Genomic DNA, 115,343 nt, shown 5'->3' with positions numbered 1-115,343 from the left:
GCCATCGTATCCGTATTTGATGCTGTAGACATCCAGATCATGATAAATTCCTGTCCTTACTACTGCCCTGACACAAGCGTTCATTCCGGGCGAATCCCCACCTGAGGTATAAACTGCAATTTTTTTCATAAGTTTATTTCATTTTAAGACCAAACCCGGAGAATGGGTATAAATAGCTACATGGTTCTTTGGGTTGATTGAAACATAAAACTAATCAAATTCAAAGTATCTGCTGAACATTTAAGAAAAAAAAAGGGTAGATTTTAAATCTACCCTTTATAATTAATTAAGCATTTTGTGCTTTTGCTGCTCTATTTCTTTCATTTTCTTCCAAATGAATTTTTCTCATCCGTATGCTTTTCGGAGTAATTTCTAGGTATTCATCTTTTTGGATGTATTCCATAGATTCTTCTAAAGAGAATTTTTTTGCGGGTGCAATCTTTGCATTGTTATCCGATCCGGAAGCACGCATATTAGTGAGTTGCTTGCCTTTCTTGACGTTTACCACAATGTCATTGTCTCTAGAGTGCTCCCCAATTACCATACCGGTATAAAGTTCATCTCCTGGATCTACAAAAAAGATTCCTCTATCTTGTAATTTATCGATGGCATAAGCAGTACATTGCCCGGATTCCATTGATATCAATGAACCGTTAATTCTACCTGGAATTGTACCTTTAAATGGTTCGTAGGAAGCAAAACGGTGGTTCATGATTGCTTCGCCTTGTGTGGCAGTCAATACATTATTCCTCAACCCAATCAATCCTCTGGATGGAATGCTAAACTCAAGATGTTGTAAATCACCTTTTGGCTCCATTACCAAAAGCTCTCCTTTTCTTTGTGTAGCTAGTTCAATGACTTTTCCTGCAGACGATTCAGGAACGTCTACCACCAAGGTTTCGATAGGCTCATGCTTCACTCCATCTATCGTTCTATAAATTACCTGTGGCTGGCCTACTTGTAATTCATATCCTTCTCTTCGCATGGTTTCAATCAGTACTGACAAATGCAGAATGCCTCTACCATATACCAAGAATTTATCTTCACTATCAGTTGGTTCAACCCTCAAAGCAAGGTTTTTCTCCGTTTCCTTCATAAGCCTTTCTCTCAAATGGCGAGAAGTAACAAACTTACCTTCTTTTCCAAAGAAAGGAGAGTTGTTAATGGTGAAAAGCATGTTCATGGTAGGCTCGTCAATCGAAATCCTTTCTAAAGGTTCCGGGTTTTCAAGATCCGCAATGGTGTCTCCAATGTCAAAACCTTCTACACCTGTGATGGCGCAAATGTCACCTGCCTGGACTTCTGTTACTTTATTTTTACCTAGACCTTCGAAAACATGAAGTTCTTTAACTTTAACTCGCTTAACAACACCATCTTCTTTGCAAAGGCCGTATTGCTGACCTTCTTTAATGCTTCCTCTCTTCACCCTACCAATGGCTATACGACCAACGAAATTTGAAAAGTCTAAAGAAGTGATTTGCATTTGAGTGGTTCCTTCGTCGATTTTCGGTTCAGGAATATATTTAACTACTGCATCTAAAAGAGGTAGAATGCTGTCATTTGGATTCTTCCAATCTTCACCCATCCAGTTGTTCTTGGCAGAGCCATACAGTGTGTGAAATTCAAGTTGCTCTTCAGTAGCGTCCAAGTTGAACATCAATTCAAAAACGGCTTCATGAACTTCATCAGGACGACAGTTTTCTTTGTCCACCTTGTTGATTACTACGATAGGGGTAAGACCTAGCTCTAATGCTTTGCCTAACACAAAACGGGTTTGTGGCATGGGTCCTTCAAAAGCGTCGACCAAAAGAATTACACCGTCAGCCATTTTTAAAACCCGCTCTACTTCACCACCAAAATCGGCGTGACCGGGAGTATCAATAATGTTTATCTTGGTATCCTTGTACCTTACAGAAACATTTTTTGATAAAATGGTAATCCCCCTCTCTCTTTCCAGGTCATTGTTATCCAATATTAGGTCTTCAAACTGCTGATTTTCCCTGAAAATTTTAGAGGCGTGTATAATTTTGTCTACCAAGGTTGTCTTTCCGTGGTCAACGTGTGCAATAATTGCAATATTTCGAATACTCTGCATGTGAAATTAAATTAAGATGCAAAAGTAAGAATTAAATTTTGAAAAAGTATTTAAATCTGTAATTGATAATTATTAAATAATATTATTCTTTTAAAAACGTCCTCTTTATTTTTATAATTATTTTAATTCAAATGGCTTACTTTTCAGTATTACATTGGAACCAGGATAGCTGATGTCTAAGCTATTTTCGGCTGTTACAAGTAGCATTGCGGGTTTGTGCCTCGTTTCCTTTTCAAAAGATGCTTTTCCCCGGTTCTTAAACATACCACTATTGTTGGAGATTTCTCCCAGCCTAATAAGCCCTTGTCCCGGCGCCTCTATCCATACTATATAATGTTTTTTTGGTGGAGAAAGACGTTCCGGAAGGGCTAAATTGTTGATGTCAAGTTTCACTAGGTAAGCCCCTTCCTTGGTTTTATTAATCGAGGCGACAGGTTCTGCAGCAGGGACTACACTTGAAACAGGGAAGGTGACCTTGGTGGAGCATGCAAAAGCTCCCGAAAGGATAACTAAGGCTGTTATATAAGTGAAAATGTTCCTTTTAAATTGTAGTTTTTTTTTCATCGTCTTGTTTTTTGTCGTAATTAAAATGCAAATGTACGCTCTGCTAAAAGCTAATAAATGAGCGTTGCGAACGCTCCATTATTTAAAAGTATGGCATTGGAAATAATAGGCTTGAATTGAAGACCTACTTTAAATTAACCAATGTGAGGAGATAATTGTTTCACTAGTTTGGGTCCTATTTCCGGCACTAACTCTTTTAATTAAATTGTGTTTTTTTTACATGATAAGTATGCAATTCTATGATAAATTTCCGGACTCATTTTACCTGCTTAAAATTAAAGTGATTCATATAATTCCAGTATTGAAATTATTATCCTTCCCATAGAATTTTTCATTTACCTCCTATCTGTGAAGATAGGTGAAAGGTCTATTTTACTGGATTGTGTCCATTGCTTTCAGTCATAAATATCCAGCGAATCTTGCCAATATTGTCAGGTTTTTGAGCTTTGGCAGGAGATACGGATCCTTTCCACTGTCCATCACTCCCTATTCTTACATTAATTTCTCTCCAAGAATAATGCCCTTTTTCGTAATCATAGGAAATTCCATCGTCATCATACAAAGTAAAGTGGCCTGGAGAGGTCCCATAATGGTAAATTTCCAGATCATACCGCTCTCCCTTTTCCGGAGCATGTAATCGGGATTTCATCATGGGAATAATTCCACCATCCTTTACAAATACAGGGATTTGGTCCATACGGGCATTGACAGTGATTATTTCTCCGTTTCCGACGAATTTTCCGGTATAAAAGTCGTACCAATTGCCTTTAGGTAAGACTACACTGCGGCTTTCCTCACCGGCAAATAGCGGTGCCACCAATAAGAAAGGTCCGGCCATATACTGGTCAGTAAGCTCCTTTTTAACTGCTTCTTTATAGGGATTGTCTTCAAGGTCTTTAAGGCTATCTGTTGGGCCCTGGGCTTGAATGGTAAAACCTGATTCCAGCTGCATGGCGCGAAATGGAGGGATTCCTTCAAAATGGTATTTAGCAAAACTACTGTACCAATAAGGCATCATCTTCATTCTCAACAGTGCCATTTCCTTTACCTCATCAGCCACCTCAGGATAAGACCAGGGTTTGGTGTTGCTGGCCCAGGCATTGATCATGGCCATGGGTGAAAACACTACAGTTTGAAACCTTCTCAACCACTCTTCTGCGCTTTTGGATGCCCTTGCTTCTGGAGTCCATAATAATCCCGAAAATCCACTGTTTATAAGGGCAGTGATAAAATCTTTGTGGTCATAATAATCATTGTAGATGACATAGGGAAAAGCAACGCCACCTCCATTGGAAGCCCTTACCAAACCGTAGGTGCGCCGGTTTTGATCACGAAAAAGCTGACTTGATTGCTTTTGTACCAGCAGACCATACGTCTGACGGACTTGTTCGGCAGCCAGTCCTGAAGGGAATTGAGCCACATCCGGCCAGAGCCAACGATCATAGCCATCCACTTCATCAATCTTATATCCTCCTACTCCGGGAAGAATATGGTTTTTTTTAAAGGTTTCCCAATACAAAGCCTGAGCTTCGGGTATGCTAAGGTCAGGAACTGCGCCGGCCCAAACCGAATGGCTGCCATAATAGGGTTTAAGGGTGTCGTAAAAGTCAGCCTCCGGAGAGACATAAGGGTTGATCCAAAGATTTAAACTGATATTTTTGTCCTTTAGCTGCTGTATGAGCTTTTCAGGATGAGGGAATCTTGTGGGATCCCAAGCGAAAGTATTTGGATAGGATTTGCTTTGCCAGCCCGGTTCAAGGCCAATGAAATCCAAAGGAAATCCCTTGGTTTCAAATTCCTCAGCTTCCGCCAATACCTGTTTTTGGTCATAAAGTCGGTGAACCCTTTGTGTAAAGCCTAGTCCCCATCGAGGAGGAATTGGGCCTCCTCCATTGAATAAATTGAAGCGCTGAACGGCCTCTAACATAGTGGGGCCAGCAAAAATATAAAATTCCACACCGCCTGCAGGTACCAAAACTTCCACTGCATCAGAATATGGCGAGGCGGTCCAGGCAGGGTCTGTGTTTCTGTCCAATGCCTCTGCAGGATTGTCACTGTCAAGTCTTGAAGCACTACCTGCATAGATGTCCAGATATCTTGCAGAATTGATAAAAACCCCATAGCCTTCACTTGTGACATAAAATGGAACAGGGGCATGGGTTCTTCCATTGTCTTGGCCTCCATAATGGTCCACATGCAGGCGCATTATCCTTCCTCTTTGATGAATGGTTTTAAAATTTAATCCGAAACCATAAATCTCTTCTCCTTTTTCAAGTGGCAATTGAAGATAGGTTTTGCCATCTTGTAATTTACCGGAAATTTTATCTTTATTTAGGGGGAAAAGGGGCTTGCCCAATTTGGCCAAAGCAGTTGAATTGGGGACGGCACCTGAGGCAGTCAATAGATCGTATTTTTCAGCTTCTCCCAAAGTGCCTTTCCATACTCCGGGAGCAGTGTTTTCCCAGTGGATTTCCTGAGCACTGCCTGCAAATGCGATGATTAAAAATAGAAACAACAAATAAAAATATTTCATAAGGTCAGGGATTTTGTCTTTCAAGCGGAAATATTATTAAAATAGGTGAGATAAAAAAGCAGCAAATGCCGGAACCTGTATAAAAACATTGGTACTATTTTATCAATCTGCCGTATATTGGAAAGTTAAATTTTAAGAAACTTTACAAATGACCTTAAATAAACCAAAAAATTATCTTTTTACTGCATTGTTCATTATGGTTACCTCAACGCTTTTTTCTCAAGAACTTTGGCAAGTCAAGCAATTGACCCATCAAAAAAAGAATCATGCCATGGACAATAATCAGAATTTTTCACCTGATGATGTCTGGATTGTTTATGACACTAGACCAAATGAAGGTGGAATAGGAGAAAATGCCATCATAGAAAAAGTAAATGTGGAAAGTGGTAAGACCAAAGTTGTTTATCAAACCACACATGCCAATGAATATGGTCCCGGAGTGGGGGCAGTTAGTTATCATCCAAGTAAAAATGAACTTGTATTTATTCATGGATTGCCTCCATCCAGCAAAGAAAAGCCATATGCCATGCATCGAAGGCTGGGGAGGATTGTGGATGAAACCACCAATTCGTCCTATTGGATGGATAGCAGAGATGTTGAAGCGCCATTTACTGCAGGGGCTTTAAGAGGGGGCACGCATCGGCATCAGTGGAGTGGCGATGGGAATTGGTTAGGTTATACCTATAATGATGCCTTAATGTATGATTTGGAGGAAAAAACGGGTGAGACGTACAATTTAAGGACGGTAGGCGTGTCCAAAAGAAACCTGAAAAGTCCAAGCGTCTCAACTAAAAAAGCTGAAAATTTTCAAGGAGAATGGTTTTCAGTTTTAGTTGTAAAAGTAGTGCCAAATCCTCGCCCGGGTAAAGAGGAAATCAGTAAGGCTTATAGTGATTGGTGGGTTGGGCAAAAAGGTTATCAAAAAGCAGATGGCAGCCGACAAATGGCCAGAGCTTTCCTAGGTGATCTAAAGACGGAAAAAGGAAAGAAATTAACCGAAGTTTTTATAGTGGATATTCCTGAGGAAATTGATATTGAAGGCCCGGAAGGTCCACTGGCAGGAACTTCTACTACCATGCCTATGCCACCGGCAGGAGCAGAAGTTAGGAGGCTTACTTATACTGAGAACGCGAAATATCCGGGTGTTACCACGGATTTCAGGCATTGGGTGACTTCGTCAATGGATGGGGTATTCTTATCTTATTTGGCCAAGGATGAAAACGGGATTGACCAGGTCTTTTTAATTCCTGCCATTGGAGGGGAACCCAAGCAAGTGTCTTTTCATGATACCTCAGTGCAGAGTACAGTACGGTGGCATCCTAAGGCTAAGGAGTTTGCTTATGTCTGCAACAATCAAGTTTATGTCAATACCGTAGATGAAGGGATGAATCCCAGCAAAGCTTCTGCAATAACAGAAACATTTGACACAGCACCTTATGCTATCAATTATTCCAATGACGGTAAAAAAATAGCCTTCAACAAGGATGTTGAAGGCCATGTGCAAATTTTTGTTGCAGAAAGACCTTGAACTCGAAATATTGCAATAGGCTAAAACTAGGTGCTGAAATCACTCTAAAATCAGCCATTTTGATGCTGTTTGGAATTTTATTTTAGCGATGCTAGGCTAAAATAAAATTCCAAACAGTCTGATTTACTTGTGATTGTAATATTCCTTGAGAAAGCTCAGGACGGGTATTATGAATCCTATTATAAAATCTAGGTTGAATTAATTTTTCAATTCATACCATTCGATGTCTCCTAAAGGTGCCCTTCGGCCTCCTTTGCTTTGTGAAGCACTTCCAGGGGCGTAATTCTTGGACAAATAATCAAGAATTACCTCTTCTTGGGTGCCCAGGTCCCAAAGGTTTTGGGAGCTTTGCATCCACCTGATCATTTTTTCCCAACCTTCACGGTCAGCATAGTTTTGGGTGACTAACTTAGCAGAATGACAGGCTGTGCAATTGGCGATAACCAAATTAAGGCCTTCATCAGCGATTAGTCCTGTTGGTACATGAATTCCATCCACTATTTCTGATGCCATGGGGTTGGCATCCACCGGTGCGTCAGCAGCAACAAATTCACCATCGGAGGGGACTTTGTCTTTGGTAGACCAAAAATAAGCTCCAACGGCTAATAATGTGATTAATATTGTGGCAATGATTGCTCTCGATTTTCCCATTAGGCAACTTTTATGGCGATTCTATGACATGCATTGTTCAGGTATCCTTTAGGATTCCAGCCCGGCGTAACCATTGGTTGGCTGATGCCTTCGTTGTCTGTGGCTTTGGCCCAAACTTCATAATATCCTTTTTCAGGAAAATTAATTTTAGCAGAAAAGTGCTGCCAAGAATATTGGTTGGGCGCTTGCTTAAGGTTACAACTGTGCCAGGTGGCTCCAAAATCAATAGAATACGCTACCTCGGTAATATGCTTTGCACCTGTCCATGCGTGTCCCCTTATTTCCAAAGTTTGTTCAGGAGCTATAATTGCGCCTGATTTCGGATAGGAAATCAGGGATTTAACAGGCATGCTTTCTATGATTTTCATGTCCTCATTTTTCACCTTAGCACCGGGTTCTACGGGTGTTTTGGGAATTGAATAGGAGGGGGCTGCCATTTTTTCCCCATCATGAACTTTGTCACGAATAGACAAGGCTTCCAGCCACTTCCCTGAGACAGATGCCGGAAATCCTGAAGCTATCAATCGTAATGGGTGTCCATGAGCGATGGGTATGTCCTCTCCATTCATGGCAAAAGCCAAAATAGTATGTTCGTCCATTGCTTTGTCTATGGGGATACCTCTGGAAATAGGGTTTTTGTTTGGATCTCTGCTGATGTGTTTGTCGGCACCATGGTAACCAATATACACTGCATTGTCTTTTATTCCGGCATCTTCAAGCAAATCCCTAAGTCGAATACCGGTCCATTTGGCACAAGATACGGCACCCAAAGACCACTGATTTCCTTTTGCGGGTGGGAAGTATTCTTTTCTCCCATTTCCCCCGCATTCCAAAACCAATTGGTAGGTGTGATTAGTGAATTTTGTTTTAAGTTCTTGTAAGGTGTAGGTTTTTTCTTCCCCCATGGCCTCACCTTTTACGGTAAGGGTCCAGTTGTCTACATCGATTTTATCAGGAATCAGCCCGTTATTTCTGATAAACATTTTATCTGCAGGGGTGACATCATCGTCCAACAAATGGGCTCTTGATTCCACGTTCCAAGGTTTGTCATTCAAGACAATCATGTCTTTATGCTTTCCAAAAAGTTTACCCGGATCGTTGTCTTGTTCCAAAGCAACAGGTGTATAATTTTCAGGAAGGGCAAAGACTATATTACTACCCAAAAGTGCAGCCATCGAACTCAATGCTGATTTTTTAATAAATTTTCTCCTATTTGGATTTTCTGTTTTTGCCATAGGTATTCTGGTTTCAATTGAAATCGTAATTTAAACGATTTTAACGGAAAAAAATATATGGGAAACTCAATATAGTTTAAATGGGACTAATACTATATTTTGACCAATGCAGGCATGTTTCTTTTTGACAAAACCTTGGGTGGATTAAATGGTGTTTGCTAGCATAATCTTTGTCTTGATAAATTAGCTAACATTGAAGTAATTGTTTAACGCTTCTGTCATTGAACTTTTGTCTTCTAAGTCTCTCACAATGATACCTTTTTCCAGAAGCACAATTCTCTCGCAGATTTCGGTAACATGGTTTAAATCATGGCTTGATATTAAAAAGGTAACCAAATTTTCTTCTTTTTCTTTCAAAATTAATTTTTTCAGCCTGATTTGAGAGCTTGGGTCAAGGTTTTCAAATGGCTCATCAAGCAAAACAGCTTCCGGTTTTCCTAAAAGAGCCGCCGCTATCCCTACCTTTTTAATGTTTCCTTTGGAAAGATCGCGTATGTATTTTTTTGAGCCTAGGATCTCTCCGTTAAAAAAATCAGCAAACTTGTCAAGATGCAGTTGAAGGTCTTCTTCAGAAAGCCTATATATTTTTATCAGTGCTTTGAAATATTCTTCAGGACTAAGGTAGGAAAGGAGCATGTTTTCGTCCAGGTATGCCCCCACTTTGGTTTTCCATTGCTCACCTTTGTTTACCTCTTCCTCATCTACACTTACAAAACCCTCTGTGGCCCTGACAAGGTCCAGCATAATGCGAAACAAGGTAGTTTTTCCTGCTCCATTATTCCCTACAAGACCAATACATTGGCTTTTGGGAATGGTAAGATCCGGAATGTTAAGGACAGTCGTGCTGCCGTATATCTTTTTTAAGTCCTTTATCTTTATCATAATTCTTGACGAAATGCTGCGGAAATTTCATACTTTTTATCTACAACCACATCAGCCATCTTTGTAGATATCATTGGGAATACCAGTAGACCGAAAGCACCAATTATACCAAGGGCCAGCAAGCCAATATAGTCTCCAAACCAATAGGCCATCGGTAAGAATACCACATAAGGGACGGCTACCAAAGGAATGATCATTAGGAATTGAGAAAGTCCCATACCTTCATAGTTGAATATAGAGCCTTTGTTGAGGTTCATTGGCTTAGGTTTCCAAAGTGCAAGGTAAATTACCAGATGAATGGTAACCCCCATATTGAATAAAAACGTAGCCAAATGTATGAAAAGTACATTCCAACCAAAGTAAACATAAGGTACAGAAAGGATGAAACAGGCAAAAGAGATGCCGCTAAATAGCAAGTATTTTCCTCTAACTAATGCGCGCAATCCATTTTTTTGGTGTGTATAGAAATCAAAAGTTGGTGAATTCCAGCTTAGGAATAATTGTCCGTATTGCAGCATGAAAATTCCCGTAATGAATGTGCCTACAAAAATAAATAAATAACTAAACCCTGTTTCTACCCGATAAGCTGGATTGGTGTAAAAAATCAATCCATATAGTAAGAAAAACAGGCAAAGCATTAGATAAGTCCTGCTTTTCTTATGCCTGATGATGAGTTTCCATTCCAGATTTGCCATTTCTCCGGCAAGTCCGAATTTTGATAAAAAGCCTAAATCCTGATTGGCAAATTGTAAATGTTCTCCTTCTGCCAGCTCTTCCAAATAAGCATTTTGCCTGTAAAATGCAAAGCACAGAAAATAGCTTAAAATAAATACAATAGCTAATAAAACGATGGGGGCAGGGTTTTCAAGAGCAAAGGTAAAGACCGGCTCAAAGAAGCCACCCAAATCATATAAACCAAAATAATTTGAACCTATGCTTACCAAAAGAGCACTGAATACTACAAGGGTTCCTGTAAGGCTGTCCTCAAACCTTTGTTTAAACCAAAGGACAAACCAGTGCATGGACCAGCTGGTCAATAAAATTGCTCCTAGCCAGACCATTGCAGGCGCAAAACCATAAACTTCCATGACCTCAACATATGCAAAAGGTCCAAAGATTAGCAAAGCCACTATATTAAGTGGAGACAAGAAGCTGCAAGCCAGTAAAGAATGTATGATCCCGGATTTGGGAATTGGTAAATGCAAATAGTTTTCCAGATTGATTACGGGCAATTGTTGGATGAAATACCTGTAAATTAGCTCTAATAAAAAGAAATAAAGCAGGTTGCTATTGATGAAAATTATCGCGTCAGGCTTTTCTAAAACATCTGTAACGAGCCTATTTAGGAATAGCCCAAATAATAATAAATAGCCCAATAATAAAATACCTATGAATAGCATCAATATACCTATGGCCAAACTTCGTGCAAAAGAAGTCCCTCGTATTCTTTTAAGTACTTCAAGTTTTATCAGGGTTTTCACCATATTCGCTGTTGGGTTATTTGGGTTTCTGTAGGTTAGAATTTCTAAAATATGAAAAAAATCCCAATTGCAGTTAATTATTCCAGTTTACCGGTTTATATTTCAATTTAAGTTGTTAAGTTAAAATGGACTCAGAATTATTTATAAGGGAAATGCAGCTGAAAGACCTTGAAGCTGCTATGCGATTAAAGACTGTAGAGGGATGGAACCAAACAGAAGCAGATTGGCAATTGATTTTAGCGGATAACCCTCATTTATGTCTCGTAGTTTTGGCAGCAGATGAGGTGGTGGGTACTGTTTGTGCTTATAGTTACCAAGACAAACTGGCCTGGATAGGCATGATGCTGGTAGATAGAAATTACAGAAGGAGAGGCATCAGTAAAAGATTGATGCGAGAGGTGATACAGCGAATTGGGCACAAGCAAACCATTAAACTGGATGCAACCCCGGCCGGCCAAAAAGTTTATGAACACTTGGGGTTTTTGAAGGAGTACTCCCTTTTTAGATGGGTTCGCTCCAAAGAAGCTGTATCGGCAAATGAAATGGAGACGGAGAAAGTTCAAGAAGTTTCCCCGGCAGATTTTCCTGAGATTATCTCCTATGATCACAAAGTTTTTGGCGCTGACAGAACCCAGCTCCTACGTCATTTGTTTGAGAGGCTGCCCAATGGAGCCTTTCTGATAAAAGAAGGGGGTAAAATTGTAGGATATATCTTTTGTAGGTTGGGTAGTAAGTTTTTACAGCTAGGCCCCATGATATCCTCAACTGATATTGCGGCAAAAGCGCTTATTGCACGGGTATTGGAAGCTTTTGAAGGCCATAACTTGGTTTTGGATTTGGGAGTGCATCATGCTAATTTATATCCTTGGCTGGAAAGCTGCGGTTTTGCCAAGCAAAGAGAGTTGATCAGGATGTACATCCCACCCAATAAGGTAAAGGAAGAATTAGCTAATTATTATTTGATAACTGGACCTGAACTTGGCTAATTATGGGTGTAGGGAGAAAGGATTTAAATAAATTCATGGATAGCTTGGGCAGGGAAACTGAATTGGTATTAGAAAATGAAAATATTTAAATGCTCAAGTTTCCAGCAGGTTAGGGAAATTGAAGTGGTAAAAAGGACGAACTGTGAGTTTTAAGTTCGATTAATTTTATAAATTGCGGTGATGGAAAATTTTGTTGTTTCTGCCAGAAAATACAGACCCTCGGACTTTAAAAGTGTGGTGGGGCAAAGCCATATTACCACTACGCTTAAAAATGCCATAAAAAATGAGCATTTGGCGCAAGCTTTTTTGTTTTGTGGGCCTAGAGGGGTGGGTAAGACTACTTGTGCCAGAATTTTGGCCAAGACCATAAATTGTGAAAATAGAAAAGACAATGGGGAAGCTTGCAATGAATGCAGTTCTTGTGAAGCTTTCAACTCCAATAGCTCTTTTAATGTTCATGAATTGGATGCAGCATCGAATAATTCCGTCGATGATATGCGAAATTTGGTGGACCAAGTAAGGTATGTTCCTCAAAAAGGAAAATACAAGGTATATATTATTGATGAGGTTCACATGCTTACCACCCAAGCTTTCAATGCTTTTTTGAAGACTTTGGAAGAACCCCCCAAACACGCAATTTTTATTCTTGCGACCACTGAGAAGCATAAAATTATTCCTACCATTCTTTCTCGTTGTCAGATATTTGACTTCAATAGGATTCAGATTCAGGACATTAGCCAGCATTTAGAATACATTTCAAAAGAAGAAGGGGTAGATTATGAAACCGAAGCACTAAGGTTGATCGCCACCAAGGCAGATGGGGCCCTTAGAGATGCCCTTTCTATCTATGATTTGATTGTTACTTTTTCCGCAGGGAAAAAAGTCACCTATCAGGAGACAATTGACAATCTACATGTGCTGGATTATGATTATTATTTTAAAGTTACTGATGCGCTCTTGGAAGAAAGCATCTCCAAAGCCCTGCTGATATTTGATGAAATTCTTAAAAAGGGTTTTGATGGACATAATTTCCTTGTAGGCTTAAGTGAGCATTTAAGGGAATTGATGGTCTGCAAAGATCCTGATACCGCTGTTTTGCTTCAGGTTTCTGAAACTGCCAAAGCACGGTATGTGGAACAATCAGCTAATAGTCCTTTGTCCTTTTTATTGTCCGGATTAAGCATTTGCAATCAAGCCGACTTGTCTTACAAAGCCAGTAAAAACCAGAGATTACATGTGGAATTGGTTTTGATGAAGTTGGCCAAGTTGCCCCATGCCATCTCTTTGGCAGCAGTCTCTGACCAAGAGGCAAAAAAAAAAGCCTAGCAAATGAGTCTGAAGTAAAAGCGGAAGCTGCAGGAAATGCTAAAACCTCAACCCAGCCTGCCCCAGCTCAAGTCATCAAAAAGACAATCGCCATTCCTTCAAACCTGAAAGCCGTTAAAAATCAGGTTAAAGCGAAGCCTGCAGAGAAGTTGGCCGAAAAGGAAACCACCAAAGTGGCTGCTCCTGTGCTGGACGATAGCCTACCCCGACAGCCAATCAATCAGGATACAGTTAAAAATGTTTTTGCCGAAGTGCTGGATGAGTTTAGAGAAGACCATAAAAATATGGAAATGGCTTTGCTCAATCAACCCTTTGAGGTCAGAGGTCAGGAGGTTGTCTTTATGTTAAGCAGTGGTTTGCACGAAGATTTATTCCCTAAACTGAAACCTGAACTTACCGGGATTCTAAGAAGAAAATTGAGGCATCCGGATGTGGAGGTGACATTTGAGATCACCGAACATGAAAAAGATCCAATAAAAAACCTTTATACTGCAGGAGAGAAGTTTACTTATCTGATGGAAAAATCCCCAGCCCTTAAGGAGTTGAAAAAACGTTTTGGTTTACAAGCGGATTTTTAAAACCTAATCATGGCTTTTCCCATCCCCATGTCAAAAGTTCTTATCTCTTCTCACAGAAGTGTGAATCAAGATATAAGCACGAGCTCGATTTAAATGGGCGTTATAAAAACGGCTACCTCTCATCCGAACCTTTTATAACCTGCAGAGGTAGGAAAGGGTGAAGAATTCTCGTATAGTTTGGGGATTTCCACATCTTCCCCTATTCAAATGCCTCCCTAAGCCTTGGAATGAGAGCTTTTTAATAATTTTAAGTCGAACTCAGGTTAGAAGTAGAATGATTGGTAATATCTTAAATCAGGCTTGCTCCATTTGAAAATAAAAGAGGAGAAGAAAGCATCTCAAGGGCATGAAATCTTCAATTGAAACCTTTGAGATGAGTTTTTGGGTTTAAAAATCTAAACCAATGCCAAAGTTGATGAGGTTTTGAAGCTGTATGGCCCGGGTGGCTGGGCCCTCATCTTGTGGTACATAGACACTCTCATCGTAGATCATGATTGTAGCAATTCTGGTGGTGATGTACTTATTCACCTTTAAGCTAATGACAGAGTTAAAATTGACTACGGTATTTCCCAGTTTCTCATAGTTGGTAAAGAGGTTTAGATCCATTTTCCAATTGATATTTTCCATGACTTTAAAATCGGCCGTGGTATTCAAAGATATACCTGCCTCAGGTTTTACTTTCTCACCGGGTACAACTCCAAATGCTCCTGCCCTACTGAGAGAGTCATCCAATACCACGGTAAACCTCCCTGTAAAAGGAGATAAAATGGATGAGAATTTGGCTCCGTTTTTTGAAGTAGTTTGATAGTTCAGACCGGTTGAAGATTGAACATAACCCGGACTCAGGAAATCTGAAAGGCGGCTTCTACTGTCTCGATCAGCTCCCGATTCACGATAATAACGATACCCTTCAATCAATTGGGTTCGGGCATCAATCTGTGTGGAAAGGTAAATTGTTTTACTAAGTTGCCTACCGTATTTACTGATAAAAATAAAGTTGTCGTTCGATTTTCTTGTGGGATAAGCCCTACCTGTTTGCCGGTTGATTCCATAATTCAAAGTAAGGTTGGTTTCCCAGATAATGTTTTCCTTTTTGTAATTGGCGAAAATTTGGAGTCCGGTATTCAAGGCAAAAGAGCTGGCTCCACCGGCAGCCCAATTGCTTAGACTTACCTGCTGCAAGCTTAAATTAAAATTACCTCCTCTTTTCCAATATATGGGCTCTTCTTCTGTAGTGAAAATCAGAGAGTCTCCTAACATGATCAATGTATCACCACCTATGATTACCGTGTCCGCCTTAGAGAGGGCGTCCTGCGCCGAAACAGTGTTGATTTTGGCTGCAAATAGTAAGAATAGAACGAATACAAATTTGATGTTCATGATTAATAGACAGTGAAATGCAAATATACAGTCAAAAATTTTATTTATTTTCTGATTTCCAGTTTTTGTCCCACTGAAAGGAGATTATCTTCACCAATATTATTCCAACGCCTTAATTCTTCTACTGTAACAGCAAAAGCCCTGGAAATAGAGTAAAGGGTATCTCCCGGTTTTACCTGATATTCCTCATAAATCTCTTTTGTTACTTCGGGGGCTTGCGGGGCCGTAGGCACAGGATCTTTTGTTGAAGGGCTTACCTCTACTCTTGGTTGGGCTTGTTGAGGACCTGGCTGCCTTCCCTGTTCCATCCTAGGCTCAGCAGCTTGGATAGGTGCAGGACTCAGTTTCACGCGCTTTATACTTTCGTCTTTTTTATAGTATTTTCTTAAGCGCAATACCATTCCCGGCAAAAGCTGCTCATCTTTATAAATCCTATTTTTGGCCATTAATGAATGCATTCTGATTCCATACCGTTGAGAGATTTCCCAAAGGGTTTCTCCCGGCTGAACCACATGTTCCGCTGTCTTGGCTTTACTTTTTTTGTTTTTAGTATAATAATAGGCTCCCGGTTGAATGGGATCTGACGCTTTTAAATCATTGACCCTCCTTAACTTCCCTTCACTTATGCCGGCCTGAATCGCCAGTTGACTTTGGCTATTGGCAATGGCAATAATACCTTTAATTCCATTGATTTTTATTTGATTGGCCTGATTGGCATTGCCTAGGTTTCCGGTGATTTTTGGGAAACCGGAAGCATTGGCACTGTTTGCAAGCAATCCTGCATTATTTGTAGAAGGCGGATTATTGGTGAGCAATGGCCTTTCGGGAACAATACCGTTTAATATATAAGTGATGGTATAGGTTTTGTCACCGGGTATTTTCCCTCTCAAGCACCATTTGTTATATTCCTTTAAATGACTTTCACTTACCCCCAAGGTTTTTGCTACAGATTTAAGGTTGGTAGGCCCTTTGACAGGATATTCATGTAAATAATTTCCATTGCTGACCATTTTCCCAAGCTGGCCTTGGTAAGCGATTTTATGCGCCAAAAACTTTTTTAGGTACCAATAGGTGCCGCGGCTTATGTCCATTTTTCGGTGACCTTTATACTTGTCTTTATAGTAGCGCCTAGCCCCTCCTAAACCCATTTGGTAAGACACCAAGGTGGTGGCCCAGTTGTCCAGGTACTTCTGGTGCTTTTTTAAATACCTGGCGGCTCCCCTCGTTGAAGAAACGATACTTTTTCTTTCGTCCACCTCATTGTCCACTCTTAAAAAAACTTCTTCAGCGGTGCCTTTTTTAAATTGCCAGAAACCAACTGCATTGGAAGTAGAGACGGCATCTGAAATCAGACTGCTTTCCTGTATGACCAAGAATTTAAAATCTTCAGGAACACCTTCTTCCCTAAGGACCCTTTCGACGATGGGTAGATAAAGGTTTACCCGATCCAGCTTTACTTGAAAATGAGAGGCGCTTCTATATTGTGCATCTACATCTGCTTGGATATCCTTTCTGGCAGCATCATTTAGCTTTAAGGTTAAGCCTGCAAACTCAATGATTCGGGGGACCTGTGGTGTCTGCCCAAGTACCGGTGCATTTTGATAGATAAAAAATATTAAAAAGGCAATTACTGTTTTTTTCATTCTTTGATTCCGGTTAAAGCTTCCGGGCAAGCATGATGCCATCCCTTATCGGTAAAATTACATTTTCAACTCTTGGGTCATTGTTTACTTTCTCGTTGTACGCCAAAATCGCGGCTGTGTTTTTATCCAATTTTTTGCGGTTCTTCTCTAAGACCTTTCCGGACCATAAAATATTGTCTGCCAATATCAATCCCCCGGGCCTCATTTTGTCGACCACCAAATCGAAGTAATTGACATAGTTGCGCTTGTCAGCATCAATAAACACAAAGTCCAAAGGCTCCGTTAAGGTTGGGATCACTTCAAGGGCATTGCCTATTCTATAATCAATTTTTTTATCAAGGCCTGATTGCTTGAAAAAACCACGGACCATTTCTTCCAATTCTTCGTTGACATCAATTGTTGTCAGTTTACCTTCGGGAGCTAGCCCTCTGGCGAGAAAAATGGATGCATAACCTGTAAACGTACCAATTTCCAAAACATTTATACCGCTTGTCATTTTTACAAACATTTCCAGCATTTTTCCCTGCAGGTGGCCGGACAGCATCCGAGGTTTCAAAACCTTTAAATGCGTTTGTCTTTTGATCAACTGAAGTAGTTTGTCTTCACTTCCACTGTGGTCTTCACAATATTTTAATAGTTCTTCGTCCATCGTGACTATTTGGGTAGATAGGTTAGAAAACTAAATTTATCTATATCATATATTTCATTGGCAAGTTCCAATAGTTCTTCAGCTGTGCAAGACCGTATGCTTGAAAAAATGGCTTCTAAAGGTTCAATTTTACCTTTGTCTAAAAGATTTTTGCCATATACCAGCATTAGTCCGGCATGGTTTTCTTCAGCCATGGCCATCTGCCCAATGGCTTGTTCCTTGCCCATGTGCAACTGCATACTCCCGAGTTTTCGGGTGCAAATACGTTGAATTTCCTTTAAAACAATTTTCCGTGCTTTGGCTGCTGCTTTTTCTTCAGTGCCATAATAGATGCCAATAAAGCCTGTGTCTGTAAAAGCCTGATAAACGGATTCTATGCTGTATACCAAGCCGTGTTTTTCCCGCAAAGCCATATTGAGCCTTGAATTCATACTTGGGCCTCCCAATATATTGTTGAGCAGGTGAAGCTTATACCTCCTGGGATCATGGATGGAGAGCGCCGGTTTGCCTAAGGCGCAATTGGCCTGGCTGATGTCTTTATGAAAAGCATTGGATTTTGGTTCATAGGTCAAGGAAGGAACCCTTTTTTTAGCGCTTCGGCTGGCGGGAATATTGCTTAATAAAGGAGCCAACCGGTTGACAGCCTTCTTAAAACTGATATTGCCTACTACCGAAAATACCATCTTGGAGGTATCCAAATGCTCCGCAATAAAATTGATAAAGTCCTTTTGAGTAAAACTTTTTACAGAATCCTCGGTACCTAAAATATTATAGCCTAGAGAATGGTTGGGAAAGAGTAAGCTGTCAAATTCATCTTGGAGAGCATCATCCGGTGAATCTCTGTACATGGCCATTTCTTCCAATATCACCTGCCTTTCCTTTTCTATTTGCTTGGGAGGGAAGGTGCTGTTAAAAGTGATGTCACAAAGTAAATCAGCTGCTTTGTTCCAATGTTGCTGTAACACTGTTGCATAGAAGCATATTTTTTCTTTGGTAGTATAAGCATTGAGCTCTCCACCTACAGAGTCAAGTCTATTGAGGATGTGAAAAGCCTTTCTTTTTTGAGTGCCTTTAAAAGCCATGTGTTCCCAAAAATGTGCCAAGCCAACCTGTTCCTCCGTTTCATCCCTGCTTCCGATGTCAAGAATAAATCCACAATGAACCAGACGGGTACTGCTTACTTCCTGATGAACAATTCTAATACCGTTTTCAAAGGCCTTGATTTGATATGTCATACTTCTCTTTCCAAAATACAAAAATAGCATCAATTATTGGGAAAGAAACCTGGTAGTTGAAAAATTGGAGTCTATGATGGTATTTATCTGGGGAATGGGAGATTTACTTGCTTATAAAAAGGGGAATGCCAATAAGGAGGACCCTTGTAATCCGGAATTGGTACCCCTTAAATTTACTCATTAGCATGGATGCAGGAATTTCGCGAAGCTAATATTATTAGAGCCTATTTAGCTATGATAATAGGTATTGGTTCCAATACCAATATGAAACGGCCAAATAGACTTCGGGTTTCTGCATGCTAAAAAGTGAGTCGGTTTTGGGCTTTAATTGACCTTACTGAAAGAGGTTTGGTTCAAGTAACTCACATGATTATCGGATTTTCAACCTACCCCTTTAACCTTAAAAAAAATAAATGAATTTTTTTTCAAAAAGTTTTTTTGAGGTGAAATGCAAATTAAGTAAAACGATTTGCAATTATGGTTTTTTGTAATGGGTAATCTCATAAAACATTGAAATACAAAGGGATTAGGTGTGGTTAGGTGATTTGTTTTTACGGAATTTATGTCCCAATTTTGTCATGTCATCAAGTGTAAATAACTGCACTGATTATTTTTAATAGCTCTAATAAAGTAAATTTTAAGATTATGAAAAGTCAAAAAAAATTAATGTTGGCCCATCTTTTTGCTCTGGTATCTTTGGTTTTGATACTGGCTGTTGCCAATCTGTTGAATTTAAATATTTCCATTAGTGGTGGGGTGAATTTTCTTCATGTAGTGTTGATTGTAGTGCCTCAGTTAGGATTTGGTTATTTGTTTTGGAACAATGTTAAAACCGAAAAGAAAGTGTTGAGTTGATTTTTTGAAAAGATTCTAAGCGTTTGGTTTATGCGCTGGAAACTATTGAATTTTTTGGGATTTTTTGAAGCTTACCAATACCTACTTTTTTTTATATTTTTTAATTTTTTCCCCACCTTTCTCTTACAATTTGAAAGATTTAATTACCCCAATGCTTAGGCGATTTTTGTGAAGGATTTGATTTCCATTTAAACTTTGTGACAAAGGGGTCTGCCAAACAAAGCTTAAAGTCCAATCTTTAATGTTGAGGTCTGTTCCTGCCTGTGCAAATACCACATCACCGCCTGTTAGGGCTTGTTTTTCACCCTCCCAAGTATCATTCGCTGCATGTTCAAAATATCCACCAAGATTGGGGACCAAAATCCAATTGTTTTGAAAGGTAAATTGATGAAAGCCTACAGCAGATCCATTAAAACTGTTTCCGAATTGGTATTCTTGGCTCCCTTCAGTGGCTGTTTTATAGCTGAATGAAAGATTCGCGCCTGTTTTGGTGTAAAACAACTGGTAATTCAATCTTCCAATCAAACTCCAGGATCCTGTGCCGGGCTGGATAATCGGATCATAAAGTTGCTCACCATTGGCTATTTGTCTTGATTGTCCGGTGGGAGCAGTGACGGCTATTCCTGGCCGGAAGGTGTGTCTTGCCTTGGAGTTGTAGATGTAATGAATATAATCAGCAACTAAAGTCAAATCCCCCCAACCTTTTACACTTATGGTAGTATCCTGAACGGGATTGGGTAGATCTAACAATTTTTCATAATAGACAATATTGGATTCGTAGGGTAGAAGAAAGGCGAAGTTCCAGTTGTTTTTTAGCATAAAATTCCCTCTTAATTCCACCGTTTCATAGGTTTCCCAATCCATTTTTGTTTTGTTGACATAGAGCGCGTTGCCTTCCGGTTCATGCATAACTACCTGATCGGGTTTAGTAGCAGAGAAGGTTCTGGCATTGGGAGTATAGCTGTTTTCAGGGTTGTTTTCAAAGATAGAATTTGACAAACCGGCAGTGGTGACTTGGTTGGTGGTATTCCCATACTGTGTGTAATCCCCAAAACTGCGGTGCCTGTAAAACAGACCGAAATAGCTTCTGTTTTGCAAGAGGCTGTATTCAAAAAAGTTGCAGCTATCGCATGCTTTGGCCTCTTTTGGTAAAAAGGAAAATGTCAACAGGGTGATGGCTAAAATAGTGAGTTTTTTCATGGTTGTAAACCTATTTTTGGTAGGCTGGATTTGTAATAAAATTATAATCGTTAAGGCTGTTAAGGAAAGCCAATAGTTGTGTTCTTTCGGTGGCACTTAATACAATGCCATTCTCAAGTTGTGGGGCCAAGGTTTCATTGGTCTTTATGCCGGTTTCATAGTGATCCAATACCTGCTCAAGGTTAGCAAACCTGCCATCATGCATGTAGGGAGCCGTAAAAGAAAGGTTTCTCAGGGAAGCAGTTTTATAAGCACCCTTGTCCTCGTCTTTGTAGGTGATTCTGTACCTGCCTTGGTACAATCCTTCCAATTCAGGTGGATCGGGATAGCTGCTGTCCAGACCATTGTTATGATAACTTAAATCAGTAAACAAACCTTCCTTATGGCAGCTACTGCAGTGTTCCTTGTATACTTCGTAACCTTTCAATTCTTCTGATGATAGTCCTGCTTCCCCTCTTTTCCATTGGTCATATTTGCTATCATCAGATATAAGGGTCCGCATAAACTGGGCGAGGGATCTTGCAATGGTTGAACTTGTAATGCTGTCTGAAGAAAAGGCCTCCTGAAATAACAGAGGGTAAGCTTCATGGGTGTTGATGTATTCAAGTACTTCATTTAGATCTGCTGCCATTTCATCGGGATGGGTAAGTGGGCCGAAAACCATGGATTCCAAGTCATTGGCTCCACCTTCCCAAAAGAGCCCGTCATGCCAGGCCAGATTAAATAAGGCAGGTGAATTCCTATGCAAGGACGATCCGGATACCCCAATATTGGTCAATGCCAGTCCATCACTGAAAGCTTTTTCCGGTAGGTGACAACCTGCACATGAAACTTTTCCATTGGCAGACAATTCCGGGTCAAAAAACAATGTTTTGCCCAATTCCATTCCTTCTTTGCTGAGGTAATTCCGTTCCGGTTGGGGAAAGTCATCCTGTTGAAGCGAAGAAGAATACACCGGAACATAATATTCCGGTGCACTTTTTTCCACCTCTTCAAATGCAGGCATGCAAGCATTCAAAAAGCCTGTTGCAAGCATTATCAATGACAAACTGGATTTTCGGAAGTCCATTTAATTAGGAGTGTAACTATGATTTATTTGATAGAGAAAAGGCTTTGCTGGTAATTGTTCGCCACAGAAATGGCCAATGGTCCTCCCATGATACTTGTGCTTTCTAGCTCGTGTACCACTAATTCAGTGTCGCCGGTGAATAAGCTGCTTATTTCTGCTTCAATGCCAAGGTCTACCATGGCTTCACTGCCTAAGGTTAAGCCCTCTGAAGATAAGTCAAAGGAGAATTCTTTGAAATTAACTTCGGTCTCAGGATCGTTATTGCCAATATGAATGACAAGTCCTCTTCTGTCAGAATTTTCATATTCCCATTCACCTTCCAATACCAAGAATTTGTATCCTGTTTTCCAGCTCCAGACCATGTCGTTGTTGGGGTCAAGATCTCCAACCTGGTCTGTAGATAGGTTTCTTTCTTTGTCTATGCCTACGAAATAAGACAGTTTGTCGTAACTCCCAGCCGGTACTTCAAAAGTGACTTCTTTTTTACCGGCTTCATCAATAAGGTAATAACCATCTGCTACGGAATAGGTGTTGCCGGTTTCACTGTTTTCAAAGGTGATATTAGAAATGTAATATTTAAATTTACTTGGGGTGAAGCTTTCACCTGAGGGTAGGGTATAAGCTTTTCCATCCAGTTCTAATGCTTCTCCATTGAGAACATGAGCGAATTCAAGGTTCACTTGAATTGAAGTAAACATTTCCTCTTCATTCTCTTTACAAGAAGTAAAGCCTAAAACGACCAATAGTATAATAGCTAAATTTTTCATCATATTTTAATTAAAAGGATCCGAAAATGCCGGATCAGTTATAAATGTCTCGTCTGTTAATGTGTGTAAAAAGGCGATAATGGCCTCTTTTTCTTGAGTAGTAAGGTGGAGCTTTACGGGCTCTCCCGGTGTAATGATTTCATTGCTGGCTTCCAGGATAAGGATGTCCAAAGTCGCATTGCTTTCTACATGCTCATTGTAATGGTCCAGCACCTCTTCCAAAGTGTTAAATCTACCATCATGCATATAGGGTGCGGTAAGGGCGATATTTCGTAGCGTTGGCGCTTTGAATTTTCCCTTGTCTTCCGATTTTCCCGTTACCGCTTCTAAGCCCGAATCTAAATTTTCATCCGAATCCAACCCGTTGTTATGAAAACCCAATAAATCGTTTCTGTCCCCTGAAGTCAAAAACCCTAGGTGACAGTCACCGCAGTTGCCACCTCGCAAGGCTATAGATGCTTCCGGGTGAGTGAAGAAAAGCTCCATTCCCAATTGTTCGATATCGGTAAGGACAATCTCTTCTTTGATCCATTGGTCAAACCTTGAATTGCCGGAGACCAATGTTCGCATAAATTGAGCAAGAGCCTTGCTGACCAGATCAGCACTTATTATGCTTGTCCCAAAGGCTGCTTCAAAACGTGCTGGGTAATCCGGATCATTTTGCAATCTCACGACTGCTTCCTCTATGGGTAAGTTCATTTCTGTAGGATCCGAAATTGGCTGAAGGGCCTGATCTTCCAGACTTTCTGCACGGCCGTCCCAAAAAAATCTGGAAGTCCAATGTAAATTGGCCAATGACATGGCGTTCTTTACACCAATGGTGCCATTTACACCGGTGCTGAACTGTTCCCCATCCGTGAAAGCCTTGGACTGCTGATGGCAGGAAGCACATGAAATGGACCCGTCAAGAGACAGTTGTTTTTCATAGAAAAGCATGCGGCCTAGCGCTACACCTTTGTCTGTGAGGGGATTGTCGCTAGGTGAAGCAATATTGTTAGGGAAATAATCAGGATGTTGTAATTCAATTTCGGTGTTATCGGGAAGGGGCTCTTCAACCAATTCTTCCTTGCAAGCCCAAATTGACGTACAAATCATGATTATCCCAATAGAATAAGTAATTGGGTATCGTGACATAACCTTTACCAGCCAATGTTAGAATAATAGAAAATATGACAGGTTGCCCTAAAGAAACGTCAAAAAAGCGAGTTTGATTATAATTTAGGTGTTAAAGCGGCTAAGCTGGAAGCCTTATCTGCTTTTCAAGGCTTTAAACCAAAATGTACAATAGCTATTTTGCCTCGTTTTTCAGATTTAGCGGCCCTCTGTCAAAGAAATTTAGGCAATTGCTTTGGGCGGATGAAAAATATCTACGAGTTGGGAAACCCTGTAGGCTTCCTGATAGGAAGCTCCATGATTTAGGGTGGTGGATGTAAGGGTAGATAATGATATAGCGGCTTCTTGCAAAATGAAAATGCCAAAGTCTCTATTAAATTCTATGCCTCCTGCTTGGCTTTCTTTTTGGTCCTGGGCCTTTTTTAATTTCTCTGCCAAGAAACATTGCCCATCGCAATGCAGCATGGGTTTATCTTTATTCACACAAAAATTCTCAATGATATAAGCGCGGTTAATGGTGAAGTCCATCTGTATGACAGAAAAAACCAAGCCGTTGAGCAAGATCATCAAGGAGAGCGATATGTGAATAAATGCTTTCGCCATTTGAATGCAAAAGTAAGGATTTATTTGTTTAAATGCACTTTGTTTGCAAAACTAAAATTGCTGCATGATCTTATGATTTTGATCATAATCTCTGCCCTTAAATTTGCCTAAGTGTATTAAAAGTAACAGTAATCCATGTGAGAGGGTTCAATCATGTGAAGCGGATAAGTTGATTTATAAGGTCATTCTAAGCGTTTAGGGTAAAATTTGGTACCTGTTCAACCCCGTCCGGGGTTGTAGTATTTCAGGTAGGTTTCCAACCCGTGGGTTGCCACCCACGGCACACTTATTGTTCAGGCCCTCTAGGCCTGTGGGGACGAAGATCATATGTTTAGAATGTACTAATTAAAGTAATATTCGGTGAAGGGAATGGTAATACTGGCTGAAATATACCCCATGGTTGCGGTTGCTGTGTTGTCTCCGGTGCCATAGGTAATTGCGATATCTAAGTTGACTACGGTGGCTGAGGTGGCTGAGCTTGTCGAAGTCATCGAAGCCAACTAGTAAAAGTCTTTGGAACCCGCGATGTTAAAATTGCCGATCACTTTTAGAATCGCCCACGTTGATGAAGTGATTTTGACTGATGAATAAGCCTTCAGGGTGTGATGTTATCGTGATGGTATGTGAGCAGCTTAGGGTAAAGCGAGCCTTCCAAGTGATATTTTTAAGCCAGGTAATAACCTGTTCGAAACCTAAAACCCCGGCAGGGGTGATATTTTTGTAGCCAGTGGTGTCAGCCACTGGTTTAGTAAATTATCAGTTGATATGATTTTGGCGGTATTGTTGCTCTTTTCTGCAACAATGCTGACAAAATCACAACGTCTATTTCTTATCGAAAACGCGCATTAGGTCATTGTGTTAAAATGTGAAACCAAATCCTAGCCATAGAAAGAATATTATATTATTTTCTTCCCTTAACCGGTATTAAACAAGTCGGGTTTGACCCGCCCATTGCATTAATAATAATGAATCGAAGCTTAGAAATAAATTTTAAACTTTGATGTTAGTTGTAAAAAAATTAGATTTAGTTCTCTTGAGACTAAACGTTACGGGGCTTTGTATGTGGCCCTTAAAAGGCGAAAGCTTCATTTTAACTAACTTTAAATGCTAATTTCTACAAAAAATATATTGAGACATTGCAGTGTTTTTACCATAGGCCTATTGTTATTCTTCTCTTGTAAGGGAGAAGCAGAGAATAAATTGCTGGAAATAATAAAAGTTAAAGAGATAAAAATTAAACCTGAAGTTCTGACCATACCAAATCCACCCTATGCTCACTTGATAGAATCAGACTCAGGTCAATACCTTTTTTACCTGAATCCTACTTCGATGAGTTTACAATTTATGAATATGGAAGATGGAAAAGTGGCCAATGAGATCGTTTTGGAATACGATGGTCCGAATAGTATGAGCAGACGTTCCGGAATTGCAGGTCTGGAAGACGATAAAGTTTGGACAACTTTTAGGCCGCATGCCATTGCTTATTTCAATTATAAGGCAGAAATACAGTTTAAAAAGGACATTCCATCTGGTGAGGTTGATATTACTTATGTAGGATCGAGTTTTCAAAAGGGACTTCACCAATATGGAGATAAGGTTTTTGGCATGCAACCGCTTTTCATGAATCACCATGGGATGGGAAAAGAAGACATCCAAAAACATTCTCTGGTCTATAGTTATGATATGGTTTCAGATCAGACCATCTGGTATGAGGTGTATTATGCTAAGGATTATTGGGATAATGGAAAAAAACTATCTGAGTTTTCATGGGCAAGAAGAGGGGACAAGCTTTATATATCACCATGGTATGACCATGAAATTCAGGTATTTGATATGCAGCAAGAAAAGGTAACTGAAAAGGTGGAAGCTAATTCAGACCATATCAATAGCTTTTATTATGTAAATGAGATTCCAGGCACACACGAAGAGGGATTATTAAACATTTTAAATAATGATCTATATGGAATAATTCTTTATGACAAGTACCGAGATTGTTTTTATCGTTTTTTTTATCCGGGATATACTGACGATGAAGAATATGCTATAGATAAACTGTGGATGCTAAGAAATTCAAGGCCTTTTACAGGTGTGATGGTCTTGGACAAGGATTTGAATATACTAGGTGAGCATATCTTTGATAAATTTCAAATACACGCTAATTCTAATGTATTTGTAGGAGAAGAAGGCTTATACCTCTCGCTTAACAATAAAAACAGTCCCGATTATGATGAGGACCATTTAAGATATATGGTGGTGCAATTTGAGGCGGGGGAATGAGCAGGAGTAGCCTTTATTATAGTAATGCCTTTGGATTTTTGCATCCTATCTAGTGGAGCCGGCATTGCAAATGCCTCGTAATCTTTTCAAATGGATGGTAGGGAGTAGTTTTAAACTACTCCCAGAGGAGGCCTTCAGGGTTTGAAGTTTTGTAATGAGAGCAGGTTAGGGTAAAGCGACCCTGTCTATTGATTTTTTTAAACCAGGTAATAACCTGTTCGAAATCTAAACCCCGGCAGGGGTGATATTATTGTAGCCAGTGGCGTCAGCCACTGGTTTAGTAAAAATATCCGTCGATATGATTTTGGCGGTATTGTTGCTCTTTTCTGCAACAATGCTGACAAAATCACATCTATTTACTGGTTTTTTCCAGTTTCTTGACCATTACTGCGAAATCCTTGGGGTAAGGTGCTTCTGCACTTATTTTTTCTCCGGAAAGATCTGTAAAGGAAATGGCAAAAGCATGGAGCGCCACCCGCTGCATGATGGGACGCTCTTCGGTACCTTTTTTTAGATTAAATTTCCTTTTGATACTTGATAAATAGAGCGGTTGGCCACCGTAAAGCTCGTCCCCACAAATGGGCGCACCCAGGTAAGCCAGGTGAATTCGAATTTGATGCAGACGGCCAGTTATTGGTTTACAGGCAATAAGAGTATGGGCAAAGTAACTTTTAATAGTTTTAAAAATGGTTTGTGCCGGCTTGCCACTAGGTACGATTCTGGCAATGCCGTTTTTGCTGGCCGAAAGATTCCTGTCTACCATTATGCCATCAAAATCATGAATGCCTTCAGCCACAGCATGGTAGACCTTTTCTACTTTTCTGTCCTCAAACTGCATGGCAATATTTCGGTAAGCATCAGGGTTTTTGGCAAATACCAAACAACCTGATGTTTCCTTGTCCAATCGGTGACAAACCTGAATGTCCGGAAATTCTAGTCTTGCCAATGCCAGCATATTTTGCGCCTCATGCCTATCATCCAGTGTGGGGAAATATGGCGGTTTATTGACTATTAGGTAATCATTGGTTTCTTTAACTATCAATGATTTAAAATCGATCTTTTTCATACCCTTGTGTTTCGATACAAAGTTCTGAAATTAGCCAATAAAAAAAAGCCTATTTAAAAACACTTGGTTTTATTTTTTCGAATGGCCTTCCTCAACGGCCATTGTTTTAGCCGCATGCGGCAGCTCAAAACTAAAGACCGAACCCTTGCCGGGAGTAGAACTGACGCCAATTTTGGATTGATGTCCTTCCAGAATATGTTTGACGATGGCTAAACCCAGTCCGGTGCCTCCCTTTTCTCTGGAACGACTCTTCTCTACCCTATAAAAACGCTCAAAAATCCGCTTAAGGTCATCCGGGTGGATGCCTATGCCCTGGTCTTTGACTTTTACCGTGAAATGATTTTTGTGGTCATTGATTTGAATGGTCACAGTGCCATTGTCTTTATTGTATTTGATGGCATTGGAGACAAGGTTTTGTAAAACCCTAAAAATTTTGTCCTTGTCGGCGTAAGTCTGATAACTCGTGGCCTTGTCGTATTTGAAAATCAGTTGGATGTTCCTTTTATGGGCTTTTCCTTCCAATTGTTCCATGACTTCCTGAATGGACTCTTTCAGGTCAAAATTGCTGGGATGAAAGCGAATAAACCCACTTTCAATTTGATTGATGGTAATCAAATCCTGCACAAGGTCTTCAAGATTGTTAAGGCTTTTGGCCGCTCGTTTCAAAAACTTATCCCTAACGGTATGGTCTTCTACCGCACCGTCCATTAAGGTGTGGATATAACCCTGAGCTGCAAAAATCGGCGTTTTCAGTTCATGGGAAATGTCGGCAAAAAATTCCCGCCTAAAGGTTTCATTCTTTTGTAAGGTTTCAATTTCCCTGTTTTTGGCCGCCGCATAATCATGAATATTGGCTTGGATACTTTTCAGCGGTGGGAGTGAAGCTTTTATCTTATTGCTGGCTTTGAAAGTGGTGTCTTTTTTTTGAATTTTCTCCAATACGCTGTAGATATTGCCGATTTCTCGAAAGATCAGGTATTCAAGGCTAAGGTGAATCAAAAGGTAGGCAATGGAAAAGGTAAGGGTGCCGGCCGCCAGCAGTATTATGGAATTAGAGGCCTCCAAAAGGGATAAAAAGGCCACCAATAGTAAGGCTATAGAAATGGCAAGCCCAAATGCAATGCCTTTTGAAGTGCTGATCATGTATTGAATTTATAACCTACGCCTTTTACAGTAAAGATATAATCTTCACCTATTTTTTCTCTAATCTTACGGATGTGGACATCCACTGTTCTGGCCAAGACAAACACATCTGTGCCCCAAATGTTTTTTAGCAATTCGTCTCTGCTAAATACGGTATTGGGGTTCTTTGCCAAAAAGTGCAAGAGCTCAAATTCTTTCTTGGGTAACACAATCAATTCTCCATCTTTGAGTAAGGTGAAACTTGTGCGATCGATGATCAAGTCCTTTATCGAGATTTTTGAGGTGTCTGCTTCTTTTTTAATTTCTCTTCGAAAAAGTGCAGCGATCCTGCTTACCAATGCCCTTGGCTTGATGGGCTTAAGGATGTAATCATCTGCTCCCACATCAAAGGCTGCCACCTCAGAGTATTCTTCTGATCTGGCAGTGAGGAATATGATAAAGGTGTTTTTGAGATCGGGGTTTTCTCTCAACTGACGGCAGGTTTCCACCCCATCTTGATTAGGCATCATGATGTCCAATAGGATGACATCAGGCTTGAATGTAGCGGCTTTTTTTACTGCTGTGATACCGTCACTTGCTGAGTTGACCTCATAGCCTTCTTTTTCCAAATTGTAGGTTAAGATTTCAATGATATCCTCTTCGTCATCTACTACCAATACCCTTTGTTTCTGATTGTTGCCCATCTTATGATTTACTGAAAAACAATTTATTTTAAATGAAGCTACAAAGATAAGGATTATAAAAAAACAATTAAGTCTTTGTAGGCTGAAGGGATTAATTGATGGGGAATCCTTAATAAAGCAAAGGTTTAAATTAAATTAATTTTAACCCAATGTTAATTAATTGTTTCTTAACCCTTCGGCAGACACGATCTCCATATTTATGGAACCGACAAACATGCTGGCTTTAATTTTAACCGGAATTCGGTTTTCATCTGCTGTAATCCATATTTTTATTGGTTTTTTACCTCTGAAGAGTTTGTTGCTGGGCATCTCAGGGCTGAAAATATAGGTGTCAAAATCACCAATGTCAGTGGATATGTCGTCCATTCCCTCGTATGTTAATTTTAAGTTATAATTTTTCTCGTCAAAAAAACCTTTGATCTCAATTTTATCACCTTTTCTTAACCCGGAGAAATCCATTGTTCGCAATAGATAATAACCGCTGACAATGTCCTGAACATTGGGAGGGATGGCTTTTGATTTCCTCTCTTTGATGTATTCATTCTCCCTGTCATACAATTTTGTATAGGCCATTTGGTCTTTATGGTCGAAGTCAATTACCTCATGTTTTCGATAATTACCTTCTTCAATATGTCGGTAGGAGCGGTAAGGAATAATTTTGGCAGTATCTATATAGCTCCCCCAATTGTCTTTTACATAAAAAAGCTTAAAAATGCTGAGGGTTTTTCCGTAGACATCTATCTTATAGGTTGGCTTTCCATTGATATAGTGGGTTTTATTGTCAATTACCATTTTGGCCTCAGCGGCATTAAAGAGGAAATAACTCACATTGAAAGTAAGCGTTTCTCCTTTGGTAAATGCTTTGTTAACAATGTCTTGGCTTTGTGCATTTACAGCAGTTTGAAAAAGCAATAACAGCGCTATTGCAAGTGATTGGAGGTACACGATCATGCCTTTTTTAAAAGTTTTACTTCAAAGTTCATACCATTGTGAATTTCAGGGAATGATGTTTCATTCTCCAAATGTACTACAATGTCTTGCGCTAACAATGCTTATTCAATAGTTGTTAATGACCTGCCTAATGTTTACTTTCACATTAGGAATGAACAACAGTGAATATCTGAAGATACTATGAGTGGAAATACTGAAAAATTAAAAGCCTTACAGCTTACGCTGGATAAGTTGGAAAAAACCTACGGTAAAGGGACCGTAATGAAATTGAGTGATAATGTGGTGCTGGATGTGCCTGCTATTTCTACAGGATCATTGGGTTTGGACATGGCACTAGGCATTGGGGGAGTGCCAAGAGGAAGAGTGATTGAGATCTATGGTCCGGAATCTTCCGGGAAAACGACACTTTCTATGCATTGCATCGCTGAAGCACAAAAAGCAGGAGGCTTAGCGGCATTTATAGATGCAGAGCATGCTTTTGACAAAGCCTACGCCGAGAAGTTGGGGATTGACATAGAAAATCTGCTCATCTCTCAGCCGGACAGTGGTGAACAAGCCTTGGAAATTGCTGAGCACCTTATCAGGTCCGGGGCCATTGATATTATAGTGATTGACTCTGTAGCCGCCTTGGTGCCTAAGGGTGAACTTGAGGGGGAAATGGGAGATTCTAAAATGGGTCTGCAAGCCAGGTTAATGTCACAAGCGCTTAGGAAACTTACCGGAGCCATCAACAAAACAGGTTGTGCTTGTATCTTTATCAATCAATTGAGAGAGAAGATTGGGGTGATGTTTGGTAACCCTGAAACCACCACCGGTGGTAATGCCCTTAAATTTTATGCTTCTGTTCGCTTAGATATTCGTAGAATAGGTCAAATTAAAGATGGACCCGACAATATTCTTGGCAATAGAACCAAAGTAAAAGTAGTGAAAAACAAGGTTTCGCCTCCTTTTAAGGTAGTGGAGTTTGATATTATGTATGGGGAAGGAATCTCCAAAGTAGGAGAGGTAATTGACCTTGGTGTTGAATTTGAAATTGTTAAAAAAGCAGGGTCTTGGTTTTCTTACGAGGGAAATAAGCTAGGTCAAGGTAGAGATGCTGTTAAAAACCTGCTTTTGGACAATCCTGAATTGATGGAAGAAATAGAGTTGAAGGTGTTGGAAAAAGCGGGTGTTGTCAAAGCGGACAAAGAAAAAGCCAAAGCCGGTAAAAAAGGCAAGTCTGCAGAGTAAAACTCTTTGAGAAGAAGCAATAGTTTCCGGTAGGTGTTGTCACATCCTGATAGCAACTACCGGATCCATTTTTGAAGCCAGAGAAGCAGGTATGATACCTGAAACAATACCAATGGCAGACGACAATGCAAGTCCCAGAACAATATTTTTAAAGGAAAGTATGATTTCCAGATTGCCTAGGGAAACAAAGGTGGCCGCATACACCACAATCAGTCCGGACAATCCTCCAATAAGGCTTAAAGCAGTCGCTTCGAATAGGAATTGCAGGAGGATAAAATAATTTTTTGCACCAAGAGATTTCTGAATACCTATAATACCGGTCCGTTCCTTTACAGATACGAACATGATATTGGCAATTCCAAAACCTCCAATTAGGATTGAGAAACCTCCAATTACCCCTCCTGCGATAGAGATCACAGCAAAGATGGAGCCCACTGCATCTTGAATAAATTCAGATTTATTTAAGGCGAAATTGTTTTCTGCGGTTGGTTTTAAACCTCTTTTGGCTCTGAGAAGTCCTGCCATTTCATTTTCCAGCATGACCAATCCGGGGTCATCGTCTTTTCCTTTTGCAGCAATGATTGGTTCTATACCGTTTTTTCCCACATAAAAGAGCTTGGTAAATGCTCCGTAGGGGACCAATAGCGCTTCGTCTTTAGAGGGGGTGTCAAAAAGTCCTTCTCCTTCTTCCACAAATAAACCCACCACTGTAAACTTTAATCCTTTTATTTTAAAGGTTTTGCCCAAAGGTTCCTGTCCCGGAAATAAGGCTTCTCCGATCTTTACACCAATAATGGCCACATTTCTAGCGGCCTTAATTTCCATTTCGGTAAAAAACCTTCCTTTATCAATAGGTATGTCGTAAACTTCTTTATGGTTGAAAACAACACCATCCAAATTGGCCATTTCATAAGCATTGCTATTGGCCTTTACGGTAGTTCTTGTGTTGGCAGAAATGGTAACAGCATGGGCACTTTTCAGACGTTCTTCTAAAAATGTAAATTCAGCATAGTTGCCGGGAGGTCTTCTGAAATACCGCCACCAGGGGTAATCCTGGCCTCCTGCAGCAAAAGGAAACCGGTCTACACGAACCACATTGCTTCCTAGGAAAGTAAGGCTGTCCTTGATATTTTTTTCCAAAGAATCTACTAAGGTAAAAACAGCAATGATGGCAAAAATACCCACCGTTACGCCCAATAACGAAAGAATTGTCCTCGTCAAATTGGACTTCAGTGCATCCATCGCAAAGCGAAAACTCTCCCAAATTAGTCTGAATACGATCAATTTTCAATATTATTTAAAACAATTTGACAATATAAATAGAATCTGGTTAAATTCTTATTAACTTTGCATTTTTTACGATAATTACGTTTAATAGGTATTTCCTAAATATATACATATGAAGTTATCAGATTTCAAGTTTGAAATTCCAAAAAAACTTATTGCCCTTCATCCACCTGAGAACCGAGATGAATCCAGATTAATGGTTATTCACAAGGATACCGGAAAGATAGAACATAAAGTTTTCAAAGATGTCATCGATTATTTTGATACAGGAGATGTATTTGTAACCAACAATACGAAGGTATTTCCTGCAAGACTGTATGGAAACAAAGAGAAAACCGGAGCCAAGATTGAGGTCTTTCTTTTAAGAGAGCTCAATCAGGAACTTAGGTTATGGGATGTTTTGGTGGATCCTGCCAGAAAGATTAGGGTAGGGAACAAGCTTTATTTTGGTGATAGTGATTTGGTTGCCGAAGTAATTGATAACACTACTTCCAGGGGCCGAACCATTCGATTCTTATTTGACGGTACAGACGAGGAGTTTTACAAGACCATAGATACACTCGGAGAAACGCCAATATTGAAAGATTTCATCGAGAGAGATGTGGTAGATGCTGACAGGGAGCGGTATCAAACCATCTTTGCCCAACATGTAGGAGCTGTTGCAGCACCAACGGCAGGTTTGCATTTCACCCCACATTTAATGAAACGCCTAGAAATTAAAGGTGTTGAAGTAAGTCCTATTACTTTGCATATTGGCCTGGGTACATTCAGACAAGTGGATGTGGAAGACCTTACGAAGCATAAAATGGATTCGGAGAATTATGACATTCCACAAGGTACTGTTGATTTGGTCAATACTGCCCTTGATGAAAAGAAAAGAGTGGTTTCTGTAGGGACTACTTCCCTAAAAACCATTGAATCTTCTGTTACCGCAAATGGTAGATTAAAAGCAAGTAGTGGTTGGACAGATAAGTTTATCATTCCTCCTTACGAATTTAAAATTGCCAATGCCCTAATCACCAACTTTCATTTGCCTGAATCAACATTGTTGATGACAGCTTCTGCTTTTGGTGGATATGATTTGATCATGAAGGCTTACCAAGAAGGTATCAAAGAAGGTTATAAATTCTTTAGCTATGGCGATGCCATGCTAATTATTTAAAAGACCCTTAAGTTATAATAATAAGAGCCTTTTCAATTTAATTTGGAAGGGCTCCTTTTTTTTAAGCCTTCGGTAAACCTAGGGAAAAGTGCCCTGGATGAGTTGAAAATAAAATCAGATGTAGCACTTAAGCTATAGATTTTAGGAAGTAGGAGGTGTCTCTTTGGGTTTTAGCCTTAGCTTATCCCCACCTCTTCTTCAAAGCTTTCCAAAGCTTCAGGTTTGCCTACCACATAAACAATGTCTCCCAATTTAATTTTGGTATGACCGGTTATTTCTGTAAGGGTTTTCCCTCCTCTTTTGATGGCTACTAAATTTAGGCCTGAGTTTTCTCTTAAATTACTTTCCTTAATTGATTTTCCGATAAATTGACCATGATCTTTTTCTATTTTTATTCCTGAGAAATTGATTTCAGGGATGTCAAGGCTCGGGACAGTACTTTCATTAGATGGCGTTCGGAAAACTTCATAATTGTGAAACCTTACATCATTGGTGAAGTCATCCACCTCACCTTTTGGTACAAGGTATTTATTCAACACACGGGTGAAAATTTCTATGGAAGTTTCAAATTCTTCAGGAATAACTTCATCGGCCCCCATATTGAGCATCGATTCGATTTCATTGACGTACCTCGTCCTTACGATGATGAAAACATTTTGGGAGGCTTCTCTGATGTTCATGATTATACCAGTAGTGGCAGGTTGATTGGAGATGGCTATCACAGCTACCCTGGCTTTGTGAATTTTAACATGTTCAAGCACCACGGCATTGCCTGCATCACCATAGATGATAGGTTCACCTTTTGCGGCTTCTACTTTTACTGTTTCCGGGTTCATCTCTATAATTACATAGGGGATTTTTGCCCTTTTGGCAGCTCGGGCCAAGTTTCTTCCATTCAGCCCATAGCCAATAATTACCAAATGATCATTCAATGATTCTTTTTCAAGGTCGATTTCAGGAACTTGTACGCGTTCTTCCAACCTGTCTTTAATTTTCTTTGGCATAGGAATATTGAGCACCCTGCAGGCAAGCTTTTCCCTTTGCTTTAGAACAAAAGGGGTAATAATCATGGTTAAGATAGAGATGGCCAGGAAAAATTGATAAGTAGTATTGTCCAACAATTCGTACTTCAATCCTTCTTTAGCCAATAGAAGGGAAAATTCCCCCACTTGGAAGATAGAAAAACCTACAATAAAAGATTCTTTAAAACTACTTCCCAAGGATTTTACAGCCAGAGAGGTGACAGTGAATTTTACCAAGAATGTAAGCAACACCAAAGCCAAGATCAATAGTAGGTTTTCGGCTAAAAAACCAATATCAAACAACATGCCTACTGAGACAAAAAAGAAGCTTAGGAAAATTTCTCTAAAAGGAAGTATCTTACCTGTAGCATGGTGACTGTATTCTGATTCACTGATGATAAGTCCAGCCAAAAAAGCACCCAAGCCCAACGAAAGGCCCAGCAATGAAGTGGCGTAGGCTACGGCAAAACAGGTGACGATAATGCTTAAAAGAAATAGCTCTTCATTTTTGGTTTTTGCGATTCGGTACAGCAACTGGGGAATCAGGTATTTTGCACTGATAATGGTTAGCAGGATTACCAGACCTCCTTTTAGTGCCATGTAAAACAGCGAGAGTAAAACATTGTCTGACTCTCCGGCCAACATGGGAGTGAAAAGCACCAAGGGTACGATGATGATGTCCTGAAAGATCAGCATGGCCAAGGTGGTTCGGCCAGAAATCGTGTTCACCTGTCCGGATTCCTGCAATAATTTCAAGACGATGGCTGTACTACTTAAGGCAAACAAAAAACCAAAAAACACGGAAATATTCCAACTGAAGCCAAAAAAGTAGCTGATCAATGCTGTGACACCAATGGTAATACTTACCTGTAAACTACCGCCAATAAATACGGCTTTTTTAATGGCCATTAGGCTTTTAAGCGAAAACTCAAGCCCAATCACAAACAGAAGCAATATGACGCCTATTTCTGATAGTACTTCCACCGCTGTGGAGGCATATACCAGCGATAAACCATAGGGGCCGGCAATTGCGCCGGTAAGCAAGTAACCAATGATGGTGGGAAGCTTGAGCCGCATAAATACCAAAATCACCAAGGTGGCCAATCCAAAGATGACTACAATGTCTGATAGTAATGGCAATTCAGCAACAGCTAATATAAATGAGTTCATAAATAATCGAATTGAAAGCAATTAGGTTTGAAAGGTAATAATATAATAAGAATACTAAGCTATGGAAAACCTTACAATTGAAAACTTCATCATAGTGTAGCGCTAAGGTATTAATAACCTATTCCTAAACGTTTATAAATGAAATGCATCAACCATGCCGGTCCGATTAGTAGGAATTGAACATCCTTAAAGAAAGATGGTTTTTTACCTTCAATCTTATGGCCGTAAAATTGAAAAGCCCAAGCCACTAGAAAGAGGATTAAAGAAAAAAGCCACAAGGGAATAGGTAGAAATAGTGTCAATAAATTGGCCGTTGCCAGGCAAACTGCTGCAAACAAAAACATACCTAAAGCAAGTGGTACAGATAAGGTGATGTAATAATACAAAACCAGCAGCAAAACGATGGTGGCCCAATTCGTGAAACTACTCAGAAGAAAATCCATAGATGCCAATGGACCGGGAGGGATGCTGTAAATCAGACCCACAATGCTGAAAAAAATTGCTGGCACGCAAAACCAATGTATGGTTTTATTGGTAGGGTTTTGGTGACTTATTCCATATTCTTCTAAAAGACCATCTATTTTTCTCATACGAATGTGTCTGTTGGATAAAGCTGCTTTAAGTTAAAAATAAAATGCTAACAATCATACTTTTTGGCGAAGTGGAAATTCCTTCTGTGATAATCTATCTCCGAGAATTTTTCAAAGTGTAGGCCTTTCAGCAGGCAAAAACGCATAATTTTTCCTAACTTTAAATTAGATTAAGGCGTACTGCGGATAAATTTTAATGTAAATATTAAGAATATAGCGTAGTTTATGTATAATGTAATTTACTTTGGCTTAAGTGATGGGCTGACTACCAGAAGGTGAAATAAAAATAAAGTTTCGAAATCTTGAATTCGAAAAATTTAATTAAACGTTTAATTTTTATGAGGATTATACCGGACATACATGGGTAATATTTCAAAAAGACCTACCATTATGGAGGCATTATTCCCTATAATTTTCTTGATTGTGCTTTTGGCAATCAATATCAAAGTGTTTGGGACAGAAGGCTTGTCAGGATCCAATCAATTGGTGCTTATTTTCGCTAGTGGAGTGGCAGGATTAATTGCGGTTTTTAGGTTAAAGGTGAAATGGGCAGCTGTTGAAAAAGGTATAATCAATAGTATTTCATCTGCCATGTCTTCTATTTTAATCCTATTGTTGATTGGTGCTTTAGCTGGTACCTGGATGTTGAGCGGAATTGTTCCTGCAATGATCTATTACGGGCTTAAAGTGTTGAATCCAACCGTGTTTTTACTCGCAGCTTGTGTGGTTTGTGGGGTGGTTTCCATTGCAACAGGGAGTAGCTGGACCACCGTAGCAACGGTTGGGGTGGCCTTATTGGGTATAGGAAAAGCTTTGGGTTTCAGTGAAGGGCTAATTGGTGGAGCCATTATTTCCGGAGCTTATTTTGGAGACAAAATGTCTCCACTTTCAGATACCACCAACTTGGCACCCGCCATGGCCGGCACAGATTTGTTCACCCATATCAAGCACATGATGAAGACTACCATACCTTCCATCACTATTACCTTGATAATATTTGGAGTGATAGGGCTATTGAACAAGCCTGAAGGGATTGTAGGTCAGGTGGAGGACATTTCTCATGTGATTTCCAATACCTTCAATATCAATGCTTGGTTGTTTTTGGTCCCGTTAATTGTAATTTTCCTTATCATTAAAAAAGCGCCTGCTATTCCTGTGTTATTGGCCGGATCAATTTTAGGAGGCATATTTGCCGTTCTCTTTCAGCAGGAGGTCATTCATGAGCTGGCCATGATTTCAGAGTTAGAAGGAGGGATAGGATTTAAATCATTTGTAATAGTGTTTCGCTCTCTCTACGGTGAAACAATGATTGTCACCTCTAATAATATAGTGAATGAGCTATTGGTAACAGGAGGAATGGCCGGCATGTTGTACACGGTCTGGTTGATTATTTGTGCCATGGCCTTTGGAGGTATTCTGGAGGTTTCCGGAATGCTAAGTGTTATTGCTGAAGCAGTCATAAGCAAGGTCAACTCGGTGGGATCCTTGATCGCATCTACAGTGGGCACCGGATTGTTTTTTAATATTACTACTTCTGATCAATACCTGGCAATTTTAGTACCGGGAAGGATGTATGCAGACATCTATAGAAAACGGGGGTTGAAAGGGGAAAACTTAAGTAGAACATTGGAAGATAGTGCTACGGTGACTTCTGTCTTGATCCCTTGGAATACTTGTGGAGCAACGCAGGCATCTGTTTTGGGTGTGGCCACTTTAACCTACGCACCCTATTGTTTTTTCAATATAATTAGCCCTTTTATGACCCTACTATTTGGCTATTTAAATTGGGGAATCAACTACTATTCTGAAAAAGAAATGAAATCAATTAATAAAGAAGAAAGCTTGGCATGATACCATTGAAGATAAGCAAAGAAGAAGTCAATGCATTGGACCTAGGTGCTTTTACGGGTAATATTATCCTTGTTGAAGACGAAAAAAGTCTTCAAGAAATGGAAAAAGATTTATTGTCAAGCAAAATAATTGGTTTTGATACTGAAACCAGACCTGCATTTAAAAAAGGGGTGAGCTACGATGTGGCCTTACTTCAACTTTCAACTACTGAGAATGCCTATTTAATAAGGATCAATCATTTTGGTTTCCCCTCGAGTGCCAAAGCCATTTTGGAAGATCCCAATATTGTGAAAGTAGGGGCTGCAGTAAGGGATGACTTAAAAGCATTAAAAAAGATCTCTCCCAATTTCAAGCCTGATGCCTTCTTCGATTTAAATGAGGAGTTAAAGCGAGTTGGATTCTTGAATGTTGGCGTTCGCAACCTTAGCGCAATGGTATTGGGCATTAGAATTTCTAAATCAGAGCAGGTGTCCAACTGGGAAGCTCCGGTTTTGACTGCCAAACAAATGCTTTATGCTGCTACTGATGCTTGGGCTTGCCTTGAAATTTTCCGTAAATTATACAAAGAAGGGTATTTGGATGAGCTATTCACTACTTGATTTGGCTGGAGGTAGGGACTTCAGATAAAACGCCTATTACCTCTTCCGCAAGGCTTTCCCGACATGCCACCTTTATTCTGCAACTGTTGTCAAATTCTTGAGAAATAATCTTCAGGTCGTATTTTTTAACAGTTCTCATAATCTCATCCATAGATAAGTAGCCAAAAGAAAACTCAATGGGTACCATAACGGTTTTCTCGACAATTTCTGAGGAAGCGATTGCTTCAGCAGCAGCTGTTTTATAAGCCCGGATTAGCCCTCCAACTCCTAATTTGGTGCCACCAAAATACCTGACTACTACAATCAAAATTTGGGTTAATTCATTTGATTTGATTTGTCCCAAGATGGGATCTCCGGCACTATGATTGGGTTCGCCGTCGTCATTGGATCGGAAATTTTTCATGTCTTTCCCCAAGATATAGGCATAGCAATGGTGCCGCGCATCATGGTATTGCTTCTTTAATTGGTGGATCAAATCTTGTATTTCTTCTTCGTTTGCTACAGGGTAGGCAAATGATAGAAATTTGCTACCTTTTTCCTTATAAATACCCTGCGAAGGCTTTTCAATACTGCGATAAGTGTCCTCCATTATTATTTGTTTAGATTAATTTTCTCCGTTTTCATTTGCTAATTTAGGGATTTGAATGAATTGGATGAAGAGATCAAGCCCTAGTGTCGAAAGGCAAACAAAAGAAAAGTCTCTAGTAACGGTGATTTGCACTTGTTATAATCAGGCGGAATATGTTGTGCAAGCATTGGAAAGCATTGTATGTCAGACTTACAGGCCTATTGAACTCAAGATTATTGACAATGGCAGTACAGATCATTCCAAAGCGAAAATAAAATCATGGCTGAAAGAAAACAACAATAAAATTCCGGTGAAGACATTCTTTTACGATCAAAAATTGAATTATTGTAAGGCTTTTAATCAAGCTTTTGAGAGTTCCAATGGAGATTTTATGGTGGACTTGGCAGCGGATGATTTTTTTGAACCTAAGCATTTGGAATTTGCCATGACCCACTTGAGTCAAAGTGATGCCAAGGTTTATTTCTGCAATTCCTTTGAGCATTTCCCAAGTGGAAAAAGCCAAACCTTTTACCCTACAGATGCCTTGGGAAAGGCAAGCGGAAAGGTTGCTTCCGGGAATGTTTTCGCTGAGTTGATTCGTAGGTATGCCATTAGCTCACCCACCTTGGTTATGGATGCCAGGGCATTTGAAGAGATTGGTTGCTATGATGAAAGCCTAAATTATGAAGATTTTGATATTTTGGTAAGGATGTCCTCAAGGTATTCTTTTGTTTATGGAGACCATATCACAGTAAATAAACGAATGCTAAAGGAGTCGCTTTCTCAGCAGCAGTATAGGTCCAGGAAGTCCCATTTATTGCCTTCTACCTATCAGGTATGTAAAAAAATAGCCACTATGGTAACTACCAAAGCAGAAAAAAAGGCCCTTCAGCAAAGATTAATTCATGAAATTAAACATGCGACCGTGTCAGCTAATTTTGAGGTGGCCCAAAAGATGTTGGACTTATACAATGAGCTTTATCCTTTGGGGGTAAGCTATGTGTTTTTTTCTCTTTGGACAATAGCCAAGGTAGATTTTTCTTCTTTGTATGAAAAGTGGAGGCAAAAACCTTTCAAATAATTGGTCAGCTTATCCTGCGCCTACGATTACCTCAAGCATTTCTTTTTCATTGAAGTACTTATTGGCCATTGTCATAATGTCCCCGCCATCAAAGTTTTTGATATAATCAAGATGGCGGGTGTAATAATCAAAATTAAGGCCTTGGAAATGTACATGCTGGAAATGACTCATCTGATCGAAAGGACTGCTGAAATTAGCCAAGATGCTTCCTGCTAGATAATTTTTTATGATTTCTAGTTCACCGGCCGGAACAGGTTCTGTTTTAAGCCGTTCAATTTCCTTGTAAACCTCTTGAATAACCGCTTCACCATAGCCTCCCTTTACATCGGCCACTGTCATCCAGTATTCATTTCCATTTAATTCACCCAGGAAGCTATTGATGCCATAAGTGTAACCTTTCTCTTCCCGAATATTTTTGATCAGCCTGCTGCCAAAATACCCACCCAAGAGCGTATTAAGAACAGACAAGGCAGGATAGTCGGGATGAGATTTAGGAATCATCCACTTGGCAATCCTTATACTGGACTGTACGGCTTCAGGTTTTTTTTCAAGCAACTTTGATGGCTGAACGAGGCCTGTTGGTAGTAAATGAGGTGTTTTAGGAGAAAGAGGCAAATCACTAAACAGTAATTCTATTTGTTTCAGGTCTTTTTCAGATAGCTGTCCTGTAAGGAATATTTGTGGAGATAGCAAAAAATCTTTTTCGTAATATGCTATCAGGTCATTTTGTTGAACCGCATCAACATCGTCTTCAGTGACCTGATAACCGAAGGGGTGGTCTTTTTCAAAAAGACTTTTCCGGATCAACTGGTTGGCACGTGCCGAGGTTTGCTCATTTTTAATACTGATGCTTAGCTTTTTCTGAGATTTCCTCTTTTTTAGTTCTTTTTCCGGAAAGACTGCCTCTGTAAATAAGGACCTGAATACAGGCAAAACCTCTAATAGATGCTTTTTTGTTGTCAATAAACTCAAGCCTTGCCTTTCATATCCTGATATTATATCCACCTCGGAGGCATGGAAATCAAAAAAATCATCCAATTTTTCCGAGTTCATGGTTTTGGTACCTTCCAACAACATGTACAGCATAAAAAAGGGCTGCAAAGGATTGCTGTGCTGATCTTTGCTGTTATTTATTGGAAAGACTACCTCAATCTTTATTGCTTCTATATTGGGGAATGGAATGTAATATATTGGGGTACCATTTGGCAATACCCTTTTCTCGGGTGGATTCAAATGGATTTTTTCCGGAATGCTATAAGGAGGTGCTAGACTTCGGTCTATACTCATTTTTGAACGTTGTATTGCAAGCTAAATCTAAGGGTTTCTGCCAATGGGTGGTTTTGAACTTGTGGTACTAAATAAGAAAAGTCAAAGCCTAAACGGTTGTATTTGAAGCCGACACCCATGGTGAAGTATCTTCTTCCTCCTTTGCTTGCATTTTCATAAAAATACCCCAATCTAAGCGCAAATTTATCATCATAGGAATACTCAGTTCCGAAGGATATCATCAGTTCTTGCAATTCTTCCCTGAATCCATCCGGAGCATCTACAAATGATCCGAACATACCGCTTATCAAAGGTCTCGAAGGGTCTTTTCCTGCCTCAATTTGTGGATTACCGGTGTTAGGGTCAATAACCAACTGCCCATTTTCATCTTCCCTATAGATAGGAGGACTAGGCACCATAAGTTTATTTAAGTCTAGGGCAAAAGTAATTTTATTCAACTCATCCATAGGGATGGTAAGGGCAGAACCTATCCTGAAATTAGTAGGCAGGTAATCAAGGTCATCAGCGCTGTTGTAGGTGATCTTAGGTCCAATATTGGAAAGGTTAATTCCCCAAGACAATTCCCCTTCCTTATCTGAGATTAGAATTTCTGAGGTGTGGTAAAGACCAACATCTGTGCCTAAAGATACACCGGGTCTACTTTCGTTGCCCCCTGATGCACTTATATTCCCGGATAAATTGGAGTGAATAAACCTTGCACTGATCCCTAATGATAAGTTATCTGAAAGTTTTCTTGAATAAGTACCACCTATGGCGATATCTCTGGGGCTAAAATCTCCCAAAGAATTACCTTGACCATCTGTTAAAGCAATATCTCCCATATTGAAATATCGGAGGTCTATACCAAAAGCAGATACATCATCTATTTTTTTGTAACCCGTCAAATAATTGAGAGACATATCAGGAACTAGCCTACCCAGCCAAGGAGAATAAGACAGGGAAAAACCCATATCATCCTCAATAAATGCCAGTTTTCCTGCATTCCAATGTGCGGAATTTGCATCCGGAGAAGTCGCTACTCCCACGTCTCCCATGGCAGAATGCCTACTGTCAGGCGCAAAGTTTAAAAATGGAACAGCCGTAATGATCACTCTCCTGTTGGGGTCTTGCCTGGAAAGGACTACGGAATTTTGTGCTTTGGTTTCGACATGAAAGAAGCCGAAGGCCAACAAAAAAGTAAAAATGGGGAGACTATTTTTAATTGCTTTCATTGAATAATGATTTTACCTGCTAATATATCTGAAGTTGCATCATCCTCAGAATATAAATTTAAATTGTAAAGATAAGTTCCTTTTATTAGATTTTTGGAATTACTGTTTAAAAATATCCATTGACTGTCTATTATTGACCGTTCAACTTTTGGAAAACGTCCTTTATAAGAAAATATTTCAGTTCCTTGTAAAGAAAATATGCTAAGGTCTAAAGTAAGGGTCTCTCCTAGGCGATTATGCATTACCTTAAAATGAACATGGTCACTAGCTGGGTTTGGGTAAACCAAAAGATTTTCGATTTTTAGTTGCTTACTACCTTGGACCTCAACCTTTTCTCGCTGTTTTGTGCTATTGCCCAACTGGTCTTTAGCTGTAATGACCAAATCGTTAACACCTTCGTTCAATTCATAAACCCAGGTTTTTACCCTTCCGGTAGTATAGGTCCCATCTATGGCTTGATATTGGTCAATCAGTGAAATTGGATCACCTTCGTTTATTTGAAGGGTCAAACCTGCTGCATCAATTGTATGTATGCCTGAATTATCCGATACTTGAATCCAAATGGGTGCGTTTCGAGACGAGATGCTAGTCTTACTCTTTATACTATCCGCTATCCATAACTGTATCTCAGGGCCGACCTCTTCGGGTTGATGCCCTATAGGTTTTATTTGATAGGGAATCTTGGTGCTACCGAAAGCTTCTTTATTGAGGCTCTCATCCATAGCAAATAGATTGATCCTAAAATCACTATTGGAAAAATTCTCTAAAAAAGGAAGTAAAACTTCTCCTTTAAATAAACCTTGAACCACTTCTCCGGTTCCTCGGAACAAAGGCTGATTATAGGCCAAATAGTTGGTTTTTGGGCTTTCATCTCCAAGAGTTTCTACTTCTTCCGCCGGTCCATGAATGGTTATTTCATAACTGCCATCAAATTGACTCACAAGGGAACCGGTCATAGGGTCTTCGATATTCCCACTGTATTCAAGCCGATTCAATCCACTTAGTTCGTCTGTGGTTATTTGGGTGTCCACTTCTATCCATTCTTTTGCACTTGCCTTATATAGGGGAATGTCTAGTTTTAGTGAAGGGTCTCCAAGCAGTGAAAAATTACGGTTCAATGGTCCGTTTAAGCTATTGTTTTTGGTTTCTTTAAATATTTCACCCAAGGTGATGGCTTCATTCCGGGTAAAGGCAGCAGCAACGAATGCTTTGTTTAATGCATAATTAATGCTGCTGAATACCGGTCTTCCGGTGGTAAGCATAGCGATGACACCCTTTTGCTCAGCCAGCAAAAGCTCCTCTGCCCCGGAGCGAATATAGGGACTATCATGTCTTCCAAACTCACAGGTGGCAGTAACCATAATGGGAAATTTTGTACTCACCGGCCAATCTTCAATATCACTTACACTAAATAACCCTTCAGCTGTTAAATTAAGCTCGTTTCCATGACCAATATAATTTAGAAGTAAAACACCTTCCTCTATTTCCTCAATAAGGGTTTCTCTGGCTGCTGTTGCTGTTTGCAGATTGTTGGTTTCCTCTTGTTGAAAATTGTCCAAGTATAGTTTTCTAAGTTCATATGCCGGTGCCTGTTCATATAGGAAAGCGGTATGTTTTTCTGAGTCATTCAAGTGAACGTTATTGTCTCCATCATCTGCAACAAATAGAAGTTTCTTTTTCCAATCTCCTCGGTTTCCATTTTGGTAACTGATGATTTTATCTACAGCGATTTTTGCTTCTCTGCTATTGATGGCCGGGATCCTTCCGACTCCAATTTTAAGTTTATGGTCCCCTTCCGGTGTTTCCAGCCAATCACCCTCTCCAATTTCTAAAAAACCAAAATAATCATCAGATCCGTAGGTTGTCAGTGGATTTAAACTTACTCGGGAGCTGTAAGTCGGGACTAGATTAGGTCTGCCGCCAAGTTTATGTTTGTAGTCAAAGCTTCCTTTCCCAAAAAACAGTACATTTTTTAAGCGTTTGGTGCTGTGCCAATAATCAGCAAGGAAATTTCTAATACTGGAAATATCGGGGTTGCCATAACCGTAACTGTCATAGATATCATTGGTCAATACTAGTTCGGTAGCTAAACCCATGGAATTTTTGAAATCAGCAAGCCTTTTTGCCTGATTGTAGAGCAAGTCATTGGTAATGATAATAAACTCAGGCTCCCCTGAAAGGAGTTCTGACCGTGACATTACTGTTTCCGGTTCCTCAATTTCTAAAGTGTTATTTTGGTCAAAGACTGCAATTTTTTTTACCGTGCCGGCTAGTGGTTCGTAGTTGTTTAATTCTTTTACCTCGTAAAAATTTCCAACATCCCAAATGTCTGATAAGCCCGTTTCGATTTGGTACGGGGAAAGGTCAAGGTTATAATAAATCCCGGCAGTTAACTGGGAGGAGGAAAACGGATATGCTAAAAGAATGTTCTTAAGGTAGCCGGCCCCATTGGCATCAGTTGAGGAATAAGTAAGCACTATTTCCTGAAGGGTATTCCCTTCGGTAGTCGGGAAGTCGGCTTCAAAGTTTGTTTCCCTTCCTTTTATTGCGTACCGACTATTGGGTATGGAAGAAATATCTGATGAACCAATCACCTGGTTGTTGGTTGCAAAGGTGAGGGTGCTCTCAGAAAATGATTGAGCCATTGTTTGCGCCCACATAAGTACCCTGCCTTCTACCTTGGTGACCGGATGAGGTATTTCAATGATATGGCTGCCACCATTAAATGTACGATAACCAAACCAATCTCTTCCTGAACTTAGCAGATTGTCTTCCTCGGCTTTATGGCTTACCATTTGATAAAGAATACTGGGAGTGTCACTGTTAACCTCGATCCCTTCTGCAACCCCTACCGGTAAGATAGGGTTTGTACTTGGCCTTCCTGTTTGAAGTAGGTAATAAAGTGTATCTGTATATGGGTGGCTGTTTAGTTGAGCTGAACCGTTCTCAGTCAAGATCTGATCTGCCCCTTCCAAAAAGAAATACAGTTTATGGTCAATAATTTTTTGAGGAACTTCTTTATATGAAAATATACTGCTGTCAATTTTCTGGTCGAGCATTCCGGGATGTCCTAAAATCTGAATTTCATCGATGCTTCCCAAGTTCCAGTTTGTGGCTTGCTCTTGACTTAAATGGTAGACTCCCTCTTCAAAAACAGGAAATTTATACATTTTCTGTGCTTGGACAGGGGGAAAACCGGCTATTATTCCGGCCAAAAAAAGGAATATATATCTAATTCTTTTCTTCATGACCGCCCACCAAATTATTGACCAATGACAGACAAATATAGGAAAGCACAGCGATTGGAATTCCTGCCAATCCAAATAGCAAAACACTTATCCCCGAAATGATTAGTACTAGGTAGCGCCATTGGTTGCCTTTCCATTTAAAGTGTTTGAATTTAAGTGCCAGTAATGGAAGCTCCGCAGTAAGCAAAAATGAAAAGGTGAGGGTCAAACCGGTTAGTACCCATGGGTTTTCCAGTCCATTTTCTATCCAAATCACGGAAGTCCCTAATAGGGGTAAGGTTGAGAAAAACAAAGCATTGGCCGGGGTAGGAACCCCAATAAAGCTGTCTGCCTGCCTGTCGTCAATATTGAATTTTGCCAACCTTAGGGCAGACTGTATGCCAATTAGAAAAGCGACATAGGGCAGCCATTCGTAAGGACTTACAGCTTCCAAAAGCAAAAATAAAATAAAGGAAGGTAAAACTCCAAAGGTGACCAGATCTGCCAAGCTATCAAGCTCTTTACCAATTGGGCTTTGCACTTTAAGCATCCTAGCAGCGAAGCCATCGAAAAAATCTAAGATGGCTGCTGCAATGATAAAATAAAAACCGTAAAAAGGGCCATTGACCATCACATAATGAATTCCAATCATTCCGGAAAGTAAATTCAAGCTGGTAAGGGCATTCGGTATGTGTTTTTTTATGGTCAATTTCTTGCGTTTTTTCCTACAAAGGGATTGTTTAATTTTTCAGAACCAATGGTAGTGGTTGGGCCATGGCCGGGATAGATGACTACCTCATCAGGTAAAGAGAAAAGTTTGTCTTTTATTGAATGGATAAGGGTGTCATGGTCCCCTCCCGGTAAATCTGTTCTGCCGATACTTCCTTGAAACAAGGTGTCGCCGGCAATGCAATTTTTTGAAGCTTCATGGTACAAAACCAAGTGTCCGGGTGAATGTCCGGGTACCCAAATTGGTATTAATTCGGTGTTGCCGAAATTTACTATTTCACCTTCTTGAAGAAAATGATCAACCGTACTAGCTTGGTATTGTGCGAACCCGTAATTGGGGGCATAAGTACCTACTGCCAATAAAATGGCTTCTTCTTTTTCATGAAACCACAAAGGGGTATTGTACGTTTTTTTGATAAAGGCGTTGCCCAAAACATGATCAATGTGACAATGGGTATTGATGATTTTTACCGGATTTAACTGCTCTTTGGCAATGAAATCATACAATATTCCTTTTTCACGTTTTTCATAGCAACCGGGGTCGATGATCAGTGCTTCTTTGGTGTCGTCATATAGGATGTAAGTATTTTCGGAAAAAGGGTTGAAGGTAAAGGATTTAATTTGCAGCATTTTAAAATGATTTGAATTCCTGCATCAAAATAACAAAGAATGATTTAATTTTAGGCATGGAAGTGGATTTTTTACTTATTGGTCAGGGATTGGCGGGTACGGTTTTGTCCCATAGACTTATTCAAAAAGGACTAAAAGTACATTTAATAGATGATGCTGATCCAAACAGTAGTTCAAAAATTGCAGCTGGACTTTATAATCCGGTTACCGGAAGAAATTTGGTGAAAACCTGGAAGGCAGATGCACTATTTAAGGAGATAGAACCGTTTTACCATCAAATGGAAGCTTTACTTGGACAAAAATTTGTACATCCAATAGGTGTTTATCGGCCATTTATTTCATTTGAAGAGCAGAATGAATGGCTGGCTAAGAGTGCTGATCCACAGTATGACGCCTTTATTGATAAGGTTTATTCGAGTTCTCGCCATCAAGGGGTAAATGATCCGTTTGGAGGTTTATTGCTAAAGTCTACAGGCTATATTGATACCCGTAAACTGGTGCATAGCTTTGGAGCTTGGCTAAAAGGTAAAGGCATGCTTACCAACTGCTCTCTGGAAGAAAAAGATTTGAGACTTACCCATGATGGTCATTGGGAATACAAAGGAATTAAGGCGAATAAAATTGTCTTTGCCAATGGAATACAAGCAAGAGAGAGTTCTTTTTTTAACTGGATACCATTTATACCTGTAAAAGGTGAGATTCTGACTGTTAAACAGGATTTTACATCTTCTGAAATTGTTAATAGGGGGGTGTTTAGAATTGACTTAGGCAAAGGGGTTGGCAAAGTGGGCTCTACTTACATTAATTCAGAGGTTAATTTAAGTCCAACTGAAAAGGGGAAAAAAGAAATTCTTGATAAATTGGAGCAGTTAATATCCAAAGAAGTAATTGAAATTATTGACCATCAAGTGGGGATCAGACCGGGCATTAGAGATAGAAAACCGGTGCTTGGAAAACATCCGAGCGAAGAAAGCGTTTATATATTCGGTGGATTTGGTGCTAAAGGTGTTTCTTTAGTGCCTTATTTAAGTAATCAGATGGTGAATCTTTTAATTTGTGGAGAGGAACCTGAGAAAGAAGTGAACATAAATAGATTTTTTAAGTATATTTAAAACATTGGCTAAAAATTCTAAGGCACCTAAATGAGACTTAAATATTTACTACTAATATGTATCCTTGCCTCCAGCTTCAATAGCGGTGAACTATTGGCGCAGTTTAATAAGGAGAAGTTTGGAAAAAATAGAGTTCAGCATAAAAACAAGGAATGGTACTTTTTCGCATCCAATAATTTCGAGGTGTATTATTATGATGGTGGCCAAAGAAATGCACGCAGGGCCATAGATTTTTTAGAGAGTGAATTTGATGATTTAACTCAATCCATAGGGTATGTGGCCTATACCAAACCGAAGATTTTTATTTACAACTCCAACCAGGAGTTGTTAGAAAGTAATTTGAACCTCAACACAAATAATTTTACTGTTGATGGACAAACTTTCTTCAGTAAACTCCTTACAGAAGCTGCATATGTAGGTTCATGGGAAGAATTTAAGAAGGAATTGATATACAAAACGTCAAAAATTATCATAGAGGAGATGCTATACGGCTCTAGCATTTCAGATGCCTTCCAATCTAACCTAGTTAATAATTTTCCGGATTGGTTTATCGATGGTGCAGCGAAATACCTGGCCTATGGTTGGAGCAGAGAGATGGATGATTTTGTCCGCCATTATTTAAGAGAAAACGACAACCCTAAACTCTTTAAACTTCAAAATGAGGAGGCCGGCTTGGTGGGGCAATCTATTTGGAATTATGTAGTGGAGAAATATGGGAGAAGGTATATTTCAAGTATTTTGAATCTTAGCAGGATCAATAGAAATGAGGCGACAAGTATAGCCAATACCCTTGGCAGGAAATTCAAAGACTTTTCTACAGAGTGGGCCAAATTTTATAGGGATATAAATTCCGGAGTTTTTGAAACCTTTAAGGATATCAACGAGCAAAACGTGATTAACGTGACGCCAAAAAATCGTTTTGGAGAAATTACAGGCATAAGTTTTAGCCCTGATGGTAAAAACCTCGCATATGTAGAGAACGTGGAGGGGAAATATAAAGTCAAAATTAGAGAGGTAGCTACCGGTAGAGAAAATGTGATTTATAAAGGTGGCTATTCCTCTTTTGAGCAGGAAGCGGATTATACTACCCCGGCCATTGCCTGGAGAGATACCCTAAACTTGGTAATAGGGACATTCAAAAGGGGGGTGACTACCCTAAGAATGAGAGCTATAGACGGTAGTAGTCAAGATAAAATATTTTTAAGAAATATTACGCAGATTTTAGACCTTGACTTTTCACCTGATGGACGTACCATGGTGCTGTCAGCCATTAATAATGGCAATACAGATGTGTATACGCTAAATATGAAAGGGCAGGGGAGAAGAATTACAAATGATGTGTTTGACAATAGAACGCCTGTTTACCTCAATGATTCTACAATAATATATGCTTCCAATAAAGTTGACTTAGCGGATAGCCTGTTAACAGGAGTTATTGATGTGCACAACTTTCCTGATTATTACAACCTGTTTCAACTTAGTTTAGGAGATTCAATTTCAGAAACGAGATTGACGAATTTGAACCATGTTAATCTTTATCCGGAAAAGCTGAATAATGCAACTATCCTATATTTAAGTGAGCAGAGTGGGATTACCAATTTGATGCGCTTGGGTTTGGGGAGTAATGTTTCAAGTCAGGTATCTGCCTTTAACAATAGTTTGGAATCTTTTGATTATGATGTGGAAAACAACAAGTGGGCATATTCGATAAAGGATGGGAGTCGCAGCAAGCTCGTCTTGGAAACTTTTCCCAATATGGACCAATTTACCCCAAGTACACCACGGGTTCAATTGGAACAGGCCAAGGCAGTTAACAAAAGAATTTCTGACCGAAGAATACAAAGACAAGAAGAAGAGAAGGAAGATGCTGAAGAACCCACTTCCGATGCCTCAGGTCAGGACGTATTGTTGACCCCTGCTGATACCAGTGTTGCCGGAGTAGATCTTGAAGGCTTGTTGTCGGGGGAAGATTCTCAGGTGCTGGAAGAAACGAATTTACCGGAAAGTATTTCGACAGTAACGGACAGTGTTCCCGGTCAAGCCGATCAAAAAACCACGGCCATAAACGTAGACCGGTTAAGGTTTGAAACTGAAGGGGGGCTGGATACGGATAATTATACTTTTGATACCATTCCTAACCTTTATGGGCAGCAGTCTGCCAAGCCTGTAGAAGATCCTTCAGGCCTTGCAGACCGTAGAAGCGATATTTTAGATGCTTTCAGGCAGCAAAACATGGTGAAGCGGGTACAAGGTCCCAGAGATTATGTGCCACAATTCATTACAAGTAGCTTGAACACTTCATTTGTGATTGACCCCTTGCGGGGCTTTGGCTTAAAGCTAAGTGGGCAAATGACCGATTTGTTAGACAACCATGCCATCAAAGGAGGAATACTAACAGCACTTGATTTTCGTTCGGGAAGTGATCTATATTTCGAATATGAATACAGGAAATACAAATTGGACATAAGCGGCAGGTTTGATCGAAGATCAATCATGAGGAGTGAAGGAGACCTTACTTTTCAGAAATACGTGCTTAGCAAAACTGAAGTAGGTGTTTCTTATCCCTTATCCACAAGTGCCAGGGTAAGTCTTTCACCATTTATTGCCAAAACCCAGTATTTTAATTTAAATCCTGACTCAATCATTAGAGGAGGTGATGGTCCTCAAAATCGATTGGATGTAAATTATGCCGGAGGAAGTGCGGAAGTGGTGGTGGATAAAACCAGACAGTTGGGCTTGCATATGGAACAAGGTTTCAAGGGTAAAATAGGCATGTTGCATTATCAAGGGTTGAATCACAGTGATAGGTCTTTTAGCAATGTTTACCTTGATTTAAGAAATTACCAAAAAATTCATAAAAACATTACCTTGGCCACTAGACTGTATGCAGGAAGTTACTTTGGTCAAAACCCTCAACAATACTTGGTTGGAGGAATGCAAAATTGGTTGTTTAATAAATTCTATCAGCCACCGACCAACCGACCGGAAGTATCACCTATCAGAAATGAAGATGGGGTGGAAAACTCTAACCTTCTTTTTACTGAATTTGTGGATTTACGGGGTTTTGATTATGATGAAATCCGGGGGAATAATGTCATTACCTTTAGTTCTGAATTAAGAATCCCATTGTTTTCTTATTTGTCTAGAGGAAATATCACTTCAAATTTTATCCGGAATTTCCAATTGGTAGGTTTTTATGACGCAGGCTCTTCTTGGTCAAACTCGGCACCTTGGGAGCGTGTCAATGATCAGAACACTGAAGTGATCAATACAGAAGGTTCCCCTTTTGTAATTACATTAAACAATTTCAATAATCCATGGCTCCAAAGTTATGGTGCGGGTGTAAGAACTGTTCTTTTAAATTATTACGTTAAGTTTGATGCTGCCCGACCCATACGAAATTATACGGTGGAAAAAACGAGATTTTATGTAACTTTGGGTTATAATTTTTAGATACAAAATCTTTTAAAATGATAAAATCCATGACAGGCTTTGGCCTGGCGGTATATGAGGACGACAATTATACGATTCAAGTAGAGGTTAAAACCCTTAATTCCAAGTTTTTAGACCTTAATTTTAGGGCTTCTAAGCAGTTTTCAGAAAAAGAAGCGGAAGTAAAAAGTGCTGTTTCAGGAATCCTTGAAAGAGGTAAAGTCAATGTGTCCATTGAATTTAACTCTAAAAAAGAAGATGACCTTCCCATAGTAATACAGGAAGAACTTTTTCAAAAGTACCATCAGAAATACTCAGAAATGGCCGCAATGGTGAATGGGTCTACTGATGATATTTTTAAGCTTTCCTTACAGTCTCCGGGAGTCAGTACAGTGAATGTTGAGAAGGCAGATTATAATGAGGGTTGGAAGGTTATTTTGCCGGTACTCAACGATGCCCTGAAAGATTGTGATCAGTTTAGAGTCAATGAAGGGGCTGTTTTGATGGAAAAATTTCAGGATAGTCTTTCCATTATCACCGATAATTTAAATAGCATTAAAACCTTGGTGCCTGTTCGGAAAAACCGATTGATAGAGAAGATTAGAAATAACTTTTCTGAGTGGGTTAAAGAACAAGATTTTGATGAAAATCGATTTGAACAAGAACTCATTTATTATTTTGAGAAATTAGACATTACTGAAGAGATCGTAAGGTTAGAAGCCCATTTGAATCTTTTCGCTGAAGTATTGAAATCTCAAAAGTCTGAGGGAAAAAAAATGGGCTTTGTCAGTCAGGAGATGGGGAGAGAAATCAATACAATCGGTTCCAAGGCAAACGATTCTTCAATACAGCATCACGTGATCAATATGAAAGATGAGCTGGAGAAAATTAAAGAACAGGCCTTGAATATCATTTGATTAGAGGCTTTACTCCATCATCCACTGTATAATTGCTTTCTTACATTTTGAATAGGGCGCATATTTAATGTTTGGTTCAAACCAAAAAGGTTTGTCTAAAATGCTTTTATAATGGGTAAATGAGTCAAATCCGGCCTTCCCGTGGTAACTGCCAATCCCACTAAATCCAACACCTCCAAAGGGGAGCTTGCTATTGGTTAAATGCATCACGCTATCATTTATAGCACCACCTCCGAAGGATAGTGTTTTCAGTAAATTTCGGATTATTTTTCTATTCTTGGAGTAAATATAGCAGGACAAAGGTTTTGGTCTTGATTTTACTTCCGAAATGGCTTTTTCCAGTTTGTCAAAGGAGATGACGGGTAAAATTGGCCCAAAAATCTCATCTTTCATTACTTCGTCAGAAAAAGTAACATTATGGAGGATGGTAGGGCTGATAAACCTCTCCTCTCTGTCTAAATTTCCTCCAAAATAAACCTGTCCGCTTTCAACTAGTTTGCTGAGACGGTCAAAATTTTTGGTATTAATTATTTGCAGATAATTTTCATCAATCTTATGCTTGTTCTCAAAGGATGCTTCAATTTCCATCTTTAAGGCATCTAGAAATGCTTGTTCGATGGACTTGTCTACCAATACATAATCGGGACTGATGCAGGTTTGGCCTGCGTTTAAGAATTTGGACCAAACGATCCGCTTGGCAGTCATTTTAAGGTCAGCATCTGCGAGTACAAAAGTTGGACTTTTTCCTCCAAGTTCTAAAGTGACAGGGGTCAGATGTTTGGCTGCAGCTTGGTAAATTATTTTTCCAACAGGAATGCTTCCGGTGAAGAATATTTTATCATAGCGATGTTCTAGCAAGAGCTTAGTCTCTTGTACACCACCCTCAACAACATGAAAGTAATTTTCCGGAAAATTATCATTGATTAATTTAGCCATCACCTTAGAGGTGTTGACAGGTAATTCGCTAGGCTTAAGAATTACAGTATTACCCGCAGCAATAGAGGTGATAGCCGGCAATATGGATAGCTGATACGGATAATTCCAAGCTCCAATAACCAATGTTACTCCTAGAGGTTCCGCAAGGATATAACTTTTCGCAGGGAAGTTAACCATGCCGGTAGCTACCTTTTTTCGTTTACTCCATTTTTTTGTGTTTTTAATGAAGTTATCGATTTCGTGGTATAGGAGGGATAATTCCGTAGTATAGGTTTCAAATTCAGATTTCTTGAAATCTTTATAAATAGCCTCATAAAGTAAGTCCTCATTTTCTTTTAAGATGGCCTTAATCTTTTTTAACTGGCTAATTCTAAAATCTATATTTTTGGTTTGGTCTGTGTCAAAAAATTCTCTTTGTTGAAGAAGCAGCTTTTCCATGTCCATCTTAATAGTGCTTGTTTAATCAGCATACAAAATTGATAATACCTAAAGGGTTTGTATCAAGTTCTATTCCATTTAATCAAGGGACGGACTCCCATATGGTTTAAAAGATTATTTGTGCACTTACTTTAACCGCAAAGGGTTTGACTGAAGGTTTATCCAGATAGGACATCCTGTGGAAGAAATCCACCCTAAAGAATTTAAAAATATTCTCTACACCATAACCTAATTCCAAGAAGGGCGTCTCAGGGTCCAGGCTTCCAAAAGTTTGTAAAGGGAATCCATCCGGATCCATTACGGGCACACGAGATAGGTTGGCTTCACTTACCGATCCAAACAAGAGATTTGCATTAGCGACTGCCCGCCATTTTAACTTTCTAATTAAAGGAATTTTATTCAGTAAAAAACCTTCAAAAAAGTGTCGGTATCGAAAGCTGAAGTATTGATCCGATGTAAATTCATTGAAGTTCATGGTATTGAATGCTGCCGACGTATAGAAAAGTGTTTCATTGCCCAGGTGGTTTTCCAATATTGGGTAGGGCACATTTCCATAAACTTTCCCTGCTGCCGCCTCGTACCTTGAAATCCCCAACATACCCATGTTTAGCTTTTGAGAAATGGATACTTTCAGCTTAGAATAGTTGTATTCTCCCCTGAGCCATTGAAAACCTTTGCTGTAATTGATAGCAAAAATGGGCCATTTTGCGGGGCCTAAGGATATTCTGTCATTGTCATTAATAATAAAAGTTTCATCCCGTCCATAACGAAGTCCTATTTTACCTTCAGTTGTTTTAAATGTTGATTTGAGTTCCGAAGCACCTTCGTCTAAATAATAAAAATCAAACAATGGATCAAAATGATTTGATTTAATGCTGCCCATAAGGGTAAACCCTTTAAACAATTCTCGCTTTAAGTCCATCCTGTAATTGGTGGAAATAAAAGGTTTCCTAAAGGTTCCAAAACGGCTTGCAGCCAAGAAAATGCTATTGCCTTCAAGGCTCTCCATTTCTAAGCCCACCTGATCTATTTCCTTCTGAGTAGAGATTTTTACAGTTGTCCACCTTTCTCTATCCAAAATCTTTGTAATTGCTCCCGAGTATTTTAGCCGCCTGTCCAAAAAACCATAAGCAGCATAACCTTCAATTTTCCATTTATCGCTAAACTTTAAATTTGTTCGAAGACCTGCGCCTATGCGTATCCCTTCAACATTATTGTAATTAAAAAAACCGGGCCAAGGTCCTACATCCAATTTACCTATAGGTAAATAACCACTTGCCAGAAATTTCAAGCTTTCAGAATAAAATCGGATGACAGGGATTTTTTTCAAAGTATCTACCATTTGTAATACAGCCAATTCTTCTTCACTGAGCGGATCCCGGCGGTTTTTATTCCAAAAATCTTCCCCTTCAGCGTCAAAGTCAGGTTGAAGCACTACTGCCTGATTAAAAAAAGAGGTAGGCTTGGGATTGCCTGTTTGAATACTATCAACAGAAGTGTAAAACTTGGCCAACAGTCCGGCGGTTTTAGGGGTTATCTGTCCAATTTTAACTTGAACCCTGGTTTTTGATGGGATAAGCGCCCCGGGATCTGTAGGTGTAAGTTCTTGTTGAATTTTAATCCTTTCTATAAAATTGAGATTGGCCGCTTTAGGAATTGTTAGGTCAACCTGCTTTAAGGCGTACGTGTTTTTATTGATCCAAATGGTACCCGTAAAAGCCAAATCTTGAGTTCTTAGTGGATAGACTTGTAAAACATAAACAGAGTCTTGACCAATTTTAGTGGAATCAAGAAGGTCATAATCATAGAATCCTTTCCATCCATCAGCAATGGGGGACACAAATTCTTTTTCCAAAATGTTTAACCAATTTCTATAAAAATTATACTCCTGAAAAGCGGATCCTGTGATTTGGGAGACGGTGGCACCATCGGTAATCCCAACACCTGTAACTTTTGATTTTTCAACCACTTCCTTCTTTAATTCAGGGTTGTTTCTAAAGTAAAAAGAAGAAAGGGTTTCAGAGAAAAAGACTGGCAAAATTTTCTCACCTTCATCATTGGTGAGTTGCTTTATGGAATCCAAAACGGCGGTTACTTTTTTGACAGCTTTTCTTTTCGTAAAAGCTTCAGAAACATGATCTATATCGATTTCTATTTTGGTATAGTTTTTTGTTTGGTAGGCATCTAGTTTTCTTTTATCGAAATCTTTTCTTTTGGCCACGGCCTTTCTAATGATTTCAAAAGCCGGGTTTTCACCTGCTTCAAACACAAAGGCTTCCATTTCATAGTCCGATGGGCGGAGTTGAAAATTGATGGTGTGTTCCTTCCCGGGGCCAATGACCTTTGTTTGCGAATTATAGCCTATGTAGGTGACTTCCAGGCTGTCTGCCCTATTGTTGCTTTCTAGTAAATAATTACCTTCAAAATCAGTAGAAATACCGGTGCTAGTACCTTGTAAGAGAACAGATGCAAAGGGTATAGGATCTCCTGTTTCAGCATCGGTGATCTTGCCTTTCACCACCAATTGACCGAAAGAAGGAAGAGATGCAACCAAGGCAAGTATTAAAAATAAAAATAATGTTTTCAAATTTCAGAAGTTAATAATTTCCTTTGGCTAAAAAGAATTTGCCATAGGTTGTTAATCGAAATTAAGGGGTAAAAGTTCTAAATTGAAGAATAAAATTTTTATTCAACAACTAATTGTCTTCCAGTTTGTATGTCATTTTATAGAATCCTTGAAAGGGGAGGCTACATTATCACGTGTAAATGATGATGAAAAACGAAAAAATTGATACAAAGTGATATGAATTTAGCAAGTTTCTTTGAATAATTAGAAAATAATTCAGTGTCTTTTTGGCTGAACAATCATACCATCAAATTTATAAATGATTAAGACTTAAGTTTTTATTAGAATGGGGCTCTGGGATTTTATAAGCCACTGACTAATTTCAGTTTGAACTTATTGAGTTCGTGGGCATTTGTTAAAAGAAGCTAGTAAATATTCCTCCACAGTTTAGTTTATGAGATTCTTCGGATTGCATCAAATAAGGTCAAAAGCGAAACCATATAGTATCAAGTCGGAAGTTTCATTGGTTTCTAAAATTTCTTTGATGCGTTTTTTATGAGAATTTACTGTATTTGCTCCAATACATAGCTTTTCCGCAATCTCTTTAGCTTTTAAGCAACGGCAAATATGTGAAAGAACCTCTTTGTTTCTCTCTGTTAATTGCGCAAACTTCTTTTGGTTCTTTTTACGGAAAGTCACCTCCTGAGCAATTCTTTTAATTTTGGAAATTGCCCAAGACTGAAGACCTAGCGGTAGGATTTGTGTAAAGGAATATTGGGTTTTTCCATTGCTGTCAGGAAGGAAATGGTGTACAGTAATGAGCTCTACTTCTTGATTCTCTTGATGCTGGTTGTATCTCAAATAAAGTTCTTTAGTAGAAAGATCGCTACCAATTGCACTTGTCCTTTCAAGAAGGCATGTGTTGGGATCCTTTGGATCGAAAATGATTCTCCTGTATTCATAGTTAGGGAGGTGGCTAAAAAACTTTTCTGTTAGGCCGAATTTTTTTAAGCCAAGCTTACAAATAAATAAATTTTCAACGGGTAGAGTACGCTGGATTATTTTAATGCCAGGTATCAATTCTCCAGCGACCTTAAGCGCATTAATTTTTGCTTTGATTAATTCCTGTTCATTAGTTTGGATGGTTTCCATATGATATAGCCTTTTAGAGGTTGACTACTATTTATGGAAGACAATAAAGAAACTGTTATAAAAGATTTAAAATCTTGTTCGTGAACGTGGGCAGTTAATTCCTAAAGGTTTTATTTTTGAGAATAAGCTAAGAACAACTCTAATAGAATTTGGTGTATTTTTAAAAAAATGAATGTCGGAAATTCTTATGTAAATGATTCGGTCTTCATGCTTTTATAACCTTTTGGTTTTTAAAATTGAATTCCTACCAGCTTATATTTTTGAATTTCCCATTGGTTATGTTAACCTTTACGTCTTTATCTGGATCAATTGCCGTAAATTGAAAAGTTCCAGATATTCGTTTGGATGTGGCATCAAATGCGGTTATGGTTACCTCAATTTCACCAAGGTCATCAGTTTCTGCTATGTAGGCATTTTCTTCATTAAGCAGTTTCTTGGTCGTAAGGCCTGCCGCCATTAAAGAAGTATAGGGTGGCTCCGAGTCAGTTCCTCTTGAATTAATAACTGTTCCCGGTTTTAACTCTGTTATTTCAGGGCCCATCAATATCAATCTGACGTCTGCAACGGCTATACCTTCAATGCTGAAATCTGCTCCAGAAAAGGCTAGAACAAATCCTATTCCGTTTGAGAAATTAACAAGAGTGGTCACAATCTCTTCAAAATCCTTTGGATTAGTTAGGTCTTTTGTGGCCTCAAAAGCAATGCCGTCAATTTCTGCTGTAATAGTTTGAATATCTTGAGAGATTGGCTGTTCAGGAATGCAAGCGAATAGTAAAAAAAGAGATATAAAGCATAGGTAAATTTTCATAATGATAATTGTTAAGGTTTTTATTGGAATATTCTTGTTTCAATTTATTGGGTCTGTTTAGCAAAAGTAGTTGGCTTTGTGATTATGCTTATCACCACAAATGGTGGTTTATTTTTTAATAATGCTGACTAGCATCAGCTTATCCATTTTCTGATACAGGTGAATCAAGCCAAAAAAATGGAAAAGGTTACGTAAGTTAAGGATAATGAATACTGGACCAAATAGACTCATTTCCTAAAAATTATTGAGCATTTTACAAGAAGATTACATCCACGCAAGCAGGAAAGCTAAAGGAGATGATGGAGGGTTATGTGTTTGCTTTCTATGCATTGGTTTTCAGGAGATCAGAGAAAAGGAGCTTAATATTACAAACATGGATAAATTCACTTCAATAGTGAGGCTTTTGTTGATTTACCGTGATGTTGTTGATGTAGGAAAGTTTATAAATCTTTCCAGTAGTAAAAATAGGCTTGCTGACCTTAAGAGGTTAAAACTTGAAACTGTCTTAAGGAATGGAAAGGAAATTGGGATGTATTCTAAAGGACTTAAAAGCAGAGGTGAATTGGCAAAGGCTAAACACTAATTCTTCAACAATATTTAACAAAACGCTTCTGTTAAATTTTTAGTGGGGCCAACACATTTCTTAGACAGAATAGCTGACTTTCTGGCGTAAGTTTTCTTGTTTTGTTTACAAAATGAAGGATTTGTGATAAAATTCCTGTTTTAATGATCCCATTTGTGTTATTTTTAGATCATTTTATAAACAAAAAAACTCTGAGATGAAAAATGATTCGCTTTCCTTTAAGGTTTATTCAGAATTAAGAAGGAAGATATTGTCCAATCATCTGGTTTCAGGCATCCGCTTGAAGGAAGATTATTGGGCGACTCATCTAAATGTAAATAGGATGGCTGTTAGAGAAGCATTGAATCGTTTGCTTGGTGAAAACCTGGTGGTTTTCGGTGAGAAGGGAGGTTTTTTTGTTAAAAGTCTCACGCCTGAAGATGTTAAGGAGATCCGTGAGGTAAGAGAAATTATCGAGTTGGGCGCATTGCGATTGATTTTTCTAAAACAAGATCAGAAAGACATTGCCATCCTGGAGGAAATATGTGATGATTTTACGACAATGTTTAAGCGTGAGTATTTTGAAGGGGCCTGTGAAGCAGATGTGAGGTTTCATGAGAAAATTATTGAACTATCTGGTAATGAGAGGTTAATGCAGATTTACCAAATGAGCAATATACCACTTTTTCACCAGAAATTAGGGCAAACTCAGGTTCATATGAGTGATTATGAACATACAGATGAAGAGCACAGAAAGGTTGTTTCCGCCCTTAAAAATAAAGAATTAAGTCGAGCCGAAGAAGAGCTAAAGAAGCATTTGCTAAGGGGGGAAAAGGCTTCTTTAGACCTGTGATTATTTGTATTGAGAGCAAGATGAACTTGCAGGGTCATTTAGCGGGGACAGCAACTTAGTGATTTCGAGAAAAGAGTATTTTTTTATGGAATCTACGGAATGTCATTTAACCAAAGCGATTTTTATTAAGTGAATTGAGATCATTGATATAACCACTTGAAAATCAATATTATATATTTCCATTGAAATAGGGTTGATCTCTTATTTTCGCTTTATTAAACCCTCCGATTTACTAGGTTGTATTTTTTTAGTAAACAAAAAAGTATATTTTTGGTAAACAAAATTTTTTTAATCATAACTTGATTATAGCATACTTTCACTGTATCTGGCTAAATTGGCATTGAGAATTATATAAAACTTGTTAATTAACCTAAACAGTTTGGCAATGTGAGAAAGGTTGGGGTTAAAATAAATTGTATAAATCCCCATAAGGGCCTGTATTAATTCAAAATCCTAACTATTAAGCCGGATTTAGTGAGCATTAAACGAATATAGTTGCCTTTAGGGGTATTTATCCATCTTATAGAATTATCATTAAAAATTTAATATAGCTATGAAATCAAATTCATTGTCGGGAAAACAAAGAAGAAATTTTTTGAAAACAGCAGGAATGCTCGGTGCCTCAATGGTAGTGAGTCCTAGGTTTGCCTTTGCAGGCCCACCCAAAAGTGATAGAAAATTAAGAATGGCCGTTGTGGGAGGTAGATTTGGCGCTAGCTTTTTCTTTCATGAGCATCCCAATTGCGTGGTAGAGGCGGTTAGTGATTTACGAAAAGACCGGAGAGAAAAATTGATGGAAGTGTATAACTGTTCCAAAAGTTATGAATCTCTGGAGCAATTAATTAAAGACCCAAAAGTAGAAGCGGTATTCGTGGCTACTCCAGTACCTGATCATGCTGAGCATGTACTTGCTTGTTTGAATGCGGGCAAGCATGTGTTATGTGCAGTGCCGGCTGCGATTACTCTAGAAGATTGTGAAAGACTTAGGAATGCTGTTAATAAAACAGGTCTGACCTATATGATGGCTGAAACAAGTGCTTACCATCAAGTGGTCATTTCAGCACGAAAATATTATAATGAAGGGAAGTTTGGTAATATATTCAGGGTAGAAGCGGATTATCATCACCCTGGTCTTGAGGTGCTTTTTTATGAGGATGGAAAGCCTACATGGAGACATGGTATGGCCCCAATGATGTATCCTACTCACTGTACGGCTTACCATATTTCTGTTACAGGAGAGCGGTTTACTGACGTGAGTTGTCTTGGTTGGGGAGATGATAGTGAAGCTTTGAAAGGTAACCCTTATAACAATCCATTCTGGAATGAAACTGCGCTCTTCAAAACCAATAAAGGCAATGCGAGCAGGATGTCTGTATGTTGGAGAGGAGCTTTGATGGGGACTGAAAGAGGTGAATGGCATGGGGATAAGATGAGTTTGTATGCAAGAGATCCACATGGATTAGATGAAGTGAAGATCAATGCTTCTGAAGAATTGGGAAGAGATGATGCAGGATTTTTGTTTAAGCGAGCAGAGAAAGAGGATTACCAACAACAAGATTGGTGGGATACGGATGCTTTGCCTAAGTTAATGAGGCACAATAGTGGACATGATGGTTCACATACCTTTATTACTCATGAATTTGTGGACTCAGTAATTAACGGGAGACAGCCATTGGTGAACATTCATGAAGCACTGGCCTATACAGCTCCCGGTATAGTTGCCCATCAGTCGGCATTAAGGGGAGGGGAGAACATGAAGATCCCAACATTTGACATATAATTGACATCCTTAGTGGGTGTACTTAATATAATTCAATTTAGTATTATGAATAATTGGCCAAAATCAAAAGCATTACTTAATACAAACGAGAAATGGATCCCCGGAGGTGTTGTTTCTTTAAATCGAAAATCAGACCCTAATATTGCTTTTACCAAGGGTAAAGGAAGTAGAATTTGGGATATAGAAGGAAATGAATACATCGATTACCAAGCAGGCTTCGCCTCGGCATTTTTAGGCCACAATGATCCGGATATCAATGGAGCTGTTAAAAAATCCATGGATAACCATGAGGTGTTGATGGGTGCTGGGCCTACTACCCACGAAGGGGAGTTGGCGGCCTTGTTTTGCGCATGTGTGCCTACTGTTGAGAGTATTCAAGTGACCTGTACCGGTTCAGAAGCTACTTATCATGCCATACGGATTTCAAGAGCGGTTACTGAAAAAGACCATGTTATTATTATTCAGGGAGGGTACAATGGCTGGCACAATGATGTTTCGGCAAATGTAATGAGTAGCCTGGATGATATAGGGGCTAGGGTTTCACCGGGAGAGTATCCTTATGATTCTTTGTCAGCAGGGATTCCACAAGGCCATAAAGACCTGATTCACGTAGTCAATTTCAATGATCTGGAATCAATAACTTATGTGGTTGATAAATACCCGGTAGCCTGTATTATTCTTGAGCCGATTTTACAAAACATTGGAATTGTAAAACCAAATGAGAATTACCTCAAGGGGCTTCGTGAAATGGCAGATGAAAAAGGTTTTCTGTTGGTTTTTGATGAAGTGAAAACAGGTTTTCGCCATGCTTTAGGTGGTTATCAAAGCATTTGTGGGATTACCCCTGATCTAAGTTCTTTTGGTAAGGCCGTGGCCAATGGTTACCCAATAGGTGTGATTGGAGGAAAGAAGAAATACATGGATTACTTTAACCACCCTGAGAAAGGAAAAAGAGTATTGATCGCCGGTACCTTCAATGCTCATCCATTTACAGATGCTGCTGCTATTGCTACTTTGAAAAAATTGTCTTCTCCGGAATTTGCGGTATATGACCATCTGGAAAACATGGGGGAATTATTGGAAAAAGGCTTGATTGATATCTTTAATCGTTATGACAAGCCTTTTAAAGTGGCACGCATAAAATCGGCTTATTGTGTTTACTTTATGGACCACGCTCCGGTAGATTTTCATGACATTGTGTTGAATCATGATTTTGAGTGGGATAAAGCTTATAGAAATGAACTCATTCATGAAGGTGTCTATAATTTCCCTTTGCCTATCAAACAAGGTAGCATTTCCTTTGCTCACACCGAAAAAGACATTACTGAAACGCTGGATAAAACTGAGAAAGTAGTGAAAAAACTTATGAATAAATAGGTCTGAATACAGATTTATTTATTCACATGTACTGAGGAATGGTTTTTCAATAAAATATAAAATAATATGCCTGGTTCATTTAAAAACCATTGTGTGATCATTAGTGGTGCCCTTGGTGATATTGGTAGGTCCATAGTAAAAGCTTTTGTTCTGAAGGGAGCGAATGTGGCTTTGGGAGATGTGAAAGAAAACGATGAAGCACAAGCGTTTTTAGCTAGCCTAAATCTTTTAAATCCTGAAGTGAAGGTTTTGTATGACCGTGTAGATGTAAGAGACCCTGCCCAAGTGAAGCAGTGGGTTGAACGGGCAACAGAAGAGCTGGGGACTCTGGATATAATTATCCCTAATGCTGCCACAGTAACCATAAAAGGAATCATGAATATTAGTCCTACGGAGTGGTCTAATGAAATGAAAGTGAATCTTGATGGGGCATTTTACCTTTCAAGATTTGCCAGTGAAAAGTTGCTCCAAGGCAAAGTGTCAGGAAGGTTGGTTTTCGTGGGAAGTTGGGCTGCAGAAACTGTACACCAAAACCTTCCCACTTACAGTGTGTCAAAAGCAGCATTAAGGATGTTGTCCAAATCCTTGGCACTAGAACTTGCTCCTAACGATATTCTGGTAAATGAGATTGCTCCCGGCTATGTGGATGCAGGTTTGAGTAAACAGGTATTAGACGGCAATGAATCAGCAAAGCTAAAAGCGATAGAAAAAGTACCTATCAAAAGAATTATGCACCCAGATGAAGTTGCCAGTAGTGTACTCTGGTTATGTGATTTTAACAATAAACACATGACTGGTAGTACCTTGCTCATGGATGGTGGATTGTCCTTATTGTCCTAAACTATTTCCAATATGAGTTCTGCTAATACTAAGAAAAAGCAATTTATTAGACCTTTTGAAGGAGAATTTGGAATAAGACAAAGGGATATTACTCCCCCTATTGGGATCAATAATAAAAACTGGGGAGCTTCTTCCCAGGCAACGGCCACAGGTATTCATCAGCCATTATTGGTTGCCTGTATCAGCATTGAGACTAAAAGTAACCCTTCCCCCATGGTCTTTTTGTCAGCAGATCTTGGCTGGTGGAAAAATATGGAGGATGAAGCCTATGTTAGGAATTTTATCCTTGAAAAAACAGGACTGGATGAGGCCTCACTTTTGTTTTGTTTTTCCCATACCCACGCTGGCCCCAATCTAAATAGAGCCGATAAAGACAAGCCCGGAGGAGAACTGATAGCTCCTTACTTGGATACTTTGAGGGAAACATGTACAGAGTTAATCAAGGAATGCCTACGGAATAAAGTTTCGGGAATACTGACTTGGGAATATGGCACCTGTAATCTGGCTAAAAACCGAGATTATTATGAGGCGGAAAGTAATCAGTATTTTGTTGGTTACAATTCCAGCAAACCTGCCGATGACACCTTGCTTGTAGGGAGAATTACGGATACTGCAGGAGGGCTAATGGGTACAATTGTGAATTATGCTTGCCACCCGACCACCTTAGCATGGGACAACCTTAAAATTTCCCCGGACTTCCCGGGTACTTTCAAAAAGGTAATGAAAGAAAATACCGGGGCTCCAAGTTTGTTCATTCAAGGAGCTTCCGGAGACCTTGCTCCAGCAGAGCAATATTCAGGAAATGTCGCGCTTGCGGAAAAACACGGTAGGCAATTGGCATTTTCTGCCTTGGCTGTGCTCGAATGTATGTCGCCTGCAGGTAAAGCACTTTTTTTCAAGGAAACAGTTGCCTCTGGGGCCCCGCTGGCCATCTGGGAGCAGGAGTCTGTAGCTGTTAATAGTAATGTGTCGGCTGAAATTATCACTATTGAATTGCCATTGAAACCTTGGCCATCCATCAAGGAGCTTAAGCAGTCCATCAATGAATGTGAGGATCCGGTACTAAAGGAAAGGCTTATCCGCAAACTGGGAGTGAGAAGTTCAATTGGTGATGGGGCTAAAGTCACAGTCAAGGTTTGGTATTGGCAATTGGGAGATTGTCTGATCGTAGTGCAGCCCAATGAAGCCTATGCTGTTTTTCAACAAACCCTTCGGGAGAAATTCTCTTCTGCACCTGTGGTGGTGGGAAATATTGTCAATGGGCATATAGGGTACTTACCACCAAAGGAACTTTATGACAAAGACATGTATACCGTGTGGCAAACGCCATTTGATGCCGGCGCTTATGAAGTTTTGGTTCAAGAGGTGTTAAATAAAATGAACAGTAAACCCTGATTAGCTTTAAAACAATATGGAATCCAATTTTACGAATTTAGACCTAGGGATATTTATCATCTACATTGTAGGAATAATTGGGTTAGGGCTATATGCCTCCAGGAAAAGTACCGGTGAAAGTAAACGTGATTATTTTCTAGCTGGTGACAAACTTCCATGGTGGATGATAGGAGGAAGTATTATTGCTGCCAATATCAGTAGTCATCACTTGGTAGGGGTAATGGGAGTGGCCTACGAAAGAGGGTTTGTGGCCATTGTAATAGAGTGGGGAGCAATATTGGTAGGTTTTAATGTGTTGTTATGGGTGTTTTTACCTTTTTATATTAGGAATGGTTTTTATACCATGCCGGAATTTCTACAAAAGAGGTTTGGTGGAGGAGCAAGGACAACCTATTCGATTTTGGTACTATTGACTTATATTTTTGTGGAGATAAGTGCCGTACTTTATTTAGGAGCCATTTCGTTACAATCCTTGCTGGGAATACCAATGCTGGCGAGTATTCTTTTTTTGGCCGTATTTACTGGGGTTTATACTGTATTGGGAGGATTAAGAGCAGTTGTATGGACCGAAATGTTGCAGCTAGCGGTGCTTGTATTGGGAATGGTTGCTTTGTCCTATTTTACCATAGATGCATCTGGTGGAATTGAAGCCATTGTAGCATCTTCAAAGGATTGGGAATTGATGTTGCCAGCCAATGATCCTGATTTTCCTTGGACCATGTATTTGGGAGGATTACTTTGTATTAGTATCTTTTACAATGCAACCAATCAGTTTATCGTCCAAAGAACTCTGGCGGCAAAAAATGAATGGCATGCCCGTATGGGGGTGATTTTCGCCGATTATCTTAAGTTTTTAATTCCCCTTTTGATCATTATACCTGCCATCGTAGCACCCAAAATTTTCCCTGACCTGGAAAAACCAGACTTGCTCTTTTCCATGCTGGTTGAGCACTTGCTTCCTACAGGTTTGGTAGGGCTGGTGATGGCAGGACTAATAGCGGCGATCATGTCGCACTTGTCAGGAGCCATAAACTCTTGTACAACCATCTTGACAATTGATGTTTACCTGCCTTATTTTCGGCCAAATGCTTCTGAAGCATCCTCTGTACGATTTGGGAGAATTACAGGCGTTTTGGTAATTCTAATTGGAATATTATGTACCGGTATTCTTGTGTATTATTCCGAAAAACCCATATTTATTTACCTTCTAAATGCCTACGGCCTGTTTACCCCTGGGATCGCGACCATGTTTTTGATGGGGATATTCTGGAAAGGAACTACCCATGCAGGGGCATTAACGGCAGGCTTGCTGACCATTCCTTTGTCATTACTGGTAGAGTTTTTCTTTCCGGAGATGCCATTTTTTAATAGAACAGGAATTGTTTTCTGGACCTGTATGCTACTGTGCGTTCTCGTCAGTTTGGTCACCCAAAGAAAGAGTGAGGCTGAATTAGAGGGTTTGATTTGGACCAAAGAAAGCTTATCGCTACCCAAAAGTGAAAGAAGCCAACAAAAAGGGTGGAAAAACCCACTGATCTGGTGGGCCATTGTAATGGGCATGGTTTTGTATTTCTACATCAAATATGCTTAGTGCTGTTTCTTGATCTTTTATAAAACAAAAAAACTACACCATATTATAGAAGAACCATTGCATATTATTGCTTTTTGCGCTTGATAAAGGGTTGGTTTTTGAAAGGGTCCGGCTTTGTTTTAATTCGTTTCCTGCATTTAGGTCAGTTGGTAATAATGTGCGCTTCATTTCCAGTGAAAAGTATTTATCATAAGTGAAGGAAAGTTGAAGGGCTGATTACTGAATCTCAAATGTTCGTTTTGTTTATCGTTCATTTACATTAATTTCCATTTATAAAAATCTGTTTTGCAAATAGTAAATTCTTTAATAAATTTATCAAAACCCACAATTTACAGATTTTATTAATTCCTCATTTTTCGCCCTAGATTTGGTGTTGATAATCACGTCAGCTATGAATAGATAAAAAGTGAATAATGAATATCCAGGGGTGTAAATTATCGTTTTTTTACTAGGGTTGATTACTACTTTCCTTTAAAGGAAAAAGATTAAATAAATTAAAATTTTAACATGCGAACAAAGAAATTGAGTTTTCCGGTGATTAAAGGCTTTTATAACCATCAACGTATCACCGTTTTTGTATTAGGCTTTGCCCTATTGCTTTATGCTTGTCAGCCAAAGTCCACCAATGAGGATAGGTCCCTTGAAAATGCATTGTCTACTTTTGTTTTAGAGGATGACTTTCAAATTGAACTGATTGCCGGGGAGCCACTTGTGGCAGACCCTGTGGATATGGTAATAGACGAACAAGGTAGGATGTTCGTAGTCGAAATGCATGGCTATCCATTAGACCTCAGTGGCTCCGGAAAAGTGAAACGCTTGTCTGATACTGATGGGGATGGAATTATGGATGAAAGTGTCATTTTTGCAGATAATCTGGTGGTCCCTACCGGGATCATGCGCTGGAAAAAAGGAGTTATTGTTACCGATCCACCAAATGTTTACTATTTGGAAGACAGCGATGATGATGGAAAAGCAGATATCAGGCAAACCCTATTAACGGGGTTTGCACTTTCTAACCCTCAACACAATGTAAACAGTCCAAAACTGGCCCTTGACAATTGGATTTATCTGGGACATGAACCTGCGGTAACCACCACCATATATGAGGACTTACTAGGGGATAAAGGAACAGATGTATTTTATCCTGATAAACCGGATATTAATAGGCTGCCCCAAAATGCAGGGGGTAGAAGTATTCGGTTTAAACCGGACACCTATGATTTGGAATTGCTAAGTAGTCGTACCCAATTTGGTCATACTGCAGATGCTTTTGGTCACAGGTTTTTAGTGAACAATAGCAACCATATAATACAGGAGGTATTAACCGCAGATTACTTAGATAGAAATCCTCATTTGGTAATTACTGAGGTTACCCAATCTTCTTCTGATCATGGGAGTGGAGCAGAAGTATTTCCTATAACTATCAATCCTCAGCACCAGTTATTGACAGATTTGGGTGTGATGACATCTGCATGTGGGCTTACAGCCTACTTGGGAGGGGCTTTTCCGGACAGGTATGAGAGGGCAACCTTCGTTTCAGAGCCGGTCAGTAATTTAGTTCATGTGGATTTTGTGAAAGATGATGGTACGGGTTTTAAAGCTTCAAGGGAGCATGAAGACAAGGAATTCTTGGCTTCGACAGATGCTTGGTTTCGACCGGTAAATGCCTATGTTGGACCTGATGGGGCATTGTATATAATTGATTATTATCGCCAGATTATAGAGCATCCTGAATGGATGGCCGAGGAAGTGGTGCAATCAGGGGCATTGTACAATGGGACAGACCAAGGGAGGATTTATAGGATCACCCCTAAAGGGACTTCCCCTATTGATTGGTCAGACAAATTGACTTTGGCAACAGCTTCTCCTAAGGAGTTATTAAGTCATTTGTCTCATGAAAATGCTTGGTGGAGGATGAATTCCCAGCGCCTTATTGTGGATCAGAATCTTGAAAGTTTAGTGTCTGCCTTGAAAAAATTAGCAGTCTCAGGAGAAAGTCCCTTGGGCAGACTCCATGCTTTATGGACATTGCAGGGAATGGATGCTCTAGATCAAGAAACCCTTGCAAGTTCGTTTAAGGATCCGGTTGCCGGTGTCCGAGAAAATGCAGTAAAATTATCAGAATTTTTCTTAATTGAATCATCTTATCTTGAATCACATTTACTATCCCTGAGAGATGATCCGGACCCTAAGGTAAGGTTTCAATTGATGCAAACCCTTGGGTATATTGAAAGTGAAAATGCCTTTCAGGTTAGGAAGGAGTTGTTGTTTAAGGATATTGATGACAAGTGGGTGCAATTGGCAGCGCTTTCAGTACCTTTTTCTCAAAGTAGTCGCTTGATTGACCCGGTCTTGGATCAATATACTGCTACTCCAGCTTATAATGGAATGGTTCAAAAACTAGCGGCTATGGTTGGCGCAAGTAGGGATGAAAAAGCCATTTTTAACATGGTGCAAAGAGCCACTCAAAAGAATGCAGGTAATGAATACAATTGGCAACCGGCACTTTTGCGAGGTTTGGCCCAAGGGATAAAAAGCAATAAAACAGAAGGTTCAAATCGTGCTACGGCAGATCTCTTGGCTTCAAGTGTTTTTGCACATCCTTCCATAGAATTGAAAGGTGCAGCCATCCAAGTACTAGAGGGTATTGGCTTAGACAATCTAAGTGGGAAAGAAGAAGCCCTGACCAAGGCAAAGGCAATTGCCATGAACAACTCATTGAGCGGGGAAGAAAGAAGTATTGGGATAAGATTTTTGTCCATGGTCAATATTTCTCAATTCCATGATATGCTTGTAAGTTTGGTTGACCCTAGTGAACCCCTACCTGTCCAATTAGCGGCTTTCCGTACTTTAAGTAAACCCGAAAACGATTCTTTTTCTCAATTGGTGCTCAAGCGATGGGATGGTTTTACCCCTGAACTTAGAGATGCCGCCATTAGTGCCATGATGACAAATGGAGAGCGAATTGCTGTTTTATTGACTGCTCTTGAAGATGGTGTTGTTCAAAAAGCAACTATAGGCTGGCGGAGAAGTGTTGGCTTGATGGCGAATAAAGATGAAGCACTTAGATTGAGGGCTAGAGCCATTTTGAACCGAGCGGAAGGAGAGAGTGAGAAAATCATAGCCAATTACCAACCTGCTCTTGACCTTAATGGGAGCATTGCTGAAGGAGCAACTGTTTTTCAGAAGAATTGTGCGATTTGTCATCAAATGGGAGAAGAACTGGGTATGGCCTTTGGTCCCGATCTCTCTTCCCTTAAAAATAGACGTGGGGCAAGTATCATGAGTGATATTCTAAACCCCAATTTATCCATTGCAGATGGATATGATCTTTGGGAAGTAGAATTGCAAAGTGGAGAGTTGCTTCAAGGGCTTATTTCCTCTGAAACACCTACGGCCATTAACCTTAGAAATGCAGGTGGTATAGATAAGAGCATTGCTAGGACGAATATTAAATCTTTAAAATTAATTGAAATGTCTGCCATGCCTACGGGGCTTGAGCAAAGTATTTCACTTCAGGAAATGGCCGATTTATTGGCTTATATTCGAAAAGTAGAATAATGTAATTGAAATAAAATTACTTTTAAAAAGCTCAATTAACCGACGAAAATGAAAAATAAAGTCAAGCCATTGGTACTGCTTCTGTGGGTTTTTTCAACCTTTCAGTTAAGTGGTGGAGCCACTCCAAAAGCTTTGAATGTAGCTTTGGAGAAAGTGAACAATACAACCTTTGCCGGAGATTTTAAAGCTGCGGTGGTCAAAGAAAATATTACACCGAAAGTTCCCAAACAATTATTGGGATATGGGGCCAGGTTATCGGAAGGGGTTCTGGATAGTATTTACCATCAAATTTTAATATTAGATGATGGTGATTCCAAATTTGCATTGGTCTCCACTGATATTTGTGTAATATCACCTGCCACCTATGATAAGGTGGCGGAATTGGTGGAGAAGAGGTTTGGGATTTCCAGTAATAATTTTTGGTGGTCAGTTACCCATACCCATTCAGCTCCTGAAGTAGGGGCGCCGGGCCTTCCTGAAGCATTTATGGGGGAACGTTACACCCATCCGATTGATACCAATTATACTGAACTTGTGACGACCAAACTATTGGCGGGAATTGAAAGAGGAATAAATGAATTGGCACCGGCTAGCCTAGGCGTAGGCTGGGGGCACTCAGCAGCCAATATCAACCGAAGAGCCAGAGACATTGATGACAAAGCCTTTTTGGGAATGAATCCTGACGGTGCGGTGGACAGGAAAATTGGGATTTTGAAAATTGTACATCAAGAGGACCATCGCTTAATGGCTACAGTGGCCAATTATGCCATTCATGGCACCGTGTTGGGTGGTGAGAACCTGCTTATTAGTGCGGATGTTCAAGGTGTAGTGTCAAAATATGTAGAAGAAAAAACTGGTGCGCCAATGCTGTTCATCAATGGTGCAGCAGGAAATATTGCACCAATTTATAGTGTTTATCCAAATGCCAGGTCTGGAAGAATGAATCAATTTAGAAGGTTGCTTGGAGATAAAATCCTGTCAGCCAATAATGATATTTTGAATTATGAGGATCAAGTTTCTTTTTCTACTTCAGAGATGGTGTTTTATACGCCTATGAAAGAAGCTTTAAAGTGGCCGGAACCCTTAAATGAATACATTGTAGATGAGGGAGGTACAGGTAAAACCATCAAAGTCCCTGTCCGTTTTCTTAATATCAATGACAAAATTGGCATTTGGGCAAGCCCCTTGGAACTGTTCTGTGAAATATCAAACGAAGTTAGAGAGCGTTCTCCATTTCCATATACTTTTTACTATGGCTATACCAATGGCTGGCTGGGGTATATGCTAACAGAGGAAGAGTGGCAATACAAGGGCTATGAGCCTACAGTTTCTCCATATGTTCCTAGTGCAGGTACCAAGTTTGGTGAAGCTGTTTTGTCTTATTTAGAAAGTGAATTAAAAAGTAAACAATAAATCAATCCTGAGATGAAATCAATATCCGTAAGCACACTTTTAGCATTATTCATTGTGTTTAATGTAAAAGCACAGAACCCTGACTTCCCTTGGCCGGAAGGGAAAAAAATGGCCATAAGTTTGAGTTTTGATGATGCAAGGGCCAGTAATCCGGATCCGGGAGCAACCTTATTGAATGAATACGGGGTGAAAGCGACTTTCTATGTGGTGCCTGCAAGTATGGAGCCGAATATAGAAGGTTGGAAGATGGTGGTAGAAACTGGTCATGAGATTGGTAACCATTCTCTTTATCACCCTTGCAGCGGTAATTTTGTCTGGTCTAGGAATAAAGCTTTGGAAGATTATACTATACAACGCATGCGAAAAGAATTGATGGATACCAATGATGAAGTAGAGCGATTGTTAGGCGTGCGGCCGGAAGTTTTTGCTTATCCATGTGGCTTGTCATTTGTGGGAAAAGGGTTGGAAACACAAAGTTATGTCCCATTGATTTCGGAAATGTTTCTCTCGGGAAGGGGTTGGAAGGATGAAGCGCCAGTTGATCCATATTATGCAGATATGGCCCAGCTTACAGGAATGGAAATGGATAATAAATCCTTTGAAGAAATTTTACCAATTATTGAAGCTGCTGCTGAAAATCGTCAATGGTTAGTATTGGCAGGACATGAAAATGGTACCGAAGGTAGTCAAACTACCTACCTGAGTATGTTGAGAAAGCTTTGCGAATATGCCAATGACCCGGCCAATGGGGTTTGGATAGCACCGGTAGGGACAGTTGCAAAATATGTAAAGGAAAAAAGAGCAGAGATGGAGGGGAGTTTAAACATTCCGGGAATTACCAGACCGATGGAGAATGAAACAGTCTATCTGCCTGCCGAAAAGGCAAAAGGAATGGGGCCTGATATCCAATACATGCCTGAGTGGAATGCTTTTGGATGGTTTACCGCTAAGGATAAGGTGGTATGGGATATTGATTTACCTAAGAAAGGTACTTACGAAGTATGGATGGAATGGTCTGTTTCTGACGAAGAAGCAGGCAAGCCTTTTATCATTTCTTCAGGGGATCAGACCCTCCAAGGTCAGGTTAAGCCTTCCGGCTCCTGGGAAACTTTTATGAAAACAAAGGTGGGGGAATTGTCTATGGAGGAAGATTACAATAACATAATCGTTTCGGCAGCAGAAGTGTTTGATCAAGGAGCCTTAATGGATTTAAAAGCCTTAATTTTGGTCCCAATTACAGAGTGATTAGTCTGAGTAGGGGTGTTAGGTGGAGATCAATTGCTTGGTTAAAAGAGAAACATCCGGTAAAAGAAAAATTTGGCAGGTTGGAAATTAATGTATGCTTTTCAACCTTCGCTAGGTCTTATATATATGGTTATGAAGAAATTATTTCAATCATCCTCGCTTTGCATGGTGATTATGTTTATGCTGCAAGTTTCAAATGTCTTTGGGCAAGAAGTCAAATCATCCACAGGACCGGTTTTTGATGATTTCGGTCCGGTATACAGCATAGACAATGCGGATTTTCCTTTGGACACCACACAACAGTTTAAAGCGATATTTGATGTAGCAGGTAAGCAGACCGACCCTGGCCAACAAAATTCTATCATCTCAAGCTTGCATCGCTATTACAATATGCACGTCCGATCGGGAGTGCCGGTGGAGAATATTCATTTGGCCTTTGTATTACATGGAGGATCCACAAAAGATGCCCTGTCTTCTGCCGCTTATAAAGAAAAATATAAAGTAGACAATCCCAACAAAGAATTGATTGAGACACTATCTGAATTGGGAGTAGGTATTTATATATGCGGTCAATCCATGTCTTCAAGAGGGTACAAGAAGGAGGATTTATTGCCCCAAGTGAAAGTAGGACTATCAGCAATGACCATTTTGACGGTGTATCAAATGAACAATTATGCCATGATCAATTTTAATTGAACGCAAGATCTAAGCTAAGTTGAAAGTGGCGGATTCCCTTTTGCGGAGATTCTTTCTTGCTTTTTATTTTGTTTTATTTGCATCTTCAAAGCCCCATTTATCAAGGCTTCTTAATATTTCCTCAAGAGATTTTCCTCTTTCAGTTAAATAGTACTCCACCTTTGGGGGGACTTCTGGGAAAACTTTTCGAGCGACGAGTCCATCTTTTTCCATGGCCCTCACTGTTTGGGTGAACATTTTATTGGAAATACCCGGTACATTTTTTTGTAATACCCCCGATCGCAAAGGTCCCTCTAAAAGGTGAAATAAAACCAGGGGTTTCCATTTTGTCCCTATAAGGTCCATGGTATAATTGAGTGGGCAGTAATTATTTTCTTTCATTTGTTAATTTAACTCATTGAAAATCAATATGTCGCACCTTTTGGTAAGTATGGAACCTTTTTGTAAGTTGTTGTTATTAAGGTAAATATAGATCAATTTTGCAGAATAAATTATATACTATGACAACAAATAAAAATTATCCAAAATCATTTTCACACATAGGAATTACTGTTCCGAACATTAAAGAAGCTGTAAAATTCTATTCAGAAGTAATGGGTTGGTATGTGGTTATGGAACCTTCAACAGTGAAAAAAGAAAGGGAAACGGCCATTGGGCAGATGTGCATTGACGTATTTGGAGAGGGTTGGGAAGAATTTGAGATTGCTCATTTGTCAACTTCTGATGGTATTGGTGTAGAACTGTTTTCCTTTCCTCATGGAGTCAAAGAAGCTCCGGAATTCAATCCTTTTAATACAGGTCTTTTTCATTTTTGCGTTCAAGACCCAAATATTGAGGAACTGATTGAAAAGATTCTGTCATATGGCGGCAAACAAAGAATGCCGATTAGAGAATATTATCCTAATGACAAACCTTATAAAATGTGTTATGTGGAGGACCCTTTTGGAATTGTCTTTGAAATTTATACCCACAGCTATGAGCTGACCTATTCTTCAGGTGCCTATGCCAAATAGTATGAGGTAAGGGCAAGAATGGTTTAAATCACTTTTACTACTAAAGCAATACCTATATTGTCTTAAAACACTAAAGGAAGCCGATTCAGGCTTCCTTTACATTTTATCTGTAAAAATTTTGGTTTTCCTTGGTTACAATGTCAATCGGCATATAATAAATTTTCTCTACAGGAAGATTTAAAGCCAATGAGTGGTACAAGCTCATAATGCCTTTGTATCCTTGCTCTTCCGGTTTATGGCAAATTAAGAAGTTGATGGTGCCCTGTTGTAAGTGCTTTTGGTTTTCTTTAAGGAAATCATAACCCACCAACATGAGATCGGTCAAGGCTTTCTTTTTGAGGTATTCTGCAACAGCAAAGACCCTGGAATTGGTGACAAATATAGCTTCAATGTCAGGGTTTTGTATAAAAGCCTTTTGTAGGTGTAATTCTACCGATTCCTGATCGATGTCCTGAATATTTAAATTAACACAAGTTGCCTCATTTGGAGGGCTGGCAAAATACTTTTTAAAACCGGCTTCAATTTGCTCTAAATTGAAGCTTTTCTTTTGCTTGGCTATATTGACGATTAGTATTTTTGGGTTTTCCGATAGGCCTAATTTACAAAGACTACCTCCCAAATAACCACTTTCAAATAATGGAGGACCTATATAAGAAAGACTTCCCTGTGCTTCAATACTACTATCAATACACACTACCGGAATATTATTGGCTTTGCAATAAAGAAAGAATTCGTCTGCTTCTTTGACAAAAGAAGGAGACATCAAAACCCCGTCAATATTTTTTTCTTTTATTTCTTCAGTAGCCTGTATAAACGAATCTTTATTTGTCAAATCGAAAAGAAAATTCTCTATGGTTACACCATATTGTTTAATTTCTGATTCGGCTTTCATTATTCCTTTTAAAGGGGCTTCCCAAAAATCTGAGTAAACCGATGATTTTGGAATAAGAACTGCAAAATGAAAAACTTTTCCGGAAGATAATCTGCTGGCCAATACATTGGGTTGGTAATTTAACTCCTTTATAATTGCTTCTATTTTTGCCTTGGTCTTTGCAGAAACTCCCGGTCGATTGTGAATCACACGGTCTACTGTGGCAATGGATACATTTCCTCGTTTGGCTATTTCCTTTACTCCCGTTTGGCTACTTTGTTTTTTCATATGCATTCCATCCTTATATGTCTTCCTTTTGGTGTTTTTATTCTACCGAAAGAAGCGAAGTTTCTATTGGTCTTATTCACAATTGATTGAATTGACATCCAAAATTAAAAGAATAATTGGTTTTACGGCTATAATTTCCAAATTGCTTCGCTCTGCCATCCATAATAATGATTGCTTTTAGCCATTTAATCAAATATTAAGTGCAACTTTCTTTTTTAATACCTCCTCTTCTTAATTTACACTTATCGTGGGTAGGGACAATTAAGGTTTCCGTTAATTCGGACTGGTGTAGATATAATGGATTGAAAATAAATTGTTTGGTAAGATAAGTCGCATTGTATTAATCCTCTTTGCGGACATGTATACCTTTTGACTTAGGTGTTGAGGTGGAACTTTTCTTTCAAACATTTATGTCCTTAAAATTATTTGGTTCAATTTTGACTTTGAACAGCTATTCCTCTCTTTTTTAATTTTCTTTTGTTGTAAAGGATGTTGGCTTAATAATTTGGTTGAATTGAAAAAATAATGGTAAGTTTTGCTTCCTTAGGAACCAGTGCATAGCACAGGTCTATTTTAAATTCCCCTTTAAATGAACCTATTTTAAGAATAGAACTTAAAAAAAGCCTTTTTCAAGGTTGATATTTAACGAAAATCTTGATGATATTTAGATTTTTTAAAAAAAATTCGTTTCTTTAATTTTTAATTCGGTAACGTTAACGATTTTACTGCTATAGAATGAACTCTCGAAGAAAATTTATATTAACCAGTGCCATGGCTGCTTCAAGCCTTAGCCTTTCTGCAATGTCTCCTTTTTCATATGGTAAAACCGAGAAAAACCCTCTAAAAGTAGGTTTGATTGGATGCGGAAGTAGGGGAGTGGGGTTGGCTTCTTTAATGGAAAAATTGCCCATGATTTCTTTGGTGGCATGTTGTGATACAATCAAAGCCAACCTTGACAAAGGCCTAGCTCATGCAGACAAGGGGGCAAAAGGATATGCTGATTATAGGGCACTGCTTGACCAATCCGAAATAGAGGCAGTGATTATTGCTACGCCATTGTTTTTGCATTTTCCAATGGCAATGGATGCTATTGATGCAGGGAAGCATATTTATGTAGAAAAAACCATCACCTACTCCATAGAAGAAGCTGAAAAATTAGCGAATAGAGTGAATGGCACTTCTACCATATTGCAGGTGGGACACCAGTACAGGTATTATGCGCTCTATCATAAAGTAAAAGAAATAATCGATAAAGGCTGGTGTGGGCAAGTTACCCAATACGAATGTCAGTACCATAGCAATCAGGATTGGAGGAGACCGGTCAATGATCCTGCCATGGAAAGGCATATCAACTGGAGAATGTATAAGGAGTATTCAGGTGGATTGATGACAGAGCTTTGTGCACACCAAATAGATATTGTCAATTGGTTTGTAGGTGGGTCTCCTGAGAAAGTTACCGGAATTGGGTCATTGGACTACTGGAAAGACGGTAGAGAAATCTTTGATCATGTTCGTGCCACCTATTATTATTCGAAAGGAATCATTTCAAATATCAGTTCCATTTTAACCAACGCCTATAAAGGTTATTCTTTAAATATCTTGGGTACTGAAGGAACTGTAGAGATCTTAAGGAATAAAGCCTTTATCTATGCTGAACCCAAAAAACTGGAATTAGGGACGGTAGATGGTGTATCAGGTGCAACTATTAAAAATGGCTCCGGAGATGATGCACAGTCTATTGCGTTTGAAAGTAAAGATGGAAAAGATCTAGACCCCACCTCTTATGCTTTGATGGATTTTGTGGATTGTATTAGGGAAGGCCGCCAACCATTTTGCGATGTTAACCAAGGAAAAGAAACGGCCACGGCTGTTCACCTGGGTAACAAGGCCATGGAAGAAGAAAAATTTCAATATTGGTCTAAAGTTTAATGTTTTTCCTTTATTAACTGATAAGGTAAAGTTTATTTCTTTTTCGGCCTGCTAAAACCTCTTTTTCAAGCCGGTTTTGCAGAAATAAAATGAGAAGCTTGAACTTGTAAACTGCAGCCTTCTTATAGGAGGACCTGAAATGTATTTAGGTTTTATCGGGGCATATGTTTTATATAAAACCTTAAAAATTGTCCTAGTAGGGCTGTTGGCATGTTCAAATTTGCCTGCTGAATTAATCAAATATTTATCGAAGGGATTTTCAATCTCCAATTAAAACAGAATATACAATAATGAAATTGAATGAATTAGACCTGATTGTCATAGGTTTGTTTTTCTTGCTTATGATCGTCATTGGGGTTTATGCTTATTTCAGAAACGATGATGCTGAAGATTACTTTGTAGCCGGAGGTAATTTACCTTGGTGGCTTTCAGGAATTTCACATCATGTTTCCGGATATTCCGGCGCTGTTTTTGTAGCCTATGCGGCCTTAGCATATACTCATGGTTTTTCTATATACAGCTGGTGGGCCTTAACCATCGGTATTGCCGTATTGATTAGTGCCCATATATTTCCTGTTTATTGGGTTAGGCTTAGAAAAAAATATCAGATTCAATCTCCTTTGGAATTTTTGGAAAAGCGTTACAATTTGTGGACGCAACAGGTAATGGCATGGAGTGGTGTTTTATTAAAACTTTTTGATGTAGGGGCAAAATGGGCGGCGATCGCCTTATTGCTCAACGTTTTTACTGGGGTAAGCCTTCCTGTTGGTGTGCTGATCTCAGGAGGTATATCGCTATTGTACATTACCTTTGGTGGCTTATGGGCTGTCGTGATTACGGACTTTGCACAATTCATTGTTCAATTGCTTGCAGGTCTGGTCATGTTTGTGGTGGTGTTACAACATCTTGGAGGGATTGAAGGGATTTTTACAATATGGGATCAACTTCCTCCTGAGAATGGCCAATTGTTCAATGAGCCATATGGAGTAGGTTTTGCTTTGGCCTTCTTGTTGATTAATTTTCTAGCTTATAATGGTGGGCAATGGAACTTAGCAACCCGCTATATATCTTCTCCAAACGAAAAAGCAGCCACCAAAGCTGCTCGTCTATCAGGGATACTGTACCTTATTTGGCCATTGATCTTGTTTTTCCCGATGTGGGCGGCACCAATCTTATTACCGGATTTGGCTGATCCAAGTAAGTCCTATGGAGAGCTAACCCTATTATTACTCCCTTCAGGTTTGGTGGGGCTAGTAATCGCTTCCTTATTTGCCAATACCATGTCCATGACTTCCTCAGATATCAATACCATTTCGGCAGTGATCACCAGGGATATTTTGCCTAATATAAGTACTAAAATAAAGAAAGGAAAGTCATCTCTGTACGTGGCGAGGTTGACGACCTTTGTATTCACCTTGCTTACGATAATCATCGCCTTTCAATACGAATATTTTGGTGGGGTTTTAGGTTTAATCATTTCTTGGTTTGGTGCATTGGTAGGCCCCATAGCCATCCCTATGCTTTTTGGCCTACTTCCCATGTTCAAAAAAAGCGGTCCTGTAGCAGCCATCGGCTCTATTGTTGCGGGTTTAATAGCTTTTATTGTTACCAAAAATATTGATGGCTTGAGTTTAGCCTTAGAAATTAGTTTGCCTTTAATTTGCTCGACCATAACCTACATTGTGATAGGCCTTTTTGAAACGAACAGAAATGTTGTTAAAATTGCCAAATTGCTTCAGTCTATAGAAAAAGAATAAAATACCAATATGAATTTAAATATATATCAGTCGCGTAATGAAATGGGAATAGCAGCAGGTAAAGCTGTGGAAGATAAAATAATCACGCTCTTAAAGGAGAAAGATTACTTAAGGATAATATTTGCAGCAGCGCCATCTCAAAGTGAGATGTTGCACTATTTGGCTTCTTGTAAATCAATTCCCTGGGAGCGGATCATTGCTTTTCATATGGACGAGTATATTGGTTTGTCTAAAGAATCTCCTGCCCTTTTTTCCAATTTTTTAAGAAGGCATTTATTTGATCAAGTACCATTTAAGGAGGTACACTTGCTAGATGGTGAGGCCGACCCAAAGGCAGAGGTCGCACGTTATTCCGACTTGCTAAATGAAGCCCCTATAGATATTGTCTGCTTGGGCATTGGTGAAAATGGCCATATTGCATTCAATGATCCCTCAGTTGCTGATTTTCAGGACCCGCAAACGGTGAAAGAGGTTGTACTTGAAACGCCTTGCAGGCAACAGCAAGTAAATGACGGTTGTTTTGCTCAGCTAAGCGAAGTACCTGAAACAGCCTTGTCATTGACGATTCCCACGCTCATTAATGCTGATCACCTCATTTGTGTGGTGCCCGGAGCTGCTAAAAGGGCTGCTGTTTACCAAACCCTGTTTGGTGAAATATCCACCCAATGTCCCGGGACTATTCTTAGAAAATCTGAACATTGTTCCCTTTATTTGGATCAGGATTCTGATCCATTTCCTATCCTAGAGGCAGATAAAATATCCAACCTAATAGGCATGGATGTAATAAGCAATCGACCTGTATTAGTGCATAGCAAAGAAAATACCCTTGTGCAATTGCCCAATGATTTTGAAGTAGACCAATATGTTGGGGAGGGATTGGTAGATATTCAGATTAATGGTATCAAAGGGGTTGATTTCAATACCACAGTAACGAAACCGGAAGCCATTCTGGAGGCTACAAAGTACTTGCTTTCTAAGGGGGTAACTACTTTTTATCCTACTATCGTAACCAATAGCTTTGAGGCCATTTTAGAATTGGTAGGTACTATTAATAAGGCCTGTGATAAATACCCGATTGTAAAGGCTTGCGTGGCAGGGATTCACCTTGAGGGACCCTTTATATCCTGTAAACCCGGAGCGAAAGGCGCTCACCCGGAAGCGTTCACCAGAAAACCTTCCGTAGCTTTTTTAGACCAAGTGCAGGAGATTTCTGTTAAACCCATTGCATTGATCACCCTTGCACCCGAGTTGGAAGGAAGCGAGGATTTTATCCGAACTTGTAAAGAGCGTGGAATAAAAGTTTCCATTGGACATTCTTTGGCTACAGGAGAACAAATTCAGATGGCCAAGGAAGCAGGTGTTTCACTGGCAACTCATCTGGGTAATGGTGTTCCTTTAAATTTGCAAAGACATCCCAACATCATCTGGGAGCTCATGTCTCAGGAGGGAGTTAATGCAAGCTTGATTGCTGATGGATTTCATTTACCTCCTTCATTTCTAAAGGTAGCTTTTCGTGCCAAAGGGGATGAATGCCTACTTGTAAGTGATGCAACTTGTTTTGCCGGTATGGAGCCGGGAGAGTATGAGTCGCCAATTGGTGGTAAGGTAGTTTTGGAAGAAAGTGGGAGGCTATCTATGAAAGGAGCCAATGGTTTATTGGCAGGGGCCGGAAAAGACTTATTGGAGAATATCAATTACCTGCTTGAAAGTAAGCTTTTGCCCTTGTCTGAGGCTTGGAGAAAAGCATCAATTTTGCCCTTAAAATATATGCTTGGAGAAAAAGCTGTTAACAAGGATTGGGTAGTTTTTACGATTGAAGAAAATGAGGTCCTTATAAAGAAAGTATACAAAGATGGGCAGGAAGTTGTTGTTTGAGTAGTAAAGAAATAACTGTAATCTTTTAATTTAACCCGGGTTATGTAATATAGACGTATTGCATAATCCGGGTTATATAGGGTTGGAAATCCCTCTAAGTTTTTGGCTAGGGGAGGAGTTCAACCTGTTTTTTTTAAATAACTTTTTAAGCTTAGTGGCTTGAATTTTCAGAGTGAAGTTTTTGATTATGAATTTTCATTCCTTAAATAATATTGGGGCCTACCAAGATTAGGAATAGCTTTTGTTACTACTTTTCTTTGCGCCGTTGGAGATTTACCAGCATTAAAAAGTGAAAGTTCAGGTTTAATTAATAGTAATATGTCTTATACATATGATTATCCTCGCCCTGCATTTACAGCTGACGCAGTTGTACATTGTGTAGAATTGGGAGAGGTATTGTTAATCAAAAGGAAAAACCCACCATTTGAAGAAAAGTGGGCCCTTCCCGGTGGATTTGTAGAGAAGGAAGAATTGCCATATGATGCATGTATTAGAGAGTTGCATGAAGAAACAGGGCTTCGGCTTAGTGAAGGGGTATTAATAGGCGTTTTTGGAGAAAAAGGAAGAGATCCTAGGGGATGGACAATAAGTGCTGCTTTTGTTTTTGAAATTGATAGCACTCAAATGGAAAAAGCCAAGGCGGGCTCAGATAGCCAAGAAGTGGGTTGGTTTACTCTTTCTTCTCTCCCGGAATTGGCTTTTGACCACTTCAAGATCATAAAAAGCGCTGGAATCTTATAACTTACTTAAAAGAAGGGTAGGGAAATTGGTGATAAGGTTATTTCCATTCTAGGTCTTATTAACTTTTAACAGCAAATTTCACCAATTCATCAAGAGAAATTAAGTCGAGTGATTTTTCATGAGTGGCTTCTAAAATGACCTTAGGCGCCTTATTTGCCTGGTAAGCCTCCATCCATCTTGTGAGGCAAAGACACCATTTGTCTCCCGGTTTAAGTCCGAAAAAGTCCAATTCAGGTCTAGGAGTGGTTAAGTCATTGCCTTTTGAAAGGCTGAATGCCAAGAACTCTGCAGTCATAACCGCACATACGGTATGCAAGGCCGTATCAATTTCATCTGTCTCACAATAGCCGGTTCTGTAGAATCCTGTTTTTGGTGAGAGACAACAAGGGATTAAGGCTTCGCCAAATACGTTTCTGTTCATGATTGAATTAGTTAAAATTAAAAAGTGCCTTGAATTTTCATTCAAGGCACTTTTTAGTTCATCTATGTTTCACTTAAATTAGCGTTTAGCTCAATTTAAATCGGATAGGTAATCTCATTTTTACCCTTACCGGTCGACCTCTTTGTCTTCCTGGTTCCCATGCTGGAGCATTTTTTACAACCCTAACGGCTTCTTCATCACATCCACCGCCAACTCCACGAAGGATTCCGACGTCTTGGATTGAACCATCAGTGTTTACAACGAATACTACGTACACAGTACCTTCGATACCCATTCTTCTCGCTTGGGTTGGGTATTTCAGGTTTTTAGACAAATACTTGTTCCAACCTTCCATTCCCCCCGGAGGAGTAGGCATGTTTTCTACCACATCAAAGATCTCTTCTGCTTTTTCTACTACAGGAGCTTCTTCAATTACTACTTCCTTGATTACAGTTTCTTCTTGAACGTCAACATCAAAGTTTACTTCAATTTTTTCTTCAATTTCAACTTCATCAGGAATCTCCTTAATCTCCGGCTGCTCTACTGGAGGCGGTGGTGGAGGTGGTTGTTCCGTAATCGGAATATCTAATAATTCCTCAAAGTCATCATCGATCGGTCCAAAGTCTTGAAGTACACCATCATCATATGACTTATACTCAAAGGCAAAAAGGACCAGACCAACACTGACCATTAGACCAAGATTTAGGAACATTCCTGTCTTCTTGGTTAAGTCAGCTTTTGGTGTTTTTTTGGCTTCCATGGTTATAACTCTTTTTTAATTTTTGTTGATTCAGTCTAATAATTCCAATTAACAATCATAACAAATAATTTTTATTTATACAAGGATGCTACCCCTCTTATTGAAATAAATAAAAATACCTGTACCTATAATTACGCCTATGATATTTGTCAAAATATCAAAATAGTCAAATGACCTTCCCGGTACCAATCTTTGTAAATACTCTGTCAATATAGCAATAAAAATCCATAAAACTAAATATTTAGTATAAATTTTATTACTTTCCTTGCCTTTTTTGTCTATTCTTTGGCGAATTACTCGGTCCCATAGAAAAGCCATGCCTATGAACATGCCTAAATGAATCACTTTATCTGATCCATAAAACTTAGGTATGTCCGGCACTTTATTACTCGGACTAAATAGAGCATATGTCATGCCAGAAGACCATAAAAGGGCAAGAATGACTTTTTCCTTCAAAATTTGTTACTGGCCTATAAGGTTTCGATACGCTTCGGGCGACATTAAATCATCCTCGGTGCCTTGATCCCATTTCACTTTGATCATCCACCCTTCTTCATAAGGATCTTCATTTACTAGTTCGGGAGAATCTTCCAGAAGACTGTTTAATTCTAATATTTCACCACTTAATGGCATGAACAAATCAGAAACTGTTTTCACTGCTTCCACTGTTCCAAACACCTCACCTGAATCCAAGGTTTCGCCTACTGTTTCTACCTCCACAAAAACAATGTCTCCCAATTCTTTTTGAGCAAAATCAGTTATGCCGATAGTAGCGGTTTCCCCCTCTATTTTGACCCATTCATGGTCTTTGGTATACTTTAAATCTTCCGGAAATTTCATGCTAGTTATTTTTACTGTTCAAAAATACAATGATTATACATAGTACAAAAAATTATTGGCTTAAATTAAATGTTAATTGTCCGCCAAATGAAGTAGAACTTGTCCTAAATGCGGTTGAAACTTTTGGATCGTTTATGGTGCGATCAAAATAGAATTGAATATTAAGCTTTTGGTTGACCACATATCCTATACTTGGGCTTATTTGAACGTTTAAATTACCGTTGGTAAGGGTATGCTCACCTTCAATTTTCCTTTGGATGGTATTTGTATCAACAATCCTTGTAGAAATTCGAATGGTAAGGTCATTGTTTAAAACTTCTTGCCTGCCTTGAATTTTGAAAGGTACTTTTACACCGGCTTTGGTATATCCCAAATCAAAACGGAAGTCTTGGCTGTTCTGCTCTGTAATTTGAGCATTGGAGAAATTTAAGCCTATGTTTCTTTCCGTATTGTATTCAAAACTGATATTCATTCGGTCTTTGGTTAGGAGATCAACGCCTATAAGTGGAGCAAATCTTTCCGAAATCACCACTTGGTTAAGTATCATTATAGGAATATAAGCTCCAAACTCATCTGTTAGGCTAGCCATTGGAAGTTGCTGTAAGGTGTTATACAGTTCAAGGCCTTCCTGATAGATAAGGGCATTTGAAAAATTACTTACAGAATAAGTTGAATTGTAATTATGAGTCAAATTTATAGAGGAGAAATATTCATTCAATGCCGGAAGTCTCGCAAGGCCCCTGTATTCTACTCTCCAGTTTGGTAATGGAATTTTTGGGAAGGGATTGAGTGCAACATCTGTCGCCGTCTGACCCGAATAGGCCGCTAGAAATGCCGGAATCAAAACATTCTGACCATTAATATTATATGTTCCGCCCGGGTTCAGCGTTTCAAGCCTAGATTGAATGATGTTCCGGTAAGCTTCAAAATTTGAAAACAAGGGGGAGTTATTATCACTATCCGATTTATCAAATACTGTTTTAAGAATATTGTAACTTATTTCGTAGCTACCAATCCTGTTTGGATTAATGGAAGCAAAATCATTTTCCCCCGGACCATTTCTTCTAAATATTTCACTATACCCACCGTTCTCTCGTTTTTTAAACTCCAGGGTGACTTTAAAGTCTTTCACTGGTTCCACCAAAGTAGTGATTTGGAGGTTTTTTGTTTCGTTTTGACTAAATGCTTGCGTAAGGGATGTACTGGCCGCCAAAGCCCCTCTATTGGCCATCTCATACCTTATATTGCTACTTTGGCCACCAAGAAGAAACCCAACGCCCGGGTTGATAAAACTTCTGTCCATACCCAATAATCCTGAATTCGGCATATAACCCGGCAAATAGGTGCCTTGGGTAACCTGATAACTGAAGTTTACATCCTTTAACATCATCATGAAACGCAACAAATTCGCAGCAAAACCTTCTGTTGCATACACCTTCTCTTTTTCCTCCTCTTCTGAAGCTTCTGCATTGGCCCCGGGTCTTCCGGGTATACTAGGCCTTTTGGGAGCAATGAGAGCATTGAGCCTTTTGCTTTTGTTGTACAATTGTACCAAATCTAGTTTCCCTGAAATAGATTGGTTTCTGGAATTTTGAATGACGTTTCCAAGGGTGTCTTTTTGGCCTATGGCTCCAGTCATCCAAGAGTAGGTAGCCTCATATCGGAAGTCTGCGCTTATCCAATCTGTCATTGGTATTTTGTCCAATGGAAGCTTATAATTGACCACTGCCTGCTGGTTATAACTGGTGGTTCTACCTAGTTTCTTAATGTTATTTCGTAATGAATCAATTTTTGTCTCGGTATCCAGATCGCCTACAGGTTCGTCCACGATTGCATTTACACTTGAGCTGAGGTCAAAAGACAGATTCTCGGTGAGGTCCCAATTCAGGCTATAAAAGCGATTCATGTAAAAACTTTTCTGAAAAAGAGGATCAACACCTGCTGTAGTCAATTGATCGTTTCTGTTTTGAGTACGCATAAAGCTCCTGTCAATATCCATTCTTGCGGATACAAGACTTGGTGCAAAATTCAGGTTAAAGTCTTTGAATAACTGTAAATACTTACTGTTAAAAAGGCCCCAATTTTTAAAAGGAGTGATGATAAGCGGGTCGGGTTGATAGTTGTAGGCGATACTTCCTCTGGTAGTTTCATAGATATAACTTTCCAGTTGAATATTGCTTTGAGTTACTGAGCCAAAAGCATAAGAAAAAGAAAAGTTTTCTAAAGCATAGATTCGATTGGTTTCTTTTTCCGGATTTTTCAACTTCCGGACATTATTCAAACTGAAATTACGCCGTTTGGATTGATCGACTACTAAGTTTCGGTATTCCTGTTTTTCTGCATTGGTAGAGAACTTCTGAAGTGCGATTTCAAAAGGAACATCTGGGTTGAGGGGGTCGAATTCCGGTTTGGTAGAAGAGTTTTCTACACTTGCATAAAGGGGAATGCTTACACCCAAGCCCTTTGGTAAAATTTTATCTACGTTGACATTGGCCGAAATATCATACTGGGTAGTAGATTCCCTTGCTCTTTCTGAAAGTCGGGTTTCAAGACCTCCAAAGCCAAATGAATTGTGTCGAATGGAAGAAGATATGGTGGCTACATCTGCAATTTGTGCATTGAGCATTGCATTGGCTGCCCATCCTGATGATTTGTTGAAATCTGTCACCCTTAACTCATTGGCCCAAAGGCAAAGTGATTTGCTTGCACCTCCTGTGGCGGGATTTCGGATACCTATCATCATCCCTTGGATAAAGTTCAGCTCCGGCCGTCCTACTACCGTCACCTTATATTGCCGTATCATAACAGAGTAAGGTAAGTTTTGTGGCTGCTGGTTATTGTCTCTTTCTGCTTTTACACCAACAATCTCATCCAAGGCTACATCAATTTCATTTGCGGATGGCCAAATCTGATCAGGGTCTCTGGTGCCTGCAGGAGTGATGTTCAGGGGCACCTCTATTTCATAATAGTTGTCTGTATAGTCAGTTCCCATTCTTAAAAAGGCTGACAATTCACCGTCTTGCGCATCCTGACTGTCTGCATGTAAAAACATTTTTAGTCGACCATACTGAACGAGATCTTGGCTTACATTCTTATAAACAGCCCTGGAGTCTCTGCTTTGAAGGTTGTCTACACAAAGCCTTAGCGATTGTTCGTTCAATTGCCGCTCGACTGTGGAGGTATTGTCCCGATCACGATTGATCCCCGGAGGCAATACATAGGGGCTTTGAGTTTCACTTCCTTGTCCATTTTCTTCTATATTGACCACCCCAACGGTTAAGTTTGAGTTGTCCGGTTCAGGAATTTCAGAAAAGCCTCTCTCAAATAAGGATTCTTGAAAAACTCTCCATTGACTACCTACCATTCTAAACTGAGCCATTCTAAGTACTACAGGCTGCTGGAAATCAGTGAGGTAGGTTCTCATAAATCGAATGGATTTGAATCCGGAAATATTGCCATATGTGGCATCAGGCTGTCGAATAGGAATACGGAATAGGTACCAATTGACCTCCTCGCCATTTTCTACTGTTGAAACCTTGTCTACAATATGATTTTCACCTACTTGTAAGGTTGAAGGGCGAAGATCCAACTCATATTCATAATAACTTTCAACTTCATTAATGGTATTGTCATTGTTAAGGTCTTCGTTGTCAGGTAAATTTGATCCTGAAGGACTGTAAGAAAGGTTGCTGTTTGAGGTGATAGGGGTGTTCCCTTCCAGTCCATTGTAGTTTTTATACCGTTCCAGGATTTTAATGTTATTGTTATCAAATTCAGGATCCAAATAATATTGAAAATCATCTGCCGCCGGGTCAGCTTGAATATCCTGCAATGCTTGTTGATTTACATTGAGTCGATTGATAAACCGGGCACCATAAAACTCAACCTCATTTTCACTGTTTAAGCCATTTAGGCCAACATCTTGGTTTTCTCTTGCTTCAGCTGAATTGTCAAAAGCAGGAGTCAAAAACTGTTGGGTAGTTACTTTTCCCCATTCATTGGTTGAAGTACTGATTTCCGAACCATCAGCAGGAAGTCCATTCTCAAAAGCATGCCTTCCATCTACGACGATGTCTTCTGAAATCTCGCCAAGATTAAAAATTACTTTTCCCCCAGTAGTATTGTTTTCGTTGAAAACACCATCCAATACCCGGCCATTTTCTCCCGAAATAAATGGATCCATTAACCAAAACTCAATGTACTCTATATTCGTTCTGTCAAAATCTACCTCAGAGGTGATGGCTCTGGTTACCCCTCCAAAGTTTTCTCTTGGATTTGGTAATAAACCTTCACTGTTCAAGTTGGGGTTGAAATTATACATTCCCCGTTCCTGTGGGAAATAGGCCAGGTCAAAAAGAGGTTCATTGGTGATCAGGTAATCCCTGTACCTTCCCTGGAAAATTTCCTGAGGAAGTACCCGCCTGACATAATGGTTTCTTCTGTCATCATTGGTAATGTTGGCAGGAACATCACTTCCTGACGATCGGTAAAACACATTGTCTATGGTGTACCAAGATAAGCGTGCCCTCTTATAGGCATTTCCTAACCTATCTTCCGTTAGTTGGCTCAAGTCAAATTTATTTTCGGCTGTAGCCGGTGTGGCTGACAGTTTCCAATTTTGGGGGCTGGAGCCTAAGTTAAAAGGAATGATGGCTGTTTCAAAATCATCAATATAGGAAGCACCTTCTCCATCTACCTGATTGGAGGTGCCGGGAATTAAGTGAGCAAATTCTCCGCTAAACTGAATCATTGATTTTTCTTTGGTCTCGGTAAAGGGGAGGGCATCAGCAAGTTTGGTGAGAAACAAAGATTCATCATCGTAGTTTACATCCAAACCCCAGAGACTGTTTCGTAAAGTTTCATTTCCGGTAGCGATCCTTGAAATATTGGGTCTTTCATTTAAATAAAGGAAAGTACCTCCAATATTGAAATTTTCATTGACCATATAATCTAATCGCGTCCCCAGCAAACTTCTTGTCTGGAAGGAAACCAAATCAGCCTTTTCAAAGCTTACACTTATATTTTTTCCCGATTGAAGGATGCCTTCATTGATAATCACCACACGGCCAATATTATAGTCTACTGTATAGTCTACTCCCTCCGTAAGTGGAATATTTCCCGCTGTAATGATCACTGAACCTTCACTAATGTTCAGGCCCGGTAGCATTATTTCTGAAGCCGATCCTGATGTAAAGCTTCCTTTCAAAAAGTACTTATTTAAGCTGGTAACCAACTCTGCATCAGCTTGAGTAGTCCTGTAAAGCGTGTCATAAACATATTTATCCCTAAGGTTGACTTCCGCAGGTGTAAAATAATCTTCCAAGGTATTTCCAAAAGGTTCAACAACCGGGAAGATAATTAAGCCTTGTGTCGGTTTGATTGTCAAGCCATTGACATAATCAAAGTTACCATCAGGTTGTGGGTCGTTCTGAGGGTTTAAATTATCCAGTTTTAGAAGTCTTATCAGTGGTATATCTTTGACATTCTCTCCTTCCAATAGGCTAGGGTTATCTAAACCTGTTCGGTCGTCTCTATAAATAATCTGAAGTTGAAAGCCATCTTTTTGAATCTGGTTGGCATTGAGGTTATAAATGTTTTTCATCATCAAATCCCAAGTAGGAATTGATGTATTTATTCTTGCCGGTCGAAGCATTTTCAAGAAGATGACATTGTCTTCAGATAGGTTTTGGTAATCTTCTGAGAGCTCACCCACTTTATAACTTTGTCCGTTATAGGTGTATTCATAGGAAACCGCAATTACTTCATCGTTTTGGAGTTTTCTAGAAAGGCTAAAATACCCCAACTGCCGATCAAAGGTATATTCATTTTCTGCAAGTTTTCTCGCCCCATTGATTTGTTCAAAATCAAGCCCTCTTTCCAGCCCAAGGTCATTGCTAATTGCGGTGGCGGCTGTTTCAAAATTTCTAAAGGATGGATTGCCTTTTAGGTTATCAAAGAGCGCATTGGCAGCATTAGAGGCCGGGGATTGTGGATTTCCTGTGCCAATATTAGGGTTGGAAGGTTTAAATATCCTTTGTCCTTCCCCCAAATCCATAAAGGCGGCAAAATTCCGGAGGGTTTCGGTATTGTTTGCCCTATTAAGAATGTAGACCTCTAGCCGTGTGATTTGCACCCCAGACAAGACTTGGGGTAAACCTCTCAGCCAATTCTCATAATTGTTACGGAAAAAGTGACCTAAAAAAAAGTGTCGATTTTCATCGTAATTTGATGCCCTAACCTCAAAAGGCCTCCCTTGATTTCCTCCTTCAATAATGATTTCGTCCCTTCTGCCACGTTGAGTGGAGGCAACTGTGGTCATGAATAAGTTCCCAAATTGCATTTGGGTTTTAACACCAAATAGATTTTGAGCCCCTTGAATTAAGCTGTTTTGAACAGGCATGCTGACATTTCCTATTTCAATTGATTTAAGGATGTCTTCTTCGAACCCGCCGTATTCCACCTTTAGTTGATTTTCAAAATCAAAAGAATTGTTGCTGTCGAAATTGGCACCTATCCGCACTTTTTGCCCGAGCATCCCATTGACACTCATTTGGATTTGTTGGTTAAAATTAAAATTTCCGGTTTTCTGTTGCCGAATGGGAATGGAAGGATTGTCAATCCTTCTAAATATTCCTCCAAAATCCAGGTTAACATTTCCTGTAGGTACTATTGTAATTTCGCTGCCTCCAAATAGCCTGTCGAAGGTTGGACTCATGGTAATAGGGGGGATCAAGCCCCTTCCACCCACGGCACTTTCTCCATCAAGGCCTCTAGATCTGTCTCTCCAGTACTGTTGCCTGATTTTATATTCCTGCATTCTTGAATAATCATCGAAATCCAGGGAATAGCCCGGGTCCGTTGATGTAGAATCGGTGTTCGGGTAGATTCTGTAGCTTACTGCAGTATCTACTTCCACTTCTATCCTTTGATTTTTTTCAGGTTTCAATAAAAAAGGAGAGTCCCTTCTCAAAAATGGATTTTGATAGGGATACAGTGGTTTGGTATTTAAATTGTCCCACAATAAAAAAGAGGGCAAAGACCTTCTTTTATTTAAAGTGTCCATCAAACTGGGAACAGTGTCAGTGGGTGTAGTCGTTGGCGATTGGCGGGCATATACGCCCGATAAAGACATCATTAACACTATAAAAAACAGTCCTGATAGGGAAGTAGGATAGTGTTGCAATGACTTATTTCTCCAAAAAATATTTGAGAAAGTAAAGACCAACGTAGTTATATTATGATGATGACTTTAAAGATGCTTTAATTAATGCTTCTAAAGAAACATCGGGACCACTTTTTTTCAAAACAGTCATGATATTTTTCTCTGCCTGAGCCTTAGTGAAGCCTAAGGTAATCAAAGCTTGTAACGCCTCTTGTTTTAATTTATTGCTGTTTTGAACAAAGCCCTGCGTCCCTCCCTCAGGAGCAGAAATTCCATCTTTTATAATTTTGTCTTTTAGTTCCAAAACAATCCTCTGTGCGGTTTTGGCACCGATTCCTTTTACTCGCTGAATAGTCGGGTGGTCCCCTGAACCTATTGCTTGCTCTAGTTCAGGTACAGTCAGGCTAGAAAGAATCATTAAACCGGTACTTGCACCAACTCCTGATATCGAGATTAAATTTAAAAAAGCTTTTTTCTCAGAGGCCTCTTTGAACCCAAATAGAGTGTGCGCATCTTCTTTAATATGCAGGTAGGTATGAAGCATGATTTCTTCCTTGTCCTCAATTTTCCCATAGGTGTTTAAGGATATTTTTACTTCATAACCAATGCCATGAACATCTATGATGACATGGGTGGGGTCTTTGAATGCTAGTTTTCCTTTAAGATAAGTAATCATTCATCTGCTGTTGTTTGGGCATCCACCACTGCGATGGCTACCATGTTGACAATCTCTCTTACAGAACTACCTAATTGTAAAATATGCACTGATTTATTCATACCCAAAAGGATAGGACCTATGGCTTCAGAATTTCCAATCTCAGCGACCAGCTTATAAGCAATATTACCCGATGCCAAATCCGGGAATATCAAAGTATTGGCCTTATTATTAATCAAGGAACTAAAAGGATAATTTTCTTTCTGAATCTCTTCGTCTAAGGCTACGTTGGCTTGCATCTCACCTTCTATTACCAAGTCGGGAAACTGGGCTTTAGCCTTGGCTGTAGCCAAGGCTGTTTTTACAGGTACTTTGCCTTTGGCTGAACCAAAATTAGAATAGGACAAAATAGCAATGGTTGGCTCTATGTCAAAAAAGCGGACTCCATTGGCAGTTAAACCGATGATTTCCACCAGTTCATCGGCAGAAGGATTTTCATTTACTGTGGTGTCAGCAAAAAATAGCGGACCCTTATCTGTGTTCATGATGTACATGCCCGCAACTTTGTCTACTCCTTTTTTTACCCCGATTACCTGCAAAGAAGGTAGGATGGTTCTTGGGTAATCTTTTGTTAATCCAGAAATTAAGGCATCTCCTTCTCCTAGCTCCACCATCATTGCTCCGAAATAGTTCCTTTCCTTCATAAGCTTTTTGGCTTCATAAAGGCTCATGCCTTTGCGTTTTCTTTTGTCGTAAAGCAATTGTCCGTATTGCTTTAGTTTTGATTTATCTTCACTTGGGTCGATGACTGTGACATCATCCAAATCAAGAGAATTGGCCTTGATAAGTTTTTTAATTTTTTGTTTATTACCCAGTAAAATTGGAACACCTATTTTTTCATCCCGCATTATTTGAGCGGCCTTCAAAATTTTAGGATTATCTGCTTCTGCAAATACTACCTTTTTAGGGTCTTCTTTAGCCCTGGTCACCACTCGAGACATCAGGCGTTGGTCTATACCTATCCTTTCTTGAAGGTCTAACTCATAGGCATCCCAATCTTCTATATGCGTTTTGGCCACACCGGACTCCATGGCTGCTTTGGCCACAGCCGGAGCAATGGTGGTTATTAACCTGGGGTCTAATGGTTTGGGGATAAGGTAAGTTTTACCAAAGGCTAACTTTGCCTCACCATAAGCCTTATTGACAATGTCCGGAACATGCTGTTTGGCTAAATCAGCGATGGCTAAGGCTGCTGCAAGTTTCATTTCTTCATTGATCCCTGTGGCCCTTACATCAAGAGCTCCTCTAAAAATATAGGGGAAGCCGATAACATTATTTACTTGGTTGGGGTAATCGGAACGCCCGGTGGCCATAATGATGTCTTCGCGGGCAGCCATCGCTAGCTCATAGCTAATTTCTGGTGTGGGGTTGGCCAATGCAAAGACTATAGGGTTTTTAGCCATGGACCTGATTTGGTCTTGGTTAATAATATTGCCCGCTGATAGGCCTAGAAAAACATCCGCTCCTTTCATGGCCTCCGTGATGGTGTGTAGGTCTCGGTCTGTAGCAAAAAGTCGATGTATTTCTGACAGACCTTTTCTGTCTTTTCGTATGACCCCATCAATGTCACACATGACTACATTTTCATATTTAACACCAAGGCCTATATAAAACCTTGCACATGAAACTGCAGCAGCTCCTGCTCCACTAACTACCAGTTTAATGTTTTCTATTTTCTTTTGGATCATTTCCAGGGCATTTAATAGTGCCGCCCCGGATATGATGGCTGTACCATGCTGGTCGTCATGCATGACAGGAATATTCATTAATTCCTTTAGCTTTTTCTCAATGATAAAACATTCAGGAGCCTTGATGTCCTCTAAATTGATTCCCCCAAAAGTAGGCTCCAGTGAACGAATGGTTTGGATTAGCCTTTCCGGATCATTCTCGTCTATTTCCAGATCAAAAACATCAATTCCTGCAAATTTTTTAAATAATACCCCTTTTCCTTCCATCACAGGTTTGGATGCAGCAGGACCGATATTTCCTAAACCCAAAACAGCTGTACCATTTGAAATAACGGCAACTAAGTTTCCCTTGGAGGTGTATTTATAAACCTTTTCAGGACTTTGTTGGATGGCGGTACAAGGTTCTGCTACGCCGGGAGAATAGGCCAAAGCCAAATCCAGCTGACTGGAAAGTGGCTTGGTGGGGACTACCTCAATTTTTCCCGGTTTCTTAAATTCATGATAATTTAACGCATCCTCTTTTCTTATCTTCATTAGGCAAGGAAAAATAATTTCCGGTTTTTTTATGTTTATTCTGATTCTGTCTTCAGTTCAAACTGTGTGGCTTGAAGAATGGTCTCAATTTCTCTAATTGATGCCCTATGGGCCTCATTAGGGTAATATACAAATCCATCCATATAGAAAATTTTTCCTTTTGCTTCGTCTACTACTGTATAGGATAGAAATGAACCTCCCATTGTTAAGTTATTGGTTTTCCAAGATCCTCGCATTTCTACGGAATACTGACCATCTAATCTGATGTTTTTGAAAGCCGGTGGAATCTGTTTTTCTATGATTACATAGGATTCAGGTACCTCCGGGTCACCATATATATTTGGTTTGGTGATTTCATTCCTTAACTTAATAATGTTTTCCGGAAAAACCTGAGATTCGTCTTCATATGTTGTTTGGTAGAAAAATAAGCTAATATCGGGTTTGTCTACACCGATTGTAGGCTGCCTGAACCATAAAAAGTTCTCTTCCTCTTTTACAAACTGATAAGAAGCTGGAAGTTTCACTGACACTTCAAATTTTTCAGCCAGCTTAGAAACGCCTTCACCATTTATTCGATTGAAGAGGGCTTTTCCCAAAATTTCTTTTTCTTTATTGGAAAAGATGCTCTGTAGCAAATCCTTATTGGCTTTCATATTGGTGATCAACTCATCTTCATTTTCACCAAACAAATAGATCACTTCCTGGCCTACGGCGAACTCATTCTTGTTTCTTAACATAAACAATGAGGAGTCAGCCCTGCTTTTTTCAATTGATTCGGGGGAGAATTGATTGGCTACAGTCCTACTGCCCGGACGCTTATCATCAAATGTGGTAACAAATATTATATTTGATGCCATTCTCAACATACGTGTCATTTTTCTAGGGTCCACCTTTCTCATATAAAACATGGATTCTTCCCTAATAATACCTTCGATATCCGATTCGAATATTTCCTTTAACGCATCTCCTACAGGTCCCGCATATTTGGCGGAATCTATGACCAGGATTATTTCCCCTAGGGTACCTCTGGCTTTAGGTTTATTGCTATCAGAACTGTTTGCCGAATCGTTTTGACATCCGACAAAAGCCATCGCAGTAAACAAGGCTATAATGCAAAATCTTAAACTCATAATAGTTCGTTTGTTTTTGTGTAAGCCTAATTTAGATATAATTATCGCAACTCAAAAAAAATAATTAAGAAATTAGTTTGAAATTTAGCCAATGATCAACTTTTGGCCCGGTTTGATCCGATTATTGTTCAGATTATTCAATTTCTTGAGCTGATCAATGGTAACTCCTTCCAGCTTTTTTGATATTAACCAGAGGGAATCACCTGGCTGAACGGTATACATTTTCCCCCCGTTGCTGTTGGTCGAGATGCTTTCGGAACTGGCTAAGTTTTTATCAAAACTTGATTTATCTTGATAAATATGTAAAACTTGCCCGATTTTAATTGTATTGGAATATAGGCTGTTCCATGATTTAAGCTGGCTGACAGATACATTGTACCTTTCGGCGATTTTACCCAAAACATCTCCACTTCTTACTCTGTAGGTAACATTGTGCAATGCTTTGGTCGGTTTTTTCTCCGGTAGGCTTGCCAGGTATCTCTGATTTTCAATTTTTAAAGAGTCCTTTATGGCTTCATGATTGTCAGTAATGAATGCATGACCGGATTTGGGAACATTGATACTAATTGCTTTTCCAAATTCAGGTACCTTGCTTTTTTTCAGTGAGGGATTAAGGTATTCAAGGTCTTCAATGCAAAGACCGGTATGTTTGGCTAGGCTCTCTAAAGTATAGCCATTTCCCATATTGACCTTTTCATAGGCCATAGGATAAGATGGCTCCTCTAATATTAAATTGTGTTCTTCAGCATATCTCAAGACATACATGATTGCCTGAAATTGGGGAATATAACTTCTGGTTTCTCTTGGGAGGTACCTGTATATCTCCCAGAAGGTTCGTTTTCCACCTGAGCGCCTGATGGCTTTATTTACATTTCCCGGTCCGCAATTATAAGCAGCCAAGGCCAACTCCCAATTGTTATACCTTTTATTCAATGCTTTGAGGTAGCGTACAGCAGCTTCCGTTGAGCGTTCCGGATCTAAGCGATCGTCTACGTGACTGTTGTAGTAGAGCTTAAAATCTTTACCCGTGGCCGGCATAAACTGCCATAGTCCCATGGCACCAACGCGGGAACGTGCTTTGGGATTTAATCCGGATTCAATGATGGATAAGTACTTGATGTCTTTCGGCATATTGTGCTCAGAAAGATACGTATCAAACATTGGGAAAAAATGGCCTTGTCTTTCAAGAACCATTCGGGTGTATTCTCTATTCCTTACCGTGAAATAATTGATAAAGGCAAAAATAGTTTCATTGAGTTCAAAAGGCATGTCCGTATCCATTTCTGCGATACGTTGTTCCACTTCTTCATAAGTAAAATCCGGTATATATTCGTAGTCATAATAAGGCACAACTGTCTCTTCGCCCGAGGGGTCAACCGAGACAGTCAGTGCTTTTTCTTGGGCCATAGACACACTTCCTAAAGGTGCGGCCAATACCAAAATCACTACTAGTATATAGAAAGATTTTATTCTCATATTTTATTTATTAAATGCTGCTGCTGTCAAATAATTGGCAAAAGCATATAACTCAGCTTCCTTAAAGGAATTGGTCATGATTTGAAGCCCTATAGGTAAACCTTTGTTGTCCTTTCCATTTGGTATAGAAATGGAGGGTACCCCGGAAACGGATGCTTGTACGGTAAACATGTCTTCCAGGTACATGGCTACAGGATCATTTGAATGTTCACCAAATTTAAAAGCAGTGCTTGGCGTGGTCGGTAAGACTATATAGTCATATTTAGTCAACAGGTCTTCCGTAAAATCCTTGATAAGCTTCCTTACTTTCTGAGCTTTAGTGAAATAAGCATCATAGTAACTCGCACTCAACACAAAGGTACCAAGCATTATTCTTCGCTTTACTTCTTCACCGAAACCTTCAGTCCGGGTGAGTTTGTACATGCTTTCTAGGTTGTGGGCATTTGACGTTCTATAGCCATATTTTACTCCATCAAATCTAGATAGATTTGAACTTGCTTCAGCAGTCGTCAAGATATAATAGGTAGGGAGCACATAGTCCAGCAGTGGGAAATTGACTTCCTCTACCGTATGGCCCTCTTCCTTCAGTTTTTCCAGAACATTTAAAGTATTGGCCTTAATTTCCGGTTGCAATGCCTCTGAATGAACAGTTTCTTTTAAGTAGGCAATTTTAGCCGGTTTGTCGAAATGCAATAGTTTGCTGTAGGATGGGACAGGTTTTCTTGAAGAAGTGCTGTCGTAATCATCCGGGCCCGCCATTGTTTCTAGAACCAATGCATTGTCCTGAATATTATTTGAGAAAACGCCAATCGTGTCAAATGAAGATGCATAAGCAATAAGCCCAAATCTAGACACCCTGGAATAAGTGGGCTTGATGCCAATTACTCCGGTAAAAGCTGCAGGTTGTCTCACAGATCCACCTGTATCAGTACCTAAAGATACTGTACAAAGATTGGCTTGAACAGCCACTGCTGATCCACCGGAAGAACCTCCGGGAACCCTGCTTTCGTCTATGGCATTAAGTACTTTCCCATGAACAGAGTTTTCATTGGAAGAGCCCATGCCAAATTCGTCACAGTTTAACCTTCCAATAATAATGGCATCTTCATCTATTAAGCGCTGCACTGCGGTGCCGGTAAACTGGGATTCGAAACCTTCCAAGATTTTGCTTGAGGCATTTGATTCATGTTCGTTAAAACATAATACATCTTTTATGCCAATTACCATACCTGCAAGTTTTCCAGCTTTTCCGGCGGCTATTTTTTCGTCAATAGCTGCAGCCTGTGCTAAGGCAGATTGGCTATAAACTTCAACGAAGGCGTTGAGTTGCGCCTTCGTTTCAATTTTGCTTAAGTAATATTTGACAATCGCTTTACAATCCGTTTCCTTTTTTTCCAGCGATTTCCTTATCTCATCGAATGAACGAAATTTTTCCAACTTATTATTTGTTTGCTTTCTTGTTGTCGTCTTTCAGTCCTTCCTCCAAATCATCCTGAATTTCTTTGGTAGCATCTTTGAATTCTCTGATACCTCTACCGAGTCCTCTCGCTAGTTCAGGAATTCTTTTTGCTCCAAAAAGAAGGATAACTACCAGAACGATGACCACAAGTGATCCTCCTCCGATATTTTGTATAAAAGCCAATGTATTCATGATATGCTTATTTTAATTTTGAAATTGTTACAAATATATGATTGTGCTTTTCTAACGCAAAGGAAATAAAGCATGTTGTAATTATTTTTTTTAAATATACTAAAATTTAACCATTATTTACTAGAAAGCCAAATGGTAGGATTCATTACCTGTAGGCCTTTCCATGTTTGAAAATGAAGTTCTGAATACCCATCCTCATCTGAATATACGTGTCCAATTACAGTATTGGATTGAACTTCCTCACCTGATTTTACATTAATGGTTTTCAGCCGACTATACATGGTGTAAAATTCTCCATGTTTTATAATAATTGTCCCCCCCATTCCGGGAACTGTGGTGATCTTGGTAACCGTGCCGGGGAATACAGATTTCACAGGGGAATTATTGGTGGTTTGAATGTCAATGCCATCATTGGTTTCAGTAATACCTTTAAGTGTGGGGTGGGGGTAGGTGCCATATTTTTTATAAATGAAACCATTATCAACCGGCCATGGAATGTTTCCCTTGTTGCTCGCAAATGAGGCTGAAAGTTTTTTCACTTTTGGGGTCGTTGGTAATGCTTTTGTACTTGGACTTTTCGCCTTTGGTTTTTCATCTACCTTTTCGGCTACTTTGGCCAATCTGATTTCCTCAGCTATAACATTTTTAATCAATTGGTTGAGCTCTGCCTGTTGTTTCTTTGTTGCTGCAATTTCTTTTTTAACCTCTTCTTCCTTTTTGCTTAAAGCATTGACCATTCTTTGTTGCTCTTCTCTAAGGCGGTCTAACTCTTTTTTCTGTTCTTGTTCTTCGGTAAGAACTTTTAACTGATCTTTTTTCTGTATTTCCAAATCCTCTTGCTTTTCAGCCAATTCCATGCTGACTTTTTCCATTTGTTCTACCTGCTTTTTTCGCGCATCACTGTATTGCTTCAGGTATTTTAAGCGCATATAAAATTGCTTAAAAGTGGCAGAAGAAAATATAAATGTAATGAGGTTTACCCCTTGATTTAATTTGTAGGAGGTGTAGATCATTTGGGCATATTCTTCCTTGAGTAAATCCAACTCATCACTTAATATTTTTATATGAGCGGAAGTTATATTAATTTCTGTATTGACCAGCTGAAGCTCTTTATTGATGGTAGCAATAAACTTCTCTCGCTCCTGCAGTTTTTGATTTACTGCGCGTAATTGTTTGACAGAAACTTTTTTTTCATCCGTTGTCTTTCGCAATACGGTATCAAATTCCCGTAATCTTTTTTGAATAGCAATTTTCTCTTTCTCTAGTTTTGCTCTATCGGCAGTGATTTGAGCGGTTAAGAAAGAGGTTGATCCCAACCCAAAGAGTAATATAATAGCAAGGCAAAGTACTCTAGCTTTGCTCAATTGACTAAAAATTGTATGGGAAGTTAAGTGAGGCATCCGTTAATTCTACTTTGATCATTTCTACGTTTAAAAAAAAGTTCGTTTTTGGCCTGTCCGGCAAGCTCAAAACCATTTTGATAATGGCTTGATAAGGAAAAGGTTGATTCGAAACTTCTCTGAAGTCCATGTAGGAAGCTTCCAGACTCCCGCTTCGGGTTTGGGAGGCCTCACTTTCAAGTTGAGTAACTTTGCCATGACCTGCATCGATATTGGTTTTGTATTTTATATTTTCCCTTTCTTGATTTAAGACAAATGTTTTGCCTACTCTTATTAGCCGATCTCTATAGCTGAATTCATGAGGCAAGTTGGCAAAAAGTAAGTTTTGGAATAAAGAAAAAGACAGCGGAACACCATATTTCTTTTGAAATTCAGCATAATCCATATCTATTCTCTGACCGTTGATCCGGTCTCTGATTTTGATTCTGTCGGTACTAATAAAACCTCTAAGCGCTTCAATCCCTAAGCCGGGAGACATGTTAAACCAAATGACACTGTCTTTTTTCACCCTAATGTTAAGTACGCCCTTGGTGATTTTGCCATCCTGCTCTTCCAAGGTTACCCTTCCTTTGGCTGAAAGGTAATTGAAATCAAGGTAATTAGGGTTAAATTCATCCATGGTCTTATCCGTTGTATAAGACATGGGTTTTCTTGCACAAGACCAAAGCATCACCATTCCCAAAAAGTAGGTCAATATCTTCGCTTTACTCATAGTATGTTTTATTTTTGATTTTAAGTGCCAAAAATTCAGAGGTGTCTTCCATAGACATGGCCCTTTTCCAGTAGTCTAGCGCAATTTTCTTCTCCCCAATCTTATACATGATGTCGCCGTAATGTTCAAGCATTTCCCCACTTGGTTCACTTTCCTTTTCCAATGCTTTTTCCATATATGGACGCGCCTCTTCATACCTGTCCAACTGAAACAATACCCAAGCATGGGTGTCCAAATAAGTAGGGTTATCCGGATATTTTTTGACTAGCCTTTGCGACATGTTCAATGCTTTCTCTAAATCCTTTTTTTCTAAGGAGAGAAAATAAGCATAATTATTCATTATATGCTCATTATTTGCATTTTGAGCCAAAACTTCTTCATAAAGGGCAAAGGCTTTTTCCTTTTCTCCCAAACCAAAGAGTACATCCCCCAATTGAGAATTTGCCATCATGGTCAACTGAGGGTTTGATTTGTTATTTAGTTCAAGCGACTTTTCTAAAGCAGATTTTGCCTTTTCATTCTCCTTACTGGCAGATTTGGCAGTGCCCAAATAAAACCAAAAAACTGCACTTTCAGAAAAGTTTTCTGTAGCCATAGAAGCAATTTCAGCAATATCCTCAAAAGGTTCCTGGTTTTCAAACATCAATGGGATCAATTGTTGATATAGTGCTTCGTTATTTGGGGTAATATTAACAGCTTTGGAATAATATTTTATGGCGTTTTTTGCATCGTTTTGTTGAAGTCGATAGTCTCCCAGAGCGATCAGGGTTTCAGCATTATTGAGGTGGTAAGCTTTCAGAGGCTTGGAAAGACTGTCCAAAAGTTGATCTCTTGAAATGTTTTGCATTTGTGATAAGATACCAGAAAATGCTTTTGCTTTAACAATACCTTCCAAGTCAGGGTTATCAAAGGCCTCTTTCAAAAATTTGTTGGCCTTTTGATGATCATTTCGATCCTTGTATAAGTTATAAGCCGCCATTTTTATGTCCGGCTGGTTAGGGTAAGTAGACAAGGTGGACAATACAAGTTCCAGGGCTTGATTTTTCTTGTTATTATTGAACAAGATATCGACCAAAGAAAGGACATATCTGGAATTTCCAGGATGGGCTTCTATAAGCTTTTCACCCTCTTTAATAGCCATTTCAAGGTTGTTTTTCTTTAGGTAAATTCGCTGTTTTTGAGCAGTCAATTGCTCCACTACACCATAATACTCTTCAGCTTTATTTAAAGCCTCCAAAGCTTTGTCGAAGTCCTGAAGCTTTAAATACAAAGAAGCAAGGTCTAGGATATACTGTCTATAGTTGCCTTCATTGGCCATTAAATTTTCTAAAACTCCTGCGGCTTCTCTTGTTTTATTCTGACTATTATAAATTTCTGCTATTTGTAAATGATAATATTTATTATCAGGATCCAATTCTAGGGCCCTTTGCCCATAGGACAAAGCTTTTTCATACTGCTTTGCACGAACCATCATTTGGGAAAGTTTAAAATGAATGGCACTTTCTTCTTCTTTAAATTCCAGGGCTTTTAGGAAATAGAAATAAGCTTTCTCATAATCGTCTAGCATGAGGTTTTTCTGTCCTTCAATAAACAATCTGCTGGCCATTATCTCTTTTTCTTTTGCCTTCCGTTCTTTTCGACTAAGTTTCTTCTGAGCAAAAGCCTCTTCCATGGGTATTCCCAGAGAGATGGCAAAGGTGAAAAACCAAACTAAAAAATTTAAATTTAATTTATTCATTTTTCTGCACGCTATCAGTTTGCCAATTTTACTATTGACAAAACCTCTTTTTTGACTATTATTGGGGGATTCAACGCTGCTTAGATCAAGAGTATCAAAATGATCCATTGGACGCATTAAATCCTTTTCTTTTAAAATATACAATTAACCCTTGCTTTTGGTTCAACTTTTTGTGTAGCCAAAAGAAATGAATATGGCACTAAAGTTACAATTATTTGCCCGTGCTCCCATAGCCTCCGGTTCCCCTTTCAGTGTCCGAAAGCTGTTCCTGTGGGTTCCATTCAATTTGTTCATGTTTGGCAATGACCATCTGAGCAATTCTTTCTCCATCTTGAACGATAAAAGTGGTGTCAGAATTATTGACCAGAAGCACTTTTATTTCTCCTCGATAATCAGCATCAATTGTGCCAGGACTGTTGAGAACAGTAACTCCATGTTTGTATGCCAAGCCACTTCTCGGTCTTATTTGTGCTTCGAAGCCTCCTGGCAATTCAATATACAAACCTGTACCAATTAATTTTCTCTCCAGTGGTTTCAATGTAATTGGCTCTTCTATATTGGCAGTAAGATCCAGACCTGCAGATTGTTCGGTTTGATAAGCAGGTAATGGGTGATTTGATTGATTGATTACGTTTATTTTCATGCTATTTGTTGGAGAACGATTTTAATAACAAATTTAATTCCTTTTTTTCCAGCAGAAAAATTAGGACACCATACAAAAGAATAATGGAGGAGTGCAGCGTGAAATTTAAAACCAAAGAGCCTGTATCCAAAAGAAAACCTCCATAACTTAATGTAAATGCGATTAGCAAATAGCCGGTATCCTTCTTTGTTTGATAAGGGATGGGATAATGTTTTTGACCAATAAAGTAACAGAGTAAAGTCATTACCAAATAACTACCGAACGTACTCAAGGCACCCCCTATAAATCCTAGGACAGGTACCAATGTCAGGATGATAATAATAGTAACGACAGCTCCTATTAAGGTGATATAAAAACTGTATTGGGTTTGGTCTGTAATTTTAAACCAAATGCTTAGATTATAGTAGATCCCTAGAAATAGGTAGCCCATTAAGAGGATTGGAACCATGGGTAAAGCTGTAGCATACCCCTCCGCCTGGAAAAACAATTCCCCGATTAATTTTAAATTTACGGATACTGCTACCATCAGGAACGTGCAGAAGATGATGAACCAATGCATTACCCTAGCGAATAACTGGGGATTATTTTTGTTTTCAGCCTGCTGGAAGAAAAAGGGTTCTGCCGCATATTTAAAGGCCTGAATAATCAGACTCATTAAAATTGCCAGTTTAAAATTGGCTCCAAAAACCCCTCCGGCCTCTCTGGAGGTTAGTCCGGGATAAAAATTTTCCGGCAATGAATATTCGAATAAGCCTCTGGAAAACACTTCGTTTGTAACGCCTGCCAGGCCCATAAATAATAAGGGCAATGCGTATTTCCACATGGGAGACAAAATGCTGCGCTTGAGTTGTATTTTCCATTGGCCTGCCAGTTTCCATATAATGGGTAGTATTAGCAAGTTGGCCAATAGGTTGGCCAGCAGAATATAATCAACCCCCCATTCAGGATTGTACCAATCAATAACAAAAGGGTACAAAACTTGGAGTATTTCTCCTGCAACGATATGGTAAGCCAGCACAATGAAAAGTACATTAAACCCTACATTGAGAAGGATATTAAGCAATTTTAGCAGCGCAAAAGTCAGGGATCTGCCCTCCAGCCTCAGTCTAGCAAAGGGGAGAGCCATTAGGGCGTCAATGGTTAATATCATGGCGGCCCATTGAAACAAATGGGTTTTGCCCTCATATTCAAACAATAAACTAAGTTTGCCGGCAAATAGGAATAAAATGACACCCAGTGATAGGCCTACGACAGTAACCAATGTTTGGGCATTTTGAAAAACTGTCTTTGGATCCAGGCCTTTACCGGTAGCAAACCGGAAATAAGATGTTTCCATACCAAATGTAAAGACCACATTTAAAAATGCGATCAATGCATAAAGCATGGTAAAGGATCCCAAGTCTTCCTTAGGAAGATATCCCGTGTACAAGGGGACAAGCAAAAAGTTGATTGATTTGCCGAGGATGCTACTGATGCCGTAGATGGCAGATTGCCCGGCCAATTTTTTTAACAGACCCATATAAAAAGGGGACTATTCCCCTTTAAAATTAGGTTTTCTCTTTTCTAGAAAAGCAGTAGTTCCTTCTCTATAATCTTCAGATTTCACACACCGAGCAAAACTATTTGCTTCAATCTGGTAACCATTTTCATCACTTTCATACACTGCATTGACACAGTCTACTATCATGCCAATGGACAATGGCGCTTTGGTCATGATTTTCTTTATCACTTCCTCAGCTTTGGCTATTGCACCAGCTTTGGTAGCCTCAACATGATTTAAAAGACCCAAAGATTTTGCCTCATTGACATCCAGCATGTCCCCTGTCATTAATATTTCAGTAGCTTTAGTTCTGCCAATAAGGTTGGTCAATCTCTGAGTGCCTCCGTATCCGGGAATAATCCCCAAATTAACTTCCGGTTGTCCAAACTTAGCATTTGACGTTGCAATTCTCATATGGCAAGCTATTGCCAGTTCACAGCCTCCACCTAGCGCATAGCCGTTGACGACGGCAATCACTGGCTTATGACAAGATTCTATATTATCAAAAACTTCTTGACCAAATTCAGCAAACTTCCTAGCATTGAGTTCGTTGAGTTCTGATATTTCGTTAATGTCAGCACCCGCTACAAAGGCCTTTTCACCTGCTCCAGTGATGATTACAGCTCTTATAGATTTGTTATCATTCACCTCGTTGAAAATATTTTTCAACTCTTCCAAGGTGTTGAAATTTAAGGCGTTGAGTTTGGACTCTCTGCTGATGGTAAGATAAAGTATTCCGTCTTTAGTCTCTGAAAGAATATTTTTTTGTTCAGCCATTCCAATTCTTCAATGTTAAGGCCCAAATATACGAGGTGACTAATCAATCACAAAAGATTCGGCTAAAAATCATAAATCTATTAAAATATGTATAATCAAAAAGTATATATAAAATTGTATTTTGAATTAATTAAAAATGGTTTTATTTTTAAAGCGCCTTTTTAATTATTTGCCTTCCATTTTTCTATTGGACTTAGAGTTACCTGAGAATTTTTACTATTTAAGCCTAAATCTATATTGATGTTTTAATCTGTTGTCTTTTAATTTCATCAATGGATTTTCCGGTAAAAAATAACCTGCCATATCAAGGCTGAATTAATATTTAAAAATGTCTATTATTTCTCCTTTAAAATCAAATGTATGTCATTATTTTCTATTTTTGCACTGAAGCTAAATACATACTAAAACTCAATCACTTACCACATGACTGAAAAAAGGAAAATTACAGTAGCATATGGAGATGGTATTGGTCCGGAGATAATGGATGCAACTTTGTCAATCTTGGAAGCGGCTGGAGCAGCTATTGAACCTGATATTATAGAGATAGGCGAACAGGTATATTTGAAAGGGATTAGTTCCGGAATTGCCTCAAGTGCTTGGGATTCATTGAGAGAGACCAAGGTTTTCTTAAAATCCCCGATAACCACTCCTCAAGGAGGGGGGTTCAAAAGCTTGAATGTTACTACTCGAAAAACCTTAGGCCTCTATGCAAATGTGAGACCTTGCAAAGCTTATTCTCCTTTTATTCATACCCATTTTCCTAAAACCGATTTGGTGATCATTCGGGAAAATGAAGAGGACCTTTATGCAGGGATTGAGCACAGACAAACAGATGAGGTGTATCAATGTTTGAAATTAATTTCCAGGCCCGGTAGTGAGAAAATTATCAGGTATGCCTTTGAGTATGCACGCATGAACAAGCGGAAAAAGGTTACTTGTATGACCAAAGACAATATCATGAAAATGACTGATGGTGTTTTTCATGAGGTGTTCAACGAAGTGGCCAAGGAATATCCTGATATAGAAACTGATCATAAGATTATAGACATTGCTACGGCTCTAATCGCAGATAGCCCCGAAATTTTTGATGTCATAGTAACCTTAAACCTTTATGGAGATATTATCTCTGATGTGGCCGCTCAAGTCACAGGTTCGGTAGGCCTGGGTGGATCTGCCAATGTAGGGGAGGATGTGGCTATGTTTGAGGCCATTCATGGTTCAGCTCCGGATATAGCTGGTATGGACATGGCCAACCCTTCAGGCTTATTGAATGGTGCAATCATGATGCTCGTTCATATTGGGCAGCCTGAAGTGGCACAAAAAATAAGCAATGCCTGGATGGTGACTCTTGAAGATGGTATTCATACCGGAGACATTTACCAAGAGGATATCAGTACCAAAAGGGTAGGTACAAAAGAATTTGCCGAAGCAGTAATTGCCAGACTTGGTAAAGAGCCGCAGCGGATGAAGAAGGCTGTATTTGCGAAAGCAGAAAGAAGTGAGGCTGAAATCAAGCAAGCCTTGGCCATCAAGCCTCGAAAACCGGCAGTGAAAGAACTTATTGGTTTGGATGTGTTTATAGATTGGAAGGAAGGATCTAGAGATCCAAATGTTATGGGCGATAAGCTCAGGTCTGTCAATGCCGATGGCTTGAAAATGCAGCTAGTTACCAATAGAGGAGTAAGGGTGTACCCTGACGGGATGGAGGAAACCTTTTGCTCGGATCATTGGAGAGTAAGGTTTTTTGATGCAGATGACAAAGCCATCACACATGAGCAGATTATAGATGTGCTTAAGCAAATTGGTAATTTAGGTTTTGATTTTGTGAAAACTGAAAACCTTTACACATTCAATGGTGAAAGAGGCTTTTCATTGGCTCAAGGCGAATAAAAATTTTTCATTCAAGCAGGACCATGTCCTGCTTGATTTTTTTTAATGTATGAAAAGGGTTCTCATCATTACCTATTATTGGCCACCAAGTGCCGGTTCGGGTGTTCAACGCTGGCTTAAATTTTCAAAATACCTGCCGGAATTTGGGTGGCAACCTGTAATTTTCACCCCTGAAAACCCCGATTTCTCATTGCAAGATGAGTCCCTCAAACAAGAAGTGGACAAGCATACAGAAGTGTTGAAATTTCCTATCTGGGAGCCATATCAATTGTTTAGGACCCTTAAAAAAGAAAACCCGAAAGACACTGCCAGCATTCTTGAATACAAGAACCCCGGAATGCTCGATCAGCTTGCGGTTTGGCTTAGAGGCAATCTTTTGATTCCTGATCCTAGGCTTTTCTGGATTAAGCCTTCAGTTAAGTTTTTGGAGGAAATTTGGGAACAAAATGATTTCAAGGCCATCATTACTACCGGTCCTCCTCATAGCATGCACTTGCTAGGTAGAAACTTAAAAAGAAAAACGGGTATTCCCTGGTTAGCCGATTTTCGGGACCCATGGTCTACTTGGGAGTTTTTGGATACCCTAAAGCTAAGTGGTTTAGCCAGAAGAAAACATCAAAAGTTGGAGGCCAGTGTATTCAAAGAGGCAGATAGTTTGGTTACTATTTCTCCAACTTTCCAGAAAGAAATGAAAAGGATAGGTGCTAAGGATATACAGGTTTTGTTGAATGGATTTGATCCTTCAGATATTCCTGAGTTTTTGACAACTTCACCTAAAAGTTCATCCGTATTGGAAATTGTTTATTCCGGAGTGATTGATGCCATACGGAATCCAATTCCATTTTTAAATGTTCTTAAATCTGTTTTTGGAGACACAGCCGGAAAGGTGAGGCTTACTTTTGTTGGTAGGGTAAATGAAAATGTCAAGCAATTACTTTCAGAAGACAGTTGGTTGCGTGCGCATGTGGTTTTGGCCGGTTATGTTAGCCATAAAGAAGTCTTTTTATATTATCAAAAGGCAAGTTTACTACTCTTGATCCTCACCAATACCAAAAATGCCAAAGGTAATATTCCGGGTAAGTTGTTTGAGTACATGGCCACCGGAAGGCAAATATTGGCCTTAGGAGACCCAAAGGGAGACAGCGCTTCTATTATTGAATCCTCAGAGGCTGGGAAAGTCTTTTCCCACGAAGATGAGGCAGACATGGCTCAGTTTATCCAAAACTTCCAAAATAGTGAGAGGCCGAAAAAATCGGATAAAGACCTTCAACAATTCAGCCGGAAAAAAATCACAGCACAATTGGCGCTGTTGCTTGATGGAATTAGCCCGGATTAGAAGGTAGGTCAAAGTTGATGATTGAGTTACAATCAAGTTTAGATCGTTTGCACCGTTGGTGGAAATACTTGGAAAGGGTAAATATCATTTCTGCGGTGCTAACCATACCTCCGTTTGTTTTTGCTGTATTTTGGCACCTTTTATTTCCATGAAGATTGCCTCTGCTCTAGTTATAGTTTGGGGAATATATCTGGGCTTAAGAATATTGCCTATAAAAAAAGTTAAACCCGGTGATCTGGAAAGCAGTTACCTACAATACCTGGAGAAAACCAAAGCCTATCTTATTGCTCAAAAGAAGTTGCTTGAAACTTCACTGAACTGGGCAATATTAACCATTTACCCCATTTACCTCTTGTTTTGGGTAGAGGTTTGGGAGAGGCCTATGGCGCGTTTTATTGGGACAATATCTTTTTTGGTCTTGATTGGGCTAGGGGTATATTCTTACTACGCAAATAAGAAAAAAGTGAAAAATGAAATTCTTCCTAGAATTCAAAAAATAGATGAATTAATCAAAACTTTGAAGGGGTTAATTTCTCCTGAATTGATGGATTACTTCTTTTAGTTTTTGGAATACCATGGTCTCAGTTTCCGGCGCAGCCTTTAATAAGTGAACCAACAAAAGGTAAACAGCAGTTACAAGGCCACTTCTAATTAAAATATCTAGTAATACATAGGAAGAGGTAGGGATCAAGTAATAGGATACAGCCCAGCTTAGTCCTCCTGCTATAAGAATTAAAAAAACCCCTGGGCTAAAAGGATTGAAGCCCAACCTTATCTTGATGTAAAAATACTTTACAAGGTTATAACAAAGCATAGCAATAAGTGAGGCCAGTGCAGCCCCTTCAATGCCATATAGAGGGATTAGTATTAAGTTAAAAATAATGACAGCAGCACTCATTAGCAAGGTAGCTGTAATATTGAAGGTATAAAACCTGGAGAAGACGATGATTTCCCCATTGACAGAAAAAATCACATCTGTAATTTTCCCTAAACCGATTAGAAGAACCACCCATTTTCCTTGTTCATAGATGATCCTATTTGGAACGAAATGGTAGAGGTTTTCAATATTGACCCAGATCAGCAGGAAAATCAATAAACATATTAACAATTGATTAATGGCAATTTTCTTATAGAGAGCATTTATTCCTGTCAATTGATTGTTAGCAAACATTTCTGAGATAACCGGCATGGCCACCTGTGATATGGCACGTCTAGGCATTTCAATAACCACAGCAATGGAAAAGCCTATTGTATAGATTGCATTGGCATCTAGTCCTATCATTGAGCTGACCATAATGCTGTCAATTTTCATGATCAGCAAGGCTCCGGCTGTACCCAATAAGGTGATCAATCCATATTGTAAAAACTCCTTTTTAAAAGGGCGACTAATACCTTTCCAATTCAGGTCAATTTTAATTATCCCTTCTTTTTTCATATAGAAAATCATAGAAAACATGGCTACCATATAGACCATGCCCATGCCCCATATCATGTTGACAAAAGAATAAAAGGACAAGAAATACCCTATTACCAGCAAAGCGACAAAAATCCTTAAGAATACATCCCGAATCAAAGATGGGATGGCAATTTTTATAAATGACCTGCTGAAAGCTTCCAGAAGTGAATTCATTAAAGAGAAAAATGTGATTACCAAGGCTACTATCAGGAAGTCGTTTACCTCAGGAGCATTTTCTGCAAAGGCGGTAATTATTGGAGTTTTGAAAATAAAAAATAAAGCAGCTACAATAAAAAAACCTATGGTAGCCATGACTATACTGAAGCTAAAAAAAGCAAACTCATTTCCTTTTATTCTTGGGAAGAAACGGGTGATCCCATGTCCTATACCCATTTGGGCAAAAGGTACTAGGAGCAATGCCATGTCTTGCACGGTTTTAAATAAGCCAATTTGCTCAGGACTGAGTACATACGGAAATAACCAGAGTAGGTTGAAATAACCTACAATTACTCCTAAATAGGAGAAAATGGTGGTGAGCACACTTTGTTTTACCCCTACCATGAATAGTCGACTTTATTTAATTCGTTCATATCCAAAGTTGGAAATTTTTTCAAGTCTTATAATTATTTCAAAACTTCAATTAACTTATCCTTCCTAAGTCTGTAATTAAAGTTATTTTTTATCCTTTGAGCTGTAGCTTTTCGAAGGGGTTCTAGATCTTTTTCTTTCAGTGTAGAGATCAGGTTATGAAGTAGAGCAAAGTCCTTATGAGGTAAAATAAAGCCCGTTTCTCCAATTATTTTAGCAATTTCTCCAACATTGCTCCCAATGGGAATACAACCACAAAGCATGGCTTCTGCCAAGGCATTTGGAAAGCCTTCAGAATAGGATAGCTGCAGATAAAATTGGCTTTGTTGGTAGATCTCCCTGATTTCTTTTTGATTCAAAGGAGGTATTAGGTTTACATTAGGTAGGGTTGTTTTAAATTCTCTGTCTCCTATAATTGTGAAAGAATAGTTTGGAAAGGTTTTGGCCATTTCAAGCACTAAATCTATTCCTTTAACCAAGGCCCTGTTCTTTTTGGAAATCCCGGTAGCGACCGTAACAAAGGAGAAAGGAGATTTTTCCCTATGATCATCAGTCCAAAATTCGATATCAAAGCCATTGTAGATTACTTGGATTTTGGTCTTTAAATCAGGTATTAAATGCAATAGTCCTTGATTTTTTGGAGAGTCCTTATCATAAGTATAAGTGGATTTCACCAAAGAATTTGAAACCGGAAGAATCAGCGAGCAATTTTTAAAACTATATACAGTAGCCTTTTTAAGCCATTTTTTTCGATAGTTGCCATAATCTATCTTGGGGAGATGCATGGCATCTGTACCTCCACATTCGATAATTACTTTTTTTCTAAATAGTTTTCCGATGAAAACAGGGAGAACGGTATGATATCCGGCAAAAAAACAAAGGTATTTGCTTGTGAAAGGTGAAAGAATAAGCAATTGGAAAAACTGAATAATGAAATATACCGGTAGTAAATAAGGGTTGGCGGTAAAATTAAGGTGAATGATTTTAAAAGTAGGGCTTAGCATCTCAATATCCCTTTGGATAAAAGCAGTAGGAATAGGAGAAATATAAAGGATCATATTTGGGTCAATTAATATTTAAAAAGCAGAAAGCTTCTGTTTGATCTTGATCCATAGTCTTTCTTTCAAAATGGTATATTTATCCCTGTGATTGGTTTTTTTAATGGGGTGTTTCTTTTTAAATACAAAGTACTGGTAATCTTTTTCTTTATAGAAAAGAGGATAGGTATCCATTTTTTCAAGGTAGAAATCATTAGAAGAAAGCTTACTAACCAATTCTCCGCTGTCTAAAGGTTGGTCGATCACCTGAAGCTTTTGAGGTTCATTGGCAATCATCCATTCCAGAAACCTTGGAGATGGAATATGGATGAAAATAAAAGTATCTGAATGGCTGTGATTTTTTATGGTTTCAAACAAAGCGAAGTGATCTTCAACAGGGATATGTTCCAATACATCCGGAAACACAATGACGTCAAAAAGTAGGTCTGGTTTGTGAAAATTTTTCATATCAGACACTTCAAAACGAAGGTTGTCTAAACCTTTCCAGATGGATTTTGCCTGCTCAACACTTTCTGGACTGATATCCACAGCAAGCACTTCCCCCTTAGGGGTGTTTTTTGCAATTAACTGACTGACTGTACCAATTCCACACCCCACTTCCAATACGCTATGATTCGGTTGGAGTCCGGCTTTTTTTAGTTTAGAAATAATACTCAAGTGCCTGGAGTTTACTCCTGTTTTGATTTGCTGATTGGCAAATTGATCATAAAATTGGGCAACGTCTTTAGTCATTTTGGTCAGTAAGGTCTCGTTTGGAATTCATATTTTTGTATACAGCAAAAAGTAATGATAAGACGACTAAATATTGTACTATCACAGCTACCATTTCCCAGTTATAATAAGCACTTGGCTCAAAACGCATTTCCACTGTATGCTCTCCTTCAGGGAGTACAAGTCCTCGCAATAAATAATTCACCCTTAAAATAGGTGTTTCCTGCCCATCTACAAATGCTTTCCAACCTTTTGGGTAAAATATTTCTGAGAAAACAGCCAAGCCAGACTTCTCTACAGATGCTTTATAGCTAATGGCATCGGGAGCATATTTATCTAGTTTGATGGTACCATTTCCGGCACCTAAGCTTTGATTGCCATTGTCCTGTGCATTATAAGTGGCTGTTTCTTTGGTATTAATTTCTGCCAATGTTTCTATCTCCTCCTCATTTGAATTGGTGTTGATTATATTTTCAGGAAACCAAGCAGGACCATTGGCCTCGGGGTTTAGGAATACAGCATTTTCAGCCTTTCCAGCCAAAAGGTATTTGGTGTTTAGCATATTTAATCTTTGAATGCTTTTATAGTCAAAATTTCCTTCTTGGGCTTTCTTGACAAACCCATTGATTTCCGAAAGAAGAATTCGATCAATTAAATCACCATACCTACTCATTTTAGCGCCATGGTATCCTCCGATGCTATTGAAACGGTAACTCGTTCGGGCATCATTGAAAGGGTTTTGAATGTTTAAAACGCGAAAATAACCCTTGTCCGCACTTATTTTGTTGTCTGCAGGAGTGGCAGCGAAATGTTGTTCACTAGGGTCTTCAATAAAGCTATCCCCATCTAAGTAGCGACTATTGACTCCCCAAAGATCTATCAATATTGTCAAGCCTATACCTAAAAGTGCATAGTTGATTTTTAATTTATTATAATAGACCAAGCCTAATAGTAGGGCTGGTATTAAAATGAAGATTGCTGACCTAAGTGCATCCGACATCAATAGGCTTTTTCTATCAGATTTCAGCGCCTCCATTAGCCAGTCAGGATATCCGGGATTACCTGCGGAAGATTGGTAACCGGCCCACGAGGCAAAAACAACTCCAACTAGAATTAATCCTATAGTTATACCTGTACCAATTAAGAAGGGTTTTAAACTTTCTTTCTTACCTATTCTCTCCACCACATTTTCCAGACCTATGGCCCCAAATAATGGGATTACAAAAAGGGTCATTCCCAAGGCCATGGATACAGCTCTAAACTTATTGTATCCCGGTAGATAGTCAAAGATCGCAAAGTTAAACCATGCAAGGTTTTTACCCCAGGAAAGCATTAGGGTCAGGACTACCATCGACAGGAATACATTTCTATACAGTGGAGGTGAAAAGATTATAGCCAAAATAAATAGAAAAATCATGACTGCGCCGCCATATATGGGGCCTCCTGTAAATGGTTGATCACCCCAATAGGTGGGAGCGCCATTGAGAAACTGGTTTACTTGTGCATTGTCCACCCCATTGGAGCGAAGGGCTTTCTCTGAAGCAGAGTTTTTAGGAACTTCTCCTTGGGATGCCCCACCAAAGTAATTAGGGATAAGCAAAGTGAAAGTTTCAAGCTTTCCATTGGACCAATTGAAAGCATATTCCTTGTCCAGACCGGTGTCATTTTGTTCAGCTATGGGAAGATTACGCTCCCCTCTAATAGAATAGGCTCCATATTCCAATACTGAACTTAGTCGGGCGGCATGGCCCATTGCTCCGATTACAGCTGCCAATAGCAGCATAGCGGTAATCTTTGCGAAAGCCGGTAATTTTTTTTGTTGATAGGCAATG

General features: G+C 39.3%; 91 protein-coding genes (2 of these 91 only partly in view). 33 read left to right on the top strand and 58 right to left on the bottom strand.

The features are described from left to right. The 4 genes from pfkA to ACYVHJ_RS03965 all read right to left on the bottom strand — a co-directional run. On the bottom strand, positions 1-129 hold the 5' end (the start) of the coding sequence (gene pfkA / locus ACYVHJ_RS03980; protein ID WP_460512755.1) for an ATP-dependent 6-phosphofructokinase. 849 nt of this gene lie to the left of the window's left edge; 129 of the gene's 978 nt are visible here — the first part of the coding sequence; it begins with the start codon at positions 127-129; its stop codon lies off the left edge, out of view. Between the two features lie 157 nt (positions 130-286). After that, positions 287-2,095, bottom strand: coding sequence for a translational GTPase TypA (gene typA, locus ACYVHJ_RS03975; RefSeq protein WP_339901858.1), 1,809 nt, complete (start codon positions 2,093-2,095; stop codon positions 287-289). Between the two features lie 117 nt (positions 2,096-2,212). Next, positions 2,213-2,659: a hypothetical protein gene (locus ACYVHJ_RS03970; RefSeq protein WP_460512752.1), complete on the bottom strand. Its 447-nt coding sequence runs from the start codon at positions 2,657-2,659 to the stop codon at positions 2,213-2,215. Between the two features lie 367 nt (positions 2,660-3,026). After that, positions 3,027-5,192 carry a glycoside hydrolase family 31 protein gene (locus ACYVHJ_RS03965; protein ID WP_460512750.1) on the bottom strand — a complete coding sequence of 722 codons (2,166 nt, stop codon included), beginning with the start codon at positions 5,190-5,192 and terminating at the stop codon, positions 3,027-3,029. A gap of 148 nt (positions 5,193-5,340) precedes the next feature. Between ACYVHJ_RS03965 and ACYVHJ_RS03960 the strand changes: the two genes are divergently transcribed. Next, positions 5,341-6,720: a DUF3748 domain-containing protein gene (locus ACYVHJ_RS03960; RefSeq protein ID WP_460512748.1), complete on the top strand. Its 1,380-nt coding sequence runs from the start codon at positions 5,341-5,343 to the stop codon at positions 6,718-6,720. 198 nt (positions 6,721-6,918) lie between these two features. Here ACYVHJ_RS03960 and ACYVHJ_RS03955 read toward each other — a convergent pair whose 3' ends face one another. The 4 genes from ACYVHJ_RS03955 to ACYVHJ_RS03940 form a co-directional block, all read right to left on the bottom strand. Further along, positions 6,919-7,371 carry a hypothetical protein gene (locus ACYVHJ_RS03955; protein ID WP_460512746.1) on the bottom strand — a complete coding sequence of 151 codons (453 nt, stop codon included), beginning with the start codon at positions 7,369-7,371 and terminating at the stop codon, positions 6,919-6,921. Continuing rightward, entirely contained in the window at positions 7,371-8,606 is a 1,236-nt protein-coding gene (locus tag ACYVHJ_RS03950; protein ID WP_460512744.1) for a sulfite oxidase, read from the bottom strand. Before ACYVHJ_RS03950 ends, ACYVHJ_RS03955 begins: the two co-directional genes overlap by 1 nt. 183 nt (positions 8,607-8,789) lie before the next feature. Beyond that, positions 8,790-9,488, bottom strand: coding sequence for an ABC transporter ATP-binding protein (locus ACYVHJ_RS03945; protein WP_460512742.1), 699 nt, complete (start codon positions 9,486-9,488; stop codon positions 8,790-8,792). Next, positions 9,485-10,972 (bottom strand): DUF5687 family protein, encoded by a 1,488-nt coding sequence (locus ACYVHJ_RS03940; RefSeq protein WP_339902539.1) that lies wholly within the window; start codon positions 10,970-10,972, stop codon positions 9,485-9,487. Before ACYVHJ_RS03940 ends, ACYVHJ_RS03945 begins: the two co-directional genes overlap by 4 nt. A 122-nt stretch (positions 10,973-11,094) precedes the next feature. Between ACYVHJ_RS03940 and ACYVHJ_RS03935 the strand changes: the two genes are divergently transcribed. From ACYVHJ_RS03935 to ACYVHJ_RS03925, 3 genes are all read left to right on the top strand, one after another. Next, positions 11,095-11,955, top strand: a complete 861-nt coding sequence (locus ACYVHJ_RS03935; protein ID WP_460512739.1) for a GNAT family N-acetyltransferase — start codon at positions 11,095-11,097, stop codon at positions 11,953-11,955. 180 nt (positions 11,956-12,135) lie between these two features. Then, the gene (locus ACYVHJ_RS03930; RefSeq protein WP_460512737.1) at positions 12,136-13,281 is read left to right on the top strand and encodes a DNA polymerase III subunit gamma/tau; all 1,146 of its coding nucleotides are present in this window, start codon (positions 12,136-12,138) and stop codon (positions 13,279-13,281) included. A 149-nt stretch (positions 13,282-13,430) separates the two neighbouring features. Then, positions 13,431-13,859, top strand: coding sequence for a hypothetical protein (locus ACYVHJ_RS03925; RefSeq protein WP_460512735.1), 429 nt, complete (start codon positions 13,431-13,433; stop codon positions 13,857-13,859). A 387-nt stretch (positions 13,860-14,246) separates the two neighbouring features. Here the strand turns inward: ACYVHJ_RS03925 and ACYVHJ_RS03920 are convergent, their stop codons facing one another. The 4 genes from ACYVHJ_RS03920 to ACYVHJ_RS03905 are packed head-to-tail and all read right to left on the bottom strand — an operon-like array spanning position 14,247 to position 18,766. After that, the gene (locus tag ACYVHJ_RS03920; RefSeq protein ID WP_460512733.1) at positions 14,247-15,239 is read right to left on the bottom strand and encodes a DUF3078 domain-containing protein; all 993 of its coding nucleotides are present in this window, start codon (positions 15,237-15,239) and stop codon (positions 14,247-14,249) included. A gap of 44 nt (positions 15,240-15,283) precedes the next feature. After that, positions 15,284-16,882 carry a LysM peptidoglycan-binding domain-containing protein gene (locus tag ACYVHJ_RS03915; protein WP_460512731.1) on the bottom strand — a complete coding sequence of 533 codons (1,599 nt, stop codon included), beginning with the start codon at positions 16,880-16,882 and terminating at the stop codon, positions 15,284-15,286. A 13-nt stretch (positions 16,883-16,895) separates the two neighbouring features. Then, positions 16,896-17,531, bottom strand: coding sequence for an O-methyltransferase (locus ACYVHJ_RS03910; protein ID WP_460512729.1), 636 nt, complete (start codon positions 17,529-17,531; stop codon positions 16,896-16,898). 5 nt (positions 17,532-17,536) lie between these two features. Continuing rightward, the gene (locus ACYVHJ_RS03905) at positions 17,537-18,766 is read right to left on the bottom strand and encodes a M16 family metallopeptidase (protein WP_460512727.1); all 1,230 of its coding nucleotides are present in this window, start codon (positions 18,764-18,766) and stop codon (positions 17,537-17,539) included. Between the two features lie 645 nt (positions 18,767-19,411). On the opposite strand from ACYVHJ_RS03905, the gene ACYVHJ_RS03900 reads away from it, so the two are divergent. After that, entirely contained in the window at positions 19,412-19,621 is a 210-nt protein-coding gene (locus ACYVHJ_RS03900; RefSeq protein ID WP_460512725.1) for a hypothetical protein, read from the top strand. A gap of 123 nt (positions 19,622-19,744) precedes the next feature. On the opposite strand, the gene ACYVHJ_RS03895 is transcribed toward ACYVHJ_RS03900, so the two are convergent. The 6 genes from ACYVHJ_RS03895 to ACYVHJ_RS03870 all read right to left on the bottom strand — a co-directional run bounded on the left by ACYVHJ_RS03895 (position 19,745) and on the right by ACYVHJ_RS03870 (position 24,864). After that, a complete protein-coding gene (locus ACYVHJ_RS03895) occupies positions 19,745-20,821 on the bottom strand; it encodes a hypothetical protein (RefSeq protein WP_460512723.1) in 1,077 nt (358 codons plus the stop codon). A gap of 10 nt (positions 20,822-20,831) precedes the next feature. Then, complete coding sequence (locus ACYVHJ_RS03890) at positions 20,832-21,890, bottom strand: cytochrome-c peroxidase (RefSeq protein WP_460512721.1); 1,059 nt, start codon at positions 21,888-21,890, stop codon at positions 20,832-20,834. Between the two features lie 23 nt (positions 21,891-21,913). Then, positions 21,914-22,660, bottom strand: coding sequence for an MbnP family protein (locus ACYVHJ_RS03885; RefSeq protein WP_460512719.1), 747 nt, complete (start codon positions 22,658-22,660; stop codon positions 21,914-21,916). Between the two features lie 3 nt (positions 22,661-22,663). After that, a complete protein-coding gene (locus ACYVHJ_RS03880) occupies positions 22,664-23,752 on the bottom strand; it encodes a cytochrome-c peroxidase (protein WP_460512717.1) in 1,089 nt (362 codons plus the stop codon). 240 nt (positions 23,753-23,992) lie between these two features. Next, on the bottom strand, positions 23,993-24,373 hold the full coding sequence (locus ACYVHJ_RS03875; protein WP_460512715.1) for a hypothetical protein: 381 nt from the start codon (positions 24,371-24,373) through the stop codon (positions 23,993-23,995). 341 nt (positions 24,374-24,714) lie between these two features. After that, entirely contained in the window at positions 24,715-24,864 is a 150-nt protein-coding gene (locus ACYVHJ_RS03870; RefSeq protein ID WP_339905020.1) for a hypothetical protein, read from the bottom strand. 613 nt (positions 24,865-25,477) lie between these two features. On the opposite strand from ACYVHJ_RS03870, the gene ACYVHJ_RS03865 reads away from it, so the two are divergent. Beyond that, positions 25,478-26,650: a DUF4221 family protein gene (locus ACYVHJ_RS03865; protein WP_460512712.1), complete on the top strand. Its 1,173-nt coding sequence runs from the start codon at positions 25,478-25,480 to the stop codon at positions 26,648-26,650. Positions 26,651-27,002: 352 nt separating this feature from the next. Here the strand turns inward: ACYVHJ_RS03865 and ACYVHJ_RS03860 are convergent, their stop codons facing one another. The 4 genes from ACYVHJ_RS03860 to ACYVHJ_RS03845 form a co-directional block, all read right to left on the bottom strand. After that, positions 27,003-27,716: an RluA family pseudouridine synthase gene (locus ACYVHJ_RS03860; RefSeq protein ID WP_460512711.1), complete on the bottom strand. Its 714-nt coding sequence runs from the start codon at positions 27,714-27,716 to the stop codon at positions 27,003-27,005. A gap of 69 nt (positions 27,717-27,785) precedes the next feature. Beyond that, positions 27,786-28,859 (bottom strand): sensor histidine kinase, encoded by a 1,074-nt coding sequence (locus ACYVHJ_RS03855; protein WP_339903975.1) that lies wholly within the window; start codon positions 28,857-28,859, stop codon positions 27,786-27,788. Further along, positions 28,856-29,542: a response regulator transcription factor gene (locus ACYVHJ_RS03850; RefSeq protein ID WP_014018573.1), complete on the bottom strand. Its 687-nt coding sequence runs from the start codon at positions 29,540-29,542 to the stop codon at positions 28,856-28,858. The genes ACYVHJ_RS03855 and ACYVHJ_RS03850 overlap by 4 nt, the downstream gene beginning before the upstream one ends. Positions 29,543-29,698: 156 nt before the next feature. Next, entirely contained in the window at positions 29,699-30,493 is a 795-nt protein-coding gene (locus tag ACYVHJ_RS03845) for a DUF3108 domain-containing protein (RefSeq protein WP_460512708.1), read from the bottom strand. Between the two features lie 180 nt (positions 30,494-30,673). Here ACYVHJ_RS03845 and recA point away from each other — a divergent pair, with 180 nt between their 5' ends. Beyond that, the gene (gene recA, locus ACYVHJ_RS03840) at positions 30,674-31,723 is read left to right on the top strand and encodes a recombinase RecA (protein ID WP_014018571.1); all 1,050 of its coding nucleotides are present in this window, start codon (positions 30,674-30,676) and stop codon (positions 31,721-31,723) included. A 39-nt stretch (positions 31,724-31,762) separates the two neighbouring features. On the opposite strand, the gene ACYVHJ_RS03835 is transcribed toward recA, so the two are convergent. Then, positions 31,763-33,007 carry an ABC transporter permease gene (locus ACYVHJ_RS03835; protein WP_460512705.1) on the bottom strand — a complete coding sequence of 415 codons (1,245 nt, stop codon included), beginning with the start codon at positions 33,005-33,007 and terminating at the stop codon, positions 31,763-31,765. 115 nt (positions 33,008-33,122) lie between these two features. On the opposite strand from ACYVHJ_RS03835, the gene queA reads away from it, so the two are divergent. Further along, a complete protein-coding gene (gene queA, locus ACYVHJ_RS03830) occupies positions 33,123-34,172 on the top strand; it encodes a tRNA preQ1(34) S-adenosylmethionine ribosyltransferase-isomerase QueA (protein ID WP_014018569.1) in 1,050 nt (349 codons plus the stop codon). A gap of 176 nt (positions 34,173-34,348) precedes the next feature. Here the strand turns inward: queA and ACYVHJ_RS03825 are convergent, their stop codons facing one another. Together ACYVHJ_RS03825 and ACYVHJ_RS03820 are read right to left on the bottom strand one after the other, a co-directional pair. Next, positions 34,349-36,364 carry a cation:proton antiporter domain-containing protein gene (locus ACYVHJ_RS03825; RefSeq protein WP_460512702.1) on the bottom strand — a complete coding sequence of 672 codons (2,016 nt, stop codon included), beginning with the start codon at positions 36,362-36,364 and terminating at the stop codon, positions 34,349-34,351. 110 nt (positions 36,365-36,474) lie between these two features. Further along, positions 36,475-36,954 carry an Mpo1 family 2-hydroxy fatty acid dioxygenase gene (locus ACYVHJ_RS03820; protein WP_460512700.1) on the bottom strand — a complete coding sequence of 160 codons (480 nt, stop codon included), beginning with the start codon at positions 36,952-36,954 and terminating at the stop codon, positions 36,475-36,477. Positions 36,955-37,314: 360 nt separating this feature from the next. On the opposite strand from ACYVHJ_RS03820, the gene nhaC reads away from it, so the two are divergent. Continuing rightward, positions 37,315-38,805, top strand: coding sequence for a Na+/H+ antiporter NhaC family protein (gene nhaC, locus ACYVHJ_RS03815; RefSeq protein ID WP_460512698.1), 1,491 nt, complete (start codon positions 37,315-37,317; stop codon positions 38,803-38,805). Continuing rightward, the gene (locus ACYVHJ_RS03810) at positions 38,802-39,404 is read left to right on the top strand and encodes a 3'-5' exonuclease (protein WP_339904029.1); all 603 of its coding nucleotides are present in this window, start codon (positions 38,802-38,804) and stop codon (positions 39,402-39,404) included. The genes nhaC and ACYVHJ_RS03810 overlap by 4 nt, the downstream gene beginning before the upstream one ends. Here the strand turns inward: ACYVHJ_RS03810 and ACYVHJ_RS03805 are convergent. After that, positions 39,397-39,993: an IMPACT family protein gene (locus ACYVHJ_RS03805; RefSeq protein WP_460512696.1), complete on the bottom strand. Its 597-nt coding sequence runs from the start codon at positions 39,991-39,993 to the stop codon at positions 39,397-39,399. The two genes, ACYVHJ_RS03810 and ACYVHJ_RS03805, sit on opposite strands and share 8 nt — an antisense overlap. Before the next feature lie 64 nt (positions 39,994-40,057). On the opposite strand from ACYVHJ_RS03805, the gene ACYVHJ_RS03800 reads away from it, so the two are divergent. Beyond that, positions 40,058-41,053, top strand: a complete 996-nt coding sequence (locus ACYVHJ_RS03800) for a glycosyltransferase family 2 protein (RefSeq protein WP_460512694.1) — start codon at positions 40,058-40,060, stop codon at positions 41,051-41,053. A 9-nt stretch (positions 41,054-41,062) separates the two neighbouring features. Here the strand turns inward: ACYVHJ_RS03800 and ACYVHJ_RS03795 are convergent, their stop codons facing one another. From ACYVHJ_RS03795 to ACYVHJ_RS03775, 5 genes are read right to left on the bottom strand one after another with little or no spacing between them, the layout of a single operon-like run. After that, positions 41,063-42,340 (bottom strand): M16 family metallopeptidase, encoded by a 1,278-nt coding sequence (locus ACYVHJ_RS03795; protein ID WP_460512692.1) that lies wholly within the window; start codon positions 42,338-42,340, stop codon positions 41,063-41,065. Then, the gene (porV, locus tag ACYVHJ_RS03790; RefSeq protein ID WP_460512690.1) at positions 42,337-43,551 is read right to left on the bottom strand and encodes a type IX secretion system outer membrane channel protein PorV; all 1,215 of its coding nucleotides are present in this window, start codon (positions 43,549-43,551) and stop codon (positions 42,337-42,339) included. The genes ACYVHJ_RS03795 and porV overlap by 4 nt, the downstream gene beginning before the upstream one ends. Continuing rightward, a complete protein-coding gene (porU, locus tag ACYVHJ_RS03785; RefSeq protein WP_460512688.1) occupies positions 43,548-46,799 on the bottom strand; it encodes a type IX secretion system sortase PorU in 3,252 nt (1,083 codons plus the stop codon). The genes porV and porU overlap by 4 nt, the downstream gene beginning before the upstream one ends. Then, complete coding sequence (gene pssA / locus ACYVHJ_RS03780) at positions 46,783-47,487, bottom strand: CDP-diacylglycerol--serine O-phosphatidyltransferase (RefSeq protein WP_339901747.1); 705 nt, start codon at positions 47,485-47,487, stop codon at positions 46,783-46,785. The genes porU and pssA overlap by 17 nt, the downstream gene beginning before the upstream one ends. Next, positions 47,484-48,137 (bottom strand): MBL fold metallo-hydrolase, encoded by a 654-nt coding sequence (locus ACYVHJ_RS03775; RefSeq protein WP_460512686.1) that lies wholly within the window; start codon positions 48,135-48,137, stop codon positions 47,484-47,486. Before ACYVHJ_RS03775 ends, pssA begins: the two co-directional genes overlap by 4 nt. 56 nt (positions 48,138-48,193) lie before the next feature. Here ACYVHJ_RS03775 and ACYVHJ_RS03770 point away from each other — a divergent pair, with 56 nt between their 5' ends. The 3 genes from ACYVHJ_RS03770 to ACYVHJ_RS03760 are packed head-to-tail and all read left to right on the top strand — an operon-like array spanning position 48,194 to position 53,598. Continuing rightward, complete coding sequence (locus tag ACYVHJ_RS03770; RefSeq protein ID WP_460512684.1) at positions 48,194-49,249, top strand: NAD(P)/FAD-dependent oxidoreductase; 1,056 nt, start codon at positions 48,194-48,196, stop codon at positions 49,247-49,249. 30 nt (positions 49,250-49,279) lie between these two features. Continuing rightward, entirely contained in the window at positions 49,280-52,702 is a 3,423-nt protein-coding gene (locus ACYVHJ_RS03765) for a biopolymer transporter Tol (RefSeq protein WP_460512682.1), read from the top strand. A gap of 17 nt (positions 52,703-52,719) precedes the next feature. Next, positions 52,720-53,598, top strand: coding sequence for a YicC/YloC family endoribonuclease (locus tag ACYVHJ_RS03760; RefSeq protein ID WP_339901743.1), 879 nt, complete (start codon positions 52,720-52,722; stop codon positions 53,596-53,598). 9 nt (positions 53,599-53,607) lie between these two features. On the opposite strand, the gene ACYVHJ_RS03755 is transcribed toward ACYVHJ_RS03760, so the two are convergent. The 4 genes from ACYVHJ_RS03755 to ACYVHJ_RS03740 form a co-directional block, all read right to left on the bottom strand. Continuing rightward, the gene (locus ACYVHJ_RS03755; RefSeq protein ID WP_460512679.1) at positions 53,608-54,978 is read right to left on the bottom strand and encodes an aldehyde dehydrogenase; all 1,371 of its coding nucleotides are present in this window, start codon (positions 54,976-54,978) and stop codon (positions 53,608-53,610) included. A gap of 100 nt (positions 54,979-55,078) precedes the next feature. Further along, entirely contained in the window at positions 55,079-57,559 is a 2,481-nt protein-coding gene (locus tag ACYVHJ_RS03750; protein ID WP_460512677.1) for a DUF5686 and carboxypeptidase-like regulatory domain-containing protein, read from the bottom strand. A 453-nt stretch (positions 57,560-58,012) separates the two neighbouring features. Continuing rightward, on the bottom strand, positions 58,013-58,690 hold the full coding sequence (locus ACYVHJ_RS03745; RefSeq protein ID WP_339901740.1) for a helix-turn-helix transcriptional regulator: 678 nt from the start codon (positions 58,688-58,690) through the stop codon (positions 58,013-58,015). 244 nt (positions 58,691-58,934) lie between these two features. Next, positions 58,935-59,498 carry a DUF6252 domain-containing protein gene (locus ACYVHJ_RS03740; RefSeq protein ID WP_460512675.1) on the bottom strand — a complete coding sequence of 188 codons (564 nt, stop codon included), beginning with the start codon at positions 59,496-59,498 and terminating at the stop codon, positions 58,935-58,937. Positions 59,499-59,742: 244 nt separating this feature from the next. Here ACYVHJ_RS03740 and ACYVHJ_RS03735 point away from each other — a divergent pair, with 244 nt between their 5' ends. The 11 genes from ACYVHJ_RS03735 to ACYVHJ_RS03685 all read left to right on the top strand — a co-directional run bounded on the left by ACYVHJ_RS03735 (position 59,743) and on the right by ACYVHJ_RS03685 (position 74,811). Next, the gene (locus ACYVHJ_RS03735; protein WP_460512673.1) at positions 59,743-60,081 is read left to right on the top strand and encodes a hypothetical protein; all 339 of its coding nucleotides are present in this window, start codon (positions 59,743-59,745) and stop codon (positions 60,079-60,081) included. 196 nt (positions 60,082-60,277) lie between these two features. After that, a complete protein-coding gene (locus ACYVHJ_RS03730; protein ID WP_339901737.1) occupies positions 60,278-60,913 on the top strand; it encodes a GntR family transcriptional regulator in 636 nt (211 codons plus the stop codon). A gap of 553 nt (positions 60,914-61,466) precedes the next feature. After that, on the top strand, positions 61,467-62,693 hold the full coding sequence (locus ACYVHJ_RS03725; RefSeq protein WP_339901736.1) for a Gfo/Idh/MocA family protein: 1,227 nt from the start codon (positions 61,467-61,469) through the stop codon (positions 62,691-62,693). Between the two features lie 45 nt (positions 62,694-62,738). After that, positions 62,739-64,070: an aspartate aminotransferase family protein gene (locus tag ACYVHJ_RS03720; protein WP_339901735.1), complete on the top strand. Its 1,332-nt coding sequence runs from the start codon at positions 62,739-62,741 to the stop codon at positions 64,068-64,070. A 66-nt stretch (positions 64,071-64,136) separates the two neighbouring features. Next, positions 64,137-64,910 (top strand): SDR family NAD(P)-dependent oxidoreductase, encoded by a 774-nt coding sequence (locus tag ACYVHJ_RS03715; RefSeq protein WP_460512670.1) that lies wholly within the window; start codon positions 64,137-64,139, stop codon positions 64,908-64,910. Between the two features lie 12 nt (positions 64,911-64,922). Beyond that, a complete protein-coding gene (locus tag ACYVHJ_RS03710) occupies positions 64,923-66,305 on the top strand; it encodes a hypothetical protein (protein ID WP_460512668.1) in 1,383 nt (460 codons plus the stop codon). 16 nt (positions 66,306-66,321) lie between these two features. After that, positions 66,322-67,896, top strand: a complete 1,575-nt coding sequence (locus tag ACYVHJ_RS03705; RefSeq protein WP_460512666.1) for an SLC5 family protein — start codon at positions 66,322-66,324, stop codon at positions 67,894-67,896. Between the two features lie 507 nt (positions 67,897-68,403). Next, positions 68,404-71,457: a PVC-type heme-binding CxxCH protein gene (locus tag ACYVHJ_RS03700; RefSeq protein ID WP_460512664.1), complete on the top strand. Its 3,054-nt coding sequence runs from the start codon at positions 68,404-68,406 to the stop codon at positions 71,455-71,457. 48 nt (positions 71,458-71,505) lie between these two features. Continuing rightward, the gene (locus ACYVHJ_RS03695) at positions 71,506-72,870 is read left to right on the top strand and encodes a neutral/alkaline non-lysosomal ceramidase N-terminal domain-containing protein (protein WP_460512661.1); all 1,365 of its coding nucleotides are present in this window, start codon (positions 71,506-71,508) and stop codon (positions 72,868-72,870) included. A gap of 12 nt (positions 72,871-72,882) precedes the next feature. Beyond that, complete coding sequence (locus tag ACYVHJ_RS03690; protein WP_460512659.1) at positions 72,883-74,115, top strand: polysaccharide deacetylase family protein; 1,233 nt, start codon at positions 72,883-72,885, stop codon at positions 74,113-74,115. Positions 74,116-74,247: 132 nt separating this feature from the next. Next, positions 74,248-74,811 (top strand): DsrE family protein, encoded by a 564-nt coding sequence (locus tag ACYVHJ_RS03685; protein ID WP_460512657.1) that lies wholly within the window; start codon positions 74,248-74,250, stop codon positions 74,809-74,811. 63 nt (positions 74,812-74,874) lie between these two features. Here the strand turns inward: ACYVHJ_RS03685 and ACYVHJ_RS03680 are convergent, their stop codons facing one another. Then, positions 74,875-75,192 carry a winged helix-turn-helix transcriptional regulator gene (locus ACYVHJ_RS03680; RefSeq protein WP_460512655.1) on the bottom strand — a complete coding sequence of 106 codons (318 nt, stop codon included), beginning with the start codon at positions 75,190-75,192 and terminating at the stop codon, positions 74,875-74,877. A 119-nt stretch (positions 75,193-75,311) separates the two neighbouring features. Here ACYVHJ_RS03680 and ACYVHJ_RS03675 point away from each other — a divergent pair, with 119 nt between their 5' ends. After that, positions 75,312-75,824, top strand: a complete 513-nt coding sequence (locus ACYVHJ_RS03675; RefSeq protein WP_339901695.1) for a lactoylglutathione lyase family protein — start codon at positions 75,312-75,314, stop codon at positions 75,822-75,824. 103 nt (positions 75,825-75,927) lie between these two features. On the opposite strand, the gene ACYVHJ_RS03670 is transcribed toward ACYVHJ_RS03675, so the two are convergent. Further along, entirely contained in the window at positions 75,928-76,983 is a 1,056-nt protein-coding gene (locus tag ACYVHJ_RS03670) for a substrate-binding domain-containing protein (RefSeq protein ID WP_460512652.1), read from the bottom strand. A 735-nt stretch (positions 76,984-77,718) separates the two neighbouring features. On the opposite strand from ACYVHJ_RS03670, the gene ACYVHJ_RS03665 reads away from it, so the two are divergent. From ACYVHJ_RS03665 to ACYVHJ_RS03650, 4 genes are all read left to right on the top strand, one after another. Continuing rightward, positions 77,719-78,912 (top strand): Gfo/Idh/MocA family protein, encoded by a 1,194-nt coding sequence (locus ACYVHJ_RS03665; protein WP_460512650.1) that lies wholly within the window; start codon positions 77,719-77,721, stop codon positions 78,910-78,912. A 290-nt stretch (positions 78,913-79,202) separates the two neighbouring features. Beyond that, positions 79,203-80,669, top strand: coding sequence for a sodium:solute symporter family protein (locus ACYVHJ_RS03660; protein ID WP_460512648.1), 1,467 nt, complete (start codon positions 79,203-79,205; stop codon positions 80,667-80,669). Between the two features lie 9 nt (positions 80,670-80,678). After that, positions 80,679-82,544, top strand: coding sequence for a 6-phosphogluconolactonase (locus ACYVHJ_RS03655; protein ID WP_460512646.1), 1,866 nt, complete (start codon positions 80,679-80,681; stop codon positions 82,542-82,544). 318 nt (positions 82,545-82,862) lie between these two features. Continuing rightward, positions 82,863-83,285 carry an NUDIX hydrolase gene (locus tag ACYVHJ_RS03650; RefSeq protein WP_460512644.1) on the top strand — a complete coding sequence of 141 codons (423 nt, stop codon included), beginning with the start codon at positions 82,863-82,865 and terminating at the stop codon, positions 83,283-83,285. Between the two features lie 58 nt (positions 83,286-83,343). Here the strand turns inward: ACYVHJ_RS03650 and ACYVHJ_RS03645 are convergent, their stop codons facing one another. From ACYVHJ_RS03645 to ACYVHJ_RS03565, 17 genes are all read right to left on the bottom strand, one after another. Beyond that, the gene (locus tag ACYVHJ_RS03645) at positions 83,344-83,706 is read right to left on the bottom strand and encodes a DUF2237 family protein (RefSeq protein WP_460512642.1); all 363 of its coding nucleotides are present in this window, start codon (positions 83,704-83,706) and stop codon (positions 83,344-83,346) included. Positions 83,707-83,791: 85 nt separating this feature from the next. Further along, positions 83,792-84,466 carry an energy transducer TonB gene (locus tag ACYVHJ_RS03640; protein ID WP_303611786.1) on the bottom strand — a complete coding sequence of 225 codons (675 nt, stop codon included), beginning with the start codon at positions 84,464-84,466 and terminating at the stop codon, positions 83,792-83,794. Positions 84,467-84,541: 75 nt separating this feature from the next. Beyond that, entirely contained in the window at positions 84,542-84,880 is a 339-nt protein-coding gene (locus ACYVHJ_RS03635) for a VanZ family protein (RefSeq protein WP_339901688.1), read from the bottom strand. A 48-nt stretch (positions 84,881-84,928) separates the two neighbouring features. Further along, entirely contained in the window at positions 84,929-85,306 is a 378-nt protein-coding gene (gene gcvH, locus ACYVHJ_RS03630; RefSeq protein ID WP_339901687.1) for a glycine cleavage system protein GcvH, read from the bottom strand. 52 nt (positions 85,307-85,358) lie between these two features. Further along, positions 85,359-92,441 carry a cell surface protein SprA gene (gene sov, locus ACYVHJ_RS03625; RefSeq protein WP_460512639.1) on the bottom strand — a complete coding sequence of 2,361 codons (7,083 nt, stop codon included), beginning with the start codon at positions 92,439-92,441 and terminating at the stop codon, positions 85,359-85,361. A 100-nt stretch (positions 92,442-92,541) separates the two neighbouring features. Beyond that, positions 92,542-93,144: a Holliday junction branch migration protein RuvA gene (gene ruvA, locus ACYVHJ_RS03620; RefSeq protein WP_339902984.1), complete on the bottom strand. Its 603-nt coding sequence runs from the start codon at positions 93,142-93,144 to the stop codon at positions 92,542-92,544. After that, on the bottom strand, positions 93,141-95,405 hold the full coding sequence (locus ACYVHJ_RS03615; RefSeq protein ID WP_339902983.1) for an NADP-dependent malic enzyme: 2,265 nt from the start codon (positions 95,403-95,405) through the stop codon (positions 93,141-93,143). Before ACYVHJ_RS03615 ends, ruvA begins: the two co-directional genes overlap by 4 nt. Before the next feature lie 35 nt (positions 95,406-95,440). Continuing rightward, positions 95,441-96,535: a DUF4837 family protein gene (locus ACYVHJ_RS03610; RefSeq protein WP_339902982.1), complete on the bottom strand. Its 1,095-nt coding sequence runs from the start codon at positions 96,533-96,535 to the stop codon at positions 95,441-95,443. An 84-nt stretch (positions 96,536-96,619) separates the two neighbouring features. After that, complete coding sequence (locus ACYVHJ_RS03605) at positions 96,620-98,011, bottom strand: LysM peptidoglycan-binding domain-containing protein (RefSeq protein ID WP_460512635.1); 1,392 nt, start codon at positions 98,009-98,011, stop codon at positions 96,620-96,622. A gap of 3 nt (positions 98,012-98,014) precedes the next feature. Then, positions 98,015-99,448 (bottom strand): amidase, encoded by a 1,434-nt coding sequence (gene gatA, locus ACYVHJ_RS03600; protein WP_460512633.1) that lies wholly within the window; start codon positions 99,446-99,448, stop codon positions 98,015-98,017. A 4-nt stretch (positions 99,449-99,452) separates the two neighbouring features. Next, the gene (locus tag ACYVHJ_RS03595; RefSeq protein ID WP_014018529.1) at positions 99,453-99,662 is read right to left on the bottom strand and encodes a Sec-independent protein translocase subunit TatA/TatB; all 210 of its coding nucleotides are present in this window, start codon (positions 99,660-99,662) and stop codon (positions 99,453-99,455) included. Between the two features lie 113 nt (positions 99,663-99,775). Then, complete coding sequence (locus tag ACYVHJ_RS03590) at positions 99,776-101,026, bottom strand: murein hydrolase activator EnvC family protein (RefSeq protein ID WP_460512631.1); 1,251 nt, start codon at positions 101,024-101,026, stop codon at positions 99,776-99,778. Positions 101,027-101,030: 4 nt separating this feature from the next. Continuing rightward, a complete protein-coding gene (locus ACYVHJ_RS03585) occupies positions 101,031-101,774 on the bottom strand; it encodes a DUF4292 domain-containing protein (RefSeq protein ID WP_460512629.1) in 744 nt (247 codons plus the stop codon). Then, on the bottom strand, positions 101,767-103,512 hold the full coding sequence (locus tag ACYVHJ_RS03580) for a tetratricopeptide repeat protein (RefSeq protein WP_460512627.1): 1,746 nt from the start codon (positions 103,510-103,512) through the stop codon (positions 101,767-101,769). The genes ACYVHJ_RS03585 and ACYVHJ_RS03580 overlap by 8 nt, the downstream gene beginning before the upstream one ends. Positions 103,513-103,723: 211 nt before the next feature. Beyond that, positions 103,724-104,155, bottom strand: a complete 432-nt coding sequence (gene dut / locus ACYVHJ_RS03575) for a dUTP diphosphatase (protein WP_339906217.1) — start codon at positions 104,153-104,155, stop codon at positions 103,724-103,726. A 1-nt stretch (position 104,156) separates the two neighbouring features. Next, entirely contained in the window at positions 104,157-105,674 is a 1,518-nt protein-coding gene (locus ACYVHJ_RS03570) for a lipopolysaccharide biosynthesis protein (protein ID WP_460512625.1), read from the bottom strand. 12 nt (positions 105,675-105,686) lie between these two features. Continuing rightward, a complete protein-coding gene (locus ACYVHJ_RS03565) occupies positions 105,687-106,472 on the bottom strand; it encodes an enoyl-CoA hydratase/isomerase family protein (protein WP_339904417.1) in 786 nt (261 codons plus the stop codon). Positions 106,473-106,895: 423 nt separating this feature from the next. Between ACYVHJ_RS03565 and ACYVHJ_RS03560 the strand changes: the two genes are divergently transcribed. From ACYVHJ_RS03560 to ACYVHJ_RS03550, 3 genes are all read left to right on the top strand, one after another. Beyond that, a complete protein-coding gene (locus tag ACYVHJ_RS03560; RefSeq protein WP_460512623.1) occupies positions 106,896-108,362 on the top strand; it encodes an NADP-dependent isocitrate dehydrogenase in 1,467 nt (488 codons plus the stop codon). Positions 108,363-108,411: 49 nt separating this feature from the next. Beyond that, entirely contained in the window at positions 108,412-109,698 is a 1,287-nt protein-coding gene (locus ACYVHJ_RS03555) for a glycosyltransferase family 4 protein (protein ID WP_460512621.1), read from the top strand. A 148-nt stretch (positions 109,699-109,846) separates the two neighbouring features. Next, positions 109,847-110,260, top strand: a complete 414-nt coding sequence (locus ACYVHJ_RS03550; protein WP_460512619.1) for a hypothetical protein — start codon at positions 109,847-109,849, stop codon at positions 110,258-110,260. Here the strand turns inward: ACYVHJ_RS03550 and ACYVHJ_RS03545 are convergent. The 4 genes from ACYVHJ_RS03545 to ACYVHJ_RS03530 all read right to left on the bottom strand — a co-directional run. Next, entirely contained in the window at positions 110,225-111,715 is a 1,491-nt protein-coding gene (locus ACYVHJ_RS03545; RefSeq protein WP_460512617.1) for an oligosaccharide flippase family protein, read from the bottom strand. The genes ACYVHJ_RS03550 and ACYVHJ_RS03545 overlap by 36 nt on opposite strands. A gap of 62 nt (positions 111,716-111,777) precedes the next feature. Continuing rightward, entirely contained in the window at positions 111,778-112,800 is a 1,023-nt protein-coding gene (locus tag ACYVHJ_RS03540) for a glycosyltransferase family 4 protein (protein ID WP_460512615.1), read from the bottom strand. Between the two features lie 18 nt (positions 112,801-112,818). Next, on the bottom strand, positions 112,819-113,532 hold the full coding sequence (locus ACYVHJ_RS03535) for a class I SAM-dependent methyltransferase (RefSeq protein ID WP_460512613.1): 714 nt from the start codon (positions 113,530-113,532) through the stop codon (positions 112,819-112,821). After that, a protein-coding gene (locus tag ACYVHJ_RS03530; protein ID WP_460512611.1) for a YfhO family protein crosses the window boundary here: on the bottom strand, positions 113,525-115,343 show its 3' portion. 632 nt of this gene lie beyond the right edge of the window; the window shows 1,819 of its 2,451 coding nt (coding positions 633-2,451); the start codon falls outside the window, past its right edge; the stop codon is at positions 113,525-113,527. The genes ACYVHJ_RS03535 and ACYVHJ_RS03530 overlap by 8 nt, the downstream gene beginning before the upstream one ends.

This window comes from Cyclobacterium sediminis (assembly GCF_054781075.1).
The sequence above is the reverse complement of the archived record's forward strand: the minus strand, read 5'-3'. Positions and strand labels throughout refer to the sequence as shown.

What these genes read in the sequence shown, in the direction of transcription:
- ACYVHJ_RS03970 (WP_460512752.1), bottom strand. Translation starts at nt 2,659, where the DNA reads ATGAAAAAAAAACTACAATTTAAAAGGAACATTTTCACTTATATAACA.
- ACYVHJ_RS03640 (WP_303611786.1), bottom strand. Translation starts at nt 84,466, where the DNA reads ATGGAAGCCAAAAAAACACCAAAAGCTGACTTAACCAAGAAGACAGGA.
- ACYVHJ_RS03940 (WP_339902539.1), bottom strand. Translation starts at nt 10,972, where the DNA reads ATGGTGAAAACCCTGATAAAACTTGAAGTACTTAAAAGAATACGAGGG.
- ACYVHJ_RS03580 (WP_460512627.1), bottom strand. Translation starts at nt 103,512, where the DNA reads ATGAATAAATTAAATTTAAATTTTTTAGTTTGGTTTTTCACCTTTGCC.
- ACYVHJ_RS03585 (WP_460512629.1), bottom strand. Translation starts at nt 101,774, where the DNA reads ATGAGTAAAGCGAAGATATTGACCTACTTTTTGGGAATGGTGATGCTT.
- ACYVHJ_RS03650 (WP_460512644.1), top strand. Translation starts at nt 82,863, where the DNA reads ATGTCTTATACATATGATTATCCTCGCCCTGCATTTACAGCTGACGCA.
- ACYVHJ_RS03950 (WP_460512744.1), bottom strand. Translation starts at nt 8,606, where the DNA reads ATGGCAAAAACAGAAAATCCAAATAGGAGAAAATTTATTAAAAAATCA.
- ACYVHJ_RS03555 (WP_460512621.1), top strand. Translation starts at nt 108,412, where the DNA reads ATGAAAAGGGTTCTCATCATTACCTATTATTGGCCACCAAGTGCCGGT.
- ACYVHJ_RS03745 (WP_339901740.1), bottom strand. Translation starts at nt 58,690, where the DNA reads ATGGAAACCATCCAAACTAATGAACAGGAATTAATCAAAGCAAAAATT.
- ACYVHJ_RS03670 (WP_460512652.1), bottom strand. Translation starts at nt 76,983, where the DNA reads ATGAAAAAACAAAGTAGCCAAACGGGAGTAAAGGAAATAGCCAAACGA.
- typA (WP_339901858.1), bottom strand. Translation starts at nt 2,095, where the DNA reads ATGCAGAGTATTCGAAATATTGCAATTATTGCACACGTTGACCACGGA.
- ACYVHJ_RS03540 (WP_460512615.1), bottom strand. Translation starts at nt 112,800, where the DNA reads ATGATCCTTTATATTTCTCCTATTCCTACTGCTTTTATCCAAAGGGAT.
- ACYVHJ_RS03915 (WP_460512731.1), bottom strand. Translation starts at nt 16,882, where the DNA reads ATGAAAAAAACAGTAATTGCCTTTTTAATATTTTTTATCTATCAAAAT.
- ACYVHJ_RS03870 (WP_339905020.1), bottom strand. Translation starts at nt 24,864, where the DNA reads ATGACTTCGACAAGCTCAGCCACCTCAGCCACCGTAGTCAACTTAGAT.
- ACYVHJ_RS03875 (WP_460512715.1), bottom strand. Translation starts at nt 24,373, where the DNA reads ATGGCGAAAGCATTTATTCACATATCGCTCTCCTTGATGATCTTGCTC.
- ACYVHJ_RS03730 (WP_339901737.1), top strand. Translation starts at nt 60,278, where the DNA reads ATGAAAAATGATTCGCTTTCCTTTAAGGTTTATTCAGAATTAAGAAGG.
- porV (WP_460512690.1), bottom strand. Translation starts at nt 43,551, where the DNA reads ATGAAAGCAATTAAAAATAGTCTCCCCATTTTTACTTTTTTGTTGGCC.
- gcvH (WP_339901687.1), bottom strand. Translation starts at nt 85,306, where the DNA reads ATGAAATTTCCGGAAGATTTAAAGTATACCAAAGACCATGAATGGGTC.
- ACYVHJ_RS03645 (WP_460512642.1), bottom strand. Translation starts at nt 83,706, where the DNA reads ATGAACAGAAACGTATTTGGCGAAGCCTTAATCCCTTGTTGTCTCTCA.
- ACYVHJ_RS03845 (WP_460512708.1), bottom strand. Translation starts at nt 30,493, where the DNA reads ATGATCGTGTACCTCCAATCACTTGCAATAGCGCTGTTATTGCTTTTT.
- ACYVHJ_RS03660 (WP_460512648.1), top strand. Translation starts at nt 79,203, where the DNA reads ATGAAATTGAATGAATTAGACCTGATTGTCATAGGTTTGTTTTTCTTG.
- ACYVHJ_RS03810 (WP_339904029.1), top strand. Translation starts at nt 38,802, where the DNA reads ATGATACCATTGAAGATAAGCAAAGAAGAAGTCAATGCATTGGACCTA.
- ACYVHJ_RS03560 (WP_460512623.1), top strand. Translation starts at nt 106,896, where the DNA reads ATGACTGAAAAAAGGAAAATTACAGTAGCATATGGAGATGGTATTGGT.
- ACYVHJ_RS03695 (WP_460512661.1), top strand. Translation starts at nt 71,506, where the DNA reads ATGAAAAATAAAGTCAAGCCATTGGTACTGCTTCTGTGGGTTTTTTCA.
- ACYVHJ_RS03795 (WP_460512692.1), bottom strand. Translation starts at nt 42,340, where the DNA reads ATGAGTATAGACCGAAGTCTAGCACCTCCTTATAGCATTCCGGAAAAA.
- ACYVHJ_RS03635 (WP_339901688.1), bottom strand. Translation starts at nt 84,880, where the DNA reads ATGACATATGCTCTATTTAGTCCGAGTAATAAAGTGCCGGACATACCT.
- ACYVHJ_RS03945 (WP_460512742.1), bottom strand. Translation starts at nt 9,488, where the DNA reads ATGATAAAGATAAAGGACTTAAAAAAGATATACGGCAGCACGACTGTC.
- ACYVHJ_RS03710 (WP_460512668.1), top strand. Translation starts at nt 64,923, where the DNA reads ATGAGTTCTGCTAATACTAAGAAAAAGCAATTTATTAGACCTTTTGAA.
- ACYVHJ_RS03740 (WP_460512675.1), bottom strand. Translation starts at nt 59,498, where the DNA reads ATGAAAATTTACCTATGCTTTATATCTCTTTTTTTACTATTCGCTTGC.
- ACYVHJ_RS03715 (WP_460512670.1), top strand. Translation starts at nt 64,137, where the DNA reads ATGCCTGGTTCATTTAAAAACCATTGTGTGATCATTAGTGGTGCCCTT.
- ACYVHJ_RS03855 (WP_339903975.1), bottom strand. Translation starts at nt 28,859, where the DNA reads ATGATCAGCACTTCAAAAGGCATTGCATTTGGGCTTGCCATTTCTATA.
- ACYVHJ_RS03960 (WP_460512748.1), top strand. Translation starts at nt 5,341, where the DNA reads ATGACCTTAAATAAACCAAAAAATTATCTTTTTACTGCATTGTTCATT.
- ACYVHJ_RS03965 (WP_460512750.1), bottom strand. Translation starts at nt 5,192, where the DNA reads ATGAAATATTTTTATTTGTTGTTTCTATTTTTAATCATCGCATTTGCA.
- ACYVHJ_RS03755 (WP_460512679.1), bottom strand. Translation starts at nt 54,978, where the DNA reads ATGGACATGGAAAAGCTGCTTCTTCAACAAAGAGAATTTTTTGACACA.
- ACYVHJ_RS03885 (WP_460512719.1), bottom strand. Translation starts at nt 22,660, where the DNA reads ATGATGAAAAATTTAGCTATTATACTATTGGTCGTTTTAGGCTTTACT.
- ACYVHJ_RS03675 (WP_339901695.1), top strand. Translation starts at nt 75,312, where the DNA reads ATGACAACAAATAAAAATTATCCAAAATCATTTTCACACATAGGAATT.
- ACYVHJ_RS03610 (WP_339902982.1), bottom strand. Translation starts at nt 96,535, where the DNA reads ATGAGTTTAAGATTTTGCATTATAGCCTTGTTTACTGCGATGGCTTTT.
- ACYVHJ_RS03905 (WP_460512727.1), bottom strand. Translation starts at nt 18,766, where the DNA reads ATGACATATCAAATCAAGGCCTTTGAAAACGGTATTAGAATTGTTCAT.
- ACYVHJ_RS03690 (WP_460512659.1), top strand. Translation starts at nt 72,883, where the DNA reads ATGAAATCAATATCCGTAAGCACACTTTTAGCATTATTCATTGTGTTT.
- ruvA (WP_339902984.1), bottom strand. Translation starts at nt 93,144, where the DNA reads ATGATTACTTATCTTAAAGGAAAACTAGCATTCAAAGACCCCACCCAT.
- ACYVHJ_RS03725 (WP_339901736.1), top strand. Translation starts at nt 61,467, where the DNA reads ATGAAATCAAATTCATTGTCGGGAAAACAAAGAAGAAATTTTTTGAAA.
- dut (WP_339906217.1), bottom strand. Translation starts at nt 104,155, where the DNA reads ATGAAAATAAACGTAATCAATCAATCAAATCACCCATTACCTGCTTAT.
- nhaC (WP_460512698.1), top strand. Translation starts at nt 37,315, where the DNA reads ATGGGTAATATTTCAAAAAGACCTACCATTATGGAGGCATTATTCCCT.
- ACYVHJ_RS03680 (WP_460512655.1), bottom strand. Translation starts at nt 75,192, where the DNA reads ATGAAAGAAAATAATTACTGCCCACTCAATTATACCATGGACCTTATA.
- ACYVHJ_RS03705 (WP_460512666.1), top strand. Translation starts at nt 66,322, where the DNA reads ATGGAATCCAATTTTACGAATTTAGACCTAGGGATATTTATCATCTAC.
- ACYVHJ_RS03720 (WP_339901735.1), top strand. Translation starts at nt 62,739, where the DNA reads ATGAATAATTGGCCAAAATCAAAAGCATTACTTAATACAAACGAGAAA.
- ACYVHJ_RS03535 (WP_460512613.1), bottom strand. Translation starts at nt 113,532, where the DNA reads ATGACTAAAGACGTTGCCCAATTTTATGATCAATTTGCCAATCAGCAA.
- ACYVHJ_RS03775 (WP_460512686.1), bottom strand. Translation starts at nt 48,137, where the DNA reads ATGCTGCAAATTAAATCCTTTACCTTCAACCCTTTTTCCGAAAATACT.
- ACYVHJ_RS03890 (WP_460512721.1), bottom strand. Translation starts at nt 21,890, where the DNA reads ATGGACTTCCGAAAATCCAGTTTGTCATTGATAATGCTTGCAACAGGC.
- ACYVHJ_RS03700 (WP_460512664.1), top strand. Translation starts at nt 68,404, where the DNA reads ATGCGAACAAAGAAATTGAGTTTTCCGGTGATTAAAGGCTTTTATAAC.
- ACYVHJ_RS03770 (WP_460512684.1), top strand. Translation starts at nt 48,194, where the DNA reads ATGGAAGTGGATTTTTTACTTATTGGTCAGGGATTGGCGGGTACGGTT.
- ACYVHJ_RS03570 (WP_460512625.1), bottom strand. Translation starts at nt 105,674, where the DNA reads ATGGGTCTGTTAAAAAAATTGGCCGGGCAATCTGCCATCTACGGCATC.
- ACYVHJ_RS03860 (WP_460512711.1), bottom strand. Translation starts at nt 27,716, where the DNA reads ATGAAAAAGATCGATTTTAAATCATTGATAGTTAAAGAAACCAATGAT.
- ACYVHJ_RS03685 (WP_460512657.1), top strand. Translation starts at nt 74,248, where the DNA reads ATGAAGAAATTATTTCAATCATCCTCGCTTTGCATGGTGATTATGTTT.
- ACYVHJ_RS03800 (WP_460512694.1), top strand. Translation starts at nt 40,058, where the DNA reads ATGAAGAGATCAAGCCCTAGTGTCGAAAGGCAAACAAAAGAAAAGTCT.
- ACYVHJ_RS03665 (WP_460512650.1), top strand. Translation starts at nt 77,719, where the DNA reads ATGAACTCTCGAAGAAAATTTATATTAACCAGTGCCATGGCTGCTTCA.
- ACYVHJ_RS03955 (WP_460512746.1), bottom strand. Translation starts at nt 7,371, where the DNA reads ATGGGAAAATCGAGAGCAATCATTGCCACAATATTAATCACATTATTA.
- ACYVHJ_RS03565 (WP_339904417.1), bottom strand. Translation starts at nt 106,472, where the DNA reads ATGGCTGAACAAAAAAATATTCTTTCAGAGACTAAAGACGGAATACTT.
- ACYVHJ_RS03910 (WP_460512729.1), bottom strand. Translation starts at nt 17,531, where the DNA reads ATGGACGAAGAACTATTAAAATATTGTGAAGACCACAGTGGAAGTGAA.
- ACYVHJ_RS03605 (WP_460512635.1), bottom strand. Translation starts at nt 98,011, where the DNA reads ATGAGAATAAAATCTTTCTATATACTAGTAGTGATTTTGGTATTGGCC.
- recA (WP_014018571.1), top strand. Translation starts at nt 30,674, where the DNA reads ATGAGTGGAAATACTGAAAAATTAAAAGCCTTACAGCTTACGCTGGAT.
- porU (WP_460512688.1), bottom strand. Translation starts at nt 46,799, where the DNA reads ATGAAGAAAAGAATTAGATATATATTCCTTTTTTTGGCCGGAATAATA.
- ACYVHJ_RS03920 (WP_460512733.1), bottom strand. Translation starts at nt 15,239, where the DNA reads ATGAACATCAAATTTGTATTCGTTCTATTCTTACTATTTGCAGCCAAA.
- ACYVHJ_RS03805 (WP_460512696.1), bottom strand. Translation starts at nt 39,993, where the DNA reads ATGGAGGACACTTATCGCAGTATTGAAAAGCCTTCGCAGGGTATTTAT.
- ACYVHJ_RS03935 (WP_460512739.1), top strand. Translation starts at nt 11,095, where the DNA reads ATGGACTCAGAATTATTTATAAGGGAAATGCAGCTGAAAGACCTTGAA.
- ACYVHJ_RS03825 (WP_460512702.1), bottom strand. Translation starts at nt 36,364, where the DNA reads ATGAACTCATTTATATTAGCTGTTGCTGAATTGCCATTACTATCAGAC.
- queA (WP_014018569.1), top strand. Translation starts at nt 33,123, where the DNA reads ATGAAGTTATCAGATTTCAAGTTTGAAATTCCAAAAAAACTTATTGCC.
- ACYVHJ_RS03765 (WP_460512682.1), top strand. Translation starts at nt 49,280, where the DNA reads ATGAGACTTAAATATTTACTACTAATATGTATCCTTGCCTCCAGCTTC.
- ACYVHJ_RS03900 (WP_460512725.1), top strand. Translation starts at nt 19,412, where the DNA reads ATGAAAAGTCAAAAAAAATTAATGTTGGCCCATCTTTTTGCTCTGGTA.
- ACYVHJ_RS03850 (WP_014018573.1), bottom strand. Translation starts at nt 29,542, where the DNA reads ATGGGCAACAATCAGAAACAAAGGGTATTGGTAGTAGATGACGAAGAG.
- sov (WP_460512639.1), bottom strand. Translation starts at nt 92,441, where the DNA reads ATGATGTCTTTATCGGGCGTATATGCCCGCCAATCGCCAACGACTACA.
- ACYVHJ_RS03820 (WP_460512700.1), bottom strand. Translation starts at nt 36,954, where the DNA reads ATGAGAAAAATAGATGGTCTTTTAGAAGAATATGGAATAAGTCACCAA.
- ACYVHJ_RS03880 (WP_460512717.1), bottom strand. Translation starts at nt 23,752, where the DNA reads ATGATTTGTACGTCAATTTGGGCTTGCAAGGAAGAATTGGTTGAAGAG.
- ACYVHJ_RS03895 (WP_460512723.1), bottom strand. Translation starts at nt 20,821, where the DNA reads ATGAAAAAACTCACTATTTTAGCCATCACCCTGTTGACATTTTCCTTT.
- ACYVHJ_RS03545 (WP_460512617.1), bottom strand. Translation starts at nt 111,715, where the DNA reads ATGGTAGGGGTAAAACAAAGTGTGCTCACCACCATTTTCTCCTATTTA.
- ACYVHJ_RS03595 (WP_014018529.1), bottom strand. Translation starts at nt 99,662, where the DNA reads ATGAATACATTGGCTTTTATACAAAATATCGGAGGAGGATCACTTGTG.
- ACYVHJ_RS03760 (WP_339901743.1), top strand. Translation starts at nt 52,720, where the DNA reads ATGATAAAATCCATGACAGGCTTTGGCCTGGCGGTATATGAGGACGAC.
- ACYVHJ_RS03615 (WP_339902983.1), bottom strand. Translation starts at nt 95,405, where the DNA reads ATGAAGATAAGAAAAGAGGATGCGTTAAATTATCATGAATTTAAGAAA.
- ACYVHJ_RS03865 (WP_460512712.1), top strand. Translation starts at nt 25,478, where the DNA reads ATGCTAATTTCTACAAAAAATATATTGAGACATTGCAGTGTTTTTACC.
- ACYVHJ_RS03655 (WP_460512646.1), top strand. Translation starts at nt 80,679, where the DNA reads ATGAATTTAAATATATATCAGTCGCGTAATGAAATGGGAATAGCAGCA.
- ACYVHJ_RS03930 (WP_460512737.1), top strand. Translation starts at nt 12,136, where the DNA reads ATGGAAAATTTTGTTGTTTCTGCCAGAAAATACAGACCCTCGGACTTT.
- ACYVHJ_RS03550 (WP_460512619.1), top strand. Translation starts at nt 109,847, where the DNA reads ATGAAGATTGCCTCTGCTCTAGTTATAGTTTGGGGAATATATCTGGGC.